Source organism: Desulfovibrio sp. 3_1_syn3, assembly GCF_000145315.2.
Classification (GTDB): domain Bacteria; phylum Desulfobacterota; class Desulfovibrionia; order Desulfovibrionales; family Desulfovibrionaceae; genus Desulfovibrio; species Desulfovibrio fairfieldensis.
In genome coordinates this window covers 134,335-225,968 of sequence record NZ_ADDR02000003.1, presented here as the reverse complement: position 1 = coordinate 225,968, position 91,634 = coordinate 134,335, and the positions used below count along the sequence as shown (strand labels likewise).

At 61.6% G+C, this 91,634-nt stretch carries 81 protein-coding genes and 1 other RNA gene (1 of these 82 running past the window's edge); 40 read left to right on the top strand and 42 right to left on the bottom strand.

Going from position 1 to position 91,634, the window contains the following annotated elements; all coding sequences use genetic code 11:
- Positions 1-127: 127 nt before the first annotated feature.
- Both HMPREF0326_RS15420 and HMPREF0326_RS15415 read right to left on the bottom strand, forming a co-directional pair.
- On the bottom strand, positions 128-1,594 hold the full coding sequence (locus tag HMPREF0326_RS15420) for a catalase (protein ID WP_009303843.1): 1,467 nt from the start codon (positions 1,592-1,594) through the stop codon (positions 128-130).
- Between the two features lie 206 nt (positions 1,595-1,800).
- Positions 1,801-2,556 (bottom strand): SPOR domain-containing protein, encoded by a 756-nt coding sequence (locus tag HMPREF0326_RS15415; protein ID WP_020990730.1) that lies wholly within the window; start codon positions 2,554-2,556, stop codon positions 1,801-1,803.
- A gap of 222 nt (positions 2,557-2,778) precedes the next feature.
- On the opposite strand from HMPREF0326_RS15415, the gene HMPREF0326_RS15410 reads away from it, so the two are divergent.
- The gene (locus HMPREF0326_RS15410) at positions 2,779-3,753 is read left to right on the top strand and encodes a hypothetical protein (RefSeq protein WP_008686069.1); all 975 of its coding nucleotides are present in this window, start codon (positions 2,779-2,781) and stop codon (positions 3,751-3,753) included.
- Positions 3,754-3,991: 238 nt separating this feature from the next.
- Here HMPREF0326_RS15410 and hypB read toward each other — a convergent pair whose 3' ends face one another.
- A complete protein-coding gene (hypB, locus tag HMPREF0326_RS15405) occupies positions 3,992-4,651 on the bottom strand; it encodes a hydrogenase nickel incorporation protein HypB (RefSeq protein ID WP_008686070.1) in 660 nt (219 codons plus the stop codon).
- 106 nt (positions 4,652-4,757) lie between these two features.
- Positions 4,758-5,102 (bottom strand): hydrogenase maturation nickel metallochaperone HypA, encoded by a 345-nt coding sequence (locus HMPREF0326_RS15400; protein WP_020990729.1) that lies wholly within the window; start codon positions 5,100-5,102, stop codon positions 4,758-4,760.
- Positions 5,103-5,195: 93 nt separating this feature from the next.
- On the opposite strand from HMPREF0326_RS15400, the gene HMPREF0326_RS15395 reads away from it, so the two are divergent.
- Together HMPREF0326_RS15395 and HMPREF0326_RS15390 are read left to right on the top strand one after the other, a co-directional pair.
- Complete coding sequence (locus HMPREF0326_RS15395) at positions 5,196-5,963, top strand: tetratricopeptide repeat protein (protein ID WP_008686072.1); 768 nt, start codon at positions 5,196-5,198, stop codon at positions 5,961-5,963.
- Positions 5,964-6,004: 41 nt separating this feature from the next.
- On the top strand, positions 6,005-6,847 hold the full coding sequence (locus tag HMPREF0326_RS15390) for an AMIN domain-containing protein (protein ID WP_008686073.1): 843 nt from the start codon (positions 6,005-6,007) through the stop codon (positions 6,845-6,847).
- 260 nt (positions 6,848-7,107) lie between these two features.
- On the opposite strand, the gene HMPREF0326_RS15385 is transcribed toward HMPREF0326_RS15390, so the two are convergent.
- Positions 7,108-8,334 carry an MFS transporter gene (locus tag HMPREF0326_RS15385; RefSeq protein ID WP_009303848.1) on the bottom strand — a complete coding sequence of 409 codons (1,227 nt, stop codon included), beginning with the start codon at positions 8,332-8,334 and terminating at the stop codon, positions 7,108-7,110.
- 211 nt (positions 8,335-8,545) lie between these two features.
- On the opposite strand from HMPREF0326_RS15385, the gene HMPREF0326_RS15380 reads away from it, so the two are divergent.
- Positions 8,546-9,007: a MarR family winged helix-turn-helix transcriptional regulator gene (locus tag HMPREF0326_RS15380; protein ID WP_008686075.1), complete on the top strand. Its 462-nt coding sequence runs from the start codon at positions 8,546-8,548 to the stop codon at positions 9,005-9,007.
- A gap of 83 nt (positions 9,008-9,090) precedes the next feature.
- Here HMPREF0326_RS15380 and proC read toward each other — a convergent pair whose 3' ends face one another.
- From proC to HMPREF0326_RS15330, 10 genes are all read right to left on the bottom strand, one after another.
- The gene (gene proC, locus HMPREF0326_RS15375; protein WP_008686076.1) at positions 9,091-9,897 is read right to left on the bottom strand and encodes a pyrroline-5-carboxylate reductase; all 807 of its coding nucleotides are present in this window, start codon (positions 9,895-9,897) and stop codon (positions 9,091-9,093) included.
- Between the two features lie 3 nt (positions 9,898-9,900).
- Positions 9,901-10,320: a nucleoside-diphosphate kinase gene (gene ndk, locus HMPREF0326_RS15370; protein WP_008686077.1), complete on the bottom strand. Its 420-nt coding sequence runs from the start codon at positions 10,318-10,320 to the stop codon at positions 9,901-9,903.
- 106 nt (positions 10,321-10,426) lie between these two features.
- Entirely contained in the window at positions 10,427-11,749 is a 1,323-nt protein-coding gene (locus HMPREF0326_RS15365) for a divergent polysaccharide deacetylase family protein (protein ID WP_008686078.1), read from the bottom strand.
- A 57-nt stretch (positions 11,750-11,806) separates the two neighbouring features.
- Positions 11,807-13,135 (bottom strand): S41 family peptidase, encoded by a 1,329-nt coding sequence (locus HMPREF0326_RS15360; RefSeq protein WP_008686079.1) that lies wholly within the window; start codon positions 13,133-13,135, stop codon positions 11,807-11,809.
- A 488-nt stretch (positions 13,136-13,623) separates the two neighbouring features.
- Positions 13,624-14,127, bottom strand: a complete 504-nt coding sequence (locus tag HMPREF0326_RS15355; protein WP_008686080.1) for a rubrerythrin family protein — start codon at positions 14,125-14,127, stop codon at positions 13,624-13,626.
- A gap of 171 nt (positions 14,128-14,298) precedes the next feature.
- Positions 14,299-15,417, bottom strand: a complete 1,119-nt coding sequence (locus HMPREF0326_RS15350) for a glycosyltransferase (protein ID WP_008686081.1) — start codon at positions 15,415-15,417, stop codon at positions 14,299-14,301.
- Positions 15,414-16,889, bottom strand: coding sequence for a hypothetical protein (locus tag HMPREF0326_RS15345; RefSeq protein ID WP_008686082.1), 1,476 nt, complete (start codon positions 16,887-16,889; stop codon positions 15,414-15,416). Before HMPREF0326_RS15345 ends, HMPREF0326_RS15350 begins: the two co-directional genes overlap by 4 nt.
- Complete coding sequence (locus tag HMPREF0326_RS15340) at positions 16,886-17,767, bottom strand: glycosyltransferase family 2 protein (RefSeq protein ID WP_008686083.1); 882 nt, start codon at positions 17,765-17,767, stop codon at positions 16,886-16,888. Before HMPREF0326_RS15340 ends, HMPREF0326_RS15345 begins: the two co-directional genes overlap by 4 nt.
- A complete protein-coding gene (locus HMPREF0326_RS15335) occupies positions 17,767-19,056 on the bottom strand; it encodes a lipopolysaccharide biosynthesis protein (RefSeq protein ID WP_008686084.1) in 1,290 nt (429 codons plus the stop codon). Before HMPREF0326_RS15335 ends, HMPREF0326_RS15340 begins: the two co-directional genes overlap by 1 nt.
- A complete protein-coding gene (locus HMPREF0326_RS15330; protein WP_008686085.1) occupies positions 19,053-20,198 on the bottom strand; it encodes a glycosyltransferase in 1,146 nt (381 codons plus the stop codon). The genes HMPREF0326_RS15335 and HMPREF0326_RS15330 overlap by 4 nt, the downstream gene beginning before the upstream one ends.
- Positions 20,199-20,523: 325 nt before the next feature.
- Here HMPREF0326_RS15330 and HMPREF0326_RS15325 point away from each other — a divergent pair, with 325 nt between their 5' ends.
- Both HMPREF0326_RS15325 and HMPREF0326_RS15320 read left to right on the top strand, forming a co-directional pair.
- A complete protein-coding gene (locus HMPREF0326_RS15325; protein ID WP_020990728.1) occupies positions 20,524-21,045 on the top strand; it encodes a cupin domain-containing protein in 522 nt (173 codons plus the stop codon).
- Positions 21,042-21,671, top strand: a complete 630-nt coding sequence (locus HMPREF0326_RS15320; protein WP_008686087.1) for a YigZ family protein — start codon at positions 21,042-21,044, stop codon at positions 21,669-21,671. Before HMPREF0326_RS15325 ends, HMPREF0326_RS15320 begins: the two co-directional genes overlap by 4 nt.
- 37 nt (positions 21,672-21,708) lie before the next feature.
- Here HMPREF0326_RS15320 and HMPREF0326_RS15315 read toward each other — a convergent pair whose 3' ends face one another.
- Positions 21,709-22,812 carry an efflux RND transporter periplasmic adaptor subunit gene (locus tag HMPREF0326_RS15315; RefSeq protein ID WP_008686088.1) on the bottom strand — a complete coding sequence of 368 codons (1,104 nt, stop codon included), beginning with the start codon at positions 22,810-22,812 and terminating at the stop codon, positions 21,709-21,711.
- Between the two features lie 459 nt (positions 22,813-23,271).
- Here HMPREF0326_RS15315 and speA point away from each other — a divergent pair, with 459 nt between their 5' ends.
- On the top strand, positions 23,272-25,188 hold the full coding sequence (gene speA, locus HMPREF0326_RS15310; protein WP_008686090.1) for a biosynthetic arginine decarboxylase: 1,917 nt from the start codon (positions 23,272-23,274) through the stop codon (positions 25,186-25,188).
- A 67-nt stretch (positions 25,189-25,255) separates the two neighbouring features.
- On the opposite strand, the gene HMPREF0326_RS15305 is transcribed toward speA, so the two are convergent.
- The 3 genes from HMPREF0326_RS15305 to cobT all read right to left on the bottom strand — a co-directional run bounded on the left by HMPREF0326_RS15305 (position 25,256) and on the right by cobT (position 28,394).
- Positions 25,256-26,224, bottom strand: a complete 969-nt coding sequence (locus tag HMPREF0326_RS15305) for a radical SAM protein (protein ID WP_008686091.1) — start codon at positions 26,222-26,224, stop codon at positions 25,256-25,258.
- Positions 26,225-26,291: 67 nt separating this feature from the next.
- Positions 26,292-27,257 carry an ABC transporter ATP-binding protein gene (locus HMPREF0326_RS15300; RefSeq protein WP_008686092.1) on the bottom strand — a complete coding sequence of 322 codons (966 nt, stop codon included), beginning with the start codon at positions 27,255-27,257 and terminating at the stop codon, positions 26,292-26,294.
- Positions 27,258-28,394 (bottom strand): nicotinate-nucleotide--dimethylbenzimidazole phosphoribosyltransferase, encoded by a 1,137-nt coding sequence (gene cobT / locus HMPREF0326_RS15295; RefSeq protein WP_008686093.1) that lies wholly within the window; start codon positions 28,392-28,394, stop codon positions 27,258-27,260. It abuts the gene before it with no gap.
- A gap of 174 nt (positions 28,395-28,568) precedes the next feature.
- Here cobT and HMPREF0326_RS15290 point away from each other — a divergent pair, with 174 nt between their 5' ends.
- The 7 genes from HMPREF0326_RS15290 (at position 28,569) to HMPREF0326_RS15260 (ending at position 33,342) form a co-directional block, all read left to right on the top strand.
- Positions 28,569-28,811, top strand: coding sequence for a hypothetical protein (locus HMPREF0326_RS15290; RefSeq protein WP_008686094.1), 243 nt, complete (start codon positions 28,569-28,571; stop codon positions 28,809-28,811).
- 2 nt (positions 28,812-28,813) lie between these two features.
- On the top strand, positions 28,814-30,196 hold the full coding sequence (locus HMPREF0326_RS15285; RefSeq protein WP_020990727.1) for a trypsin-like peptidase domain-containing protein: 1,383 nt from the start codon (positions 28,814-28,816) through the stop codon (positions 30,194-30,196).
- A gap of 189 nt (positions 30,197-30,385) precedes the next feature.
- A complete protein-coding gene (locus tag HMPREF0326_RS15280; RefSeq protein ID WP_008686096.1) occupies positions 30,386-30,574 on the top strand; it encodes a ferredoxin in 189 nt (62 codons plus the stop codon).
- A gap of 347 nt (positions 30,575-30,921) precedes the next feature.
- A complete protein-coding gene (locus tag HMPREF0326_RS15275; protein ID WP_008686098.1) occupies positions 30,922-31,590 on the top strand; it encodes a YkgJ family cysteine cluster protein in 669 nt (222 codons plus the stop codon).
- Between the two features lie 84 nt (positions 31,591-31,674).
- Entirely contained in the window at positions 31,675-32,067 is a 393-nt protein-coding gene (locus HMPREF0326_RS15270; RefSeq protein WP_008686099.1) for a hypothetical protein, read from the top strand.
- Positions 32,064-32,690 carry a tetratricopeptide repeat protein gene (locus HMPREF0326_RS15265; protein ID WP_008686100.1) on the top strand — a complete coding sequence of 209 codons (627 nt, stop codon included), beginning with the start codon at positions 32,064-32,066 and terminating at the stop codon, positions 32,688-32,690. Before HMPREF0326_RS15270 ends, HMPREF0326_RS15265 begins: the two co-directional genes overlap by 4 nt.
- A gap of 340 nt (positions 32,691-33,030) precedes the next feature.
- On the top strand, positions 33,031-33,342 hold the full coding sequence (locus HMPREF0326_RS15260) for a hypothetical protein (RefSeq protein ID WP_008686102.1): 312 nt from the start codon (positions 33,031-33,033) through the stop codon (positions 33,340-33,342).
- 256 nt (positions 33,343-33,598) lie between these two features.
- On the opposite strand, the gene HMPREF0326_RS15255 is transcribed toward HMPREF0326_RS15260, so the two are convergent.
- Positions 33,599-34,405: an exodeoxyribonuclease III gene (locus HMPREF0326_RS15255; RefSeq protein WP_008686103.1), complete on the bottom strand. Its 807-nt coding sequence runs from the start codon at positions 34,403-34,405 to the stop codon at positions 33,599-33,601.
- Positions 34,406-34,795: 390 nt separating this feature from the next.
- On the opposite strand from HMPREF0326_RS15255, the gene HMPREF0326_RS15250 reads away from it, so the two are divergent.
- Positions 34,796-35,386, top strand: a complete 591-nt coding sequence (locus tag HMPREF0326_RS15250; RefSeq protein ID WP_008686106.1) for an IMP cyclohydrolase — start codon at positions 34,796-34,798, stop codon at positions 35,384-35,386.
- 256 nt (positions 35,387-35,642) lie between these two features.
- Positions 35,643-37,292: a GTPase HflX gene (gene hflX, locus HMPREF0326_RS15245; RefSeq protein ID WP_020990726.1), complete on the top strand. Its 1,650-nt coding sequence runs from the start codon at positions 35,643-35,645 to the stop codon at positions 37,290-37,292.
- Positions 37,293-37,304: 12 nt separating this feature from the next.
- Here hflX and HMPREF0326_RS17115 read toward each other — a convergent pair.
- A protein-coding gene (locus tag HMPREF0326_RS17115) for an IS5 family transposase (protein ID WP_020990573.1) occupies positions 37,305-38,061 on the bottom strand; the annotation gives its coding sequence in 2 pieces (ribosomal slippage) (positions 37,305-37,743 and positions 37,742-38,061; 759 coding nt in all).
- A gap of 445 nt (positions 38,062-38,506) precedes the next feature.
- Complete coding sequence (locus HMPREF0326_RS15235; RefSeq protein WP_008686112.1) at positions 38,507-39,193, bottom strand: hypothetical protein; 687 nt, start codon at positions 39,191-39,193, stop codon at positions 38,507-38,509.
- Between the two features lie 554 nt (positions 39,194-39,747).
- Between HMPREF0326_RS15235 and rfbF the strand changes: the two genes are divergently transcribed.
- From rfbF to HMPREF0326_RS15215, 4 genes are all read left to right on the top strand, one after another.
- Positions 39,748-40,512 (top strand): glucose-1-phosphate cytidylyltransferase, encoded by a 765-nt coding sequence (gene rfbF / locus HMPREF0326_RS15230; protein WP_008686113.1) that lies wholly within the window; start codon positions 39,748-39,750, stop codon positions 40,510-40,512.
- Between the two features lie 231 nt (positions 40,513-40,743).
- Positions 40,744-41,856: a CDP-glucose 4,6-dehydratase gene (gene rfbG / locus HMPREF0326_RS15225; RefSeq protein ID WP_008686114.1), complete on the top strand. Its 1,113-nt coding sequence runs from the start codon at positions 40,744-40,746 to the stop codon at positions 41,854-41,856.
- Positions 41,856-42,374, top strand: coding sequence for a dTDP-4-dehydrorhamnose 3,5-epimerase family protein (locus tag HMPREF0326_RS15220; protein ID WP_020990725.1), 519 nt, complete (start codon positions 41,856-41,858; stop codon positions 42,372-42,374). Before rfbG ends, HMPREF0326_RS15220 begins: the two co-directional genes overlap by 1 nt.
- A 2-nt stretch (positions 42,375-42,376) precedes the next feature.
- On the top strand, positions 42,377-43,351 hold the full coding sequence (locus HMPREF0326_RS15215; RefSeq protein ID WP_008686116.1) for a prenyltransferase: 975 nt from the start codon (positions 42,377-42,379) through the stop codon (positions 43,349-43,351).
- A 4-nt stretch (positions 43,352-43,355) separates the two neighbouring features.
- Here the strand turns inward: HMPREF0326_RS15215 and HMPREF0326_RS15210 are convergent, their stop codons facing one another.
- The 18 genes from HMPREF0326_RS15210 to HMPREF0326_RS15125 all read right to left on the bottom strand — a co-directional run bounded on the left by HMPREF0326_RS15210 (position 43,356) and on the right by HMPREF0326_RS15125 (position 62,838).
- Positions 43,356-43,895, bottom strand: coding sequence for a methylated-DNA--[protein]-cysteine S-methyltransferase (locus tag HMPREF0326_RS15210; RefSeq protein WP_008686117.1), 540 nt, complete (start codon positions 43,893-43,895; stop codon positions 43,356-43,358).
- 13 nt (positions 43,896-43,908) lie between these two features.
- Positions 43,909-44,208: an MGMT family protein gene (locus HMPREF0326_RS15205; RefSeq protein ID WP_008686118.1), complete on the bottom strand. Its 300-nt coding sequence runs from the start codon at positions 44,206-44,208 to the stop codon at positions 43,909-43,911.
- Positions 44,209-44,221: 13 nt separating this feature from the next.
- Positions 44,222-44,914: a methylated-DNA--[protein]-cysteine S-methyltransferase gene (locus HMPREF0326_RS15200; protein ID WP_232224965.1), complete on the bottom strand. Its 693-nt coding sequence runs from the start codon at positions 44,912-44,914 to the stop codon at positions 44,222-44,224.
- A gap of 309 nt (positions 44,915-45,223) precedes the next feature.
- Entirely contained in the window at positions 45,224-46,705 is a 1,482-nt protein-coding gene (locus tag HMPREF0326_RS15195) for a DNA-3-methyladenine glycosylase 2 family protein (protein ID WP_008686120.1), read from the bottom strand.
- Between the two features lie 313 nt (positions 46,706-47,018).
- Complete coding sequence (locus tag HMPREF0326_RS15190) at positions 47,019-47,939, bottom strand: DMT family transporter (RefSeq protein ID WP_008686121.1); 921 nt, start codon at positions 47,937-47,939, stop codon at positions 47,019-47,021.
- A 15-nt stretch (positions 47,940-47,954) separates the two neighbouring features.
- Positions 47,955-48,788, bottom strand: a complete 834-nt coding sequence (locus HMPREF0326_RS15185) for an AraC family transcriptional regulator (protein WP_008686122.1) — start codon at positions 48,786-48,788, stop codon at positions 47,955-47,957.
- An 89-nt stretch (positions 48,789-48,877) separates the two neighbouring features.
- Positions 48,878-49,618, bottom strand: coding sequence for a CatA-like O-acetyltransferase (locus HMPREF0326_RS15180; protein WP_008686123.1), 741 nt, complete (start codon positions 49,616-49,618; stop codon positions 48,878-48,880).
- A gap of 2 nt (positions 49,619-49,620) precedes the next feature.
- Complete coding sequence (locus HMPREF0326_RS15175; protein ID WP_008686124.1) at positions 49,621-50,532, bottom strand: D-alanine--D-alanine ligase family protein; 912 nt, start codon at positions 50,530-50,532, stop codon at positions 49,621-49,623.
- Positions 50,495-51,163, bottom strand: a complete 669-nt coding sequence (locus HMPREF0326_RS15170; protein WP_008686125.1) for an HD domain-containing protein — start codon at positions 51,161-51,163, stop codon at positions 50,495-50,497. Before HMPREF0326_RS15170 ends, HMPREF0326_RS15175 begins: the two co-directional genes overlap by 38 nt.
- Positions 51,164-51,861: 698 nt before the next feature.
- A complete protein-coding gene (locus HMPREF0326_RS15165; RefSeq protein WP_008686126.1) occupies positions 51,862-53,487 on the bottom strand; it encodes a class I adenylate-forming enzyme family protein in 1,626 nt (541 codons plus the stop codon).
- A 10-nt stretch (positions 53,488-53,497) separates the two neighbouring features.
- Positions 53,498-54,748: a beta-ketoacyl-[acyl-carrier-protein] synthase family protein gene (locus tag HMPREF0326_RS15160; protein WP_008686127.1), complete on the bottom strand. Its 1,251-nt coding sequence runs from the start codon at positions 54,746-54,748 to the stop codon at positions 53,498-53,500.
- 4 nt (positions 54,749-54,752) lie between these two features.
- Entirely contained in the window at positions 54,753-55,973 is a 1,221-nt protein-coding gene (locus HMPREF0326_RS15155) for a lytic murein transglycosylase (RefSeq protein ID WP_008686128.1), read from the bottom strand.
- Positions 55,974-55,975: 2 nt separating this feature from the next.
- The gene (locus HMPREF0326_RS15150) at positions 55,976-56,668 is read right to left on the bottom strand and encodes a LexA family transcriptional regulator (RefSeq protein WP_035062094.1); all 693 of its coding nucleotides are present in this window, start codon (positions 56,666-56,668) and stop codon (positions 55,976-55,978) included.
- A gap of 32 nt (positions 56,669-56,700) precedes the next feature.
- Positions 56,701-57,549 carry a protease modulator HflC gene (gene hflC / locus HMPREF0326_RS15145; protein WP_008686130.1) on the bottom strand — a complete coding sequence of 283 codons (849 nt, stop codon included), beginning with the start codon at positions 57,547-57,549 and terminating at the stop codon, positions 56,701-56,703.
- Positions 57,549-58,715, bottom strand: a complete 1,167-nt coding sequence (hflK, locus tag HMPREF0326_RS15140; protein ID WP_008686131.1) for an FtsH protease activity modulator HflK — start codon at positions 58,713-58,715, stop codon at positions 57,549-57,551. The genes hflC and hflK overlap by 1 nt, the downstream gene beginning before the upstream one ends.
- A 232-nt stretch (positions 58,716-58,947) precedes the next feature.
- Positions 58,948-59,208, bottom strand: coding sequence for a hypothetical protein (locus HMPREF0326_RS15135; RefSeq protein ID WP_008686132.1), 261 nt, complete (start codon positions 59,206-59,208; stop codon positions 58,948-58,950).
- Positions 59,209-59,530: 322 nt separating this feature from the next.
- Entirely contained in the window at positions 59,531-61,189 is a 1,659-nt protein-coding gene (locus tag HMPREF0326_RS15130) for a ribonuclease J (RefSeq protein ID WP_008686133.1), read from the bottom strand.
- Between the two features lie 197 nt (positions 61,190-61,386).
- Entirely contained in the window at positions 61,387-62,838 is a 1,452-nt protein-coding gene (locus HMPREF0326_RS15125) for a TolC family protein (protein ID WP_008686134.1), read from the bottom strand.
- Between the two features lie 366 nt (positions 62,839-63,204).
- Here HMPREF0326_RS15125 and HMPREF0326_RS15120 point away from each other — a divergent pair, with 366 nt between their 5' ends.
- Positions 63,205-67,848, top strand: coding sequence for an EAL domain-containing protein (locus HMPREF0326_RS15120; protein WP_008686135.1), 4,644 nt, complete (start codon positions 63,205-63,207; stop codon positions 67,846-67,848).
- 119 nt (positions 67,849-67,967) lie between these two features.
- Here HMPREF0326_RS15120 and HMPREF0326_RS15115 read toward each other — a convergent pair whose 3' ends face one another.
- Positions 67,968-69,749 (bottom strand): DEAD/DEAH box helicase, encoded by a 1,782-nt coding sequence (locus tag HMPREF0326_RS15115; protein WP_008686136.1) that lies wholly within the window; start codon positions 69,747-69,749, stop codon positions 67,968-67,970.
- 285 nt (positions 69,750-70,034) lie between these two features.
- Between HMPREF0326_RS15115 and HMPREF0326_RS15110 the strand changes: the two genes are divergently transcribed.
- The 13 genes from HMPREF0326_RS15110 to ffs all read left to right on the top strand — a co-directional run bounded on the left by HMPREF0326_RS15110 (position 70,035) and on the right by ffs (position 84,093).
- Positions 70,035-70,802 carry a sulfite exporter TauE/SafE family protein gene (locus tag HMPREF0326_RS15110; protein ID WP_008686137.1) on the top strand — a complete coding sequence of 256 codons (768 nt, stop codon included), beginning with the start codon at positions 70,035-70,037 and terminating at the stop codon, positions 70,800-70,802.
- 186 nt (positions 70,803-70,988) lie between these two features.
- Complete coding sequence (locus tag HMPREF0326_RS15105) at positions 70,989-72,143, top strand: sulfotransferase family protein (RefSeq protein ID WP_008686138.1); 1,155 nt, start codon at positions 70,989-70,991, stop codon at positions 72,141-72,143.
- Between the two features lie 90 nt (positions 72,144-72,233).
- Positions 72,234-73,715, top strand: a complete 1,482-nt coding sequence (locus HMPREF0326_RS15100; protein WP_008686139.1) for an SLC13 family permease — start codon at positions 72,234-72,236, stop codon at positions 73,713-73,715.
- A gap of 162 nt (positions 73,716-73,877) precedes the next feature.
- Positions 73,878-75,824, top strand: coding sequence for a sigma-54-dependent Fis family transcriptional regulator (locus tag HMPREF0326_RS15095; protein ID WP_008686140.1), 1,947 nt, complete (start codon positions 73,878-73,880; stop codon positions 75,822-75,824).
- 219 nt (positions 75,825-76,043) lie between these two features.
- Entirely contained in the window at positions 76,044-76,739 is a 696-nt protein-coding gene (locus HMPREF0326_RS15090) for a MotA/TolQ/ExbB proton channel family protein (protein WP_008686141.1), read from the top strand.
- 2 nt (positions 76,740-76,741) lie between these two features.
- Positions 76,742-77,197, top strand: coding sequence for an ExbD/TolR family protein (locus HMPREF0326_RS15085; protein ID WP_008686142.1), 456 nt, complete (start codon positions 76,742-76,744; stop codon positions 77,195-77,197).
- Positions 77,198-77,203: 6 nt separating this feature from the next.
- Positions 77,204-78,166 carry a cell envelope integrity protein TolA gene (locus HMPREF0326_RS15080; protein WP_008686143.1) on the top strand — a complete coding sequence of 321 codons (963 nt, stop codon included), beginning with the start codon at positions 77,204-77,206 and terminating at the stop codon, positions 78,164-78,166.
- A gap of 19 nt (positions 78,167-78,185) precedes the next feature.
- Positions 78,186-79,367, top strand: coding sequence for a TonB family protein (locus HMPREF0326_RS15075; RefSeq protein ID WP_008686144.1), 1,182 nt, complete (start codon positions 78,186-78,188; stop codon positions 79,365-79,367).
- 31 nt (positions 79,368-79,398) lie between these two features.
- Positions 79,399-80,727 carry a PD40 domain-containing protein gene (locus tag HMPREF0326_RS15070; protein WP_008686145.1) on the top strand — a complete coding sequence of 443 codons (1,329 nt, stop codon included), beginning with the start codon at positions 79,399-79,401 and terminating at the stop codon, positions 80,725-80,727.
- A gap of 216 nt (positions 80,728-80,943) precedes the next feature.
- A complete protein-coding gene (pal, locus tag HMPREF0326_RS15065; RefSeq protein ID WP_008686147.1) occupies positions 80,944-81,411 on the top strand; it encodes a peptidoglycan-associated lipoprotein Pal in 468 nt (155 codons plus the stop codon).
- A gap of 550 nt (positions 81,412-81,961) precedes the next feature.
- Positions 81,962-82,933, top strand: a complete 972-nt coding sequence (locus HMPREF0326_RS15055; RefSeq protein WP_008686149.1) for a D-2-hydroxyacid dehydrogenase — start codon at positions 81,962-81,964, stop codon at positions 82,931-82,933.
- A 182-nt stretch (positions 82,934-83,115) separates the two neighbouring features.
- Positions 83,116-83,931 (top strand): amidohydrolase family protein, encoded by an 816-nt coding sequence (locus tag HMPREF0326_RS15050; protein WP_008686150.1) that lies wholly within the window; start codon positions 83,116-83,118, stop codon positions 83,929-83,931.
- 76 nt (positions 83,932-84,007) lie between these two features.
- An RNA gene (ffs, locus tag HMPREF0326_RS16465) (signal recognition particle sRNA small type) lies at positions 84,008-84,093 on the top strand.
- A 123-nt stretch (positions 84,094-84,216) separates the two neighbouring features.
- Here the strand turns inward: ffs and HMPREF0326_RS15045 are convergent.
- Entirely contained in the window at positions 84,217-85,005 is a 789-nt protein-coding gene (locus HMPREF0326_RS15045; RefSeq protein WP_269465403.1) for an FCD domain-containing protein, read from the bottom strand.
- A gap of 463 nt (positions 85,006-85,468) precedes the next feature.
- On the opposite strand from HMPREF0326_RS15045, the gene HMPREF0326_RS15040 reads away from it, so the two are divergent.
- The 6 genes from HMPREF0326_RS15040 to HMPREF0326_RS15010 all read left to right on the top strand — a co-directional run.
- Entirely contained in the window at positions 85,469-86,362 is an 894-nt protein-coding gene (locus HMPREF0326_RS15040) for an HpcH/HpaI aldolase/citrate lyase family protein (RefSeq protein WP_008686153.1), read from the top strand.
- A gap of 127 nt (positions 86,363-86,489) precedes the next feature.
- Positions 86,490-87,749 carry an NAD(P)-dependent malic enzyme gene (locus HMPREF0326_RS15035; RefSeq protein WP_020990721.1) on the top strand — a complete coding sequence of 420 codons (1,260 nt, stop codon included), beginning with the start codon at positions 86,490-86,492 and terminating at the stop codon, positions 87,747-87,749.
- Between the two features lie 43 nt (positions 87,750-87,792).
- On the top strand, positions 87,793-89,184 hold the full coding sequence (locus HMPREF0326_RS15030; protein ID WP_008686155.1) for an FAD-binding oxidoreductase: 1,392 nt from the start codon (positions 87,793-87,795) through the stop codon (positions 89,182-89,184).
- Positions 89,185-89,281: 97 nt separating this feature from the next.
- Positions 89,282-90,574: a (Fe-S)-binding protein gene (locus tag HMPREF0326_RS15025; protein ID WP_008686156.1), complete on the top strand. Its 1,293-nt coding sequence runs from the start codon at positions 89,282-89,284 to the stop codon at positions 90,572-90,574.
- A 494-nt stretch (positions 90,575-91,068) separates the two neighbouring features.
- On the top strand, positions 91,069-91,338 hold the full coding sequence (gene citD / locus HMPREF0326_RS15015) for a citrate lyase acyl carrier protein (protein ID WP_008686157.1): 270 nt from the start codon (positions 91,069-91,071) through the stop codon (positions 91,336-91,338).
- 13 nt (positions 91,339-91,351) lie between these two features.
- Positions 91,352-91,634, top strand: partial view of an HpcH/HpaI aldolase/citrate lyase family protein gene (locus HMPREF0326_RS15010; protein ID WP_008686158.1) — the start only. It continues 410 nt past the right edge of the window; the window shows 283 of its 693 coding nt (coding positions 1-283); the start codon lies at positions 91,352-91,354; the stop codon falls past the right edge of the window.

Here is a 91,634-nt window from a genome sequence, read left to right as displayed (position 1 = left end):
AAAAACCCCTCCGGAAAAATCCGGAGGGGTTCGGGGATTAGCGTCGGCGGCGCGGGCATGCCGCCGCGAGAGCAATCCATGTTTGAAATAAGTGAATTGCGTTAAGGAGAGCTTACGCTGAAAAGGCTCAGATTTCGCTTTCAGGAATGCCGCAGGCCTTGGCCACACCGGCGCCGTAAGCCGGATCGGCTTTGGCGCAGTTGCGGATGTGGCGCAGCTTGATTTCCTTGGGCGCGTCGCCCAGGGCGCGGGCCGTATTGCCGAACAGGGCTTCTTTCTGTTCCGGGCTCATCAGCCGGAAGAGCTTGCCGGGCTGTTCAAAGTAGTCGGCATCGTCGCAGGGATAATTCCAGCGGGCCGCATCGCCGCTGATCTTCAGCGGCGGCTCGGCGAACTCGGGCTGTTCCTGCCAGGCGCCCTCGCTGTTGGGCTCATAGCTGGTGTAGCTGCCGTAGTTGCCGTCCACGCGCATCTGGCCGTCACGGTGGAAGCTGTGATAGGGGCAGCGCGACTTGTTCACCGGGATCAGATGGTGATTGACGCCCAGGCGGTACCGCTGCGCGTCGCCGTAGGAGAACAGGCGGCCCTGAAGCATCTTGTCCGGTGAAACGCCGATGCCGGGCACCAGATTGGATGGGTTGAAAGCGGCCTGTTCCACTTCCGCGAAATAGTTTTCCGGATTGCGGTTCAGTTCCAGCACGCCCACTTCCATGAGCGGATAATCCTTGTGGTACCAGACCTTGGTCAAATCAAAGGGATGGTAGGGCAGCTTCTCGGCGTCTTCCTCGGGCATGATCTGGAAGTACAGGGTCCAGCGGGGATAGTCGCCCTTTTCGATGTGCTCGTACAGATCGCGCTGATGGCTGTCGCGGTCGCGCCCGATAAGTTCCTGGGCCTCGGCGTCCGTGAGATTTTTGATGCCCTGCTGGGTTCTGAAGTGAAATTTAACCCAGAAGCGTTCGTTTTTGGCGTTGATCAGGCTGTAGGTATGACTGCCGAAACCGTGCATGTGCCGGTAGGAAGCCGGAATACCCCGGTCGCTCATGACCACGGTGACCTGGTGCAGGGCTTCGGGCAGCAGGGTCCAGAAGTCCCAGTTGTCCTTGGCGCTGTGCATATTGGTGCGCGGGTTGCGCTTGACCACGTGGTTCAGGTCCGGGAAATTAAGCGGGTCGCGCAAAAAGAAGACCGGCGTGTTATTGCCAACCATGTCCCAGTTGCCCTGATCCGTATAAAATTTGAGGGCAAAGCCGCGGATGTCGCGCTCCGCGTCAGCGGCGCCGCGCTCGCCCGCCACAGTGGAGAACCGGGCGAACACATCGGTTTTTTTGCCGATTTCAGCAAACAGCGAAGCCCTGGTGTACTTGGTGAGGTCATGGGTCACCGTAAAGGTGCCGTACGCGCCGGAACCACGGGCGTGCATGCGCCGTTCCGGAATCACTTCACGGTCGAAATGGGCCAGCTTCTCCTGAAACCAGACGTCCTGCATGAGCATGGGGCCGCGCGGACCGGCGGTCAGGGCATGATTATTATTGGGCACCGGCGCGCCGGCATTGGTGGTGAGCGAGTCTTTATTTTTCATATTATCTGCCATGATGCTTTTCTCCTTGGTTTATCCGAGGGGATCGGGTGAGAAAAAACGGCTCCGTACCTGCTTGTATTGCGTTGGAAAAAGCATGGCACGGCTGACGATTTTTGTAAATAGTAATTGTTACTATTTTTAAGAAAAAATCGATCTCCGCTTGGTTTATTGAAAAATCTCTATTGCTTATGAAGGAAATTTTATTTCATGGCCCCAGCTTAAGGCATGGCTGGCTTGCGGCTGCGCACAATGGGCTGCCCCAGATGCAGCTCCTGCATGATCTGCGGCACTTCCGCCGCGCGGACGGCGTCGCCGCGCAGCAGCACCAGGACCAGAAAGAGCTTGCCGTCGCGCTGCATACGGGTGCGCAGCCCCCGGCCCTCCAACCGCTGACGCAGGCTGTCCACGCTGTCCTCATCCTTGAAGGCCGCTACCTGAAAGACGTAGTCGAACATGGTGGCCGCCGGAGCGGGCGGCGGGGTCTGGCCTTCCGGCACGGCCGGGGCGAAGGGCGCGGTGGAAACACCGCCCGGCGCGTTTTGGCCGGGTTGTGTGTTTTGCGCGCCCTGACCGGGCGCTGCGGCGGTCGCCTGCGGCATTGCCGGAGCGGGCCGGGCCGGGTCCGGCTCGGAGGCATTGGGGGAATCATTGCGCAGAGCCCGCGCGAAACGCAGATCTTCCGGAGCCAGTATCCGCTGGCCCGCGTCCGCGCCGTCCTGTACCGCTTCCGCGCCCTGGCTGATGGGGTCCACGGGCTTTTCACCGGCGTCCGCCCGCGCGCCGGGCTGCGTCGCCGCGGCCGGGACCGCGTGCCTGACCGCGTATGCGCGCCCGCTCATAACCCCGCCCACATAGGCCAGGGCAACGGCCGCCAGCACCAGAAAACACGCCGCCACCAGCGACGACGGGCGCAGGCGCGGACCGGTTTTGGGGCTGTCTTGCCCGGATGCGGACGAACGGGAAGCGGGGGCCATAGATTCTCCTTGTATTCTTACTGATATACTACTGCCCGCGCGCCATCCGGCACGAGCAATGCCAGCACCATAGCAGTCCGGCCCGCCAGCGTAAAGGGAGGAAAACCCGGCGCGCCCTGCACGGCTCCGCACGGGGCCGAGCCCATGCGCATGCCGCCTTGACAGGCGTCCCCCGCACTCTGCTACAGTACGGGCGTACCCATCTCCAACCGGAGTTCCGCCATGAAAAATACGCGTTGCCGCATTGTCGCGCTTCTGCTGCTCGCCCCTCTCTGCGTCTTTCCGGCGCGCGGCTCGTCGGCCGCCGAAACGCCTTCCTGCCTGACCGTCAGCAATCAGACCAGCCGGGACCTGCTTAATATCCGCTTCCACCAGGGCCGGACCACATATTTCGTGCGTCTGGACATGGCCCCCGGCGCACGGGACGATATTGAAAATCCCGGAGTCACGGCGGACCTGCGCGTGGATACGGGCCTGGCCTTCTGGTTTTTCAAGGCCGTGCCCCTGGCCCAGGCGCGCCGCCTGACCTTCTGCGGCGACCATACGGCCTGTCTGATTCTGGAACAGAAGAACAATATCTCACGACATATCAACGGCAATGCCCAAAGCCTGCTGCCCGGCGAACTCAGCAGGCCGGTCTGCACCCTGGACCAGTTCCGCCCCGGCATGACCATGAATGATGTCTGTTCCCTGCTGGAGCCCGATCCCCCTCGGGACGACAATGACGCAGTGCTGACCAGCCTGGGCTTCGCGGGCATGGTCTGGGCCGCGCGCCTCGCGCCGAGCCAGTCCTCCGGCGGAAGCGGCTCCCTTTCCGGACGCGACCGCCTTGGGCATCTGGAGCTGCGGCAGCACCTGACCGACGCCAATCTGGCCGCCCTGCTGCGGACGCTCTACAGCCAGGGCTATGCGCCCTGGCAGGCTGAGCTGCCCGGCCTGGACATGAATTTTACAGAAATGACGGATATGGATACGGCCAAGCAGAAGGACATCCTGCAACGGGCCCTGGAGTATTTTCTGCAATCCGGCCGGGGTGAGGCCACCCTGATGCTGGCCCCGGCCGCCATGCTGCCCGCTCTGGCCGACGCCGACGCGCCGCAGCGCGACGTACAACTCTTCACGCTGACCCTGCGCCAGAGTTCCAGAACCCTGGTCGTGGATGTGGCGGCCTACCAGGGCGGCGAAGGCGGCCGCTAAAATTGCTTTGGCGGCTGCATAGGCAGACGCCCGCCACGAGCGTCATCCGTAAGGCGGCTATGCCGCCTTACGGATGACGACAGCAGAGCGAGCGGCTTAAAAACTTTGGGAATGCCAATTCTCAAAGTTAATCTGCTCTAAAAACCGTTGGCGCTCTGAAAAATTTGTTCTCCGGCAAGGAAAGCAAATTTTCCAGAGCGCCAACGGTTTTTTATAAAATCGGCGCGGCTTCGTCTCGCTACGACGCCTTCTTCTCCGCACGCATCTTGCGCAGCCAGTCATACCATGCATCAAGGCCCTCACCGCTGCGGCAGGAAACCTCAAGCACGCGAAGATCCTTGTTCAGCTTGGTGGCAAAGGCGCGGGCGCGGTCCATATCGAAATCCACATGGGGCAGCAGGTCCACCTTGTTCAGCACCATGGCCTTGGCCAGGTTGAACAGCAGGGGATATTTCTCGGGCTTGTCGTCGCCCTCGGTCACGCTGAGCAGGGCCACCTTGGCATCCTCGCCGCAGTCGAATTCCACCGGGCAGACCAGATTGCCCACATTTTCGATGAAGAGGATATCCAGGCCGTCCAGCTCCAGATTGTCCAGAGCCGTGAGAATCATGTTGCTGTCCAGGTGGCAGCCGCCGTCGGTGTTGATCTGTACGGCCTGCGCCCCGGTCGCCGCTACCCGGCGGGCGTCGTTGTCGGTCTGCAAGTCGCCCTCAATGACCGCCATGCGGAATTCCCCGGCCAGGTCGCACAGGGTGCGCTCCAAGAGAGAGGTTTTGCCCGCGCCCGGAGAGCTGATCAGGTTGAGGGTCAGAATCTTGCGCCCGCTCAGCTGCCGCCGCACATGGGCGGCCATTTTTTCATTGGCTTCCAGGACGTTGCGCACCACGGGAATCTGCATACTTTTCTCCTTATCTCCAAATTCTGCCGGTATCCGAGTGAGATATACATTTTGCGGGCTTCAGCTCCCGCCACCGGAGCATTGCCGATTTCAACGCGAAAACATTTTAGCGCGCTTCCAGACGACTCAAAATCAATTCCTTGCCCTGCTCCACCACATGCCCGAACTGCTCGCCGCAGCCGGGGCAGGGCTGCCAGAGAGCGTCCTGCCCTTCGCCGCCGAACACTTCGCCGCAAAACGGACAGCGCAATCGCAAAGGCAGACAGACCAACTCCAGTCTGGCCCCTTCATGGGGCGTGCCCTTGATCATGGTTTCAAAACCGAACTGCAACGATTCGGGCACCACACCTGAAAGCGCGCCGTATTCCACGCGCACCAGTTCAAGACGGCTGCAATTCCGGCGGCCGATTTCTTCCTCTGCCATAGCCAGAAGGCTTTGTGCAATGGCCATTTCGTGCATTCCCCATGCTAGCCCAAAGGCCCGGCTGCGTAAAGGGCGCGGGGGGAATCTTGCCATTCGGCGCAAATGATGTACATTTCGCCTATGCGTCCTCCCAAATATCTTGGCGTATATTCCCAGCCTTTGGCCAAGGCGGACGGCACCCGCAAGACACTCTTCTTCGCCTGGGACCTGGCGGAGCAAGGCTACGCGGTGCAACAACTGGACAATGCCTTCCAGCCCAAGGCGGAGGCGCGACGCGTCAGCGCCGCCCATTTTGCCGCGCAGTTCCGGTCCGAGCCCTCCATCCTGGCCATGCCCATGACCATGCTGGACGTCCGCGCCCTGGCGGACCTTCCGGACGCGCGCGCCGTCGCGCCCGCTCCGGTTGCGGATGCGCCGGAACTGGACGACGAGCTGCTGCGGCATTTGGACACGGCGCGCCGGACCAAACAGGTGGAAATCACTCTGCGGGAGAGTTTCCGCAAGGCTCTGCTGCGCCTGAAGCGCCCGCGCGAACGGCAGGCCGCCATTACCGCCCTGGAACAACTGGCGTCCACCACGGAGAATATCTCATCCGCCCACAAGCATATGTTCCGCGATTTCGGCGCGAAACTGCGCAAAAATGCCATGCCGGATCTGGCCCTGCGTTTCGGCAAACGGGTTCTGGAACTCTCTCCGGAGGACGACCACGCCCATTTCAACCTGGCCCGCATCCTCTGCGCCATGGGCGCATACGACGAAGCCGCTGAACACGTCCGCACGGCCATGCGCCTGGACGCCCGCGAAGCCGTCTACCCCAGGATGCTGGCCCATATCAGCAAGGAAAAACAGCTTCGGCCCGGCAAAAACCGCCCCCGGCGGCCACGCTGAGCCCGAGCGAGCAACTCGCCTTTCGGCAGGAGCCATACGGCATGAACAAAGTCATTCTCAGTCTTCTTCTGGCGGTCTGCATCTTGGGCATGGCGCTGATCATGCTCAATGAACGCCTGGGCCGCAAATCCGAACCTGTTCCGGCCCCCACGGCGGAAGCCGGCGAACCGGCCGCGCCGGACAGCGGCGCCGGTCTGCCTCCCCTGTCGACGGATGCCGCCCAGAACGGTTTTACCGCGCCCGCCGCACCGCAGGAAGCGGCCCGCGAAGAACCCAAATTGCCGCCTCTGCCCAGGGACGACGCCGCCGAGGCCGCGCCCGTGGTGGAAGATGTCAGCGAACGGGCCCAGATGCCCCCGGCCGCGCCCGCGGCCCCCGGCCCGCAGGCCGCCGCACGTGAGAATATGAGCACGCCTCCGGCGATGGAGCGCACGGCCCAAAGCGCCAAAACGGAAAGCAGCGCTCCGGCCCGCGCCGAAACCCAAAAAGAAGAACGCCCGGCTCAGACGGATAAGCCCAAAGCCGAAAAGACAAAGACCGAAAAGCCCAGGGCGGGAAAAGCCGCCGCGCCGCGTGAGCGCAACATCAGCCGCTTTGTGGTCTTCGCGCGGGACAAGGGAGCCACGGTGCGCCTGGAGGGCAACGCGCCTCTCCGCTACAAGAGCATGAATCTGACCAATCCCGACCGCGTGGTGGTGGACCTGGACGGCCAGTGGCAGATCAAGGCTCCGGGCGTGCCCAAGAATCCCCTGGTGAGCAATGTGCGCATCGGCAAAATGGCGGACAAGACCCGTGTGGTCATCGACCTCAAGGCAAAACCCCAAAATACCCGCTTTGTGCTTGCCAAGGACGGCAACACCCTGGACGTGCGGGTGGATCAGTAAACTCGTTTTTCCGTTTACAGCACAAAGCAAAGCCCTTCCGAATGCTCGGAAGGGCTTTGCTTTTTTCGGCGTATCCACGTTCTCAGAGCAGATTAACGTTGAGAATTGGCACTCTCAGCATTGACGCCGCCTTCAGCCTATCGTTGCTGTCGCCACCCGCAAGTCCTTCGGACAACGGCTGCCGCACGTAGCGAGCGGGCAAAAAGGCATAGTGCCAACAGGTCCCACAGGATTCCGGGGAGTGCCGTTCAGGATGACGTTCAGGCCCCGCCGCCCGCGAGCCTCCCGTGCAAAACATAGTAAAGGCCCAGCCCGGCAAGCACGGTGAAGGCCAGGGACTGATACATGCCGTCATAGCCCAGAGTGGGGACGAGAAAACCGAAAATATAGGGCCCCAGGCCGATGCCCAGGTCAAAAAATATGAAGAAAGTTGTGGTGGCCTGGGCAAAACGCGAACGCGACACCAGCGAAAGCGACACGGCCTGCCCCACGGACTGGAAGTTGCCGAAGCCCATGCCGAGCGCCAGGCCGGAGAGCAGCAGCATCCAACTGCTGTGCGCGCGGGCCAGCATGATCAGGGAGAGCGCGGTCAACAGCAGAATGGGATAAAAAATGACGTTCTCGCCGCGGGTATCGAACAGGCGGCCCGTCAGCGGGCGGGTAGCCAGGGCCGCCACGGCATACAGCAGAAAGAAGAGACTCGCCGGACCGGAAAGGGAGCGCTCGGCGGCAAAGGAGGTCATGAAGGCCTGCACGCAGCCGTAGCTCAAGCAGACCACCAGTGCCACCAGGGAAAAACGCACCACACGCGGGTCAATGTAACTGTTGAGGCTGAAGAGCGAGCGATGTCGGTGACGCATGGAAGGCAGGGCCGCCAGCCCGAAAAAGATGAGCAGGCAGACCAAGGCAATGCCCACATTGATCCGCATCAGCGCCGCATAACTTATGTGGTTGCTCAGGCTGATACCGAGAAACGGCCCCAGGGCCAGGGCCAGAGCCGTGCTCATGCTGAACAGGCTCACGCCGAGCCCGTGATGCCGCTGCGGGATCACATAGGCCACAATGGTTCCCGTGGCCGTGCCGATGACGCCGACGCCGACGCCCGCCCAGAGGCGTTGCACGAACAGCCAGGGCAAGGAATCCACCAGGAAAAAACCCGCGATGCTGGCCGTGTACAGCACGATCCCGGCGAGAAGAACGGCGCGGCAACCGAAAAACGAAAGCAGATTGCCGGTGACGAAACGCCCTGCCAGGCAGCCGATGACCATAATGCCCGCAGTGAAACCAGCCGTGCTCAGGCTTGCCAGATAAGCCTCTCTGGCATAGGAGGTGCTGGTGACGAAGATCAGGTAGTAGGCCGTCATGACCAGAAGGTTGATCAGCGTCACCACATTGAAGTTGCGATTGCAAATCTCCCGCAACGCCCCACCGGCCCCCACGTTGGATACGCCCGCCGTTTGCTTGCGGCGGATGCGGCGATCAAGCATCTCATATCTCCTGTTCATAAAAATCGTTGCGGGGGCAACGATTATGTGTTTTCTCTCTCGTGTCAAGCAGAGGTTTGGAACTGTCGTCCGGCCCGGCCTAAGGGTTTATCCGCAGCTCTTTGCGGACAAACCCTTGCCGCGAAATGGGAGCAGGCGGGCTTTGCCCGCCGTAACCGAACATTTCAAGTGTTAAATGCTCCGGGAGCGTACTTTGGAACTGACCTGCAAATGGATCACCCTGGCCAACCGCTATTACTACATGTATCTCGCCAAGGCCCTCGCGCCGTACGGCATCAACACCAGTCAATATCTCTTCATTGCCGTGCTGTGCAGAGAACCGGGCATCACGCAGGACAAGCTGCCCGAGCGCATCGGCATCAACAAGAGCAACGTGACGCGAGTGCTGGCGCAACTGGAGGAGGCCGGTTTCATCCGCCGGGAAAGCAATCCGCAAGACAAGCGCACGACCACCGTGCACCCGACGCAGCGTGCCTATGAGGCATATCCGCATATCATGAAAGTCGTTGCGGAATGGGATGCCGCCACCACCAGCATGTTTTCCGAAGAGGAAAAACAGACGTTACAGGCGCTGTTGCGACGTCTGGCGCAATCCGCCAGGGAATACAGGGGACAAGGCGAAGCGCGCACCAGCGGCGAGGTGGAGGAAGGCTGAAAAAAAAACAGGAGGGAATCTGAGTACTCAGATTCCCTCCATGGCGGAGTTGACGGCCCGAGCAAACGCCAGGGCTCACAGATTCAGCTTTCCATCTCCCGGCCCCGCGCATCGGCGGCCAGCACGGCATCCACCAATTGGCCCAGCAGGCCCACGCGATCCAGATGATTGACCCCGGCGATGGTCAGGCCGCCGGGCGAACAGACTTCGTCACGCAACTGCATCAGCGGCGCGGGGTTCTGCTCGGCCATACGCGCCGAACCCACAAACAGGGCGGCCACCATGCGCCTGGCCTCCCTGTGCTGAAAGCCCAGGGTCACCCCGGCCTGCACCAGGCCCTGCATCATCTCGAAAACATAGGCCGGGCCCGCGCCGATCAGCGCGGAAAAAGCGGTAAAGCGTGCTTCGGGCATTTCCAGGCAAAGGCCCAGAACCCCGAAAAGTTCCAGTAATTCGAGTTTGCCTTCCCGGTCCAGCGCCGGGTCCTCAAAGCAGAGGGCAAAAACCCCCTCCCCCACCAGCGCCGGAGTATTGGGCATGCAGCGGACCACCGGGCACTGCCCGCCCACGGCCTCGCGCAGGCTCTTCAGGCTCACGCCCGCCGCCACGGAAACCAGCACCTTGCCGCCGTCGAGGGCCGGACGCATTTCCTCCAGCACGGAAGCCACCTGGTATGGCTTGACCGCCAGCAACAGCACATCGGATTTGCGCGCGGTTTCCAGAACGTCGGGCATGACCCGCACGCCCTTGTCCGCCAAGGGGCGCATGCGTTCCGGCGTGCGGTTATAGCCGCAGAAGCTATAGCCCTTGTCCCCCAGCCTGTCCGCGAAACCGGCCAGAATGGCCCCGCCCATATTGCCGCAGCCAATGCAGCCGATTGTTCTGCTCATACGTTACTCCGTCATTTCCAAGGCATTGAAGAAATATGCAAGCTCAACAGCGGCGTTCTCCGGGCAGTCGGAACCGTGCACGGCGTTGGCTTCAAGGTTCTGCCCGTATTTGCGGCGCAGAGTGCCGGGCTCGGCCTGGGCCGGATTCGTGGCGCCCATCAGCGCCCGGTAGCGGGCCACCGCGTCCTCGCCGCGCAAGGCCGCGCAGACCACCGGTCCGGAAGACATGTAGTCCGTAAGGCTGTCAAAAAAGGGGCGCTCTTTGTGCACGGCATAAAAGCCCTGGGCCTGGGCCTTGCTCAACCGCAGCATTTTCAGAGCCACGGGGCGAAGGCCCTCGGCCTCCACGGCGGCCAGAATTTCCCCGGCAAGGCCGCGCGCCACGGCGTCCGGCTTGATGATGGCAAGAGTGGTTTGCAGCATGTCCGCTCCTTAGAGTTTAACACTTGAAATGTTCACTTACGGCGGGCAAAGCCCGCCTGCCCGCATTTCGCGGCAAGGATTTGTCTGAAGCCGTGTTCGTGAAAAATCAACGCTTGCCGCCGCGCGCGCCGTCCCGCGCCTGGAGTTGCGCCAGGTGCCAGACCAGACGGCGCAGAGGCACCACGGCCACACCTGCCTTGTCCTGCCAGCGGCGCAAAGCGCTCAGAGTTTCCGCGTACGGGTGGCCGATGGCGACGGCGAAACCGGCACTGCGGGCTTTGGCCGCCGCCGCGTCCAAGGCGGCCAGTACGGCGGAAACATCCCGGCGCGTATCCAGAAAAACAGCACGGGCCACGCTGACCAGCCCGGCGGCACGGGCTTCCTCCGCCAGCCGGGAATGGGGCTGGGTCAGACTGTCCAGCACAAAGAAACCGCGCCCGGCCAGTTGCGCGCAGAGCAGGCGGCAGGCGGCGGAGCTGCCCGTGAAACGGGAACCCATATGGTTGTTCAGGCCCAGCGCCGTGGGCAGTGCCGCCAGATCCGGTTCCAGCACGGAGGCCAGGGCGTGCCGGCTCATATCCGCGAACAGCGCGCCCGGACCCGGCTTGGGACGGAAGCCGTCGGCGCGGGGCTGAGGCTCCATGGGCAGATGCACCAGGCAATCCAGGCCCATCTGTCCGGCCAGGTCGGCCGTCGCGCCCGCCCTGGGCGCGTGCGGCCAGACGGCCAATACCACGGGAAAGGGCAAGGCGGCCAGATCCTCGGCGGGCTCCAGGCTCTGCCCCAGGTCATCAATGACCAGAATCAGGGCGGCCTGAGGCAGGGGTCGGGCCAGATCCGCCAGAGCCCGTTCCTTGCCGGGAAAATGAAAACGATGCGTCGGCCGCCCGTTCAGGCGAATTTCCAGCGCGCCTTGGTCCGTCCAGGCAAGGCGCGGGCGGAAACGCTCCGGGTCAACGGCGGAAAGATGAGGAAAATCCGGATCAGCGGCGGAGCGCAACTTTTCCAACAGGGCCACACCCAGGCGCAGCGGCGCGCAAGGCCCTGTAACCCGGTAAGCACGGGCAGCCGATCCTTCGTCCTCCAAGGGCAGCCCTTCTTCGCGCTGCCAGCGGGCGAGCGGCAGGGCCAGGGGCAACGTCTGGATAACCAGAGCATCCAGGCGGGCCAGTATCATTCGCTCGGCCCGCGCCTCAGGCTCCTCGGTCGCGTCCCGTCCTTCGCCAGTTTGCTGGAACGACGGCGCGCGACCGGCGGAACCGGAAAAATTCCCCGGCGCCATGGACCCGTTGCCCAGCCAGAGCGAAAAGGCCAGGGAGCAGAGCAGCCAGGCCAGACCACCCAAGCCCAGGCGAGTGGAAGCGCGCAGCCCCCCGCCGGACCCGTGGGGTCCGGTCAGGGGGCCGGTATCTGTTCCTTTATTTTGCACGCTGAACGTATGCCGTCTCGCGGAACCCGCCCCGGCAAGGGGATCGGGCCACGCGCCCTAGTTTCTGATCTCCCGCATCTTGGGCAGACTCTTCACGACCTGGAGGGCCATGCGCAACTGGTTGTCACGGGCCAGCTGCTCCTTGCCTTCGTCTTTCTTGACCTTGCTTTGGCCGCCCTTCTTGTCCTTGCCGTTTTCCAGATGGCGGTTGAGATCCTGTTCGCGCAGGAGGAAACGCGGATTGTCCTTGTCGTCGGTGCGCGGCGGCTCGAAGACCACTTCCAGGTCGGGCACGATGCCCTCGGCCTGGATGGAGCTGCCGTTGGGCGTGTAATACAGGGCTACCGTGAGCTTGAGGCCGGACCCGTCGGACAGGGGAATGATGTTCTGCACCGAACCCTTGCCGAAGGAGCGTTCGCCCAGAATCAGAGCGCGCTTCTGGTCGCGCAGCGCACCGGCCACGATTTCCGAGGCCGAGGCAGAACCGGCGTTGACCAGCACCACCATGGGCACGCGTACGTCGTCGGCCTGCTTTTTGGCCTCATAAACGCGGTCCGTGCTGTCCCGACGGCCTTTGATGGAAACGATCACGCCCTTGTCCAGGAAAGTGTCGGACACGCTGACCGCCTGGTCCAGCAACCCACCGGGATTGTTGCGCAGATCCAGCACAATGCCCTTGAGCCCGCCCGTGGCCTTGCTTTCCTTGGCCGCATCCTTGAGCGCGTCCTTGAGTTCCTCGGTGGTGCGTTCGGAGAAACGGGTCAGGCGCACCCAGTAGTAACCGTCTTCCAGCTTTTTGGACTTGACGCTGATCAGGGGGATGGCGTCGCGCACGATGCGCACGGTCTGCGGCGTCTTGGCGTCGCTGTGCAGAATGGCCAGCTCCACTTCCGTGCCTTTGGCCCCGCGGATGCGCGACACCACTTCCTGCAGCGAAAGTTCCTGCGTGGCCTGGCCGTTGATGGACAGGATCACGTCGCCGGACTGAAGACCGGCGCGGAAAGCCGGGGTGTCCTCAATGGGCGTGACCACCACAACTTGGCCGTTTTCCATGGAAATTTCAATGCCCACCCCGTAGAATTCGCCGGAGGTGGTTTCCTGCATTTCCTTGTATTCTTCGGCATTCATGAAGGTGGAGTGCGGGTCGAGCCCCTGCAGCAAGCCCTTGACAGCCCCGTTGATCAGGTCGTTCTGGGTCACATCCTTCACATAATAACGCTCCACCAGATCAAGCACCTGGCTGAAACGCTTCAAGGCCTCGAATTTGCTGGGAGCTTCCTTGGCGGGCTCTTTTTTGGCCTCCGGCGCGGAGGCGGCCTGGGCCGCGGTCAAGCCGCACAGAACCAGAAGCAATGCAAGAATGCAGGAACGGACAAAAACGCGCATAAGAAGGCCTCCGCGGCGCTGCGCATGCCCGGTTTCCCGGAATGAATCCGGGGGCCGGAGTGCGGGCGGACGCCCGCGCCGCCGCCGTTAGTGTTGGTATAACCGCGCCAAAAGCGCTGATGGCTGCAAAACGCCATGCGGATACTGACTCTTTTCAAGCCAAAATGCAATGCCGCTGGCAGCGCTCCGGAGGCGGCGCGGCCGTGCCCGTCAGCCCACAAGGGCTACGGGCATCGGCAGCAGCATAAATCGCGTTTGAGTGTTGCTGTCGGCATCCGTACGGCTCGAAGACTCGCCAACGGCTGTCGCTTCCGCGGCAGTCAAACGCTACATGCTGTGGAACCGTGGCCCGCATTTCCCGGACCATCGCGGCCCCGAAATGGCAAATGACAAAGGAGCCGCCTTACGGCGGCCCCTCCAACCATCACAGTCGCGCATCCGGCGTCAATGCCGCCCCCAAAGCGGCATGGAGCGGCGCGCGGGATCGGTTACTTGCAGCATTCTTCCACTTTGAAGAAAGCCGCCGCGCCCGCGCCGCACACGGGACAGGCTTCACAGGGGCCTTCGTGGGTGTAGCCGCAGATCTTGCAGACGTAGTAGTCCACATTGGCAAGAGCGGAAGGATTGGCAATGGCCTTCTTATACAGATTGGCGTGCACTTCTTCCACCTTGTTGGCGAATTCAAAATACTTGGCAACGGCGGTCTTGCCTTCGGCCTCGGCGTCCTTGATCATTTCGGGATACATCTTGGTGAACTCGTAGGTCTCACCTTCCAGAGCGGACTGCAGGTTGGCGGCCGTGTCGCCGATCTTGCCCGCGTTCTTGAGATGCGCGTGGGCGTGGATGGTTTCAGCGGCGGCGGCGGCGCGGAACAGCTTGGCGACCTGGGGCAGGCCTTCCTTGTCGGCCACCTGGGCGAAAGCAAGATATTTGCGGTTGGCCTGGGACTCACCGGCGAAAGCGGCCATCAAATTTTCCTGGGTCTTGCTCATTGTTTGCTCCTTTTACGTATCTGAAGTTTATTGTTTCCATTAATGCGAACGATTACTGTTTATAGAAAGCCGTCCGCCTTGTAAAGCCTTTTCTGCGCATTTCCCCAAAAAAATTTGCAGAGCTCGGATAACAGACTAGAATAATTATATTTTGTAAATAGATAGATACTTCTAGGGCCAATCTTCATCTCGGGATGCAGCTTCCGCCAATACATCCTGCCAAACGCCGATAGTTCGATCAGGCGTAAAATCTTCAGCGCGACGTTGCCCCGCCGCCCGAGCCACCACATCTGGTGGTTGCAATAGCACTGCCTGCAAGGCGTCAACCAAAGCCGCTACATCGCCCACAGGAATCAGTGCGCCGTACTTCCCCTCTTCCAGTACTTCACTGGGGCCACTGGGGCAATCCGTAGAGACCACTGTCAGGCCAAGACATAAAGCCTCGACCAATACCAAAGAAAAACCTTCAAAGGAGGAACTGACCGCCAAAAGAGAGGCATGTGCCATAATCGGATACGGATCCATAAAGCCCGGCAGAAACGTACTGTCGCTGACCCCGTAATACTGAGCAGTATCCTCCAGATAAGTGCGTTGCGAGCCTTCTCCCAAGATACAGAGATGATGCTCAATGCCGCGCTGCAACAGAAGGGCGTGGGCCTGTATCAACAAATCAAAGGACTTTTGCTTTTCCAGCCTGCCCACTCCAAGAATTACCGGTTTATGGAAGCAGGGTTCCAAGACCTTCGGCAAAGGGGCCAAGGCGTACCGCCGGATGGAGGCCGTGTCCACAGGATTCCAGAGCACACGCATGCGAGGGCGCAAGTCCGGCCAAAGCCTCTCCGAAGATTTTAATATACCTCGGCTGACACAAATTATGGTACGGCAACGCCGTAAGGCCCAGCCTAATATGGCGCGGTAGAGCCATGCATAACCTTTTCTTCTTTGGTTAAGGTAACCTTCCACATCTTTATGCAGCCAGGCGACGCTTCGGCCGGGGGCCAATAGCGCGGCCCAGAAAATACTTTGCAATTCCAGACTACCCAACACAACATCGCTGTCGCGAGCTAACCTCCAGACTCGCGCGACATTGTGTAACGCCGCCATGAGGCTGGGCCGTTCCGGCATATGAAAAAGCAGCCCGGCAGGAACCCCTGCGGCCAAGACAGACAGATGGCGCATACAGCCAAGGGTTACTTGAAAACGTTGCGGGTCCAGGCACCGGGCAAGATCCAGGGTGATCTTTTCCGCTCCTCCCCCCACACTGTGCATAAGGATCAGGCAACGTATCATACTTCGCCCGCCTCTCCTATATCTTCTAACCCGATTCCTTGCGAAATGGCGTAAAAACAGAAAAGCGGCAGGCTGAACAAAGGATTGCGTATATCCAACGCTCCGAAAGAGGCCGTCACCCCCAGTACCAGCCAGGTTGTACAGGCCGGAGCCATGAACGCCAGAAGAGGATTGACGGGTTGCGCGCGGTGCAGAATCTGCAAGCGCCACCAGATTCGTCCCACAAAAATGAAGGCCAGTATAATTATGGGCAAACCATACTGCGCGGCCAAGGCCGGCAGGGCCGATAGTTCGCCGCCGCTACCCCACTCTTTCCAGACGCGCAGTTCTGGATCGGATAAATTCGCCAAGTAACGCTGTCCGTTATGGAGGTGCGCGAAATACCAGTTGCGGCCCACCCCCAGCAGGGGATGGGCCTTGATACTGTCCAGCGTGTCAAGGGTGACAATGATCCTGGGAGTGTCCGCTGCACCACTTATCCGGAGTTTGGATGAAAGGTAGTCCGTGACGTAGGGGGCATGCAACGCGGCATAGATGCAGGCAACAGCAAGAGCCACCCCGACAAGGCTCTTAAACACCTTAAAGCGCCCTTGGCTACAAAATCCCAGTATCAACGCCAAGGCAATCAAGGATAATACCTGGCCGGTGCCCGAACGGCAAAAAATCATCATGGCCAAGCTCGCCACCAGAATGGCAGCGCCTGTAATCAGAGCGCTACGCCTATGAGTCCCAAAACCCAACAGACCAAAACTCAGTGGGACAAAAAAAACGCCGACCATCGTCGATAACGCCGACGCTTCTTCAAAAAAACCGTTAAAACGGGTCAGCGTCAGCGAGTATGCCCCTTTCTCATAAAAATCGTAGATAATACTCGGCCAACGTGCTTCCAGCCAAGGAGAAACATTTTCAAGCATAATGCGAAGTAGCTTCCGCACAGCCAGAATTGTCGCGCTTCCGCTCTCCTGCTCCGGATAAAAGGATGTCGCCACCGTGTATACGTAGGCCGCCTGCATAGTACACCAGAAAGCCAGAAAGCCAAAAGACCAGACAGCACCTTGAAGCATCGCGCGGCGGCTCGTCTCTTCCCGCAGGAGCACCCGGCAGAGCAGGGCAAAAAAAAGTATAAAAGGGAGTTGCGCACCCAGCTTTATCAGACCTGCCGCGATGGAACGCCACATAGGAGCGCCCTCCGGCAAAAAAAACCGGGCACTCCGCCAATCCGCCACAGCCTGCAGAATAACGAGCAGAAGCAGCCAGGGAAAAAACGGGCGCGCCAGCCGCCAGACTTCAGCCAGAGTCCAGAGACCGCGTTTCCAGGCCCACAGCATGAAGACAAGAGAAGGATAAAGTAGGAAATGCTGGGCATAGTAATTGGGTATGCCGGGGAAAAGCCATAATTGCCAACAGGCCATGGGAATCAGCAAAAAAGCGAAAATATGTAGCGGCCATGGCGTTGTCGGCACAGCGTTCATATGGACCGCCTGAATAAAAATTTTAATAAACTATAAAAGTAAGATGGAGACTGCCACAGTATCCTCCATCTATTATTGCCTTTTATCAGTGCATCTATAACAACAAGACATATAGGATAATATATAAGATGTAAGAAATACATTTTTTTATATTTATATTTATATTTATCAAATTTATTATATTTTTTTAAATATTTCTTTACATCAATAATACTTATAAAAGCCTTTTTTCTTTTTAATATATCAAAACTTGCAGAGGATGAATGAGTTAAATATCTATATAATGGACGATTTATATACACTATCCTTGGAGAGTTTACTATAATTTTAAAAACAAATGCCATATCTTCAGACATTCGCGACAAGGGGAAATTGGCTTCTATCATTATCAGATAGTTACGCTGAAAAATTTTATTACAAGGCGATGGAAATAAGCGGACATTCTTAAATAAATTCTGTGCGTCACAAATATACCCCGGCAAAATTTCGTGTTCTCTGCCATCCCTAGACAGGTATATGCCGCAAACAGCCACCTGTGCTCCGGTCTTGCGCGCCGTTGCGTACAAACTCGAAAACATCTCCGGCTCCGCCATGTCGTCGGCATCCACAAAACCCACATACTCTCCACGCGCCAAGCTGAGGCCGACATTACGTGCCGCGCCCGGCCCCATATTGCTCTCCTGCCGCAGATAGCGGATGCGGTCTGGATAACGCCCAGTATACCGTTCGGCAATCTTTGGCGAAGCGTCGGTGGAGGCGTCGTCCACCAGAATGATTTCCAGCTCACGGAGATACTGAGCCAATAAAGACTTAAGACAGCGTTCCAGCCATGGAGCAGCGTTGTAAAACGGCACTATGACGCTCACGGCCCAATCCATCAGTAAACTCCTTTTTCCGTGCGGGAAAAGAAGGCTGAGGGACAGAAGCGCAACACACTCCAGGCCAACCCGATAAAAATACCGCCTTCCACCAGCAGGGGCAGACAGGCTCCGCCCGTGAGTCCCCAATAATGTCCCAGAAACGCCGCCATCGGCAGACTCAGCGCTCCCGCCACGGCCTGAGTAATAGTCAGCGCCTTTTCTTGCCCGAAAGACACAAGGGTCTGCGTGCCCAGCACGAAATTACAGGCCAAAATGGGTGCAAGAAAGGCCATAATCCTGAGCACCGGCACAGTCCCGCTATAAGCCGTCCCTAGCGCAATGCGGACCAGTAACGGCGCGGCAAGCCAGACAACGGCCGTGGCACAGAGCATGACCAACGCCGTACCCGCCAGAGACCAACGCAGCATGCATGCCGCTTGAGCGGGTCGTGCCCCACGCAACGCGCAAATTTCAGGAAAAAGCGTTTGGGTTACGGGATTACTGACGCTGACCACGGCACGCACTATTTTATCCGCTGCCATAAGCATGCCTATCTGCGCGGGCGAAAGGAAAAAGCCGAGTACCAATTGAGCCCCATTGTTGTAGATCAACGCCGAAAGTACGCTGGCAAAAAGCGTTTTTGTCCGCCCCAGAGCTCGCCAGCCCTCAATCAGGCATAGGGATATCCGGTACCGACGTGTCAGCCCCAGCGTCAACCAAAGGTAGGCAAGCCCTTTGCAAAACGCCGTCAGCATAAGGTAGCGCGGCCAGTCGACGGCGGCATGTACGCAGACAAAGGTCAAGACTAAGACAAGGGCACTGCTGCAGACATCCCAACAGGCCATGCGGCGCATGCCCTCCCCGATTCCCTGAAAAAACCAGGTGGGATTGACGCCTCGGCTGAGCCCGGCCAGCACGGCTATGCCATACGCGCCGGGATGGGCTGACGCATGAGGCAGCAGCGGCAGCAAGGCCAGACTGCCCAACAGGCAACCCGCCATCAGCAAAATTTTGGCGGAAAGCACCTGTCCCAGGAGATCGGCCAGAGCCCTTTCCTGTCCACGGCTGGCAGCGGCCTTGCGCACAGCCCCCAAGGCAAAGCCCCAGTCCATAATCAGGCCGATGATAACGGAAATCACGCTCATATACATGAGCAGGCCAAAGGCTTCCGGCTCCAAAACGCGGGCAAGCCAAGGCAGGGCCAGCAAGGGCAGCAGCAGTTGCGCGGCCTGGATGGCGCTGAAGGAGACAAAAGTGGCGAGATGGGGCAAAAAGAGACTGCGCAATTTTCCAGACAAGCGGATCATGGTTTTCCATCTCCCGCCAGTCCATGGTAAAGGCGGTCATAGGCCAGATAGGCCTTTTGGGCGTCATGCCGCTCTTCCACACAACGGCGCGCGGCCGCGCCCATTCGCCGACGCAGAGGCGCGTCATGCACGAGACGGTGCACATGAGAGGCCAGCTCTTGCGGCGTACTTCCCAGAAAACCGGTGACACCGTGCCGCACAATAGTCCGGTTAGCGGGAATATCAGTAGCGACCACGGCTTTGCCCAGCGCCATGGCCTCCAAAACGGCATAGGAAAGGCCTTCCCACAGAGAAGTCTGGACGTAAACGTCCAGAGCGGCGAGGCGCGCCAGCGCCTCCCCCCGGCTGAGCCAGCCGGGGCATTCTACCTGCGGCGGCAATGCGGCGTTTTGTCGCGGCGCGCCGATCCAGGTCCACCGCGCCTCGTCTTTCAACATGAGGACCAATGCAGAGAAGAGGTCGGGATTTCGCTGCGGTTCCAAACGGCCGCATGTTCCCACCATAATCGCATCTGGATGTAGGCAAGCGGGCGGTACCGTCCGCCGCAGGGCATCCAGTTCAACCAAGTTCAGGGAATTGGGAATACAAAGCACCTGATCGTTCCGGCTGGCAAGCAGACGGGAAAGCGCGTACTCCTCCTCACCACAAGCCACGATTGCATTGCCTGCCCTGGCGGCAAGCCATTCCGCAGTCTTGAAACAGGCCCGCTGTAACGATCCTACATCCGTACGTAAAAAGGCATAGCCGTGCGGGGTATATACCGACGGCAATCCTTCCCGGCGAGCGGCCCAACGCCCCAGAAAACCAGCTTTCGAGGAGTGGCAATGTACCACATCCGGCTGTATCCGCCGGAGCATCCCGCACAATTGTCCAAAAACGCGCAGGTCAGCTCCAATTCGGATGAGTCTTGTCATCGGGAGAAAGTAAAAGGCGACATCTGTAGGGAAAAGTTCCACGAACCTTTCCGGGCTTTCCGGGCGTAAAGCATGGATAATGGAATGCTGAATACCGTTCCGTACGGCATGACACAACGTCGCAAGCGCCACAAGGCAACCCGCAGCAAAAGACTCCACCACATGCACGACATGGATGGATTTTCTCTGGAAAGAAATTGAGGATGCTGAAGAGCTAACGGCAGGCATTAGTCAATACCTGCTCGCTAATATAAATAGTTGCTTAAGAGAGAGAGAGAGAGAGAGAGAGAGAGAGAGAGAGAGAGAATTTATTCATAATTAATAGTAAATTGGTAAAAATTGAGCCTAATTTCAGAGGGCTTACGCCATGCTGAATCTCTTCCGTCCCAACAACGCTTTTTCTTCAAAGGCATATCCAGCCAGAAAACGCATGACTATTAATACAGATTCACTCACGCTTTGACAATATGACGTAGTGCCCAATATCCCGGCGCTTGTGTTCTAAGTAATTTTCCCATTGCCCTTGGCGGCATTGCACGCTACTAAAATTCTGATGAACCCCGAAGAGCTGATCGCCCATTTCACGCTTGCCCCCCATCCGGAAGGCGGTTTTTACCGCCGCACGTATTGCAGCAGCGGCACTATTCCTCAGGCCGCCCTGCCGTCGGGCTTTGCCGGGCCGCGCCCGTTCGGCACGGCCATCCTCTTCCTGTTGCGCGAAGGCGACTATTCCCGCCTGCATCGCATCCGGCAGGACGAGATCTGGCATTTTTATCTGGGCGGCCCCCTGCGTCTGGCCCTGCTGGGGCCGGACGGCGCGGCGCGGGAAGTCATGCTGGGGCAGAACCCTTTGGACGGCCAGCACCTCCAGTACGCCGTGCCCGCCGGTTTCTGGTTCGGGGCCACGCCCTGCCCCGGTTCCGGCTTTTCCCTGGCGGGCTGTACCGTGTCGCCGGGCTTTGACTTCGCGGACCTGAAGCTGGGCCGCAGAAAAGAACTGCTGACGGCATTTCCCGCAGCCGCGGCCTGCATCCGCGAATTCTGCCCGGCAAAAGACAGCGAAACGGACCGATGACGCGCTATCCCATTCCCGCCGCCGGGCCGGACCGGCCCCACCGCACGGAGCTGCTTATCCGCCGCAGCCGTTTTCTGACCCAATGCGCCCACACGCCGGGTCCGGAGGCGGCACGGGCCTTTGTGGAATCCATCCGCCGCGCCAATGCCGACGCCACTCATAACTGCTGGGCCTACGCGGCGGGCGCGCCGGGGCAGACCGCCCGGATCGGCTCTTCCGACGACGGCGAGCCCCACGGCACGGCCGGGCGGCCCATGCTGCAGGTGCTGCTGCACTGCGGCATCGGAGAAATCTGCGTGGTGGTGACGCGCTGGTTCGGCGGCGTCAAGCTGGGCACCGGCGGCCTGGTGCGGGCCTATCAGGATTCAGTGCGCGAAAATCTCAGCACACTGGCGCTGGCCGAACAGGTGCCCCTGGCCCATCTGGATCTCACGCTGGAATACGCCCATCTGGACGGGTTGCGCCGCCTGCTGCCGACGTTTGAGGCCCGGATTACGGATGAGGACTATCAGGCCACCGCCGGTCTGGGGGTGAGCCTGCCGGAGGAGCACCTGGCGGCTTTCCTCAAAGCCGTGGCCGGAATGAGCAACGGCGCGGCCGTCTGCCGGGTCAGAGAAGACGGCTGAAGCCTATTCACGGGGAAACGCTGATGAGCAAAGCCCCTTACTCAGCGCTTCCCTGAATCCGCACCGCCACCCCCGGCACCAGACGCACCTGGCCGTCCACCACCACCCGGTCGCCCTCGGCCAGTTCGCCTTCCACAACGCTGGCGCCCTGATGCTCGAAAAGAACCTTGACCTTGCGGTAGACGGCGCGACTGTCCTTATCCACCAGATAGACGTAGGATTCCTCGCGGCCGGACTGCACCGCGCGGCTGGGCACGGTCAGGGCTTTGGGGGCCATGCCCAGGGGCAATTCCACTTCCACGAACTGACCAGGCCAGAGGCGGCGGTCCTCATTTTCAAAGCTGCCGCGCAAACGAATGGTGCCGGTGCGCGTGTCCACGCTGTTGTCCACCAGGGTCAACAGGCCGTTTTCCACTGTCCCGCCCGCAGGGGTGGCCGTGATGGACACGCTCCCCCGGCGCATGCGCTCCAGAATCACCGGCAGATGGACCTCGGGCACGGAAAAATTCACATAAATGGGCGAAAGGGTGTCGATGGTCACAATGGGCGTGTCGTCCGTGGTTTTGATCATATTGCCCTTGTCCACATTGAGCGCGCCGACCCGGCCGCTGATGGGCGCGGTCACCGTGCAATAGGAAAGATCCAGGGCCGCGCTTTCCACAGCCGCCTTGTCCGACTGCACCGTGGCCTTGAGGGCCGCCGCCTCGGTAGCGGTCTGCTCATAGGCCTCGCGGCTCACATAGCCGCCGCCTACCAGCTTGCCGTAGCGGCGCATGTCGTCATTGGCTTTGCTCAGCTGGGCCTGGGATTTTGCCAGCAGACCGCGCTTTTCACGCAGGGCGGCCTCAAAGGGGCGCGGGTCGATGCTGATCAGGGGCTCCCCTGCCCGCACGTCCTGGCCTTCCTTGAAATGGACTTCCTGGATTTCGCCCGTGACCCGTGGCTTGACGCCCACGGTGGCCGAGGCTTTGACATTGCCCACCACGTGCAAGAGGCGCGGCACGTCGGCGCGCGCCACGCTCTGCACATGCACGGGAGCGGGCGGCGGGCCGCCGGTCTTGCCGTCGTCGCCGGAACAAGCGCTCAGAAGGGCCGCCAGCAACGGCGGCAGGATCAAACACCAGCGCGAAAAATGCTTCATGATCGTCCCCGAAACAGGTGCGCGGAAGCGCGCGTCAGCATCGGCCGCGCGCCGGTCCGGTCATTTGTTGAAAGTGAATCATGACCCGCGCTTCGTCAAGAGTATGGTTAAGGAGCTGCCCGGCGGGCACCTTAGGCTTAATCCTCATTAAAACGCCGCCCGCGAAAAGCTGAATTTTTTCGGGCAGCAAGGCGCAAAGAAGAAATTGGGCGAAGCTGTATTGAACATACCGTGTGTTCAATTTCTTTTTTGCAACGCCGCTGTACGGAAAAAGGCGGCTTCGCAGCAGGCGCTTTCAATGAGGGCTGAGCCTAAGGACCGCTATGGGCATAGTGCCCCACGCCGGGGCCGCAGCGCCCGCAAACATTGACTTTGCGCGTTTTCACGGCATAATGACGCCGCTTCGGGGCGCATGCCCTCATTGTTTCCCGCCGGGCGGCGGCATCCAAGGAGAACACGTTGGCCAAAAACCGCGCATTGCAACAGTGGCGGGTGGAAGATTCCATCGAACTTTACGGCATCCGCAACTGGGGCGCCGGCTATTTCAATGTTTCGGACGCGGGCGAAGTGGTCGTCTGCCCGCAGGGCCCCAAGGGCCCCCAGATTCCCCTGCCGGAAATCATCGCCGGTCTGCATGAGCGCGGCTATGACATGCCCGTGCTGCTGCGGGTGGAAAATATTCTGGATTCGCGCATTACCAGTATCCACGAATCATTCCGCAAAGCCATCAAAACCCTGAATTATACCGGCGAGTACCGGGGGGTGTTCCCCATCAAGGTCAACCAGCAGCAGCAGGTGGTGGAAAAAATCGCCCAGTTCGGGGCGCACTACCATCACGGGCTGGAAGTGGGTTCCAAGGCCGAACTCATCGCCGCCGTCTCCCTGATGCGCGACACCGAGGCCTGCATCGTCTGCAACGGCTACAAGGACGCGGAATTCATCGACCTGGGCCTCCAGGCCCTGCGCCTGGGCTTCAATGTCTTTTTCGTGCTGGAAATGCCCGGAGAGCTGGACGTGCTGCTGGAGCGCGCCAAGGTGCTGGGCGTGCGCCCCAACATCGGGGTGCGGGCCAAACTGGCGGTCAAGGCGGGCGGCCACTGGACGGATTCCGGCGGGGAGCGCTCCACCTTCGGCCTGTCCCCGGCCCAGATCGTGGACGTGGTGGACACCCTCAAAGCCCACGACATGCTGGACTGCTTCCGTTTGCTGCACTACCACCTGGGCTCGCAGGTTTCCAACATCCGGGACATCCGCACCGGGGTCATGGAAGGCGCGCGCCTGTACGTGGGCCTGGTGCAGGAAGGCGCGCCCATGGGCTACCTGGACCTGGGCGGCGGCCTGGCCGTGGACTACGACGGCTCGCACACCAATTACATTTCCTCGCGCAACTACAATCTGGACGAATACTGCGCAGACGTGGTGGAAGCCATCATGAGCATCCTGGACGAGCAGCAGGTGCCGCATCCGCACATCATCACCGAGTCGGGCCGGGCCACGGTGGCCTATTATTCCGTGCTGCTCTTCAATATTCTGGACGTGAGCGTGGTGGAGGAAGTGCAGCTGCCCGACGAGCTGCCCGAGGACACGCCGGAGCCGGTGCGCAATCTGCGCGAGGTTCTGTCCGGCATTTCCCTGCGCAATCTTCAGGAATGCTACAACGACGCCATTTATTACCGCGATGAAATGCGCCAGCTCTTTTCCACGGGCCGGGTCAATCTGCGCCAGCGCACCCTGGCCGAGCGCTTCTTCTGGGCCATCATCATGCGCATCGCCCAGGAAAAAACCCGGCTCAAGAACGTGCCCCGCGATCTGGCGGACATCGACGTGAGCCTGGCGGACATCTATTACGGCAACTTCAGCGTGTTCCAGTCCCTGCCCGACTCTTGGGCCATTGACCAGCTCTTTCCCATCATGCCCATACACCGGCTCAAGGAATTCCCCTCGCGCCAAGGCATTATTTCGGACATCACCTGCGATTCCGACGGCCGCATTGACCACTTCATCGACCCGCAGGGCATGAAATCCACCCTGGACCTGCATCCCCTGCGCGACGGCGAGGAATATTACCTGGGCGTCTTTCTGGTGGGGGCCTACCAGGAAACCTTGGGCGATCTGCACAATCTGATGGGCGACACCAATGTGGTCTCCATCCGGGCCTCGGAGGACGGCAGCTATGAATACGTGCGCGAAATCCGCGGCGATTCCGTGGCCGACATCCTGAGCTACGTGGAATATGACCCGCGCCGCATCCTGGAGGATCTGCGCAGTACCGCCGAGCAGGCCGTACGCCAGGGCCGCATCTCGCCCAGCGAGCGCTTCGCCGTCATGCAGGCTTTTGAGGACGGACTGCGCGGCTATACCTATTTTGAGAGGTAGGCCTTCCGACAGCGCCTGATTTGACTAAACACAAGGAAGACCCGCTGCCGGCGGGGCTTCCTTGTGTTTAGGGCAAGGAGCGCTCCACGGCTCCGGAAAAGTGCCGCTGTTCCAGTTCGTCAATGACGGACAACCAGCGCTTGGGAATAAAAAACGGCACGCAGGCCATGCCCAGCGACGCGGCCCGGTGCCGGAAAAAAGCCGCCCCGAGCAGCGTCTTGGGGACGGGCCCCGCGCCGTTCAACTCCTGAAAATTAAGGGAAAACTGCACGGAGGTGACGTCCAGCGCCCGGCAAAGGGCGAAAAAGCGTTCCAGTTCCGCGACGGCGTTGTTCTTTTCAAAAATGATGTACTTGAGATGGATGAGTCCGGCCTCGCGGGCCGCCGCCCGGTAGCGTTCAATATTGGCGGTCACCCGTGTGAAACCGTCCACCCCCTTGACCGCCCGGTAGACTTCCGGCGAGGCGCTGTCCAGGCTGACGTTGACGCCGCCCTTGCCCTCCCGCAGCAGAGCGGCAATGGCCGGGGAAAAACGCAAGGCGTTGGTATGCACGTATTGCGGCCAGCCGTTATGCAGAATCCATTGGCTGGCTTCCTCAAAATCCGGCAGGATGCCCGGTTCGCCGCCGCCCCAGCTGAAAAAGCAATCCCGACGCAAGACTTTCTGCTCTTCAAGGTTCCGGAGCACAGGCAGAATGGCGTAACCCGCGCCGTGCCCTCGCCACAAATCGCAGTACACACATCGGCAATTGCACAAATGCCTGTGCATATTGATGCTGACCGACCTGAACAGCAGCCGCACGGCTGAATCCTGCGGCGCGTTAATCTCGATACATTCCGGACAGCCCCGGCACACTGCTCCCCCTTTCTGCAATTGCTCCACGACATTCTGGATATGCCTGGCGTAGGCGGCCATATCCAGCCTGCCGCCCGTAAAAGGAAAGCGCGGCACGGCAATGGCGTGCACATTGCAGCAGGGCTGCACCGCATCCGGCTCAAAATTAATGTCATTGCAGAGATTCAGACAGAATTTCATGGCGCACCCACTCCTCGGGCTGCCGGGCCGAAAACCTTTGGCCGCCCGGCGCGGGCCTGTCCCATGCTCACAACAGATGGCAGCGCGCCCGCCAGCCGGGGGCAAGTTCCTTCCAGGCCGGGGGCTCGCGGCGGCAGATACCCACGGCTTTGGGACAACGCGGGTGAAAGCGGCAGCCCGCGGGCGGATTGAGCGGGCTGGGCAGCTCGCCTTCAAGAATCCGGGGCAGGCGGCTTTCTCCGTCGCCGGTGGGCATGGCGGCCAGCAGGGCCTGGCTGTAGGGATGGGCCGCGCCCGCGAACAGGCGTTCGCGCGGGGCCTCCTCCACCACCTGGCCCAGATACATGACCAGAATGCGCGGGCAGATGAAGCCCACCACCGCCAGATCGTGCGAAATGAAAAGATAGGACGGGCTGAAACGCTCCTGCACATCGCGCAGCAGATTGAGCACCTGCGCCTGCACCGAAGCGTCCAGGGCCGAAACCGGCTCGTCGCAGATGACCACGTCCGGCCTGGTGATCAGGGCACGGGCCACGGCGATGCGCTGGCGCTGGCCGCCGGAAAATTCATGCGGATAACGCCCGCCCATGCCTTCCAGGCCCACGGTGGCGAGCATTTCATCCGCCAGACGGCGGCGCTCGGCGCGGGGCATATCACGGGCCGCCAGAGGCTCGGCCACGGAGGCGCGCACGGAAAGGCGCGGGTTGAGCGAGGAAAAGGGGTCCTGAAAAACCATCTGAATCCGCCCGGCGGCCCAGCTGGCAGCACCCGCTGTGGGCAACTCCCTGCCCTCCAGCAGCACCCGCCCTTCCGAGGGCGTGAGCAGGCCGCAGGCCAGGCGGCCCAGTGTGGATTTGCCGCAGCCGGATTCGCCCACCAATCCGAGGCTTTCACCTCGGCGCAGGCCGAGACTCACCCCATCCACGGCGGTAAGCTGTTGCGGTTCCCCGAACCAGCCGCGCCGCACCAGAAAACGGCGGCTCACGTCCTCCAGGGCGAGCAGCGGGGCTGCGGAAGTCGTGCTCTCCGCCATTTACGCCGTCCTCTCCTCAACGCCCGCCGAGCTGAAGGTCGCCATATCATTATAGACGGCCGCCGCGCCGCGCAGCAGATGGTAGGCCAGGGCCCCGCCCGTGCCCTCGCCCAGGCGCATGTTCAGGTGCAGCAGGGGTTCGCCGGACATTTCCTCGGACGTCCCCCCGGACATCCCGCTATCCAGGCGGGCCAGCGCCGGGCCGTGGCCCGGTTCGGCCGAGGCGTGGGACAGCACGGCATATCCCGCCAGGTCCGGACAGATCGCCAGGGCCGCAACATAGGCCGCGCTGCAGATAAAGCCGTCCACCAACACGGGCAGGCGCTGCGCGGCCGCGCCCAGCATGATGCCGCTCATGACAGCGATTTCAAAGCCGCCCACGGCGGCCAGAATAGTTACCGGATCGGCGGAGGCCAGGGCGGCGGCGTTAACGCGCAGGGCCTCGCGCACAATGCCCGCCTTGTGCCGGACCATGGCCGGATCGGAACCCGCGCCGGGGCCGGTGATATCTTCGGGCTCTAGGCCCAGCAAGGCGCAGTACAGGGCCGTGCCCGCCGTGGAATTGGCGATGCCCATCTCGCCCGTGCCCAGGCAGCGGTAGCCCTCATGGGCCGCACCGGCGGCCAGCTCCAGACCCAGCCGCAAGCCCTGCAGGCAGGTTTCACGGCTCATGGCCGGGCCCCGGCTCATATCCGCGGTGCCGTCGCCCAGGCGGCGGTCCAGAAGCATGGGGTGCGGCGCAAACGGGCCGCCCACGCAACCGGCGTCCACCACCCGCAGATCCAGTCCCCCGCAACGGCAAAGCACGTTGACCGCCGCCCCGCCGTTGCAGAAATTCATGACCATCTGCCTGGTCACGGCCTGGGGAAAGGGCGAAACCCCCCGGGCGGCCACGCCGTGGTCTCCGGCCACGGTCAGCATCAGGGCCGGGCTGACCGAAAGGGGCAGCCGCCCCCCGCTCATGGCGTACAGGCGGGCGGCCAGTTCTTCCAGCCGTCCCAGGCTGCCGCGCGGCTTGGTCAGATTGTCCAGATGGGCCTGGGCCGCGTCCAGATCTTCCCGGCGCACGGCCTCAATGCGCAGTCCGGGGAAAAGCGCTTCCAGATCCGCCGAAGTAAAACTGATTTTCTTGTCCATCGGCGGTTTGTAGCCTGTCCGGAACGGCGGCGCAAGGGCCGTTGCCCACCGCTTCCTTTACAAGTCGGCCACGATGATTACCTAGTAAATGACTCGGTAATTCCGGATTTCCGGACAGGCCGTTCAAACTGCCGCCCTGCGTCATACGGGCGGCGAGACTTTACGAGGTGAATCATGTACAATATATATCGCAACGCCCGCCGGGCCGCCCTTTTCTTTTTGTTCTGCCTGCTGACCGCCCTTGTGGGCCTGCCCATCAGGGGCGCTCTGGCCACGGCCGCGCACGAAAGCGCCGGGTTCGCCACGGTTCAGGCCGAACAGCGCGCGGATGCGGCCATGCCGCGGTCCGTGGCGGCAGTGCTTCCCGCCGCGCCGGGGCAGAACATACCGCGCGGTGAAACGTATTGCGGAAGGTAATCATGCCGAACTGTGCAGTTCAGAGCGTCCGTAGGTTTCTCCCTTTCCTCTTCGTCTGCCTGCTGGCCGGGCTTCCCGGACAGGTCGTCCGGGGAGCCCAGGCTGCGCCAGCGCCGGCCAGCCCCCGCCTCACCCCCGTGGTCCACGCCGTGCAGGCCGTGGCCCCGGCGGTGGTCAACATCACCAGCACCCATATTATCGAGGGGCACCGCGTCTCCCCGCTGGAGCGCTTTTTCGGGCCCGGCTTCGGCCCCGGCTTTCCGGATTCCAACGGCTTCGGCGCGCAGCCCCGGAAGCGGAAACGCGTCAGCCTGGGTTCCGGCGTCATTGTGGACGGCCGCAAGGGCTTGGTGCTGACCAACGCCCACGTCATTGCCGGCGGCGACGAAGTCATGGTTCACCTGCTGGACGGACGCGAATTCCCCGCTACGGTCAAGGGCGCGGAACCGGATTTCGACATCGCGGTGCTGGAAATCAAGGGCGCGCATGATCTGCCCGCCGTGCGCCTGGGCGACTCCACCGACATCATGCCCGGCGAGACGGTCATTGCCATCGGCAATCCCTTCGGCTTCAACCATACGGTGACCACGGGCGTGGTTTCCGCCCTGGGCCGGACTATCCGCAACGACGGCGGCGTGTTCACGGACCTGATCCAGACCGACGCGGCCATTAATCCCGGCAACAGCGGCGGCCCGCTGTTGAACATCGAGGGCAGCCTCATCGGCATCAACACCGCAGTGGACGCCCGCGCCGAGGGCATCGGCTTTGCCATTCCCATCAACAAGGCCCGCCGGGTCATGGCCGATCTCATGGGCCAGGGCCGCGTGGCCCCGCTCTGGCTGGGGCTCATGGCCGAGGACCTGGACAGCCGCATGGCCATGGCCCTGGGGCTCAAGGAAGCGCGCGGCGTGCTGGTGGGCGCGGTGTTTGAAGGCACGCCCGCGGCCAAGGCGGGCATCGAACCCGGCGACATTATTGAAAGCATCAATGCCTCGCCCGTGCGCGACCGGCGGGATTACATCAATGTGCTGCGCAACCAGACCGGCGGCGAAAGCCTGCGCCTCAGCCTGCGCCGGGGCGAAAAAGTGCTCGCTCTGGACGTGACGCCCGTGCCCTTTGAGGACGACACGGCCCGGAAACTCATGGAACGGCGCTGGGGCCTTGCCGTACGGGAAGGCAAACAGGGTCTGGTCATCCAGAGCGTGCGCCCGGACGGCCCGGCCGCCTTTCTGCGCAAGGGCGATCTGATTACCGGGGTCGGCGGCATGCGCGTCAAGAATATGAGCGAACTGCTCCAGGCCTTCCGCAAGGAACGCCTGGCCGGACAAGTGCTTTTACAGGTGGTGCGCGGCGACTGGGGCTATTACGCGCGCCTTGTGCTTTAGGCCCGTCCGCGTGCTCTTGCCAAACGGCGCAACGGCCTTATTTGTATGACGAACCCGCAGTTCAGGCCGGGCCGGGCAAAAAGGCCGAAGGCACTTGACAGGGCGGGGGGCTGACGCTATCCATTTCACAAGCGGTGTTCAGCCGCGGCCTGCATCCGGCAGGACACAAAGTTACTTTGGGAGGAAACAATGGGCTACAATGTGAGTGTTGATAACGACAAATGCGTGGGTTGCGGCGAATGCGTGGACGTTTGCCCCGTGGAAGTCTATGAAATCAAAGACGGCAAGTCCGAACCCGTGAACGCTGAAGAATGCCTCGGCTGTGAATCCTGTGTGGAAGTCTGTGAAGCCAGCGCCATCACTGTCGAAGAAGCCTAGCCGGCAGCGTGATGCCCGCGCGGCATTCCGCGGCTGATCCGTTTACAGAACTCGTATTCTTTCCACAGTGCCGCCGGGCGTGTGCGCGTCTGGCGGCACTGTTGTAATCCGTCCCGTTGCCCGGGCTTTCTCTCTTGCGGAGAAAATGCTCCGGCGGCCCGGCATGGGCAGGCCCGTGCGCAAGCAAGGCGGGCTCGCCTGTGGCGCAGCCGTTCGCGCGCAATGGGGAACGCCGACAGACGGCACATGGTTCCTGATACCGCTCCGGCGGCTGACGCCGCCATGATTGAGCACAACGCCCGCGCAGGGGCGGTTTCGCTGCTGCGCGAACTACGCCAGGTATAATCATGATCCCTGATCTGAGTCCCATATTTTCCCGCTATGAAAGTCTGCGGGCCGAGGCCGACGCCCTGTTCGCGCGGGTGCGCGAGACGCAGCCCGGCTGCGTGACCTGCAAGGAAGGCTGTAGCGACTGCTGTCACGCCGTATTCGATCTTTCGCTGGTGGAGGCCATGTCTCTGAACCGGGCCTTTGAGGCGGCCTTTGCCCACGGGCCCGAGCGTTCGGCCATTCTCACCCGCGCGTCGGAAACCGACCGCCGCCTCACCCGCCTGAAGCGGGAACTCTTCCGCGCCGAAAAGGACGGAGAAAGCCCGGAGGCCCTCATGGCCCGCGCCGCCCAGATCCGGCTGCGTTGCCCGCTGCTGGACGGGGAGGACCGCTGCCTGCTCTACGAGGCCCGGCCCATCACCTGCTGTTTGTACGGCGTACCCACGGCCATCGGCGGACAGGGGCACGTCTGCGGCTTTTCGGCCTTTGAGAAGGGCAAGGCCTACCCCACCGTGCATCTGGACAAAATCCAGGCCCGGCTGGATGAACTCAGCCGGGAGGTGGCCCGGACCGTGGAGTCCCGCTTCTCTGAGCTGCACGAGGTGTACGTGCCTCTTTCCATGGCCCTGATCACCCGCTACGATGAAGCCTATCTGGGCATCGGCAAGGCCAAGCCCGAAGAGTGATTCCGGAATTTTTGCCCGGAACCGGGGCGCGACAAGAATGTCGCGCCCAAGCTGACGAACCAGAAACAGGCCGAGGCGCTCCCCATGTTTGACAGCATCCCCGCCACTGTTTTCCGCGACGGCACACCGCAGGCGCTTACGGACGAGCAGGAAAAACTCAAACGCGAGATTTACGAAAAAATGAATCCGCGCCGCCGCAAGTTTGTGGACCGTATCGGCTATGAAAACTGGGACCCGTTCCAGAAGCCCAACGATCCTCTGGACCTGCGCATGGATGTGAGCAAGCGCACCACCCAGCAGCTGGTCAATGAATTTCTGCGCGAAGCGGCCCGAAAAGGGCCGTACAGCAACGACTACGGCAAGGGAGCCATGGAGTGCGCCTTGGGCGTGGTCAACAAGGACGAAAAATACCAGGGCATTTTCGACTTCTGCCTCTGGTACCATGATCTTTTGAAAAAAGAAGGGCATATCGCATGAAAGAGCGTTACGACGACCTGGATGAATATATCGCGGACCTCAAAAAGGAAATCGAGGCCAACGCGCAATGCGCGACACACTACTACAACCTGGGCCTGGCCCTGCTGAGCAAGCGTGATTTTGTGGCCGCCGAGGAAGCGCTGCTCAATGCGGTGCGCAACTCGCCGCATCTGGCCGAAGCCTATGTGCAACTGGGCGGCATCTGCCTGGAACGCGGCGATCTGGAAGGCTGCCTGCACTATAATGAGGAAGCCGCCAACTGCCGGGCCAAATTCCCCATTCCCTGGAGCAACATCGCCTTCGTGCATCTGCAACGCGGCGAGCCGGACAAGGCCATCGCGGCTCTGCGCAAGGCCCTGAAATGGGACCCCAAGTTCATCCAGGCCAAAAACGCCCTGGCCACGGCCTATTACATGAAGGGCGACTTCAAGGCCAGCGTGGAAGCCTGCCGGGAACTGCTGGCCCAGGAGCCGGGTTTTGCCCCGGCCTGGAACAATCTGGCCCTGGCTCTCTTTGACCTCAAGGAATACGATCAGGCCGTGGAAGCCGCGGACAAGGCGCGCGAACTGGGCTTCGAGGTGTCGGAGGGCTTTTTGGAGGAGCTGAAGCCCCACAGGAAGTAAGCCGGGAGCGGACGCCTTTTCCCTAACCAGCGGTATATTTTTTGCTTATAAAAACGCGGACGGTCAATTTTTCCACCGTCCGCGTTTTTTCGCGTCCGGGCCCCTGGGCCAGGCTCTAGAGCAGATTGACTTTGAAATTTTACAAATTTCAAAGTTGACATTCTGGCGAAAAACATGGTTTTCGCCAGAATCCACGCCGCTTCGCGGCGCGCCGCACCGTATGCGGCGTTAGAGCAATTTCACTTTGAAATTGCTCTAAAAAGACGGATTTTGCCCTCAGGGGGCAAAAGATATCTTGCGAAGCCGCCCCGCCCGCGACAAGCATAAGGAGCATACGCGCATGGAACTGGAATTCCGCTTTCGCAATAATGATCTGGGGCCGCATTTCCCCACCTTTCAGGAACGGGTCAACGCCATGTTGCCCGCCCGCCCGGCCGAGCCCGAAGGCATAAGCGCCGAGGCCGCCGCCCCGGTTCTGCCCACCCTGGAGGAAAGCGCCCCGCTCACCCCGCATATGCCCAATTCCGAGGAAGTACGGCAGACCCTGGCCCAGGTGGAAGAAGAAGCCGTGCTGCAGAGCCGGGAGCTGATCCAGGCGCACTCCGGCCTTAACGAGCAGCGGGTGGCGCGGCTGTTGGGCCTGCTGGACTAGAACCTGTTGACACTACTGGGATTTTGTTCGCTGGCAAGGAGAACGATCCTTTTTTATGGAAGGAGTGTACTTTTTATGGTACTCGACTGGAATAAAAGGCGAAGTTCGCTTTATCCGTTAGGCGGCTTGGCCGCCCAACGGATAAAGACAGCAGCAATAACAAATCCAGCGGGCAAAAGAACGCAGTGCCAACAGGATCTAGCGCAGAGTACCTTTGAAACTCTGCGCGTTTCAAAGTTGAAATGCCCTCCGGCTTCTACAGCTCCAACTCCAGCCCCACCGGGCAATGGTCCGAGCCGTAGACGTTGTTTTCGATCCAGGCGTCGCTGACGGCCGGGGCCAGCTCTTCGGAAACAAAGAAATAGTCAATGCGCCAGCCGATGTTCTTTTCCCGCGCGCGGGTCTTGTAGGACCACCACGAATACTGGTCCGGCTGGTCGCCGTGCACCTTTCGGAAGGTGTCCACATAGCCCATGGCCGTGAAACGGTCCAGAAAAGCACGTTCCTCCGGCAGAAAGCCGGTATTTTTCACATTCTGCTTGGGCCGGGCCAGATCTATGGCCTGGTGGGCGATGTTGAAATCCCCGCAGACCACAATGGGTTTGCTTTTGCGGCACTCTTCCGCATAGTTCAGAAAGGCCTCGAAGAAACCCATCTTGTAGGGCACGCGCTTGAAGCGTCCCGTGGGCTTGCCGTTTTCATCCAGCTCCTCGGCCCCGCCGTTGGGGAAATAGCCGTTGAAAAAATGGAAGTCGGGAAATTCCAGGTGCAGCAGGCGTCCTTCGCCCTGCCACTGGGGATCGGGCAGTTCCGCGCGCACGGCCAGGGGCGTCATCCGGCTGAAGACCGCCACTCCGGAATAGCCCTTTTTCACATGGCTTGAGGACCAGTGGGCCTCCCAGCCCTCGGGGCTGGCCAGTTCTTCCTTGAGCTGTTCCGGGTGGGCCTTGGTTTCCTGCAGGGCCACGATCTGGGCGTCGGTGCGCGCGAACCACTCCCACTCCGGCTTGGCGGAAAGCGCGCGCAGGCCGTTCACATTCCAGGAGACGAGTTTTATCCGCATATGTCCTCCACGGGCCGCAGCATAGCCAAGGCCGCCGCCGGGGGCAAGCCGCCATGCTCGGGGCCGTTGTGCCGCTGCGCCCCATTGCGCGCAATCCGCTTTTCCGGTACACAAAAAGTGCTGCCGGACAGGCCCGCAGAGGACCTGCCGGGCGGATATTTTTTAGAGCGGCTCACGTAGTAAATGCTCCAGGGAAGCGCTGAGTAATGAAGATTTTTCTCTGCCAAACACGGAGAACTTCGGGTGGAGGGCGTATATTCAAACCCGCCCTTCGCATGGAGTGAGCCTGACGCAGGCAGAGAGCAAAAAGACCATTGATCAGTACTTTCATAGGAGCCGGACGGCTCTGCCCGCCTGTGTCCGATCCACTTTTTAAGGAGTCCCTGCAGTATGGAAGTTCTGCCAATCCGCCGCGCCATTCTGAGCGTTACGGACAAGAGCGGCCTTGTGGATTTCGCCACCTTTCTCAGCTCCCGCGACGTGGAGCTGATTTCCACCGGCGGCACCCAAAAAGTGCTGGAGGCGGCGGGCCTGCCCGTCACCGCCGTCAGCACGGTGACCGGCTTTCCGGAAATTCTGGGCGGGCGCGTCAAAACCCTGCACCCCAAAATCCACGCGGGCATCCTGGCCAACAAGGATGACCCCTTCCACATGCAGACCCTGGCTGAAAAGGGCATCCGGCCTTTTGACCTGGTCTGCGTCAATCTCTACGACTTCGCCGGTGCGGTGGAGCGCCACCTCTCCCTGGAAGAAGCCGTGGAGGAAATCGACATCGGCGGCCCCTGCATGCTGCGCGCGGCGGCCAAAAATTTCCACAGCGTCCTGGTGCTGCCCTCGCCCCAGTGGTACGGCGCGGCCATGGACGAGCTGCGCCAGCACGATATGAATGTGAGCCTCAACTTCCGGCAGGTCATGGCCTCACGGGCCTTTGAGGCCACTTCGCGCTACGATGCGCTGATTACCTCCTATCTGCGGCCCTAGACCGGATACCTGTGAAACGCTTTGCGTTTCACAGGGTTATTCAGCCGAAGACCGCAGCCATCGCCGTTCGTATGTCTCCGTTGTCGCCAACGGAAACAGCCCTCCGGGCTGCCTTTGGTCGCTTCGGCTGGATCCACGCTGCTTCGCGGCGGGCGGCCCGACCTGCTCGCCGCCTGGCATTCCAACTTTCAAAGCCGAAATACTCTCACTGCACGCCGCAGAAAGGAGACGCGCCATTCCCAAGCCAGAAGGCAATGTGCAGGGGCTCAAGCCGAGCCAGCTCAATGCCCTGAACCGCCTTTTCAACCGCCGGTTTCCGGCGGAGGATGTCTACACCATTGAGCAGGCCCGCGAGCTGGCTCTTCTGTCGCGCGCTCTGGGGCGGCAGGTGGGTCTGCTTATCGACCGCAAGGGCCGGGTGCAAATGGTTCTGGTGGGCGAGGCGGGCAGCATCCTCATTCCCGAACTGCCGCGCGGCCGCACCGGCCAGGAGCGGTTACGCGGCCTGCGCCTGTTGCACACCCACCTCTCCCCGGACGGCATCAGCCAGGAAGACCTCATGGACATGCTCTTCCTGCGACTGGACGCGGTCATCGCCCTCAGCGTGAATCCCACAGGCGATCCCGTGCAGTGGCAGGCCGCGCACCTGCTGCCTTCCGGCGCTACGGGCAAGCCCTACCACCTGGACGCCCCACAGCCCTGGGACCGCACGGCCGCGCAGTTCACGGCCACGGCCGAAGCCCTGGAAGAAGAGCTGGCCCGGCGCGGCGAGGATGCGCGGGAAGCGGCGGACGCGCCGCGCGCCCTGCTCGTTTCCGTGGCGGCCCAGCCCCGGATTCTGCAGGAGCGCAACCTGGACGAACTGGCCGAGCTGGCCCGCACCGCCGGTCTCACCGTAGCCGGGCGCATGGCCCAGCGCGTGGCCCAGGTCAATCCCCGTCTGATTCTGGGCAAGGGCAAGGTGGCGGAACTGGAAGTGCTGGCCCTGCAAGGCCGCGCGGGCATGCTGGTTTTTGACGGCGAACTTTCGCCCGCCCAGTTGCACAACCTGGCCGACATCACCGAGCGCAAGGTTATTGACCGTACCCAGCTTATTCTGGATATTTTCGCCCAGCACGCCGTGACCAGGGCGGGCAAACTCCAGGTGGAGCTGGCGCAGCTGCGCTACACCCAACCGCGCCTGGTGGGCAAAAACCGGGCCATGGACCGGCTCATGGGCGGTATCGGCGGACGCGGCCCCGGCGAAACCAAGCTGGAGACGGACCGGCGCAAAAGCCGCGAGCGCATGGCCCGCATCCGCAAGGAACTGGACCAGTTGCGGCGGCAGCGCGCCTTTACCCGCGCCCGGCGCTCGCGACAGGGCATCCCCCTGGCCGCCCTGGTGGGCTATACCAACGCGGGCAAGTCCACGCTGCTGAACCGGCTGACCCGCTCGGACGTGCTGGCGGAAAACAAGCTCTTCGCCACCCTGGACCCCACCACGCGGCGGCTGCGCTTTCCGGCGGAACGGGAAATCATTCTGGCCGACACCGTGGGCTTTATCCGCAATCTGCCCAAGGAACTCATGGACGCCTTCCGCGCCACCCTGGAAGAGCTGGAGGCCGCCGATCTGCTGGTGCATGTGGCCGACGCCTCCCACCCGGACCTGCTGCAACAGATTTCGGCGGTGGAGACCATTCTGGCCGAAATGGAGCTGGACCGCGTGCCGCGCCTGCTGGTGCTCAACAAATGGGACCAGCTTGCGGCTCCGGCCCGGGCCGAGTTGGCCGACGCCTTTCCCCTGGCCCTGCCTGTTTCGGCCAAAAGCGGCGACGGCCTCAACTATCTGCTGGAGCAGCTGGAAACAGACCTGCTGACCCGGAACAGGCCGCCGGTCATTCCGGATATGCCCTTCTCGCTGAACTAGGGCCTGTTAACACTATTTCAGAGCTATAACAATCAACGCAAAGACGACAAAGGCCAGGAACATGACATCGAGCTTATCGAAGCGAGTAAAAACACGGCGGAAGCCTTTGAGCCTCCTGAAAAGCCGTTCTACCTCATTACGTCTTTTGTATAGCTCTTTGTCATACTCCCACGGTTTCAGTCGGTTGGGATTGGGCGGCACCACCGGAGTGAAGCCCAACTCACGTCCCAAGCGAGTCGTTTCATTACCCTCATATGCGCCATCCATAAGCAAGCTGCACGGCGCTGGCATCGGCCCCAACTGGACAAGCAGCCTGCGCCCCTCGGGGGCATCGCCGGCGTTGCCGGGAGTGAGGCTGAAATTCAACGCGCATTCAGCATTCGCGGCAACCATATGAAGCTTGGTCGTCCAGCCGCCTCTGGACTTTCCGATGGACTGCGGACCTGTTTTTTAAGGCCCCTGTTCCATCGGGATGAACCTTAACAATAGTACTGTCGAGAGAAACTGCTTCTATTTTAAGGCGGAGTATCTGCTCTTGTTGAAGGCGTTCAAATATACGGTCAAGAACTCCGTTCTTGCTCCAGCGGTTCATGCGCGTGTAGATGCTGTGCCAACAGCCAAAATTTTTCGGCAGTCCACGCCATTTACACCCATGCTCCGCAACGTACAGAATCGCATTCAACACCTGGAGATTGTCAAAACGGACATTACCTCTTTGGCGCGGGAAGCAGTCAGCGATTCTCTCATATTGTTCGCGAGTAATTTGCATAAGACATTCTTACGGAATACTCGCTCTTTGTCAAATAGTGTTAACAGGCCCTAGAGCAGATTCCCTCTGAAACGCCACACGTTTCAATGGATTCATTCCGGCAAAAAACGCGGTTATCGCTGCTGTCGATCCCCGTATGGCTCCGTTGTCGCCAACGGGGACAGCCCTTCGGGCTGCCTTCGGCCGCTTCGCCGGAATCCACGCCGTCTCGCGGCGAGCCTCTGCGTGTTCGGCTCACAGCTTTTCAAGTGTGAAATGCTGTAGAGTTCGCAAATGGACGCGCAAAAAAACGGGGAAAAGAGTCTCCCCTTCTCCCCGCTTCCCTAGAATATTTCGCGGTGCGGATTTCCACGGAAAATCCGCACAGGGCGTTGAGATATTTTCAATATCAAAAGGCTCTAAAGCAGATTAACTTTCAAATGCTCTAACATTCAGCGAGCCGGAATTAAATATTCATCGCGCCGCCGTCCGCAGGCTTGTCCGCACCGCCGCCTGGATTGGCGTTCTTGTCTCCCTTATTTCCCGCATCCGGTCTGGCCGCGGGCGCGCCGCTCACCGGCGGCGCGGAAACGTCCGTCGCGTAGGCTTTGGCCGTGCTTTCCAGAATGGCCTGGCCCACCACCAGCCAACGGTCGCCCTTCTTGCGCAGGGCCAGCCAGCTGGTCATTTTGGCGGGCGTGGTCACCTTGGCCACCGCCGCCGTATCGCTCAATTCGGTCACCTGCGCCTGTTTCAGGGATTCAGGCACCCAGGGGCAGTCCGGAGTCTGGGCCTCGCGGCACTGGGCCATCATTTCGCCTGTGCTCACGCCACGGGTGTACTGGCTCTGCAAACGATTTTCCATATTCAGCACGCTGCCCAGCAGATCGTCCATGCCGCCCAGGCCCAGCATGCGGCCCAAGGAGTCCAGCGAGCTCAAAGCCTGGTCCTCGCGGGTCAGGTTTTTGATCTGGTTGGCCGCGAAGGTTTTCAGATCCAGCTGGGCCAGAAAGGCCGCACTGTCGTTTTTATTCAGGGCTTCCGCCAGCGAGTTCAGAGCCTTCTGCGGGCCGGAGGCAAAACAGGCCGTGAGCAGGGCCGCAAGCAACGCCGCCACCAGAAGAAAAGGGGACGGCCGACGTAGTATATTCATAACAACCTCGTTTACGCGCCGAAACGCGATAGTATCGTTCTAGAGCAGATTAACTTTGAGAATTGACATTCTCAAAGTTGACGCTGCCTTCAGCCTATCGTTGCTGTCGTCATCCGTAGCGCTGCTGTCTTGATCCGTAAGACGGCTTCGCCGTCAAACGGCTCAAGCAACCCGCTAGCGGCAACGGCTGACGCGCGGCAGAAATGCGGTCCCGCCTTGGCTTGCGCCAAGCGTTACGACGCAGGAAGCTACGCTTGACGACAGCAGTGAGTTACACAATAGTCAGTCAATGATACCGCTGTCGCTATCCGTAAAGCTCGCAAGCCCGCCAACGGCAGCGCCAAGCGCGGACGTCCGCTTTCGCAGCCGCCGGAGCAAAGTAACTTTGAAAAGTTACTTTGCTCTAACAAAAATACTATAGCGCGCTGGCCGGAATAATGCAAAGCCCCGCCCCGGCCGGGCCGACGGCGGGGCTTTTTTTCCGCGCGGGCTTCTGCTACAGGTAGCCGAGTCCCGCGGGCTGCATACCCGTCGGCGACCCAGGAGGCCTTTATATGAAAGTGATCATCATGTGCGGCGGCAAAGGCACGCGCCTGCGCGAGGAAACCTCGGTCAAACCCAAGCCCATGGTGGAAATCGGCGGGCGGCCCGTGCTCTGGCACATCATGTCCATTTACGCCCGTTTCGGCTTCAAGGATTTCGTCCTGCCGCTGGGCTACAAGGGCGAAGTCATCAAGCAGTATTTTCACGATTACAACATCCGCAACACGGATTTCACCGTGGAACTCAAAAGCGGCACTATCATCTCCCACCCCGGCCATGTCGAGGACTGGCGGGTGACCCTCTGCGACACCGGCCAGGAAACCCTCAAGGGCGGCCGCATCAAACGCGTTGCCAAGTATATCGACAGCGACCGCTTCATGGTCACCTACGGCGACGGCGTGGCGGATATCGACCTGCACAAGCTGTTGGAGTTCCACAAGCAGTCCGGCACCATCGGCACATTCACCGGTGTGCGCATGCCCTCGCGTTTCGGCGCGGTACGCACGGACGCGGCGGGCAAGATTCTCTCCTGGGAGGAAAAGCCCGTGCTCAACGAACATATCAACTGCGGCTTTTTCGTGTTCGAACGCCGTTTCCTGGACTACTTGAGCGAGGACGAAAACTGCGACCTGGAAAAAGAACCCCTGCAACAACTGGCCGCCGAAGGGCAGCTTTCCATGTATCCGCATCCCGGCCAGTGGCAGTGCATGGACACCCTGCGCGATTCCATCAAGCTCAATGAACTCTGGGACAGCGGCCGGGCCTTTTGGGTGTAGCAGTCCGTTTTTTTGCCCTCCGGCGGCGTCAAACTTCGCTTCGGCCTCCAGTCATGTACCATAAGAGTACACTCTTGTCGGCTTCAGCTCGTTTTCCGTCGGAGAACAAAACTCCCGACCTGCCGTAGAGCACGCGCCGGGCTGCTTGTCCGCCTTACCGGCGCGCAAAAATTACCGCGCCGCAATGAATAAAAAGACAATCCAGCTTTCTCCCACGAGTAAGGAATAGTTATGTTTGCCAATGCCTATCAAGGACGTCGGGTCTTCGTTACCGGGCACACGGGTTTCAAGGGCTCCTGGCTGGCCGCCTGGCTCACGCGGCTGGGCGCGACCGTGGCCGGTTTTTCCGACGGCATCCCCACCGAGCCCTCACATTTCACGGCCATACATCTGGGCGCGCACCTGGAAGATCTGCGCGGCGACATCCGCGACCGGCAGGGCATGGTCGACGCCGTGCGGCGTTTCAAGCCCGAGGTGGTCTTCCACCTGGCGGCCCAGGCCCTGGTGCGCAAATCATATGAGGACCCCACAGGCACCTTTGAGGCCAATATGCTCGGCACCATGAACGTGCTGGAAGCCGTGCGGGCCTGCCCTTCGGTGCGGGCCGTGGTCATGATCACCTCGGACAAGTGCTACCGCAACGACGAATGGGTCTGGGGCTACCGTGAAACCGACCATCTGGGCGGTGCCGATCCCTACTCCGCTTCCAAGGGCTGCGCGGAAATCATCGCCCATTCCTATTTTCAGAGCTTTTTCAAGGAAGGTCCGGCCTGCGCCACGGTGCGCGCGGGCAATGTGATCGGCGGCGGGGACTGGGCCCTGGACCGCATTGTGCCCGACTGCGCGCGGGCCTGGGCCGAGGGCCGGGCCGTGCAGATCCGCAGCCCCTGGGCCACGCGGCCCTGGCAGCTCGTGCTGGAGCCGCTTTCCGGCTATCTCTGGCTGGGCGCGCGCCTGCTCGACAACGGGAACGCGCCCTTTGACCCGCGCGGCCAGGCCTACAACTTCGGCCCGGCGGCGGACGTCAACAATACCGTGGCCGAGGTGGTGGAAGCCTTGGCCCGGCACTGGCCCGGCTTTGAAAGCCAAATGGACGCGGCGGGCCAGGCGGGCATGAAGGAATGCACCCTGCTCAAGCTCTGCTGCGACAAGGCCTTGGCCCACCTGGGCTGGAAGGCCACTCTCAGCTTTGACGAAACCATCCGTTATACCGCCGAATGGTATCACCGTTTCTACCGGGGCCGGGACGGCGCAACCCCACCCGACATGTTGGACTTCAGCCTGGGCCAGATCGCGGCCTACGTCAACGCGGCCGAACAGCGCGGCCAGGTCTGGGTGCGCTGATGGGCGCGCATACCGCCGACGGACCCGTTGCACAGGAGGTGGGCATCGCGGGCGCACTGTTCCAGCCCCTGAAAATGATTCCCACGCCCGGGGGGCCGGTGTTGCACATGCTGCGCCCCGATTCGCCCCTGTTGCCCGATTTCGCGGCGGGTTTCGGCGAAATCTATTTCTCGGAAGTGCTCCCCGGCGCCGTCAAAGCCTGGAAACGCCACAGCCGCCAGACCCAGCTGTTTGCCGTGCCCCACGGCCTGCTCAGAATCGTGCTTTATGACGACCGCCCCGGCTCTTCCACCCAAGGCGTACTTTGCGAGCTGGCCTTGGGCAGACCGGAACACTACGGCTTGCTGCGCATTCCGACAGGCGTCTGGTACGGATTCGCGGCCATGGGCGGGGAAGCGGCCCTGATCTGCAACTGCGCGGACATTCCCCACGATCCCACCGAAGGGGAACGCCGCCCGGCGGACGATCCGGCCATTCCCTATAGCTGGAAGGGCGCGGTTCAGGCCGGAGGACGCTGAGCATGGCCCGCCACCTGCTGCGCGCGGCCTGGGCTCCCCGTCCGTCCGACGCCCCGCCGCTCTCCGCCGGGCAAAAATGCCGCGCATGGTGGCAGGCCTGCCGCCCGCCCTTTTTCATTACCGCCGCCATCCCCGTGACCTTGGCGCTGGCCCTGGCCTTCCGCGTGCAGGGACATGTGACGCCCGGCCAGTGGGGCGTCTGGCTGCTTCTGCTGCTGGGCTGTTTTCTGGGCCTGACCATCGCCAACTTCGCCAATGACCTTTTCGACCATATTCTCGGCGTGGACGAAGGCGAAAACATCGGCGGCTCAAGGGTAATCCAGGCCGGGCTGATCAGCCCGCGCCAACTTTCCGTGGCCCTTCTGCTGCTGATCCCGGCCACCCTGGTTGTGGGCGCGGCCCTGATTTTCAGCCTGCCACCCGCGTTGCGGCCCTGCCTGTGGGCGGCCACCCTCTTTGCCGTGGCTTCGGCCGTCTTTTACGTGGCCCCGCCCATCCGTTACGGGCACCGCGCCCTGGGCGAGCTTTTCGTCTGCCTGAACATGGGCCTGATCATGGTAACGGCCGGCGCCACCCTGCTTCTCGGGCGCTTCGACCTGCGTTCTCTGGCCCTGGCCCTACCCGTGGGCCTGATGGTGGCGGGCGTGCTCTACTACCAGAGCCTGCCGGAAATCGAAACAGATCTGGCCGCGGGCAAGCACACCCTGGCCAACAAACTGGGCAAGGACAAGGCCGCCCTGGTCTTCAAGCTCTGGTGGCCCGCCGTCTGGCTGCTGCTGATCAACCTCTGGGCCTGCGGCCTGGCCGGATGGCCGGTATTTCTGGGGCTGTCGGGCCTGCCCTTCTATCTCACGGCCTGCCGCCGGATCAACGCCGCCGGGCGCGGCGACTGGCTGCCCCTGGACGCCCACGGCCATCTGGTGCGCAAAACCTACCTGATCTGCGGCGCGGCCCTGATTCTGGGCGTGGCCTTTTGAGTGGTTACGGCGCGGCGCTCTTTTTCGGCACAAAAAAACGTTTTGAATATACCCCTTCATGGGCCAACAGCATAATCTTCTTGTCAATGCCGCCGGCATAGCCTGTCAGGCTTCCACCGGCTCCGACCACACGATGACAAGGAATAATGATAGAAATCGCATTATGCCCCACCGCCCCGCCGACTGCTTGTGAAGACATTCGTTCCTTGTCGCAGGCTACAGCAATTTTTTTAGCTATTTCTCCATAGGTTGTTACCTCCCCATAGGGAATCTGACAGAGGATTTTCCATACCGCCTTTCTAAATTCACTTCCTGCCGGATCAAGTTTCAGCTCCGACACATGCGGTTTTTCGCCGGCAAAATAGCGATCAAGCCATTCCCTGCCCCGAACCAACACCGGAAAATCGTTCCGTTCCCGGAACTCCCCTTTCAGGCTGCCCGCGAAATACTTCTGCCCCTCCATCCAAAGCCCGACAAGAGCGTCGCCTTCCGCCGCAAGCATGATCCGTCCCAGGGGCGTTGTATGGTATGCTATACAGCCCACCGCATCCTCCCTTTCAGCAATCCCATTGGTATTTTTTCAAGTCCACATGCCTGTCGTCCTTCATGACAACCTGTTCCGCTTCCAGCAAAAAACGCTGTTCCGGCCATCCAGGCGCAAGCCGCCCCGCGTGGTTGACAACTCTGTGACACGGATATTCTCCATACAAATTCGCCATGCCAAGGACTTTTCCCACTAGCCTGGAATTCCTGTCCCTGCCGATCAGCCGCGCGATCTGGCCATATGTGGCGACGCGCCCTTCCGGTATTTCTCCAACAGCGGAAAGTATCTCGTATATCAAGTCTTCGCGCGGCATGCTGGAATCCGCGTTACAGTGCCGTGCCCCTGGCGGGAACAAAGAATTTTTCCATATCAACACCTTCAAGCTCCAGCAATCTGCGTTTTTTATCCACGCCGCCCGCGTATCCGGTAAGGCTCCCGTTGGTTCCCACAACGCGGTGGCAGGGAACAATGATCGATATTTCATTGTGCCCGACAGCGCCGCCCACGGCCTGCGCCGACATCCGGCGCAGGCCGCGTCGTCTGGCCACCTGCCTTGCGAGGTCACCATATGTGACGGTCGTTCCGTAAGGTATCCGCAACAGCAGCTCCCAGACACAGCGGCGAAATTCAGAACCGATCATATGCACCGGCGGCATAAAATCCGGCTCGTGCCCGGAAAAGTAGATGTCCAGCCAGCGTCTGGTTATCGCGAAAATCGGCGTTTCCCTTTCCTCATGCTCAGGATCAAGACTGAGGGCATAGAATTTTTCGCCTTCAAACCACAAGCCGGTCAGGCCGGTCTCATCGGCGGCCAGCAGTACATCGCCGACGGAAGATTGATAGGCAGCGGTATATTGCATCGTCACGCCTCCAGGAACTGATTGGAATCTTCGGGCGCATTCCGGCGATCCGTCATGGTATAGCCGCGCATTGGCGCGAGCACCGCAATGCTGTAGTTTGCAAAAGCGGTTGCCCTGCTCTTTTGCCGGCAGATGCGGTGCATTGCCGGATTCCGCCATTGTGTCACGCATTCTTCAGCTTTCCCATCTGGGCAGGCTGAGTCGTTTGCCCTTTTCCACCAGGGAAAAGAAACGCTTGGAGCGGGTACAGCCCTCCGCCTTTGCCGGCTCTTCCTTCAGGGAAGTAGCCAGCTGCAACTATACATCACTTTATCTTTTTAATGGTGATCTTAAACAGTACAAACACATTTTTCATTTCAATCTACTCTTTTGAAGATTATATTTAGCATTAAACAAACTTGAATATAAATATTATAAAATATAGTATCGTTCAAAATTCCCAACCATGATTTTTATATCAGCATGCAGTTATCCGTTGTCAGCAGTGGCATGCAGGCTGTTCCAGAGATTGACCGCAGCGTAACTTCTCCACGGTCTCCATTTTTCGGCCATGGTACGCAGCTCTCTGGGGGAATATCGGGGCAATACATGCCGTATTCCCGCGTCTGTTTCCAGAAACGCGTCTGGCCAGGCCATGGCCCGCATAGCGATATAGTTTGCCGTCCATGTGCCGATTCCCCTGATGCCCATAAGTTTCCGCATTTCCTGTTCCGGGTCGCTGCACCCGTCCAAACAGATCTCCCGCCTTGCGAGAGCCTTGGCGAGCGCCTCTATGGCTCCTGCTCTGGAAGCGGTGATGCCGAGCGGCCCCAGGCGCTGTTCCAGCGGCCCATCAAGACCGGCAAAATATTCCGGGGGCGGAAATATACGCGACAGACCTTCAACTACTGTCGCCACCGGAATCCCGAACCGGCTGACAAGCCGTTCCGCAAGAGCGGCCGCCGCCTTTACCGTGACCTGCTGCCCCAAAATTGCCCTGACGGATACCTCGAAGGAATCAAAGCAGCCGGGGAGCCTTGCGCCTTTCATGCAAAGGTTTTCCCGGATGGCATTCATGGAGGATAGCGATTCAAACACCGCCTCCGGGTCACAATATAGATCAAACATATTCCGGACTTTCCCAAGCAGCTGTGGAAGAACGGATAAAAGCGACTCGCTTAGAGACACCTCCAGAATATGCTCAGCTTCGTTATTTGAAACGGCAATCCATCCCGTCACCGGCATTCGCCTTGTGTTTGCGAGGCAAACCGTCCGGTAATAAGCATCTCCCCTGACCAGATCAATTCCAGCTATTGCGCGCCCTTTCAAAAATCGCAGCATCTCTTTCCAGCGGTACGGCGGCCGGTAACCAAGGGAGACTTTCAGCTCCGCGTCTTCTCGTTTCGTGGTGGACATCCTTTTGCGGATGTCGCCAGGCGTCAGGTGGTATTTTTCTTTGAAGGCATCGTTAAATCGGCGCAAGCTGCCGAAACCGGCAGCCATGGCGATATCCACGACCCGCAATTTTGTGTCCGTCAAAAGATTTTTTCCCAGAAGCAGACGACAGGTCTGCAAATATTGTACTGGTGAAACATGAAATTCTTCTTCGAATACCCGACGAAGATGACGGCCCGTGCAATGTAAGCGGTGCGCAAATTGCTCCAGTCTTTCACCGCTTCCGCAGTTTTCCTCTATCATTCTTGCAGCGCGTTTCGCCAAGGATGCGGAAGCGTCGGCAATCGACATCCCCGGAGCAAGTTCCGGCCGGCAAAGCAGGCATGGCCTGTAGCCCGCCTGTTCAGCCTCCGCCGCTGAGGAAAAAAAAGCGCAGTTCTCCTCTTTGGGCATTCTGGCGCGGCACACGGGACGGCAATATATCCTGGTGGAAGACACGCCAACAAAAAATCTGCCGTCAAAACGGGGATCTTTCGCGCAAAAGGCGGAATAGAGTCCTGGATAGTTGCCGTACATCCTTGCGCCTGCCTCCATGTGAAAAGACTATACCGGGATATCCCCAAAGAGCTAGCCGTTTTCGGACATGGCAATGACTCCGCGACATCCATTGCTGACCAGCGCGGTCCGCGCGCTGCCCACATTTTACTGGGGGAGTTCACTGAACTATGCCGCCATCGGCAATTAACACACCGGCATTATCGATATAACAAATGGAAAAAAATCAAAGCGGCGGCGCGATCTCCGGAAGGACATCGCGCCGCCGCTTCTACGCCGTTTTTTTCAGTTCGGGCCGTGCCGCGCGGGAAAGGGCGGCTTAATGAGGACGGCCCTAATTCTTCGCAATCCGCCCGTGCGTCTTCCACAGCCGCAACCGCCGCACTTCCGAAATACCCAGGCCCAGCAGGGTCAGGGCCGTGCCCGTGGCGGACATCCAGGTGATGCGCTCGTGCAGCACCAGCACTGAGGTGAGCACCGTGACCACCGGCACCAGATAAATGTAGACCACGGTTTTAATGGCGCCCAAGCGCTTGAGCGAGAATGTCCAGGTCACGAAACAGAGGGCCGAGGCCCAGAGGCCCAGAAAAAGGAGGTTCAGAAAATTCACCGGCTTGAGCAGGCGCGCGGCGTCCCAGGAAAAGCCGAAAACAGGCAGGCAGGGCAGCATGAACAGCAGGCCGTAGAAAAAAATCCTGCGGGTGGCCTGCAAGCTGCCGTAGCCGTGGGCCCCTATCTTGCGGGTCAGGATGGAGTAGACGGCCCAGACCAGGGCCGCCAGCACGGCCAGCAGGTCGCCCAAAGGATTGAGCTGGAGCACCGTGCTGCCGTTGAAGCTGATCAGGCCGATGCCCGTAATGGCCACGGCGAAACCCAGAAAAAAGTTGGCCCTGGGCCGCTCGCCGTCCAGAAAACGGAAGGCCAGCAAGGCCGTGAAAAAAGGCGCCACGGCCACGATCACCCCCACATTGGAGGCAAAGGAATAGGTCAGGGCGATATTTTCCAGCAGGAAGTACAGGGTCACGCCGGTCAGCCCGGCCATGGCGAAAAGCCATTCCTGCCGCCTGTCCGTCAGCTTGAGGCGGCGCGGGCAGACCAGCCAGAGGGCCAACCAGCCCAGCGTGAAACGGATAAATAAAATTTCCAGGGGCGTGAAATCGCGCAGCAGCACCTTGGTGGAAATAAAGGTAACGCCCCAGACGATAATGGTCATCAGGGCAGCGAGGTGTCCGATCAGCTGTTTCCGGTCCGTCATAATATTCCTTCCCGCTCACCGTTTGGCCGGGACGAAGATGCGCTGGTACTGTTTGGGCGTCAAGCCGATAAAACATTTGAAAAATTTCGTGAAGTGGCTCTGGTCCGCAAAACCCGCGCTCAGGGCAGCCTCCACCGGCGGCATGCCTGTTTCCAGCAGGGCCTTGGCCCGGGCGATGCGCACATTTTCCAGATAGCGGTAGGGCGTGATGCCTTTGACGCGGGTAAAGGCCCGCAACAGATAATATTTGTCCAGCCCGGCCAGGCGGCCCAGATCATCCAGGCTGATCCGCTCCGCATAATGCTCTTCCAGAAAAATACAGACCGCACGGATTGCGCGGGCGGCCGCATCTCCGACCTGGGGCGCGGGCGGCGTAAAGGGCGCGGCAAATTCTTCCAGCAATTGTTCCAGCAGGGCGAAGAGCAGCTCTTCCTTGCAAAAGTCCACGGACTCTTCCAGGACCATGGCGTGCAGATCCCGCAGCAAAGGAACCAGCTCGCTTTGCGGCACGATATTGGGCGCAAACATGGGCAAGGCCTCCGCGCCGGTGATCTGCCGGATCAAGCGGCGCATGGTTTCCTCGCCCACATGCAGACAACGCCAGTTCAGAAGCTCGTCGCCCACCTGGCTGCAGGCATGGTTGTCGCGTGGGTTGAAAAGAATCAGATCCCCGGCCTCGGCCAGATATTCCCTGTTGTTGCAGAGAACCCGGCGGCGGCCGCCGTCTATGCAGCCGATGACATAATGCTCATGAAAATGATTGGGAAAGTTTTGCAGCAACCCGTGAAACAAACAGGCCTCAATCTGCAGATCCGCGTCAAAACGGATCACGCGCGTCCCGCCCGGCATGGCCAACTCCTTGTATGAACGAAAAGTAGCGCGTCAGGCGAAGATTTTCTGGTACGATATTGACGCCGGAACAGTCGGATGAGCGCTGATCAGCATAGCCACCGCTCCGCCGTGTCGGCCACGGCCTGCATGTCATGGAAGAGCCCGGCGGTGTGAAAGCCGTCGGCCACGGCGTGATGTACGGAGACAGCCACGGGAATCAGCCTTTTGCGGCCCTGGACGAAGTGTTTGCCCACTCGGATCAGCGGGAAAAGCAGGCGTGATTCCGCATAGGTGTCCTGCGCGAAAGACGTGAAAGAAAGCCAGGGCAGGGACGACACGGAGCAGAAATTTTCCGGCGTGGGGGATCGCCCCTTGATGCCCCGCACGTTGCCGTAACGGGCCATGTCCGCCAGCACGGTTTCGTAAAACACGCTGAAATCCGGCGACCATTGGCTCCAGAGGTCGGAGAAGGTCGCGTCGTCCTCATGAAAGACGGTGTAGACCGGATTGCAGTAACTCCAGCGACCCAGGCGGCCCAGAACGTCAAAAGCCATGCGGAAAGCGCTGTTGCCCGCATTCTCTTCATCGCCCTGCCTGTTCACGGCGCGCATGATCACATAGAGCAGGATGGGAAAAAAACGGCGCTGCAATTGCCGCCGCCGACGCATCAGGCGGGTGATGTCCAGCGTCGCGGTGATGGAATAGCGGCACTTGAGCCTGTCGAAATAATAGGCGAAGTATTCCCGGCGCGGCCAGCTCTCCAGGTCCACGGGCGTGAAGACGGCAGGCGCAATGTCCCTGCCCGCGCCGCCCGCTTCCTCCACTCCGTGCGCGCCCGAAGCCGCCATGCTCAGCTCTTGCGCCGCGCCATGCCCAGTTCCATGAGCCGTTCCAGCAACCGGCCGAAATCAAGGCCGATGACCTTGGCCTCCTGGGGCACAAGGCTGGTTGAGGTCATGCCCGGCAGGGTATTGACTTCCAGCAGGGTCAGGTTCTGGTCCGCATCCAGAATGAAGTCGGCCCGGCTGTAGCCCCGGAGTCCCAGGGCCCTGTGGGCGGCCAGGGCCAGTTCCCGTACCCGGTCGGTCAGCTCCGGCGCGATGGGCGCGGGGCAGATCTCGCGCGCGCCGCCCGTGGCGTACTTGCTTTCGTAATCAAAAAAATCACCGGCTACGGGCTCAATGAGAATGGGCGGCAGGGCCTCTTCGCCCAGGATGCCGCAGGTCACCTCGCGGCCCTTGAGTTCCGGCTCGATGAGAGCCTCGTCCCCGGCGGCGAAGATTTCGGCCAGCACCATGTCCAATTCCGCGCGGTCACGCGCTCGTCCCAGGCGCAGAGAGGACCCGCCGGTATTGCTTTTGACGAAAAGCGGATAGGGCAGACGCGGCTGCCAGTCCGCGGGCGGAGGGCAGGGCAGAAATTCCCAGTCCGCCGTGGGCAGGCCCGCATGCCGGAAAAGCTGCTTGGCCGCGGCCTTGTTCAGGGCCAGAAAAGACCCCGCCGGGCCCGCGCCCTGGTAAGGACAGCCCACCCGGTCCAGCATGGCCTGCACCAAGCCGTCCTCGCCCGGCGCGCCGTGCAGGTTGATAAGGGCGAAGTCATGCTCCCTGGCCTGGGGCAGAAGCTGGTCGAACTCCGTCAGCAGGTCGAAAAAGGTCACGCTGTGGCCCAGCGCCCGCAGGGCTTCCGCCATGCCGCGCGCGCCGTTCAGCGAGACTTCGCGTTCACTGGACCAGCCGCCCGCAATCAAAAGAATCTTCATGCAACGCCCATCCTAACTGCGCCGACAAGGCGCGCTCAATGGTTTTTCCCTGTTCATAGGAACCCCGGATGCCCTCGCGCGCGGCCTCGGTACGGCCGTAGCGCGTCAGCAGATCCTCATAGCGTTCCTCAAGCGGCACACAGGCGTCGTGCCTGACCCGCTTGTCGGCATAAATCACAAAAAACGGCAGCGCGCAGATGCCCGCCCCTTCCGGCAGAGGCCAGGGCCAGTGCACATGCAGCATGACGCCTTGAGCCAGCGCGTAGTTACGGGTTTCGGCCACCGCCCACGCGCCGCCCAGCAGGGCGTGGCTGCCGCCGTGACGCAGGCAGTAGGTTTTGGCGATGTCGTGCAGCAGGGCGCTGGCGCGCACCTCCGGCACATTGACCGCAAAGCCCTTTTCCGCCGCGCGCCGGGCCAAAGCCGTGGCAATATGGGCCACCAGACGAGAATGGCGCTGCACATTGGGCAGCATGGCATACTTGCGCCAAAGGGCGAAACAAGCCTCGTCATCCGGAGAAGGCGGCGAAGGCGCGGAGGCGGCCGTCCTCAAACCCGGAAGTTCCGGCAGGCCGGACAGAGGGTGGCGGAATGGTTTCGCCGCGCCGGGCGCGGGGTCAAAACTGTTCATCCTGCAAGTATGCCACCGGCGGAGGGGGATGGCAAGACGCCCGCAACGCCGCCAGGGTCATTCCTTTCTCCGTCCGTAGGCAGAATTATTCTGTATCTATACAGAGTTATCTTTCAAAGGGAATTGTTCTATGGGCTTGTCATATGGATGAGGTAGTTCGGGCCCTGCGGGCGCAGTGTCTTTGCGCCTCCTGGCGTTTGGGCCGCCTATCGTTGCTGTCTTCATCCGTAAGGCGGCCTTGCCGCCAACGGCTGAAGCCCGGCGCGGGCAGGGACCGGGGGGCAGAATAAAACAACTGACGGAGAACAGAATGCCCCTGCACCCCCGCTGTTGCCGTTTCAAGGAATCGCACAAAAACAAAACAGCGGACCGGCCTTCAAAGGCTGATCCGCTGTTGATGACTGTGTTACGCCCACTCCCCTGGCCGCCCCGGACGCCGGATGGCGCCGGAGTCCGGAGCGGCGGCAACGGGAAGTGAACCGGGCGCCGGCTACGACACGAACCGGCGCGCGTCGCCGCTGCATCCCCACAGGCGGTCGGAATCAGGCATAATTCCGCAAGGGATGGCCCTGTTGACGGAAAGGGCCGCGACGAGCAGAACGCGTGCTGCGCTCTAAGCACTCTTATCGGCCCGCCGCGCGAAGACTTGAGAGGAAAGTCCGGCCCGAGGGGACATTCCCGCAAAAAAGCCCGTTCATTCAACCGCGCGCGGCCTGCTCCCGCAGCTTGTAGTGCAGCAGCTTGCCGGTGGCGGTATGCGGCAATTCCTCCACCAGGGTGTAGAATCTGGGCCGTTTGTACGGAGGCAGCATGGGATGGCGCGCGCAGTGGGCTTTCAGCTCCTCCACGCTCAGGCTTTCATCCGCCGGGAGCACATAGGCGGCCACGCACTGGCCGTGCAGACGGTCCGCCACGCCGATGACCGCGCTTTCCGCCACCTTCGGATGCTCGTTGAGCACGGCCTCGATCTGGGTGGGATAGATGTTTTCACCGGCGCAGATGATCATGTCGTCCTTGCGGCTCACTATGGTGACGCATTCATTTTCATCCCAGGTGCCCAGATCGCCGGTGTAATGGTAGCCCTTGTAAAACTTCCGCGCGCTCATTTCCGGATTGTTCACATAGCAGCAGGCGGACTTGGCCGGGGATTTGATGATGATTTCGCCCACCTCGGCATTGTCCTTGGCCGCCAGTTCCGTGGGCTCGGCGTGGCCGCCCTCCTTGAGCCGGATCACGCGCACGTCGTCGTCCGTGCAGGCCTGCCCGGCGCTGCCCGCCATTTCCGGCAGATTGTAGGGGCGCAGAAAAGTATTCCAGAAGGTTTCCGTGGTGCCGTAGCCGTTGAAGATATTGGGCGTGAACAGCTCCCGGTATTTTTCGCAGGCGCTTTTCTCAAAGGGACTGCCCATGGTCACGATGCCGCGCAGGGCACTGAGGTCCGCCGGGGCGCGCTCCTGGGCCCGCGCCAGCAGGGCAATAATGGAGGGCACGCCGATCAGGAAGGTGACCTGATGTTCCTGGGCAAAGGCCAGGCAGCGACGGGGATTGAATTCACGCAGGATGACGACTTCGCCCCCGGCGTAAAGCGTGGGCGTGAGGCCGCCGGAATGCAGGCCGCCGCGGTGGAACCAGGGCGTCATGTTCATGGTCCGGTCCGTGGCGTTGAGCGGAAAGTGCATCATCACGTCGTGGGCGGAGAGCACCTCATTGATGTTGTTGATGGGCACGGCCTTGGCCCGGTTGGTGGTGCCGGAAGTATAGAGGCGCGCGGTTTCGTCGTAGATGTGCGGCCTGTCAGGACGGACAGGGTCGCTCCCCGGCCTGCCCGCCACGTATTCCCCGTACGGCGTATCGCCGGGCCGGGCGGGAGCCCCCTCCCCTACCGCCACCACGCGGCGCGGCTTGTGACGGGCAAAGTCCAGGGCTTGGCGCGCCGTTTCCGCGAATTCCAGGTCATAAACAAAAATTTCGGGCGTGCTGTCGTCGATGATCAGGGCCAGTTCGCCCGGCGCCAGGCGGTAGTTGACCGGGCAGCTGACGGCCCCGGTCTTGTGCCCGGCCAGATAGCAGAAGGCGAATTCCGGGCTGTTCAGCAGCATATACATGATCACGCTGTTTCCGCCCACGCCGTCGGCCGTCAGGGCATGGGCCAGACGGTTGGCGTCGGCATTGAGAGCCCGGTAGGTCCAGCGCCGTCCGCTGGCCGGACAGTGCAGGGCCGGACGCTCCGCGAAGCGGCCCACATTGCGCAGAAAACCGTTCAGCCAGGTGAATTCATGCTCGAAGGTGTCCCTGAACATGGCGACATCGTAGGTAAAAGCCACAATATGTCTCCTATGACGGATAGCGGGATACGATAATGCTGGAATTCTGGCCGCCGAAGCCCAGCGAGTTGGACATGGCCGCGCGTACCACAGCGGGACGCGCCGTATTGGGCACATAGTCCAGATCACAGAGCGGGTCCGGAGTGGAATAGTTCAACGTGGGCGGCAAAACGCCCTCGCGGATGACCTGAATGCAGGCAATGACCTCGGTGAGGCCGCCCGCGCCCATCAGATGTCCGGTGGCCCCTTTGGTGGAGCTGGCAGGCGGCGCGACGGCCGCGCCGCCGAACACGTTTTTGATGGCCAGGGTTTCGGCCCGGTCGCCCAGCAGGGTGGACGTGCCGTGGGCGTTGATATAGCCGATGTCCGCCGGACAGAGTCCGGCCCGGCGCAACGCGGCGCGCATACAGGCCGCCGCGCCCGTTCCCCGTGGTTCCGGCGCGGTGATGTGATGGCCGTCGATGGTATTGCCCCAACCCGCCAGCACGGCTTTGACCTCCGCCCCGCGCGCCAGGGCATGGGCTTCGGTTTCGAGCAGCAGAGCGCCGCCGCCTTCGCCGATGACAAAGCCGTCCCGGCTCAGATCAAAGGGACGACAGGCCGTGCGCGGCTCGTCGTTGCGGCGCGAAAGGGCCTTGGCCTGCGTCAGGCTGGAAACCACGATGGGGCATAAAATACTTTCGCCGCCCATGGCGAGAACAGCGTCGGCCTCGCCGGAGAGCAGCAGCATGGCTGCGGTCATCAGGGCGTCGCCTCCGGCTGAGCAGGCGGTGTTCAGGGTCAGGCTGGGCCCGCGCAGACCGTGGGCAATGGCGACCTGGGCCGCGGCCACGTTGCCGATGACCATGGGCACGAAATGGGGGCTGACCTTGCCCGTACGGCTGGCCTGAAAAGCGTCCTGGGTGCGCGCCACAGTGGTGACGCCGTCCATGGCCGTGCCCATGACCACGCCCACACGTTCCGGCTCGGCGGCCACGGCCGCCATATCCAGGCCGCTGTCGCGCAGGGCCTCTTCCGCGGCCGCAAAAGCGTACTGCATGAAGGCCGAAGTGGTCCGGGCCACGGCATGGGGCAGCATTGCCGCCGGGTCGAAATCCCGGACTTCGGCGGCAATGCGCACGGCCATGTCCGAGGCGTCGAAGCGCGTAATGGGGCCGACGCCGCACGCGCCGTTGACAAGATTTTTCCAGTAGGCGGGTACGCCGATGCCGATGGGAGTGACCGCGCCCATGCCGGTGATCACCAGCGCCGTGTCTTTCATACGACTACCTTTTGGCCGCCGCGCCCTGGGATGCCGGAGGTTGCGCCACCAGATCGCTCAAGGCCAGGATGGTATTGGCATAGGTCTGCGAGTGATTGTAGGCCATCAGCAATGTATGCTGACGGGCGCGTGAGATCCCCGGCTTCCAACCATGCTTTGCCAGATAATTGGACAGGCTGGCCACCGCGTCCGGCACACTGAACAGATCCACCTTGCCGTCGCCGTCGCCGTCCGCGCCGTAGACCGCGATATTGGACGGCATGAATTGGCAGAGCCCCACGGCCCCGTAAATGGAGCTGGGCAGGGCGCGCGGGTCGGCATTGTCGTGCAGCAGATGGGCCACCAGCGCGCGTACTTCCTTGTAGGCCCAGTCCGCGCGCTTGGGCATGGTTTCGGCGAACCAGTCCAGATGCCGCTCATAGCCGGGCAGGCGCGGCAACCAGTCGCTGATATCCTGGGGCCGGCGGCTCACGGCCATGCTGGCCAAGGTATAGAAGGCGTTTTCCGGCACATCGGCCAGCACTTTGCCCAGGCGCGTCTCCACAAACAGCAGGGACACGGCAATGGCGGGCGGCACGCCGTAGCGGGCTTCCGCCAGGGCAAAGGCCTGGGGGTTGGCCGCGATGAACTCGCGGCAGAGCCGGGCGTTTTTCTCCGTGACCACGCCCTTGTAATAGAGCGGCGCGGGCTTGCCCGAGGGCGGCTTGGGAAAAAAGCGTCGCATATACAGCTCGCGCATTTTCCGGCCCATGGGCGACTGGCTGGGCGTGGCCGCCAGGGTGGACAGCAACGCGTCCACCCTGGGCCCGGCCAGACCGTCAGCGGCCAGACGTTCGGCCAAGGGCCGCCATGCCGGGGCCACGGCCCCGTTTCCGGCGACATTCCCGGCCGGGTTTCCAGCCACGTTTCCGGCCAACTTTCCGGCCTGGTCGGCGGGCGCGGCGACCGAAGGGATCACCGGCGGAACCGGTTCCGGAGCAACGGGCGCGGAGCCCGCGGAAGGTTGAGAGGGTGAGGAAGAAAGAGTGGCGGGATTGTCCGCCGTCGGGGACGGCAGATCCCGTTCCGTCAGAGTGTCGCTCGTCGCGCCTGCGGCGGGCGGCGTGGAAGCCGTGTGTATGCCGCCGCAGGCGGCGAGCAGAAAGCAAAGGATCAGCAGAAAACAGCGCGGGCCAGCCGCCCGGCGAAAACGCGCGCGCTGACGCCGCAACTGCTGTGGAGACATGGCTACAGCTCCTGCAGAACCCAGACCACCTTCCCCAGCAGGCGCTTGGCCAGCAGATCGGGCGTCAGCGATATTTCGGGGAAATCCGGCGACTCCGAGCGCAGCAGGTAGCCGTCCTGCGCTCCGTTGAGGAAGACGCGGCGCAGCATCAGCCCTTCATTGGGGGCGAACAGGGCGTAGATCTGGCCGGACACCACATTGTTGTCCAGCGTGTCCACCCCCAGATGCGCACCGGGCAGGATGAGCGGGCTCATGTTGGCCCCGCGCATGCGCAGCACCAGCAGGCCCTCGCGGCTCAGCGAAAGGGGCAGCGAAATTTTACCCGCTGGCGTCAGTTCGGGCCGGGGCTTTTTATCGCTGTAGGCACAGTGCATGTCATATTCCGTACACACGGAATTTTTGGCCAGGGCATCGCCGTAATGGGCCGCGTTTTCGGCCAGAGAGGCCGGCGCGTCCTGCGGCATGTAGCCCTGCTCGGTACGCAGGTACATGGGCCCGACCCCTTGCTTGAGCCAGTCGGGGTTGAGTCCGTATTTCTCAAAGAGCTTCATATACCAGTCGCCCGGCACGGAATTGCGCCGTTTGGCGTCTGAGATGCTCGACTGGCGGATATCCAGCACTTCAGCCAACTCCACCTGGGTGCGGCTGCTGGTCGCCAGTTTGATGCGTTCATATATTTCCGCAAAGACAGGCATGGGATACTCCATAACGCGCAGAAAACGCGTCATCAGTGTTGCAGATTGAGCAGCGGCGCTTCGTTGGTCAGCACCATCTTGCTGTTGTCCTTAAAGGACTTGCGCATAGCCTCCAGCCAACGCTGGTAGGCATAAAATTCCGGAGACTTGCTGTAGGCCTCGGCATAGGCGGCCGCAGCCTGGGCATCGCCCTTGCCGCGTTCCATCTGGGCCTCGCGGGCGGCTTCAGCCAGAATCAGGGCGCGCTGGCGGTCGGCGTCGGAACGGATGCGCGTGGATTCCTCCTCGCCCTCCGACCGGTATTGCTTGGCTTGGCGTTCGCGCTCGGCGCGCATGCGGCCGAAAATGGCCCGCTGGTTTTCGGCCGGAAGGTCCGTGCGCTTGATGCGCACGTCCAGCACTTCCACGCCGAAGGGTTTCATCAGTTCCGAGACCTTGTCGGTCACTTCCTTCATAATGGCCGCGCGGTGCGAGGAGACAACCTCGGTAAGGGTGTACGCGCCCACCAGAGCCCGTAACTGGGAGTAAACCACGTCATCCAGACGGGCCTGCGCTCCCGGGATACTGCGCATGGTGCGGTAGAACTGGAGAGGGTCAATAATCTTCCAGCGGGCGTAGTTGTCCAGCACAATGGCCTTCTTGTCCACGGTGAAGGCCTCGCGCGAGCGTGCTTCATAATCCAGCACGCGGGAGTCGAAATAGACCACGTTCTGAATGAAAGGCAGTTTGAAATGCAGGCCCGGCCCGTACACTTCCGGAAGCGGCTCGCCCAGTTGAAGAACCAGGGCTTTCTGGGTCTGATGCACGGTGAAGAAGCACTGACTCGCCAGAGCCAGGATCACAAGGGCCACGATAACCAGAAGCAGCGGATTCTTGCGCATTACTTTTTCTCCACGGCCTGCGGGGCCTTGGGGGTCTGGGGGGCGCTCAGGCTGGGGAGGGGCAGATAGGGCAGCGCGCGGGCCGCGGCAGCGCCGTCCATAAGCACCTTTTCTCCGGCACCGGCCAGAATGTCTTCCATGGTTTCGTAATACAGCCGCTGCTTGGTGACCTTGGGAGCTTTTTCGTATTCCACGCGCAAGGCGTCGAAACGCGAGGCGTCGCCCTCGGCGTTACGCACGCGGGTGGCGCTGTAGGCCTCGGCCTGATTGCGCATGGCCGCGGCCTGGCCGCGCGCCTTGGGCAGAAGTTCGTTGCGGTAGGCTTCGGCCTCATTGATGATCCGGCTCTTGTCCTCACGGGCGCTGGCCACATCCTTGAAGGCTTCGATGACATCCTGCGGCGGATGCACATCCTGCAACTGCACCGCGATGACATGGATGCCCGCGCCGTAGCGGTTGAGAATCTGCTGCAGAAGCTGGGTGGCCTCGCTCTGGATCTTCAACTTGCCGTCGGTGATGGCCGAGTCGATCTGGCTGTTGCCGATGACTTCGCGCATGGCCGCCTCGGCCGCGTTGCGCACCAGCGCGGCGGGCGCGCTGACGTTGAAGAGGTACTGCACGGGATCGCTGATCTTGTACTGCACGCTGAACTGCACATTGACGATATTTTCATCGCCCGTGAGCATGGAGGCTTCCTCGGGGATAGTCCGCACCTGTCCCTGCTGGAAAGTAGCGGACTGGCCCACGGAGCGGAAGCCCACTTCGCTGCGCAGCACCTGGGTGACCTGCGGCTTGTAGACCGTTTCAATGGGCACGGGCCAGGCATAATGCGGGCCGGGACCTTCCGTGCGTTCGTACTTGCCGAAACGCAGCACCACGCCCTGCTCGTCGGGGTTGATGATATAAATGCCCGACAACAGCCAGAGCCCCACCACGGCCAGCAGCACCAGCAGCACCGCGCGTCCGTTGGGCACGCGCATCTGGGAAAGGCGCTTGAGCGGATTCGCATCCGGCCCGCTGCCCCTCTTGTTGAAGGGGGTACGCCGCGCGCGAGGCTCGTCGCGCTCGGTTTCGTCGTGATCCTGGTCCTGAGGAGGCCTAGGGGGAGGATTCTGCCCCTGCTGTCGCTGCCGCTTTTCTTGTAGTTTATCCCAATCCCAATTCATGGTAGAGGCAATACCTTCGCTTCAGAGGTGCGGGGCGCCCATAACAGTCCGCAGCGCCCACAACGTGAGGAGTAGTGTTTATAGATAGGACACGAATCCGCCTTGGTCAAGACGAAGAGAGGCATGTCAATAAGAAGAGCCGCATGAAAAAGGGCTGCATGGAGCGCCTTTTTTGCGGCCAAGAGAGAAATGGAGCCCCACAAGCGGCCTGGGACGTCGCAACAGAGGCGGCCTACCGCGCCGCCCCCGCAGCCTGCGCGTCGGTATCGGCACAGGGGCTGCGCAGGGACCTGCCGGCCAGGGGCACCACCCGCACCACCCGCACCACATCGGCCTGCACCGCAAAATTGGGTACGTAATCAGCCAGATTCGGGCGCGGCGTCCGCGCGTTTCCGCCCTGCCAGAGCATAGCGGCGAAAAAACACGCGCAGCCCAGCAGGGCGGCGCTCAACAGGGCGTACGGCGCATTGTTTCTTCCGTTGCTTCTGATCATTGCTTGCTCCTCAATATTTCGCGGCAGATTTTTCCCTGCCGCCCTTCCATGGAGAAACAAGCAATATTGGTGCCAGACGGATTTTCCGGGCAAAAAAATTCTTCGCTCTATCGCTCTCTATAGTTAATGTTACGGCCCCAAGTTTAAAATCGGCGCCGCCTCCACAGGGCACGGGAGACAGCTGAAAAAAACGCCGAAGCGCATCAAGCCCGCCGGAAGGTCGCACATTGTCGGCGTTCCCGGCGGGCTTGATGCGCTCGCGGTTGAAGGCCCGGCTGAAAACCGGCCGATGCCCGCTGGAGCAGATCGACTTTGAAATGCTCTAAACTTCGCTGATAATGGGCACCACCACCGGGTCGCGCTCCAGCACGCGGCGGAAAAAACGCCGCAGGGAGGAGCGGATGCCCTCCTGCATGCGGGTGAGCTGGCCGGGCCGGGCCGCCTCGATCTCATCCAGCACCAGGCATTTGGCGTCTTCCAGCAAATGGCTGTATTGCTGCTCGAAGACAAAGCCCTTGGAAATCATTTCCGGCCCGTGCAGCACGCTGCCCGTCTCCGAATCCACAACCAGCACCACGATGACCATGCCCTCATCGCCAAGAATGCGCCGCTCCTTGAGCACGGCGGAACCCACGTCGCCCACGCCCTTGCCGTCCACCAGAGTGCACTCCACGGGCACGCGGTCCTCCAGGCGGAAAGAATCCGGCAGAATGCTCAGGGGCTGGCCGTCCTCCAGCAGGATGATCTTTTCCGGGTCCACGCCGCAGCTTTCGGCCAGACGGCCGTGCTTGACCAGATGCTGGTATTCGCCGTGCACCGGCACAAAAAGCTCGGGCCGCACGGCCAGCAGCATTTCGCGCAATTCCTCGCTGTGGGCATGGCCCGAGGCGTGGATGGCATGCACGCTCTCATAGAGCACTTCCGCGCCCAGGCGATACATTTCATTGATCAGGCGGGAAATGGCCTTGGCATTGCCCGGAATCATGCGCGAACTCATGACCACGGTGTCGCCCTCGCGGATGCAGAGCTGGCGGTGGCCGCCCAGCACCATGCGCGACAGGGCCGACAACGGCTCGCCCTGCGCGCCGGTGACCACCAGCACCAGTTGCTCGTCCGGCAGGTCCGGCACGCCGTTGTGGGCGTTGAAAAAGGAGGGCGGCAGCTTGGCGAAGCCCAGATCCCGCGCCATTTCAATATTGTTCGCCAGGGACTTGCCGCTGATGACCACCGTGCGCCCGCGCTCCCTGGCAAGGTCGAAGACTTCCTGGATGCGCTGGATATGGCTGGAAAAAAGCGTGATGACAATGCGGCCCTTGGCCGAATCAAAGACCTTGCCCAGAGAGTCCTTGACCTCCCGCTCGGCGAGAGAACGCCCCTCGCGCATGACGTTGGTGGAGTCCGAAAGCAGCAGGCGCGCGCCTTCCGGACCGGCGAACTCCCGGAAAAGACGCAAGTCCGTGCCCGAGCCGCCCAGGGGGTGGGGGTCGAGCTTGAAGTCGCCGCTGTGCACCACCCGGCCCACGGGGGTTTCCACGCCCAGGCCGAAACCTTCGGGGATGGAGTGACAGACCGGAAAGAAATGAAAGGTCAGGTCGCCCAGGGGCAGCGTGGTACCGGCGTCCACCGGGCAGAGCTCCACCCAGTCCAGGATTTCATGTTCGCGCAGCTTGTGCTCCACCAGGGCCAGGGTGAAGCGCGAGCCGTAAATGCGCGTGCCTTTGAGTTCCCGCACCAGCCAGGGCAGCGCGCCGATGTGGTCCTCATGCCCGTGGGTCAGCACGATGCCCAGCAGCTTGTCCTTGACGGCGCTCACCGCGCCGAAATGCGGAATGACCACGTCCACGCCCAGATGGGCGTCGTCCGGAAACATCAGCCCGCAGTCCACCATGACCACGCCGCCCTCTGTTTCCCAGAGCTGGCAGTTGAGGCCGATTTCGCCGAGTCCCCCCAGGGGGGTAATGGAAAGGTAAGGTTCGTTCATGCCTGCCGTCGTATGTTGATTTTCGTCATAACAATATCATGTAGTTACAGACGGAATGGCTTCCAGGAAGCCGTCCGCGTTCATTGAAATATGCCGGAAAACGCTTCCGGCGCAAACAAGGACCGAGCTTTGCCGCGGCTTGCCGCCGCCGGCGATGCGTTCCGGAGCCCGCCGCAACAGGGCGCGCTCCACAGGTATCAGCGCTGCATCAGATCGGGATGAAATTCACCCATGGCCACGTAAATCTGGGCCAGGGCCGTGAGATAATCGGCCTTGGCGCTGGTCAGCGAAGCCTGGGCCGTGGTCAGTTTGGAAGAGGCGTCCAGCACGTCGAAGTTGGTGCCCACCTGCTCCTGGTAGCGGGCCAGGGCCACATTATAGGCTTCCGTGGCCTGCTCCACGCCCTTTTCCGCCACGGAAATACGCTTTTCCGCCTCATGCACGGCCAGCAGCTTGGATTTGATGTCGTAGCCCACCTGGAGCTTCAGGTCTTCCTCTTCGTAACGCATCTTGGTCACCAGCCAGCCCGCCTGCTTGTCGGCATAATAGGTGGTGCCCCACTGAAAGACATTCCAGGTGGCGCGGGCTCCCACCTCCCAGGTGGTGCCGCGCGAGCTCCGGTCGCCCGAGCGCTGCAGATCCGGGGTATTGCCGGTCTGATTGATGTTGTAATAGGCCTCCACCTGCGGGTAGTAATCGCTCTGGGCCACGCGCTGGTCCTTGCCCGCGATTTCCACGGACTTGGCCGCCATATACAGATCCGGCCGCTGGCGGTAGGCGGCCTCCAGACACTGTTCCAGCGAGCGCCGGAAAGGCACATGGACCAGCTTGCCCGTATACGCGGCCCTGGCGGTGGCGGGCAGGCCCAGCAGGGTATTGAGCTTGGCGAGATAGGTGTCGCGGTTGTTTTCCACCTGGATCAGCTGGTTTTCCGCCTGGCTCACATTGACCTCGGCCTGGAGCACATCCAGGCGCGGGCGCAGGCCCACGTCATAGAAAGCCTTGGTAATGCGCAACTGGTCGCGCAGCCGGGCCAGGGAATCCCGCTCGCTGCGCACGTTTTCCTCGGCGCGCAGATAATCGAGGAAATAGGTCTGGACCTGTTCGGTCATGTCCAACTCGGCCTTGCGCAGGGAGGCCTTGTCGCTGTCGGACTGGAGGGCGGCTTTCTGATAGGTGGCCAACAGCCTGAACCCCTGAAAGACCGGCTGGGAAACTTCCACGGCCCAGGAATAGGTGCCCAGTTCCGGCGGGCGCGTGCTGGCGGGCGAACTTTTCCTTTCCTGTTTGACCGCCGTGTAGCTCATGCCGAGTTTGGGGCCAAAGGCCCCGCGCGCCGACTTGCGCCCCTCTTCCGAAGAGCGGCTCTGGGATTCCTGCGACCCCAGGCTGGGATTGAACTTCAAGGCCCGCTGCACGGCCTCGGGCATGCTGACGGCATCCGGCAGGCCCAGATGCGCGTCCTTGCCGTCCGGGGAACGCTGCCCCGTGTAGAGCGGCGCGGGTGGGGACTTCATGGCTCCGGCCCCGGACGCGGGCTGAGCCGCGGCCACGGGCGGATCGGCAAAAAAAAGGGCAACGCAGCCCAGCCACAGCCCGGCCAGCAGGCAGAGCGCGGGAGCGCGGCGGAAAAAGACGATTATGCGCATGGCCCATAGCATACACGTACAGACGCGGCATTGGCAACACAGACTTTATCCCGGGCCAGGGCAATCGAATGAATAGGATGAACGTTGTATCCAAAGCGAAAGAGAAAAATACTCTTACGGCAGCCCTCCTGTAACTTTGCGGTTATTTTGCGAAATCCGCCTTTTCCGCGCGGGTGGCGTTATCGGCGCGTTTTTGATGCTCACATATCCGGAGATGAGGCATGCATTCAATTGCCCGGCAGCCTGAACCCGCCCGGCGGTGACGTCCGCGCTCGGAACGGGCGGTGCGGCGCTTTCCGCCTTGACGGGGCCGTGAATTCGTCTTTAACTAGCTAACTATACGTCAGCAACAGGACAATAACCATTATGGATGCAACCGCCGCGCGGTCCATTGATGCCGTCCGCCGTTTTTTCAGGACCTATCTGCGGGAGAGAAACCCTGAAAAGACGGCGCACTGTCTTTGTGAGGATGTGCGTTGGATCGGCATCGGCGCATCCGGAACCATTGGGGAGGGTCTGGAGGCGTTCCGCGCGCTGCTGCGTGAGGAATTCCGGGCGATCCCCGGTCCACGTGATTATGAACTGCGTAATGCCCGCGCCTTTGTCTGCGGTGCGGACTGTGCCTGCGCGGGCGGCGAATTGCTGCTGTCCGGAACGTCGCCCGACGGCGAAGCCGCGCGCCTGGAAATGCGTTTTTCCGCCGTCTGCCGCTGCCTGGGAAAAGAATGCCGCATCTGCGGCATCCATATTTCCATGCCCGGCCAAGGGCGGGGCACGGACGGATTTTTTCCGGCCAGCCTCGGCGAAACCACCACCGCCGGGATGTCCTTCCGCTCCAAGGAACAAGCCTTTGAACTGCTCAAGAACAGCATCCCCGGCGGCCTTATCGGCGGCTTCATGGAGCCGGGCTTTCCTCTCTATTTCGTCAACGACAACCTGATCCGCCACCTGGATTACGACTCTTACGAGGAATTCGCCGCTGATATCCAGGGGATGGTCGGCAACGGCATCCACCCCGAGGATCGTGAACACGTCAACCATGTGGTGTCGGAATCCTTGGCGGTTTCCGACCATTACGAAGTCGTCTACCGCATGCTCGCCAAGGGCGGCTCATTCATCTGGGTACTGGACCGGGGCTGCCTGACCACGGACCGGGGGCGCAAGGTCATTGTCAGCATCGTCATCGACATCACCCAGCAACGCCGGCTTCAGGAGCGGCTCCAACGGGGCATGGCCTCGCTGGAACGCAAAAACGCCGAGCTCGGGGCTTTTTATCAGGTGGTGGTCAGCGGCATCGCCAAAATCCTGGATGACCCCGGCTATACCCTGCTCTACGCTAACGACCAGTTTTTCGACAATCTCGGCTACACGCGGGAGGAGATCCTCTCCCTCTTCAACAACGAGTCATTGCGCATCATGCACCCGGTCGACGCGGCGGCAACGGATAAAAGCATCCGCGAGCTCAAGGAGCAGGGGCGCTTTTCCGTCAAATGCCGCTTCGTCAAAAAAAACGGCGAGAGCGTGCGCATCCGTCTGGACGGCTGCCAGACCAGCGAAAGCCACGACGGCTACAACGTCATTTACTGCTTCTATACGGACATTGAGGAACAGGAACGCCGCGACGCCGTCTACCAGCGCCAGCAGCACTTCATGTCCCTGATCAGTTCGAGCATCGCGGGCGGTTCCTTCATCGCCCGCGCCGAGGCCGGACGACCGCTGGCCTATGTCAGCGACAGCCTGCTCTCCCTGCTCGGCTACACCCGCAAGGAGTTTGAAAAGGCCTGCGGCGGCAAGCTGTCCGGCATCATCCACCCCGATGACCGCGGGCGCGTCCCGGCGGCCTGCGCGGACCCGCAGAGCGACTATTACGAGGAGGAATACCGGATCAGAAAAGCCGACGGCAATCTGATCTGGGCTCTGGAAAAAGGTCGCCTGGCCACGGACGAGGACGGTGAACGGATTTACATCTGCATTCTTCTGGACATCACCGACAGGAAACTCCGCCACGACGAACTGGTGCAACGCACCCGCCAGGACCCGCTCACCGGCCTGTACAATCACGACTACGCCCGGCAATACATCCAGACCTATCTTGACATCCACCAGCGCGGGCACGCCTCGGCCCTGCTGCTCTTCGACCTGGATAATTTCAAACGCGTCAACGACCGGCACGGCCACCTGGAAGGCGACGCCGCGCTGGTCCGCTTCGCGGAAATACTTAAAAAACAGTTTCGCAGCCGGGATTTCCTGGCCCGCACCGGCGGCGACGAGTTCATCGCCTTTCTGCAGGACATTCCCTCCGAACGGGAAGCCGAGGCCATGGCGGACGGCGTGGCGCGGCGCATGCGCGACTCGCTCGGCAGGGAATACGCGGACTGCGGCCTGGCCCTCAGCGTCGGCGTGGCTTTCACCACCGAGCGGACCTCCTACAATCTGCTCTTTCATACCGCCGACGAAGCCATGTACCGGATGAAGGGCAAGGGCCGCGACGGGTGGGAATTTGTGCTGGACCGGGCGGAACGGGCCTTCGAACGCCATCTGCTCTTCAAGCACGCCTTCGGCATCATTCTGCGCATTGATCTCGACAGCGGGCAATACCACATCCGCTACGGCGCGCATGCGGTCAGCGCCCGACTTCCCTCGACAGGCCTCTATGAGCAAATGCTGGGCGGCGCGCTGCTCCATCCTGTTCTGCCCGAAGACAAAACCATGCTGCGGAAAAATCTGGGGTTGGCGCAGCTCCGCGCGGCCTGCGGGCGCGGCGAGGATGTTCTGTCTTGCGAATACCGCGTGCGCCGGACGTCCGGCGAAATCCTGTGGATAGAATCCCGCTTCCACTTCCTGCGCAACGGGGGCCAGAACCTGGCCTACAACGTCATTTCCGACGTCACCGAAAGCAGAAAACAGCGCGAGCAGATCCGCATCGCGGAAATTTACGCCTTCACCCTCCAAGACACTTCGGACGAAATTTACGAACTGGACATGGAGCGCGGACGGTATCAGACCATCCGCAGTTCGGGCGACGAATTTCTGCCCCTGCCCCCGGAAGGAACGCTGGAAGAACTCCAGCGCGCCGTCCGCGACGGCATGATCCACCCCGGCGACCGGGAGCGCTTCGACCGCTTTCATTACCGCGCGCGGGAAGCCCGAAACGGCAAGCCCGGTCGCGAAGACTTCCGCTGTCTCTGGCGGGACGGCGCGTATCACTCGGTTTCCATCAGCGTTCTGCCCGTCAAGGGGTCCGACCGGATATTCCTTGCCTGCGTCATGGGCATTGACGAGCGCAAACGGCTGGAAAATTTTTCCAGCGAAAACGAACAGCTGCGGCAAAACAGGCTGGAGGACGAGCGCTACCGCATCATTGTGGAACAAAGCCGCGGCATTGTGCTGGATCTCGATCTGGAGCGGCATGTCTACTACGCGCCCGGCCTTGAAAAGCAGTTCGTCTGCGATCCCATTGTGCGGGAAGGTCCCATGGGCATGCTGCGCTCCCTGGAGGTCCACCCGGACGACCGCCCGCTGCTGGACGGCTTTCACGCGGCTCTGCGCAACACGTCGGAAGGTGAAACAACCCTGCGCCTCAAGCGGCGGGACGGGGCCTTCATCTGGTGCCGCGTGGCCGTCACAGTGCGCCGGAACGCGGCGGGCCGCCCTACCCGTATTGTGGGCGCCGTCACCGATGTGGATGGCGACGTGCGCACTGTGCGCCAGCTCCGCTACCGGGCCGAGCATGACCCGGTCACGGGCTACAGCAACCTGGCAAAATTCAAGCTGGACGCCACGCGCCTGCTCGCCGCGCGCGCCGGGCGCAAATACGCCCTGTGGCACTGCGATTTCCGCAACTTCAAATATATCAACGACATGTACGGCTACGACGTGGGCAACCGCCTGCTCAAGTACTGGGCCGACCTCACCGCCGCCAGTTTCAGTTCCGAAGAGACCTTCGCCCGCGCCACGGCGGACAACTTCGTGATGCTCTGCGCTTACCGGGATATCGCGGAAATGGAGACGCGCTTCTGGAACGCCGCAGAGCTGCTCGGGCATTTCGAAGAACTGGCCAGCAAACGCTTCCGCGTGGAAGTGGCGGGCGGCTGCTACCTGGTGGAAGACGGCGATGCCCGCGGCATCGACGACATGCTGGACCGGGCTACCATGGCGCAGAAAAGCGTGAAGCCCCTGGGCGGCAGCCGTTATGCCTTTTATTCCGAAGCCATGCGCAAAAAAATCTTCTATGAGCAGGACCTTGAGGCCTCCATGGAAAAGGCCCTGCACAACGGGGAATTCCGCGCATGGCTGCAACCGCAGATCGACATCCGCAACGGCGACAGCCTGATCGGCGCGGAAGTGCTGGCGCGCTGGCAGCGGCCGGGGCGGGGTTTCGTGCCGCCCTCCGATTTCATCCCCCTGTTCGAACGCAACGGCTTTATTGTCGATCTGGATGCCTTCATGTTCGAACAGGCCTGCGCCTATCTTGCCTCGCGCCGTTCGCGCGGCCTGCCCCCGCTGCGCCTGTCCGTGAACGTTTCGCGCATGAGCCTGGGGCAAAAGAGCTTTCTCGAGCGTTACACCACCCTGCGGGAGCGCTACGCCGTCTCCCCCGGCATGCTGGAACTGGAATGCACCGAAAGCCTTGCGGTCAAGGATTTTCCCCTGTTCCGCGAAGTCATGGCCCGGCTGCCCGGCTGCGGCTTCCGCCGGGCCATGGACGACTTCGGCACGGGTTATTCCTCGCTGAACCTGTTGAAAAACATCGACCTCGACGTGCTCAAGCTGGACATGGAATTTTTCCGTAACACGGAGGAGACACCCCGCGAACGCGCCGTGATCGAAAGCGTGGTCAGCATGGCGCACGCCCTGAACATGGCCACGGTGGCCGAGGGCATCGAGCGGCCCGAGCAGGTGGAATTTCTGCGCGCCATCGGCTGTGACGCCGTGCAGGGCTATATTTTCTCCCGCCCCGTTCCTCCCGACGACTTTGAGGAACAAGAAGGCCGTTTCGCCGCGCCGTAAACGAGCATTTCAATCAACGTTGGGATGCTCGTTTACGGCGGGCAAAACCCGCCGACCCGCATTTTGCAGTTGAGGATTTGCAGAGCGGTTGACGCATGTTACGCGTCAACCGCTCTAACTTATTCCCCCCGCTCACGCGCCGCGCCGCGCGGCTTTTTGCCATATTTTCCGGGCCGCTGGCGGCGTGGGCCGAAGTTCAGGGGCTTGCGCGGATGCGCGGTGCCCGTGCCGCCGTCATCCACGGCGGCGCTCACCCGCGTCCCGCAGATGAACACGCCGTGATTGAGCACCGCCAGCACATGCTCGGCCACTTCCTCGGCCACTTCCACCACGCTGTATTGCTGCCGGATGCCGATGGCGCCGATGTCGCGGCTTGATATGCCGGATTCTCCGGCAATGGCGCCCACCAGCTCGCGTGGGGAAACCTTGTGCGTATGCCCCACACTGACCCGCAGCTTGGTCATGGGCGCGCTGTTTTTCCGTCCACGGGGATTCGAGCTGTCCCCGCCCCGGGCGTCACGCGAAGGCCCGCCGTCCGGGGCAGAACGCCGGGGCGGTTCGGCAAAAACATCGGGCTCGCGGGACGCGTCCTGATTGCCGAAATCCCGCTGCATCAGGAGCTTGAGCAAAGCGGCGGCCATCTCGCGGCCGGTGACTCCGCCTTCTGGAAAACGCTCGGCCAGAAAATCTTCCACCAACGCCAGCCAGCGTTCCGGCGTTCCGGCTTCAACAGTCTGGCGCACTTCCTCCAGCAGCCGGGAAGTGCGGATATTGTCCACGTCCCGCAGGGTCGGCAGGCGGCCCTGTTTGATGCGGGCCTTGGTGCAGCGGATGATGTCGCGCAGCTTATATTGTTCGCGCATGGTGACAAAAGTAAAAGCGCTGCCCACGCGGCCCGCCCGGCCGGTGCGCCCGACGCGGTGCACATATTTTTCCACGTCATGCGGCATATCGTAATTGATCACCGCATCCACATCATCCACGTCAATGCCGCGCGCCGCCACATCCGTGGCGACCAGAATCTCAAGGCCTTCCGTACGGAAGCGCTGCATCACCCGGTCCCGCTGCGCCTGGGCCAGATCGCCGTGCAGACCGTCGGACTGGTAGCCCCGCTGCTGCAGGTGCGTGGTCACTTCATCAACGCCGCGCTTGGTGGAGCAGAACACCAGGGCCTTGCGGAATCCCTGCGAATCCAGGACCCGGCAGAGAGCGTCCATCTTCTGGTACGGCCGCACTTCGTAATAGGTCTGCTCAATGGCCGGAATGGTGAGCATTTTATGGGCAATGGTCAGCATTTCCGGTTCGCGCAGAAAGCGCTTGCTCAACTCCCGGATGGGCGGCGGCATGGTGGCTGAAAACAAAATCCGCTGGCAGCCGTCCGGAGTTCGCTCCAGGATGGCTTCAATATCCTCGCGAAAGCCCATGTCCAGCATCTCATCGGCCTCGTCCAAAACCACGACGTCCACTTCGTCCAGGCGCAGCGTGCCGCGCTGCAAATGGTCGATGATCCGGCCCGGCGTGCCCACCACGACCTGCGCGCCTTTGGCCAAAGCCCGGAACTGCCGTTCAATGAGCTGACCGCCGTACACGGGAAGAATCGTGACTCCTTTCTTCCGCGCGGCCAGCTTGCTCAGTTCCTCGGCCACCTGAATAGCCAGCTCGCGCGTGGGGCAAAGCACCAGGGCCTGAACGCCCTTTCCGGAAATGACTTTTTCCAGAATGGGCAGACCGAAAGCCGCTGTCTTGCCGGTGCCCGTCTGCGCCTGCCCGACCGCATCCCGCCCGGCCAGCAATGCCGGAACTGCCAATACCTGGATGGGAGAAGGCTCCTCAAAGCCCATATCCTTAACGGCGTCCAAAAGGTCTTGGGACAAACCCAGTTCTTCAAAAGATGCGGTCATACTTTTCCTGTGGATAAAAAATTCGTGTAATGAATAATCATAGCCCCATCCCGCCCGATGCACAATGAGCGCGAAAGCCCTGGTGCCTTTTGCACTTGCGGGCGATTCCGGAAACAGCGCCGCCCCTACTCCACACTTGGAATATTTCCTTCCGAATTTGCAAATTTCGCATCTCAAACCGACTTCGTTCTAAAAATAATAATCAATAATTACAGTAGATTGGTATAAATAATCAGCATGGCATGCGGATTGCTGTTCCAGGGCATCACAATCATGGAGCAGGCTATGTTTCTTCTGTTATTCCTTGTGGCGGTCCTTGTCGGAGGGCTCATCGGCACCGTGGGCGTGGGCGGCATTCTGCTGATTCCGGCCCTCAACGTCCTGGCCGGACTTTCCACGCACACGGCCATGGGCACGGCCCTGTTCAGCTTCATCTTCACCGGCCTGCTGGGCACCTGGCTGTTCTGGCGGCACGGCAGCATCGACTGGCGCATCACCATTCCGGTCTGTCTGGGCGGCCTGCTCTGCGGCTATCCCGGCTCCCTTGCCAACGCGGCGGCTTCGGCCCGCCTGCTGGATCTGCTGCTCGGGGCCGTAATCATCTTCGCGGGCGTCTACGCCCTCTTCCCGGCCAGGGGCGGCAGCCTGGAATACCGGACCGTAAAAGGTTGGGGCACTCTCCGGCAAAAACTGTTCCTGCTGGCCATAGGCGGCGCGGTGGGCTTCGGTTCCGGCCTGACCGGCGTGGGCGGCCCGGTGCTTTCCGTGCCGCTCATGGTCATCATCGGCTTCCCGCCCCTTACGGCCATCGCCACCAGCCAGGTCATCCAGATCACCGCCGCCCTGTCCGGCAGCGCGGGCAATCTGGCCCACGGCTTCATCGACACGGGCACAGCCCTCTGGGTCACGGCCGCCGAGCTGGTCGGCGTGATGGTCGGCGCGCGTCTGGCCCACAGCATTTCCCAGGCATCCCTCAAAAAAGTGGTTTCCGTGGTCTGCATCGTGGTGGGCGCGTTCATTGTCCTGCGCGCTCTTCAGGTGATTTCCACATAAAAGTAAAAACTGCGTGGACGCAGTTTTTATGTGTCGGCAGCGGCGCGAACGCGACCGCGCCTTGCCTCCGAAACGCTTCCCATTTTGACGCGACATCCCTGTCGCGGATTCCGGTTCAGGAAAAAATTTCAGGCACTTTTCTCTGAAACCGGAAAAACACCCGCAAACGGCACAGGAGGAACTTCCATGCCCATTCGTCTCAAGGAACGCCCCATTTTCATGATCGGCGCCGAACGTTCCGGCACCACCCTGGTTATGGCCCTGCTGGGTTGCCATTCGCGCATCGCCGTGCCCGAAGTGGTCTGGTACTACCCGCGCTTCTATCCCTATCTGCACACCTATGGCGATCTCTCGCAGGAAAAAAATTTCCGCGTCCTGGCCGAGGAAATGGTCTTCGGCCTGAAAACCCCCTTCTGGGGCATGCGCGTCAATCCCCGCACCATCGTGGACGAAGTGCTGGAACTGGCCCCGGAACGCAGCTTCGCCGGGCTCTACGCGGGCATGCACATGCGCTTCGCCCAGTATGTGAGCAAGCCGCGCTGGGGTGAGAAGACCCCGCACAATCTCTATTTTGTGGGCCCCATGCACCATGACTTTCCGGACGCGCAGTTTATTTATATTACGCGCGACGGCCGCGACGCCTGCGTGGACTACATGGAATCCTCCTTCGGGCCCACCAACATCTACTGCGCGGCCCAATCCTGGAAGCGCTGCTGGAATGCGGTCAGGGAATGGCGCGAGCCGCTGCGGGACAAGGGCCTCTGGCTGGACGTGAAGTACGAGGAACTGGTGCGCGAACCGCAACGGGTCATGCGCGACGTCTGCGAATTCCTGGGCGAGGATTTCGAAGACGGCATGTTCGATTTCTACAAGACCGATCTCTGCAAGGCGCGCGGCGCTTCGCGCGACCACGCCCCGCTGGGCAAGCCCATCAGCGACAAGTACGTGGGCATCCACAAAGACCTGCTCTCCCCGCGTGATCAGCGCATTTTCGCCGCCGTGGCCGGCAAGGAGCTGGAGGAGGCCGGCTATAAAAACGACGTGAAGCCGGAAATGCCTTCCGAGCGGGTGATCGAGAAATATCTCGAATTCGACGGCCGCATCCGTGCCGCCACCCTGGACGGCTTTGAAGGCCATATCGTCTTTGAAAGCTACAACGACTGGCTCATCGACCAACGCGAAGAACGCCGCAAAAAAGGCGTCTGGAACCCGGCTGACGCGCCTGTGGTATTTCCCGTGGGAGATCCCGACGAGGAATACATCACAGGTCTGCGCGCCTCCGCCCGCTGGAAAAAACATTTTTCCATCAAGCGACGCTATGTGGGCGACGTGGTGCTGTAGCGGCCACGCCATATCCGTGCGGACCGCACGGGAAAAACTCTCCCCGGCGGGCCGGGCTGCGGCCCGCCGGAAAAGCCCCGGAGAAAGCTCATGTCCGACTCCCCTTCCGCGGCACGCCGCGTTCTGCTTATCCTGAGCGGCCCGGCCCTCCTGCTGCTGGCCCTCTGTCTGCCCTGCTTCGGCCCGCTCAACGCCCGTTTCGGCTTCGGCATCCTGTTCTGGATGGTCTGGTGGTGGATCACCACGGCGGTGGATATCAAACTGACCTGTCTCGTGCCCATTTTCGTGGTCTGCGTCTACAGTTACATGCCGTTGGGCAAGGTGCTGGAAGCCTATGTGCACAAAGAGGCCGTGCTCATTTTCGGAGCCACGGCCATCACCTCCGCCTGGGTGCGCTGGGGCTTCGCCAAACGGCTGGCCCTGAACTTCCTGATGCGCGTCAGCGGCAACGTGCGCGCCCAGACCGCCGGTTGGTTCATCCTCTGCGGCGTCACCTCCTTTGTGGTGGGCAACACCACAGTGGCGGCCATGTTTGCGCCCGTGGCCGTGGCCTCGCTGATGTACGCGGGTTTCAGCACGAATGAAGAGCGCTGGAACTCCAAGGCCGCGTCCAACATCCTCATTGCCGTGGCCTGGGGCGCCAGCGTGGGCGGCATGGCCACGCCCCTGGGCGGCGGCCAGTCCGTAGTGACCTACGGCCTGCTCAACAAGTATCTGGGCTACAACATCTATTTCATCGACTGGACCCTGCGCATGCTGCCTATTTCCATACTGGTGGTGCTCGGCGTGGGCGTCATGATGTACTTCATGAAAACGGACCGGGAAACCTTCGGCGGCAGCAAGGAGTTTTACCGCCAGGAGCTGGCGAAGCTCGGCCCCATGAGCTATGAGGAAAAAGTCTCCTTCTACGGCTTTGCCCTGGCCATTGCGCTGGCCGTGCTCCAGCCGCTCTACGCCCCGTATGTCAAGGGACCGCAATGGGCCTGGCTCCAGCCCACCCAGCTGTTCTGCATCATTCCCCTGCTCCTGTTGTTCTGGCCCTCCCGCACAGCCAAGGGCGAAAGCATTCTTTCCACCAGGACCTTGCGGGAACATTTTCCGATAACTATTCTCTTCATGTGGCCCGCGGCCGTGGCTCTGAGCAAAATTCTGGGCGCCACCGGGGCTTCCGCCGTGTTCGGCCAGTGGATCACGGCCTTTGTAGGCGTCAGCGACACCTTTTCCATCGTGGCCTGGAGCGTGGCGGCCAACGCCCTTTCCCAGGTCACCAGCGATACGGCGGCCGCCGGGGTCATGGTGCCGCTGGCCATAGAGGCCATGAATCACTGGCACGGCCTGCAATTCGGCGCGGTGCCCTGGGTCTGGATCACCGGCGCGGCCATCAGCTGGAGCTATGCCGTGGCCTCGGCCACCGGCGCGCAGGGCATTGTGGCCGGTTACGGAGCCAACCTGCGGACCATGTTCCTCTGGGGCCTTGTGGCGGCGGTGGTCTCCGTGGGCATCACCATCCTCTACTTCTGGCTGACCGTGGTGGTGATGGGCCTGGACTTCTACATTCTGCCGCCCGCGTAAGCCGTCCCCTTTCCCGCATGCCGGGCCTCTCACAGGGGGAGGCCCGCCCCTCCGTTACCGTGCCCGCCCGCAAGGCGGGCGCGGTTGACCTTTTCCGAGGGCGGCGGCCACAACCGGAACACCGCCCAAAGTTCCCGGCAACCTCCTCCACGGAATACAGCCATGCGCAATGACTCCTTTCACTTCGCCTTTGTCTCCAACTCCCTGCCCGTGGCCCAAACCGTGCGCGACTACGCCGCTGCGCGCCATCTGCACATGGAAATCCGCCTGGCGACCATGGAGGAAGCCCTGCCCGTGGCCCGCGCCCTGCTGGACGACGGCACGGACGTGATCCTGGGCGGCGGAGGCACCGGCAAACTGCTGCGCCGCCATTTGCGCCGTCCGGTGGTGACCATCGCCCGCAGCCATCTGGACATCCTCGAGGCCTTGATCTGTGCACGCGAACAGACGCAGCATATCGCCTGCACCTGCTATGGCGCGATACCCCGCTGGCCCGCGCTGTTCGCCGAACTGCTGCACGTCCGCCTGCGGCCTGTGCCCTTCACCACCACTCAGGAATTGGTGGCCGGAATCAGCCAGGCCGTGGCTCAGGGCGTGGGTTGCGTGGTGGGCGGGGGCATCTGTGCTGAAATCGCCCAGGCCCAAGGCTGCCGGGGCGTGGTGGTCAAACCGGGCGAGGAGGCTCTGGAACGGGCTCTGGACGAGGCCTTGAATATCGCCCGCTCCCAACAACAGGACCGGGAACAGACGGCCTGGCTGCGCGGCGTGCTGGAATCCCTGCACGAAGGCATTGTGGGGGTGGACACCGAGGGCCGTACAGCCACCAGCAACCGTGCCGCTGAAGCTCTGCTGGAAGGGATGTCCGCTCCGGTTGTCGACGGCACCGGCCTGCCGGAGAGCCTGGGCATCGCCAAAGCCCTGAAAACCGGCCGGGGCGAAGAGGGCATCATCCGCCGCGTCAACGGCCGGGAGCTGGTCATCAATACCCGCCCGGTACTGGTGGACGGCAAACTGCGCGGCGCGCTGGCGGCCTTTGCTCCGGCCGCGCGTCTGCGCGACCTGACCCGCAAACTCAAAAACCGCGGTCAGCGAGGCTTCACGGCCCGCCATAGTCTGGACAGCCTGTTGGGGGCAAGCCCGACCATGCACGCCTTGCGGCTTCAGGCCGCGCGTTTCGCCGATGCGGACGCGGCCCTGCACATCCATGGCGAAAGCGGCACCGGCAAGGAGCTGTTGGCGCATGCCCTGCACCAGGCCGGACCACGCAAAAACGGCCCCTTTGTCGCCCTGAACTGCGGCGCGCTGCCCGAAACCCTGCTGGAAAGCGAACTCTTCGGCTATGACGAGGGCGCGTTCACCGGCGCGCGGCGCGGCGGCAAGGAAGGCTTGTTTGAACTGGCCCAGGACGGCACCATCTTTCTGGACGAGATCGCGGACATCAGCCCGGCCGTGCAGATTCGTCTGTTACGCGTGCTGGAAACCGGCGAAATCTTCCGCCTGGGCGGCGACAGGCCCATTGCCGTCAATGCCCGCGTCATCAGCTCGTCCTGGAAAGACCTGGTGGAGGAGGTGCGGGCCGGACGCTTCCGGGCGGATCTCTACTACCGTCTCTCCCTGCTGCGCCTGCAAACGCCGCCTCTGCGCGAGCGGCCGGAAGACATCCCCGCGCTGGCCCGGCATATGCTGGACAGACAGGCCATGGCGCGCAAAAAACTTTCGCAACGCGCCCTGCGCCTGTTGGAGGGTTATTCCTGGCCCGGCAACGTGCGCGAGCTGGACGCCCTGCTGCGCCGCTACTGCCTGCTTTCAGACGCCGACGCCTGCGACGAAGCCCTGTTGGAAAAGCTGCTCGACGACCTGCGCGTCACCCAAGGGCGCCTGGCCCCCTCCGTCCCGCCTTCCGGATCTGCCGGGGCAACAGCAGGCCTCCCGGCCCCTACGGGCGGCACGCACGGACAGGGGGGCCTCAAAGAACGCCTGGAAAACCTGGAGCAGGAAATCATCCGCGCCGAACTGGAAAAATGCGCGCACAATCGCGGCCGCGCCGCCAAAAATCTGGGCATCAGCACCAATACCCTCTGGCGTAAAATGAAAGGCGGCCCGCGCTAGTGCCACTTGGCGCCCCCCTGTGCGTGTTTCCGTTCGTGGGAATGAAAACGCGCCCGGGTTCTAAAAAAAATCTTGAAAAAAGAGCTCTCTCGTTGCATTGTTCGCCTCGAAGCCCAGTCGCGGGCTCCGGCGCTTCCGCCCCTTTGCGGTGGACGTTTTTTTGCGTCCGCCGCTCCGTCCCGCGTGCGGCTTTGATCGTGCATTGTTACGGAGAACCACATGGAATTCAGCTTTTTTTCGATGATCGCCCAGGCAAGCCTGATAGCCAAGGCCGTGCTGGCGCTTCTGGTGCTCATGTCCATCGGCAGTTGGGGGATGATGATCCAGAAGTTCATCGCGCTCAACGCCGCCAGCCGTAAGGCCCTGAGCGGCGCCGAGCGCTTCGACAAGGCGGCCAGCCTGCGCGAGGCGGTGCAGTCTCTGGGTTCCGACCCGGCCTCGCCGCTCTATTACATCGCCCATCAGGGCGTGCTGGAGTTCAACCGCTCCAAGGAGCTGGGCAATTCCAGCGAAGTGGTGGTGGACAATGTGCGCCGCGCCCTGCGCCAGGGCGTGGCCAGCGAACTGGCCCGCCTGCAGCGTTCACTCTCACTTCTGGCGACCACGGCCAACACCGCGCCCTTTATCGGCCTGTTCGGCACGGTCTGGGGCATCATGAATTCGTTCCATTCCATCGGCATGCTCAAGTCCGCCTCCCTGGCCACGGTGGCGCCGGGCATTTCCGAGGCCCTGGTGGCCACGGCCATCGGCCTGGGCGTAGCCGTGCCCGCCACAGTGGGCTTCAACATTTTCATGGGCAAACTCTCCCAGGTGGACACCCTGCTGGTCAATTTCGCGGGCTTCTTCCTGAACCGCGTCCAGCGCGAGCTCAACGCCCACCGCCCCGTGCAGCGCGCGGGCGCCACGGAGCTGTAGTCATGGGCGCGAGCCTCGGCAACAGCAAATTCGTCTCGGAGATCAACGTCACGCCCTTTGTGGACGTGATGCTGGTGCTCCTGATCATCTTCATGGTTGCCACGCCCATGATGAGCCAGGGCCTGGACGTGGATCTGCCCCAGACCAAACAGGTGGAAGTCCTTCCCACCGAGGCGGACCACATGATCCTCACCGTGCGGCGGGACGGCAAGATCTTTCTGGATGAATACGGCGTGGACAACATGGAAGACCTGGAGGGCTACCTCCAGCGCTTGGTCAAGGAAAAGAACAAGAGCCTCTTTTTGCAGGCCGACAAGGAAGTGCCCTACGGCATCGTGGTGGAAGTCATGGGGCATATCAAGGCCGTGGGCATTGAAAAGCTGGGCGTGATGGCCGAACAGCCCGAGGGCGCGGCCCCCGGCGGCGCGAAACCCGCTGCCGCCGGAACCCGGAAGTAGGTTCGCATGCGCCTGGCCTCCTACGTTCTTTCCTTCTGCCTGCATCTGGCGGCCTTTCTGCTGATCTGGTTCTGGCCCAGCCATCCGCCGGTGCGGCTGGACACGCCGCCGGTGATGATCAGCCTGGTGGAAGGCGCGCCCGGCGGCAACCGGACGCCCTCGCCCATTCTGGGGCATATGGGCGAACCGGGGGACGGCCCCCAGGCCCCCACCCCGCCCGCGCCCAAGAATGAAATCGCCGCGCCCGCGCGGGAAGAGGTCAAGGAGCCCGCGCCCGTGCCCGCGCCGCCCAAGGAGGCCGCGCCGGTCAAACGGCCCGAGCCCGTGAAGGAGCCTCCCAAGCCGATACCGGCCAAGGAAGAGGCCACCCCGGTAGCCAAGAAAAAGAAAGACCTGCCCAAGAAGGAAGAAGCGCCCAGGGAAGAACCCAAGAAGCAGGAAAAAAGGGAAGAGCCCAAGAAGGCCGACAAGCCTAAAAAAGACGAAAAGCCCAAGAAAGACGGCAAAACCAAGGAAGATCCCATTGCCGCCGCATTGCAGAAGGCCCGCAAGGCCAGTTCCCGCGCCGATTCGGGCGACCGGGGCAACGCCATTGAGCAGGCCCTGGCCCAGGCCCAGCGCAAGGCCGGGGGCAATCGCGGTGGCGGCGGCGGCGAAGGCGACGGCCCCGGCGGGGGCGGTCTGGGCGACGTCTATATGGGCCAAGTCATGTTGGCCGTGCGTCCCAACTGGGGTTTCGCCTCGGCCGGGCGGGTCAATCTGAGCTGCGTGGTCCGGGTCAAGGTGGACATGCAGGGCAAAGTGCTCCAGGCTGAAATCAGCCAGAGTTCCGGCAACTCGCAGTACGACGCCTCGGCGGTCAACGCGGTGGTGCGCACCGGCCAGGCCGGGGAATTCCCGCCGCCGCCCTCGGCTGAATACTCGGACCTGGACCTGGTATTCACCTTCGATGAGCTCATGGGGCGCTAACCTGAGGAGAACGACGCTTATGCCATCCATCTTGCGCACGGGCCTTGCGGTCCTGCTCACAACCCTGCTTTTCACGGCGGTTCCGGCTGCCGGGGCAAGTCTGGCGGCGGCGGATCAGAACGGCGGCTACTCCGGCAAGGTGCTGGACAAGGTCATCGCGGTCTGGGCGCCGCCTCCGGCGCTCAAGGGCGAGTTTGAAGTCAGGCTGAAAGTTTCTCTGGACGGCCAGGGCAAGGTACTGAACTGCGCGCCCACCAAGGCCTCGGGCATGGAAGCTCTGGACAGCTCCGCCTGCGGCGCTGTGCGCCAGGCGGCTCCGTTCGGCACGCCGCCCTACGGCATGCCCCTGGACGTGCACCTGGCCTTCTGGACCGGCATGCCCAAGGGCAAGGCCAAAACCGAAACCCTTTCCAATGAAGAGGCCATGCGGGCCGAAGTTCTCGCCCGCAACAAGGCCGAGCGGCTCATGGGCCAGCAACGGGCCAGCTCCGTCGAGGAGCGCGCCCGTGAACGTGCCGAGGCCATTGCCAAAAGCGCGGGCCGGCCCCTGCCCGAGGTCGCGCCCGCGCCCGTGGCCCCACCGGCGCGCGCCAAGGCGGCAGCCGACGCCGGAAGACAGAAAAAAGCCGCCAAAGGACCGCGGGCCGGTCTGAGCCCGGACAGTCCGGCCACCGAGGCCATCAAACCCGCCAAGGAAAAGCCCGCCGCCCCCAAAACGGCCAAAGCCGAAGCTGCGCCGCCCGCGCCATCGGGCACGGGCCTCTCCGAAGAGGAAATGCGCCTGGATCTCTCCGGCGCGTCCGCCGGGCATGCGGCAGTTACGGCGCCAGCCCCGATGACGGCCCCGGCCGCTACGGACACGGTTACGACCGCGCCGCGGAGCGGACAGAACGAGTCCCGGAGTATGGCGCAGGACCAGTACGACCCGCGCTACCGTAAGTATTTTTCCACCATTACCTGGAATCTGCGCAACGCCATGTTCATTCCCGCGGAAACAGCGCCGGGCACCTATTATGCCACGGTGCGTCTGCAGGTGGACGCCGCGGGCGCCATCAAGAAATCCACCCTGTTGCAGAGCAGCGGGGACCAGCGACTTGACAAATTCGTGCTCCAGGGCATACGCCGGGCGGGCAGCGTGGAACCGCCGCCCGCGGGCCTCGGCAACACGTTGGATCTCACCTTTACACTGGTGCGCCGCTGACGCGCGCCGACCGAATGAGGAATACCGAGCCATGAAAAAAACCCTTCTTCTCCTGGCCCTGGCTCTCTCCGTGGCGCTGGGGCCGTTGCCCGGCACCCGGGCCGAGGCGGCCATGCGCGTGGATATCATGAATCCCGGCCAGAATATCGTCAATCTGGCTTTGGCCGCCCCGCTCAAGGGCCCCCAGGCTCAGGCCACGGGCATGGGCGCGGAATTGCAGACCCTGGTGGAGCAGAATCTCAGCTTCCTGCCTTTCATGCGCCTCACGGACCCCAAGGCCGTGCTGGGCGGCGTGGTGCTGGCGGGCTACGAACCGCCCGCTCTGGACTTCAAGCGTTTCCAACTGGCCGGTTCGGACATTGTGGTCACCACCTTCTGGCCCGACGGCGACAGCGGCACCAAACCCGTCCAGATCCGCGCTTTTGAAACCAATACCGGCGGCCGCCTGTTCGGCAAGGAATATCCCAAAGTCAACAAGCGCGATCTTCCCGAAGTGGCCGACCGCTTCTGCGCCGACCTGCTGGAAGCCCTGACCGGCAACGGCGCCTTTTTCCGCTCCACCCTCGCTTTTGTGAAAAAGACCGGCAAAATGAGCGCCAACGTCTGGCTGGTCAAGCCCACGGGCCGCGACCTGCGCCAGATCACCAACATTCCGGGCGAGGCCCTTTCCCCGGCCTGGTCCCCGGACGGCCGCTTTGTGGTCTTCAGCCACATCGACCCCAAATCCCACGCCCTGGGCGTGTGGGACCGCTCCACCGGCAAGGTGCAGCGCATCCGCTTCCCCGGCAACGTGGTCATCGGCCCGGCTTTCATGCCCGACAACAAGGTGGCCGTGGCCCTCTCCAACGGCAAGTATCCGGTCATCTTCCTGCTCAACCACGTTTTCCAGAAGGAACGCGTGCTGGAACAAAGCAACGCCATCAACGTTTCGCCCACCTTTGACAGCACGGGCACCAAGATGGCCTTCACCTCCTCCCGCCTGGGCGGCCCGCAGATCTTTCTCAAGGACCTGGGCAGCGGCAGCATCACCCGGGTGAGCAAGAACGGCACCTACAACACCGAGGCCAACCTCTCCCCGGACGGCACCCTGGTGGTCTACAGCCGGATGACCGATTTCGGCCACCGCATTTTCGTGCAGGACATGCTCACGGGCATGGAGCGCCAGATCACTTTCGGGCCCGGCAGCGACGAGCAGCCTTCCTTCTGCGCGGACAGCTACTTCATCGCCTTTGCCTCCACCCGCAACGGCGGACGCGGCATCTACCTGACCACCCGCCACGGCGGCGACGCCAAGCAGGTGCCCACCGGCGGCGGCGCGGCCTCTTTCCCGCGCTGGGGCATGCCGGTGACGCAGAAGTAATTTTTCGCTCAATGCGGCGGAAAAACGTATTTTTACCCGGTCGTCTGAAATTTTTTCAGAGGCCGGGTAAAAAAAATTTTACGAATCAGCCTTCCATACCTTGACAAAAATAGAAGGGCAGATACCATCTCTCTCGCGTGGTCAAGGGATCACGCGTTGTGCAGAAAGGAAAGGTACTTTTTTTTTGGAGTATGAGCTGTTCAGGAGGACACACACATGAAACGCTACGCTCTTATTCTCGCTCTGGTTATGGCCCTGGCCGCCGGTTTCGGCTGCGCGAAGAAAACCACCGGTGAACCCGGCTACGATGACGGCCTGACCCCTGAAATGCGCGCCGCCATTCAGCAGATCACTGATGCCCGCGTGTACTTCGCTTTCGACAAATTCAACATTCAGCCCGAATACAAAGACATGCTGAAGACCAAGGCTGAGCTGATGAAGAAATACCCCAGCATTCGCGTGCGCATTGAAGGCAACTGCGACGACCGCGGCACCCAGGAATACAACCTGGCCCTCGGCGAACGCCGCGCCCGCGCCGCCTATGAATACCTGGTCACCTTGGGCGTGAACCCCAGCCAGCTTGAAATGATCAGCTACGGCAAGGAAAATCCGGCCGTTCAGGGCACCGGCGAAGCCGTGTGGGCCAAGAACCGCCGCGACGACTTCCGCGTGATTGCCCACTAGGCATCCGCTGATTCCGTCTCTTCAAGGCCGCCCTCACGGGCGGCCTTTTTTGCTCCGGGCCAACCGTAGACGGTCGGCAGAGCAGACGCATCTAAAAAGTTTTTATTCCCCGATAGATTGGGGAACGAACAAAAAAGAGGCTAAGCCACCTTTGCTCCGCCGGAGCGAAGCGCAGGCGGATGGCTGGCGCTGGGAGAATCCTAAAAAATAAGATTTTTGCGGGCCGGCAAGGAAAATGGCACTTTTTGCGCGGAAACCGACCGGAAGGCGGCCCAAAGGGCCGTGCCCGTTGGGCGAGCCTTACGAGCATCGAGAGCAGCGCTGTACTCAAGTACATGAGCAGCAAAAAGCGCCAGATGACGCAGCCAGCACACAAAAGGCTGGTTTTGACGGATCATCACGGCAAATAAAAGGCCTGCAAAACCCGGAATTAGATGCGTCTGCCTTGGGATGGTCGGCCCGGACGCTTGCGGCCCGTACCGGCTCGGGCTACACTATTTGCCCGGCGCGTCCCGAGCGCCGCGAACAGCCGCAACCCAAGGACATTCCCATGAAGATAGTCATTCTCGACGGCGCCATACTCAATCCCGGCGATGTGGACTGGGGCCCCATTGAAGCCCTGGGCGAAGTGACCTTGTACGATGAAACCGCCAAAGAGCAATTGGCGGAACGGGCCAGAGGCGCCGACGTCCTGCTGGCGAACAAAACCTGCCTGCGCCGCGACGATCTCCCCATTCTGGACAGCGTGCGCATGGTGGGCGTGCTGGCCACGGGCTATAATACAGTGGATGTGGAGGCTTTTGCCGAGCGCAATATCCCGGTCTGCAACGTGGTGGCCTATGGCGTGGACGATGTGGCCCAGCACGCCATGGCCCTTTTGCTGGAACTCTGCCGCCACACCAGCCAGCATACCGAAAGCGTCAAGGCCGGAGACTGGGAACGGGCCGAGCAATGGTGCTACTGGAAATACACACCCCTCTGTCTGGAAGGACTGACCATGGGCATTGTCGGTTTCGGCTCCATCGGCCGCCGGGTGGGCGAGCTGGCCCATGCCTTCGGCATGAGCGTGCTGGCCCACTGCCGCACGCCCAAGAATCCGCCGTCCTACAGCCCCTTCGCTTTTGCCTCTCTGGACCAGGTTCTGGCGGGATCGGACATCATTTCCTTGCACTGCCCGCTCACGCCCCAGACCCGCAACCTGATCAACGCCAAGAGCCTGGCCAAAATGCGCAAGGGGGCTATCCTGCTGAATACCGCGCGCGGCCCGCTGGTGGACGAGGCGGCCGCCGCCGAAGCCCTGAAAAGCGGACAATTGCGCGGCCTGGGCACGGACGTGCTCTCCAAGGAACCGCCCAGCCGGGACAATCCTTTGCTCAGCGCGCCCAATACCCTGATCACCCCGCATATCGCCTGGGCCACGGTTAAGGCCCGCCAGAACATCATTGACCTTACGGCGGAAAATATCCGCCGCTGGCAGGAGGGCACTCCGGTCAATGTGGTCAACGGCGTGGGCAAGGCCTAAACGCGGTCCGCATTCGCTGACACTGCCAATCCGACCGGAAGCGCCCCAACGGGGCATGAATCTCTTTGTCGCAACAGCGAGAGCGGTTCAAGTGTCACATGTTCTCATGACAAACACGCACGCCGTCGGCGACAGGCGGAGCAGAGCCAAGTTCGGGCGCGCCGCCCTGTGAGTTGCAACGTATGTTCATTGATATCCATACCCACGCCTTCCATCCCAAAATCGCATGCAAGGCCGTGGACCACCTCAACAATTTCTACAACGTGGCCTGCGCCGGCGACGGCACCATCGACCATCTGCTGGCCCGCGAAAAGCACGCCGGAGTGGACAAATGCGTGGTGCTCTGCGCCGCCACGGCCCCGGCCCAGGTCATTCCGGCCAACAATTACGCTATGAGCCTACAAAAGGCCCATGCCGAAGTCATCGGCTTCGGCACCCTGCATCCCGGCTACGCCAACTGGGAGGCGGAACTCCAGCGGATCAAGGCGGCCGGGCTGCGCGGCCTGAAACTCCACCCGGACTTTCAGGGGTTCTGGCTCAACGACCCGCGCCTGCTGCCCATTTTTGAAGCGGCTCAAAAGGATTTTATTTTTGAAATCCATATCGGCGACAACATCAGCCCGGAGAAAAATCCTTCCTGCCCTTACAAGCTGGCGGCCATTCTGGATGCTTTTCCGGGCCTGAACATTATTGCGGCTCATCTGGGCGGCTACCGCATGTGGGAACACGCAATGAAGATCCTGGGCGGACGGCGGCGCGAAAATCTCTGGTTCGACACCTCCAGCGTCACCCCCTTTGTGACGCCGGAGGAATTGCGCGCCCTGCTGGCTGCCTTTCCCCAGGAGCGCCTGCTCTTCGGCACGGACTGGCCGTTGTACGATCCCGAGGAAGAGCTGGAGCGCCTGCAACGCATGGCCGGGCTGGACGATGCCCGGTTGGAGGCGGTCATGAGCAACGCCGAACGGCTTTTCGCGGCCCAGGGCCCGGCCCTGGCGTGAACGGCGAATGCCCGGAACTGAAAGACGGGCAAAGCACGCATTGACAGGCCGCCCCCTTTGCGGGTAAAGCATAGTTCAAGCCGGGCGGCGGCAACACTGCCAACTCCGTCAGGTCCGAAAGGAAGCAGCGGCAACAGCCGTTGCCGGGTGTCCGGCCCACAAAAAACGCGACAATCAAAGTTGTCGCGTTTTTTGCGTTTGCGCAACGGACTTCACACGCAACAGCGGGGCAATCTCAAATCCGCCCCCCCAGGGCCTGTTGGCGCATTTCATGCGTGAACCGCTCTAACCCGGCGCACGCTCGGGCATGCCGAACGGCATGGGCGGAAACTCCTGCTCGCCCGGCTGGGCCGGAACCGCCTGATCCATGGCGGCAAAAGCCTCTTCGCCTTCCCGGGCTTCCCGCGCGGCCATCAGGTCAACCTGATAGATGCTGCGCATTTCTTCCAGATGTGAACGCATGGCCTGTTCGGCCAAGTCCGAATTACGCTTTTTCAGGGCCTCAAAGACGGCCACGTGCGCGGTATACGAGCGCTCGCTCTGCCGCCGCACCTGCATGGAGGCGTACAGGGGCGTGATCAGCCAGCCGCCGAAGCCCTCGGCCAGCAAGCCCAGAAAAGGATTGTCCAGAAATTCCACCAGAGCGCGGTGAAAGGCGATATCCGCCTCGGCAAAAGAGCGGATTTCCGATCTGTCCAGAAAGTTCCGCTGATCGGCGAGAATATCCTTCAAGGCCTTCAACTGCTCGTCCGTCACCTGATGTGCCAGTTGCCGGGCCACGGAGGTTTCAAAAAAGAGGCGCAGGTCGTGCAGCTGCCGCCAGCCGTCCGGGGAACTGGAATAAATCTGCAAGGTGGCCCGCATCTCCCCCAGCAGGGGTTTGAGCGTCAGCTTGCAGACCCTGGCGCGCATGCCGGGCGATATTTCGATCAACCCCATGCGGCCCAGCGCGGACAAGGCCTCGCGCACCGCGGGCCGCCCCACGCCGAACTCCTCCATGAGTTCCCGCTCGGAAGGCAGCTTTTGCCCTTCTTGGTAGATACCCGCCCGAATATCCTCCAGAAGACAGGTCAAGACCTCGGTATGCACCCGTGGGCGCTGAATATTACGCCGCCTGTTCCCAAATATTTCTGTATAGTTGTTTTTCATGCGTATCGTTGGTAAGGTGTGAACAATCGGTGAAAAAAACTATGCCAGCGAGTTCAGTGTGCCCCGCTGCCACATTTTTGTAAACCCGGCTGAACAAATTCGGAAAAAGCTTTTGAGGCCGAAGTTTCTTTGTACTTTTTTTGGTATGACATGTTGACTTGTTAATAGCAATAGCCTATTCAGAATGAAACGGCAAAAAGCCGCGCCACCCGGCGATCTGCCGGGCAGGCGGGCGGGCGCAAACGGGTTTACGCGGCCGGATGTCCCCTGCGGGGGCCGGTCCGCCCCGAAGCACTTCCGCGAGGAGAGATGCGCGCCGGAACAATGTCGCCTTGGTTGACGTGGTTGAGGTAATTTTCAGACGATTTTTATCCACAGGAGTCCTCACATGGCTGTTATGCGTTCCATCTTCTATGTGCCCGGTAACAATCCCAAATTCATTGAAAAAGCGCCCACCATCCCCGCCGACATCATCACGCTGGACCTGGAAGACGCCGTTCCCCCGTCCGAGAAGGAAAACGCGCGCAAGATGATCGTCGAGAATATGCACAAGATCGCCAAGGAAAGCGTGAGCGGCGCTGAAATCTATGTGCGCATCAACAACTGGGAAACCGAAATGACCAACGATGACCTGGAAGCCGTGGTGCAGCCCGGCCTCAACGGCGTCACCCTGGCCAAGACCGGTCATCCCGACGACGTGAAGCGCCTGGCCTGGAAGCTGGAAGAGCTGGAACGCCGCCGCGGCATGGAAATCGGCTCCGTGAAAATTTCCATGCTGCTGGAAACGGCCAAGGGCATCATGAACGCCTATGAATGCTGCATGGCCAGCCCGCGCAACGTCAACGCCATCTTCGGCGCCGTGGACTATTGCCGCGACATGCACGTCAAAATCACCAACGAAGCCGTGGAGCAGCTCTGGGGCCGCGCCAAGGTCGCCATCGCCTGCCGCGCCGCCGGCCTTGTGGCCATCGACGCTCCCTTCGTCTCCTTCAAGGACACCGAAGCTTTCGAGCGGAACGTGCGCGACGGCCTGCAGATGGGCTACGGCGGCCGCATGATCATCCATCCCAGCCAGGTGGAGCCCTCCAACCGCCTGTACGCCCCCGACCCGGCCGACGTGGAATGGGCCCAGGGCGTGGTGAAAGTGTTCGAGGAAGAAGGCCTCGCCAAGGGCAAGGCCGCCGTGTCCTACCTGGGCAAGATGGTTGATACGCCCGTGTATGACAACGCCAGAGACATCCTGGCCGCCCAGGCTGAAATCGACGCCAAGAACAAGAAATAAACGCGGCGCTGCCGCTGCGGGTTCCGGGCAGCGTGCCCGGAACCCGTTCAACCGGGGCCGTCTGACGCGCGAGTGCACTGCGGCATTTCCGGCTCCGCCACCCGGATTGCTTCCAAGGAGAGAACCTATGTCCCGAATCAAAAATCTGCGTGAAGAAGCCCTGGCCATGCACAAGGACTATCAGGGGAAAATCGAAGTCCGGGTCAAGGTGCCGGTGCGGGAAACTGACGATCTGACTCTGGCCTATTCGCCCGGCGTTGCCGAGCCCTGCATGGAAATCCACAAGAACCCGGCGGATGTGGATGTCTACACCAACCATTCCAATTTCGTTTGCGTGGTGTCCAACGGCACGGCCGTTCTGGGCCTCGGCGACATCGGCCCCGCCGCCGCCATGCCGGTCATGGAAGGCAAATCCCTGCTCTTCAAGACCTTCGGCGATGTGGACGCCTTCCCTCTGTGCGTCAACACCAAGGACACCGCCAAAATCGTCGAAATGGTCGAGCTGCTCGCTCCCACCTTCGGCGGCGTGAATCTTGAGGACATCAAGGCTCCCGAATGCTTTGTGATCGAGGACAGCCTGAAGAAAAACGGCGTCTTCAAGGGCCCCATTTTCCATGACGACCAGCACGGCACCGCCGTGGTCACCCTGGCCGGTCTGATCAACGCCCTGAAAGTGGTGGGCAAGAAGCTGGAAGACGTCAAGGTGGTCACCAGCGGCGCCGGCGCGGCGGGCATCGCCATCATCAAGCTGCTCATGGCCGTGGGCCTCAAGAACGTGATCATGTGCGACTCCAAGGGCGCCATCTGGGAAGGCCGCCCCGAGGGCATGAATCCCTACAAGGACGAGATCGCCAAGCGCACCAATCCTGAAAAGGTCAAGGGCGGCCTGGCCGAAGCCATCAAGGGCGCCGACGTCTTCATCGGCGTGTCCGCCCCCAATTCCCTTAACGAGGATATGATCCGCAGCATGGCCAAGGACCCCATCGTCTTTGCCCAGGCCAACCCCATTCCGGAAATCTGGCCCCTGCAGCGCGCCTATGACGCCGGCGCCAAGGTGGTTTCCACCGGCCGTTCCGACTGCCCGAACCAGATCAACAATGTTCTGGCCTTTCCCGGCATCTTCCGCGGCGCCATCGACGTGCGCGCCACGGATATCAACGACGCCATGAAGATCGCGGCCGCCTACGCTCTGGCCGATATGGTCAAACCCGAGGAACTGGGCCCGCAGATGATCATCCCCTCCACTCTCAACCCCGATGTGGCCCCGATGGTAGCCGCAGCTACCGCCAAGGCCGCCATGGACAGCGGCATCGCCCGTGTGAAGATCGACCCCGCCGTCGTGGCGGAAAATTTGCGGAAGCGCCTGGCCAAGCAAGTGCGCGCCTGAGCATGTCGCTCGCACAATCCTCTAACCCTGTTGGGGAAAATGTATGTTGAGTGATTCCCTTGCCAAGGAATTCGAGGCCATCGTCGGTAAGGAAAATGTCTTTACCAGTGAAGCTGACCGCCAGAACTACGCCTACGACTCGTGCGTGTGGGCTCCGTGCATTCCCGGCGGCGTGGTGCGTCCTACCAGAACCGAACAGCTTGGCCCGATCATCGAGCTCTGCTACAAGGAAGGCCTGCCCATGACCGTGCGCGGCGCGGGCACCAACCTTTCCGGCGGCACCATCCCGGACACCACCGACACCATCGTCATTCTGACCACCGCGCTGAACCGCATTCTTGAGATCAACACGGAAGACCTCTACGCCATTGTGGAGCCCGGCGTCATCACCGCTCCCATGGCCGCCAAGATCGCTTCCATGGGCCTCTTCTATCCCCCGGATCCGGGTTCCATGTCCGTGTCCACCATCGGCGGCAACGTGGCTGAGAACTCGGGCGGCCTGCGCGGCCTGAAATACGGCACCACCAAAGATTACGTCATGGGCATGGAAGTCTATGCCAATACCGGCGACCTGGTGCGTTGCGGTTCGCGTTGCGTGAAATGCGCCACGGGCTACGCCATTTCGCCCCTTCTGGTGGGCAGCGAAGGCACTCTGGCCGTCACCAGCCAGGTGACTCTGAAACTCGTGCCCCCGCCGAAGGCCTCCAAAGCCATGATGGCCCTGTTCACGGACATGCAGTCCGCCTCCAAGGCCGTGGCCGCCATCATCTCCGCGCACGTGGTGCCGTGTACCCTGGAATTCCTGGACCACGCCACCATCAACTACGTGGAAGACTATGTGAAAATCGGCCTGCCCCGCGACGCCGGCGCCATGCTGCTGGTGGAAGTGGACGGCCATCCCGCCCAGGTCGAGGACGACGCCGCCGTTGTGGAAAAGGTGCTCAAGGAATGCGGTTCCACCGAAGTGGTCGTGGCCAAGGACGCCGAGCAGAAGAAGAACATCTGGGAAGCCCGCCGCGTGGCCATTCCGGCCCTTGCCCGCGCCAAACCCACCTTCATGATGGAAGACGTCACCGTGCCGCGCTCCAAGATTCCGGCCATGATCGCGGGCCTGGAAAAGATCGCCAAGGACCGTAACGTGACCATCGCCACCTTCGGCCATGCCGGCGACGGCAACCTCCATCCCGGCATCCTTTGCGACAAGCGCGACAAGCAGGAATGGGCCCGCGTGGAACTGGCCGTGGACGACCTCTTCAACCTCGGCCTCGAACTCAAGGGCACGCTTTCCGGCGAGCACGGCATCGGCCTGGCCAAGAAGCAGTGGCTTGAGCAGGAGACCTCGCGCGGCTCCATCATGTTCTCGCGCCGGTTGCGCAACGCCTTTGACCCCAAGGGCCTGTTCAATCCGGAAAAAATTGTCGGGGCCCGTGGGTAGAAAATCCGCCGGGGCGGCCTCTGGCCGCCCCGAACCATAAATCTCAAGCAAGCCGGACGGACGGCAGACATTTTCCGTCCGGCACAGGGGCTGGAGCATGAACGATCTTACCAGGCTTGCCAATTCGTTGATGGCTCTGGACGACAAGCTGGTCTCCTGCATGAAATGCGGCTTCTGCCAGGCCTTCTGCCCGGTTTTTGACGAAACCGGCGAAGAGGGCGACGTAACCCGAGGCAAAATCGCCCTTGTGGAAAACCTGGCCCACCTTGTCATTCAGAACCCTGAGGCCGTTTACGAGCGGCTCTCCCGCTGCCTTCTCTGCGGCGGCTGCAACTTCAGCTGCCCGGCAGGCGCGCCCACGATGGAGATCTTCCTTGAAGCGCGCGCCATTGTGGTCAGCTATCTGGGGCTTTCGCCCCTCAAAAAAGCTATTTTCCGTACCCTGCTGCCCAATCCGAAACTGCTCAACACCTTGATGAAAGTCAGCTCGCCCTTCCAGGGCCTGTTCATCAAGAAGGACAATTCGCCGCAGAATACGGCCTGTGTGCCCATGTTCAAGGCTTTCATCGGTGAGCGGCATATCCCCATGCTGGCCAAAAAGACGCTGTCGGCCAAACTGGGCGCCCGCGACACCCCGGCCGGAAAAAGTGGCCTGCGGGTCGCCTTCTTCCCCGGCTGCATGGGCGACAAGATCTACACCGACATGGCCGAAGCCTGCCTGAAGGTCTTCGAATATCACGGCGTGGGCGTCTACATGCCCGACAATCAGGCCTGCTGCGGCATTCCGGCGCTGACTTCCGGCGACCTGAAGAGCTTCGGCAAACTGGCCCGCTACAATCTGGACGTGTTCAGCAAGAGCAAGTTCGACTATATCGTCACGCCCTGCTCATCCTGCACCGCCACCATCAAGGAACACTGGCGGAACGCCGAGGATCTCACCCCGGCCCAGCGCGACTTCGCCCGCTCACTGGGCGAAAAGGCCATGGACATCAACGCCTTTGTGGTGGACGTGCTCAAGGTCACGCCGCCTGAGGGCGCGGGCCAGGGCAAGACCAAGGTCGCCTACCATGAATCCTGCCATCTGATGAAATCCCTGCGCGTCAGCAAACAGCCCAAGGATCTCATCAATATGAACCGGGATTACCAGCTCGTGCCCATGAAGGAAGCCGACCACTGCTGCGGCTGCGGCGGCACCTTCACCCTGACCCAGCCCGAGCTTTCCGCCAAGATCGGCCAGCGCAAACGCGACAATATCGTGGCCAGCGGCGCCGAAGTGGTGGCCATGGGCTGTCCGGCCTGCATGATGCAGATCTCGGACATGCTCGCCCGTAACCGCGACTCGGTCAAAGTCAAACACACTATTGAAATCTACGCGGACTCCCTGCGCTGAAAACCAAGGCCGCTCCCCCCGCTGACGGGGGGGCGGCCTTACCGGGGCTGTTTCTAAATCGGTTCTTTTACCATGCGGCTTCGTTCGAGGCTGGCTTTATCTAAGGCGGCATAGCCGCCAACTGCTGAAACGAACCGCGCTTTTTACTCCACACAAGCCCCCGCTCCACAGGCTTTGCGCCGCATTGGCGGAGGAGCCGCAGAGCGGAAAAGCACAAAAATCAGCCGCCCATCGGCGCGGCACAGCCCTAGGCGGCTCCTGATTTCCGTCGCGCCGACAAAAGCAATGCCCGCGCCGCTTTCCACGTTGCCGGAGAGGAGCGGCAGCCCCCTGATTCCAATCTCCGGCCCAGAGACCGATAAGCGCGAACTGTCCAGGAGGCCTTTTCCGGCGGCAATGTTGCGGCTCAACGCCCGACGTTCCCTGCAATACCCGGTCATAACGCGCTTTGACGCAACCTCTTCCCTCGACAGGCAACCTTCAGGAGACAGTCAATGAAACTGAATAAAACAGGCGAAGCCGGAGCCGCTGAAAGCGGCGACATTCTCGTGACCGTCGCCCCCGCCGAGGAACCGGGCCTTCAGATCGAACTGAGCGGCAAATCGGTCATCCTCAAGCAGTTCGGCAGACAGATCAGGGAACTGATCCGGAAAACCGCCGAGGAAAACGGCGTGGAAAACGCCCGGATCAGCGCCAAGGACAACGGCGCTCTTGACTGCACCATCAAAGCCAGAGTCCGCGCCGCCATCCAGCGGGCCGTGTAAAGGAGTCGGCAGCATGAAAAGCATTTTGCTCATCAACGGCAACGACCCCAAAGCCCTGCTCAATTCCACGCTCTACGGTGCCGACGCCGTGGCCTATGACCTGCATGAAGCCGTGGGAACGGCCGACAAGGACGCCGCGCGCCTACTGTTGCAGGAAGCCCTGGCCTTTTTCGATTTCGGGGACAGCGGCGTCTTTGTGCGCGTGAATCCCCTGTCCGAAGGCGGCACGGAAGACATTGCCGTGGCGGGTAAGGGCAAGCCCCAGGCCTTCATCCTGCCGCGGGCCGATGCGGAAA

What these genes read in the sequence shown, in the direction of transcription:
- HMPREF0326_RS15130 (WP_008686133.1), bottom strand. Translation starts at nt 61,189, where the DNA reads ATGAACGAACCTTACCTTTCCATTACCCCCCTGGGGGGACTCGGCGAA.
- HMPREF0326_RS15205 (WP_008686118.1), bottom strand. Translation starts at nt 44,208, where the DNA reads ATGCCGCGCGAAGACTTGATATACGAGATACTTTCCGCTGTTGGAGAA.
- HMPREF0326_RS15105 (WP_008686138.1), top strand. Translation starts at nt 70,989, where the DNA reads ATGCCCATTCGTCTCAAGGAACGCCCCATTTTCATGATCGGCGCCGAA.
- HMPREF0326_RS15340 (WP_008686083.1), bottom strand. Translation starts at nt 17,767, where the DNA reads ATGGATTGGGCCGTGAGCGTCATAGTGCCGTTTTACAACGCTGCTCCA.
- HMPREF0326_RS15155 (WP_008686128.1), bottom strand. Translation starts at nt 55,973, where the DNA reads ATGTCTCCACAGCAGTTGCGGCGTCAGCGCGCGCGTTTTCGCCGGGCG.
- HMPREF0326_RS15410 (WP_008686069.1), top strand. Translation starts at nt 2,779, where the DNA reads ATGAAAAATACGCGTTGCCGCATTGTCGCGCTTCTGCTGCTCGCCCCT.
- HMPREF0326_RS15170 (WP_008686125.1), bottom strand. Translation starts at nt 51,163, where the DNA reads ATGAACAGTTTTGACCCCGCGCCCGGCGCGGCGAAACCATTCCGCCAC.
- HMPREF0326_RS15320 (WP_008686087.1), top strand. Translation starts at nt 21,042, where the DNA reads ATGACGCGCTATCCCATTCCCGCCGCCGGGCCGGACCGGCCCCACCGC.
- HMPREF0326_RS15215 (WP_008686116.1), top strand. Translation starts at nt 42,377, where the DNA reads ATGGCCCGCCACCTGCTGCGCGCGGCCTGGGCTCCCCGTCCGTCCGAC.
- HMPREF0326_RS15315 (WP_008686088.1), bottom strand. Translation starts at nt 22,812, where the DNA reads ATGAAGCATTTTTCGCGCTGGTGTTTGATCCTGCCGCCGTTGCTGGCG.
- HMPREF0326_RS15420 (WP_009303843.1), bottom strand. Translation starts at nt 1,594, where the DNA reads ATGGCAGATAATATGAAAAATAAAGACTCGCTCACCACCAATGCCGGC.
- HMPREF0326_RS15200 (WP_232224965.1), bottom strand. Translation starts at nt 44,914, where the DNA reads ATGGCGGAATCCGGCAATGCACCGCATCTGCCGGCAAAAGAGCAGGGC.
- HMPREF0326_RS15385 (WP_009303848.1), bottom strand. Translation starts at nt 8,334, where the DNA reads ATGCTTGATCGCCGCATCCGCCGCAAGCAAACGGCGGGCGTATCCAAC.
- HMPREF0326_RS15250 (WP_008686106.1), top strand. Translation starts at nt 34,796, where the DNA reads ATGGAAGTTCTGCCAATCCGCCGCGCCATTCTGAGCGTTACGGACAAG.
- HMPREF0326_RS15350 (WP_008686081.1), bottom strand. Translation starts at nt 15,417, where the DNA reads ATGATACGTTGCCTGATCCTTATGCACAGTGTGGGGGGAGGAGCGGAA.
- HMPREF0326_RS15260 (WP_008686102.1), top strand. Translation starts at nt 33,031, where the DNA reads ATGGAACTGGAATTCCGCTTTCGCAATAATGATCTGGGGCCGCATTTC.
- HMPREF0326_RS15080 (WP_008686143.1), top strand. Translation starts at nt 77,204, where the DNA reads ATGCGCCTGGCCTCCTACGTTCTTTCCTTCTGCCTGCATCTGGCGGCC.
- cobT (WP_008686093.1), bottom strand. Translation starts at nt 28,394, where the DNA reads ATGGACAAGAAAATCAGTTTTACTTCGGCGGATCTGGAAGCGCTTTTC.
- HMPREF0326_RS15110 (WP_008686137.1), top strand. Translation starts at nt 70,035, where the DNA reads ATGTTTCTTCTGTTATTCCTTGTGGCGGTCCTTGTCGGAGGGCTCATC.
- HMPREF0326_RS15085 (WP_008686142.1), top strand. Translation starts at nt 76,742, where the DNA reads ATGGGCGCGAGCCTCGGCAACAGCAAATTCGTCTCGGAGATCAACGTC.
- HMPREF0326_RS15220 (WP_020990725.1), top strand. Translation starts at nt 41,856, where the DNA reads ATGGGCGCGCATACCGCCGACGGACCCGTTGCACAGGAGGTGGGCATC.
- HMPREF0326_RS15125 (WP_008686134.1), bottom strand. Translation starts at nt 62,838, where the DNA reads ATGCGCATAATCGTCTTTTTCCGCCGCGCTCCCGCGCTCTGCCTGCTG.
- HMPREF0326_RS15305 (WP_008686091.1), bottom strand. Translation starts at nt 26,224, where the DNA reads ATGAAATTCTGTCTGAATCTCTGCAATGACATTAATTTTGAGCCGGAT.
- HMPREF0326_RS15415 (WP_020990730.1), bottom strand. Translation starts at nt 2,556, where the DNA reads ATGGCCCCCGCTTCCCGTTCGTCCGCATCCGGGCAAGACAGCCCCAAA.
- HMPREF0326_RS15135 (WP_008686132.1), bottom strand. Translation starts at nt 59,208, where the DNA reads ATGATCAGAAGCAACGGAAGAAACAATGCGCCGTACGCCCTGTTGAGC.
- HMPREF0326_RS15325 (WP_020990728.1), top strand. Translation starts at nt 20,524, where the DNA reads ATGAACCCCGAAGAGCTGATCGCCCATTTCACGCTTGCCCCCCATCCG.
- HMPREF0326_RS15090 (WP_008686141.1), top strand. Translation starts at nt 76,044, where the DNA reads ATGGAATTCAGCTTTTTTTCGATGATCGCCCAGGCAAGCCTGATAGCC.
- HMPREF0326_RS15285 (WP_020990727.1), top strand. Translation starts at nt 28,814, where the DNA reads ATGCCGAACTGTGCAGTTCAGAGCGTCCGTAGGTTTCTCCCTTTCCTC.
- HMPREF0326_RS15195 (WP_008686120.1), bottom strand. Translation starts at nt 46,705, where the DNA reads ATGTACGGCAACTATCCAGGACTCTATTCCGCCTTTTGCGCGAAAGAT.
- HMPREF0326_RS15235 (WP_008686112.1), bottom strand. Translation starts at nt 39,193, where the DNA reads ATGAATATACTACGTCGGCCGTCCCCTTTTCTTCTGGTGGCGGCGTTG.
- HMPREF0326_RS15270 (WP_008686099.1), top strand. Translation starts at nt 31,675, where the DNA reads ATGTTTGACAGCATCCCCGCCACTGTTTTCCGCGACGGCACACCGCAG.
- HMPREF0326_RS15280 (WP_008686096.1), top strand. Translation starts at nt 30,386, where the DNA reads ATGGGCTACAATGTGAGTGTTGATAACGACAAATGCGTGGGTTGCGGC.
- HMPREF0326_RS15175 (WP_008686124.1), bottom strand. Translation starts at nt 50,532, where the DNA reads ATGAAGATTCTTTTGATTGCGGGCGGCTGGTCCAGTGAACGCGAAGTC.
- HMPREF0326_RS15115 (WP_008686136.1), bottom strand. Translation starts at nt 69,749, where the DNA reads ATGACCGCATCTTTTGAAGAACTGGGTTTGTCCCAAGACCTTTTGGAC.
- HMPREF0326_RS15345 (WP_008686082.1), bottom strand. Translation starts at nt 16,889, where the DNA reads ATGAACGCTGTGCCGACAACGCCATGGCCGCTACATATTTTCGCTTTT.
- HMPREF0326_RS15095 (WP_008686140.1), top strand. Translation starts at nt 73,878, where the DNA reads ATGCGCAATGACTCCTTTCACTTCGCCTTTGTCTCCAACTCCCTGCCC.
- HMPREF0326_RS15160 (WP_008686127.1), bottom strand. Translation starts at nt 54,748, where the DNA reads ATGAAAGACACGGCGCTGGTGATCACCGGCATGGGCGCGGTCACTCCC.
- HMPREF0326_RS15300 (WP_008686092.1), bottom strand. Translation starts at nt 27,257, where the DNA reads ATGGCGGAGAGCACGACTTCCGCAGCCCCGCTGCTCGCCCTGGAGGAC.
- hypB (WP_008686070.1), bottom strand. Translation starts at nt 4,651, where the DNA reads ATGCAGATTCCCGTGGTGCGCAACGTCCTGGAAGCCAATGAAAAAATG.
- HMPREF0326_RS15335 (WP_008686084.1), bottom strand. Translation starts at nt 19,056, where the DNA reads ATGATCCGCTTGTCTGGAAAATTGCGCAGTCTCTTTTTGCCCCATCTC.
- HMPREF0326_RS15360 (WP_008686079.1), bottom strand. Translation starts at nt 13,135, where the DNA reads ATGCGCGTTTTTGTCCGTTCCTGCATTCTTGCATTGCTTCTGGTTCTG.
- HMPREF0326_RS15185 (WP_008686122.1), bottom strand. Translation starts at nt 48,788, where the DNA reads ATGCCGGGCGGGACGCGCGTGATCCGTTTTGACGCGGATCTGCAGATT.
- HMPREF0326_RS15150 (WP_035062094.1), bottom strand. Translation starts at nt 56,668, where the DNA reads ATGCCTGTCTTTGCGGAAATATATGAACGCATCAAACTGGCGACCAGC.
- HMPREF0326_RS15100 (WP_008686139.1), top strand. Translation starts at nt 72,234, where the DNA reads ATGTCCGACTCCCCTTCCGCGGCACGCCGCGTTCTGCTTATCCTGAGC.
- hflC (WP_008686130.1), bottom strand. Translation starts at nt 57,549, where the DNA reads ATGCGCAAGAATCCGCTGCTTCTGGTTATCGTGGCCCTTGTGATCCTG.
- HMPREF0326_RS15275 (WP_008686098.1), top strand. Translation starts at nt 30,922, where the DNA reads ATGATCCCTGATCTGAGTCCCATATTTTCCCGCTATGAAAGTCTGCGG.
- proC (WP_008686076.1), bottom strand. Translation starts at nt 9,897, where the DNA reads ATGAGCAGAACAATCGGCTGCATTGGCTGCGGCAATATGGGCGGGGCC.
- HMPREF0326_RS15390 (WP_008686073.1), top strand. Translation starts at nt 6,005, where the DNA reads ATGAACAAAGTCATTCTCAGTCTTCTTCTGGCGGTCTGCATCTTGGGC.
- HMPREF0326_RS15290 (WP_008686094.1), top strand. Translation starts at nt 28,569, where the DNA reads ATGTACAATATATATCGCAACGCCCGCCGGGCCGCCCTTTTCTTTTTG.
- HMPREF0326_RS15035 (WP_020990721.1), top strand. Translation starts at nt 86,490, where the DNA reads ATGTCCCGAATCAAAAATCTGCGTGAAGAAGCCCTGGCCATGCACAAG.
- pal (WP_008686147.1), top strand. Translation starts at nt 80,944, where the DNA reads ATGAAACGCTACGCTCTTATTCTCGCTCTGGTTATGGCCCTGGCCGCC.
- HMPREF0326_RS15355 (WP_008686080.1), bottom strand. Translation starts at nt 14,127, where the DNA reads ATGAGCAAGACCCAGGAAAATTTGATGGCCGCTTTCGCCGGTGAGTCC.
- citD (WP_008686157.1), top strand. Translation starts at nt 91,069, where the DNA reads ATGAAACTGAATAAAACAGGCGAAGCCGGAGCCGCTGAAAGCGGCGAC.
- HMPREF0326_RS15055 (WP_008686149.1), top strand. Translation starts at nt 81,962, where the DNA reads ATGAAGATAGTCATTCTCGACGGCGCCATACTCAATCCCGGCGATGTG.
- HMPREF0326_RS15030 (WP_008686155.1), top strand. Translation starts at nt 87,793, where the DNA reads ATGTTGAGTGATTCCCTTGCCAAGGAATTCGAGGCCATCGTCGGTAAG.
- HMPREF0326_RS15265 (WP_008686100.1), top strand. Translation starts at nt 32,064, where the DNA reads ATGAAAGAGCGTTACGACGACCTGGATGAATATATCGCGGACCTCAAA.
- HMPREF0326_RS15050 (WP_008686150.1), top strand. Translation starts at nt 83,116, where the DNA reads ATGTTCATTGATATCCATACCCACGCCTTCCATCCCAAAATCGCATGC.
- HMPREF0326_RS15400 (WP_020990729.1), bottom strand. Translation starts at nt 5,102, where the DNA reads ATGGCCATTGCACAAAGCCTTCTGGCTATGGCAGAGGAAGAAATCGGC.
- hflK (WP_008686131.1), bottom strand. Translation starts at nt 58,715, where the DNA reads ATGAATTGGGATTGGGATAAACTACAAGAAAAGCGGCAGCGACAGCAG.
- rfbF (WP_008686113.1), top strand. Translation starts at nt 39,748, where the DNA reads ATGAAAGTGATCATCATGTGCGGCGGCAAAGGCACGCGCCTGCGCGAG.
- HMPREF0326_RS15070 (WP_008686145.1), top strand. Translation starts at nt 79,399, where the DNA reads ATGAAAAAAACCCTTCTTCTCCTGGCCCTGGCTCTCTCCGTGGCGCTG.
- HMPREF0326_RS15395 (WP_008686072.1), top strand. Translation starts at nt 5,196, where the DNA reads ATGCGTCCTCCCAAATATCTTGGCGTATATTCCCAGCCTTTGGCCAAG.
- HMPREF0326_RS15040 (WP_008686153.1), top strand. Translation starts at nt 85,469, where the DNA reads ATGGCTGTTATGCGTTCCATCTTCTATGTGCCCGGTAACAATCCCAAA.
- HMPREF0326_RS15180 (WP_008686123.1), bottom strand. Translation starts at nt 49,618, where the DNA reads ATGGCGGCTTCGGGCGCGCACGGAGTGGAGGAAGCGGGCGGCGCGGGC.
- HMPREF0326_RS15255 (WP_008686103.1), bottom strand. Translation starts at nt 34,405, where the DNA reads ATGCGGATAAAACTCGTCTCCTGGAATGTGAACGGCCTGCGCGCGCTT.
- ndk (WP_008686077.1), bottom strand. Translation starts at nt 10,320, where the DNA reads ATGCTGCAAACCACTCTTGCCATCATCAAGCCGGACGCCGTGGCGCGC.
- HMPREF0326_RS15025 (WP_008686156.1), top strand. Translation starts at nt 89,282, where the DNA reads ATGAACGATCTTACCAGGCTTGCCAATTCGTTGATGGCTCTGGACGAC.
- rfbG (WP_008686114.1), top strand. Translation starts at nt 40,744, where the DNA reads ATGTTTGCCAATGCCTATCAAGGACGTCGGGTCTTCGTTACCGGGCAC.
- HMPREF0326_RS15330 (WP_008686085.1), bottom strand. Translation starts at nt 20,198, where the DNA reads ATGCCTGCCGTTAGCTCTTCAGCATCCTCAATTTCTTTCCAGAGAAAA.
- HMPREF0326_RS15190 (WP_008686121.1), bottom strand. Translation starts at nt 47,939, where the DNA reads ATGACGGACCGGAAACAGCTGATCGGACACCTCGCTGCCCTGATGACC.
- HMPREF0326_RS15075 (WP_008686144.1), top strand. Translation starts at nt 78,186, where the DNA reads ATGCCATCCATCTTGCGCACGGGCCTTGCGGTCCTGCTCACAACCCTG.
- HMPREF0326_RS15120 (WP_008686135.1), top strand. Translation starts at nt 63,205, where the DNA reads ATGGATGCAACCGCCGCGCGGTCCATTGATGCCGTCCGCCGTTTTTTC.